Genomic DNA, 114,765 nt, shown 5'->3' with positions numbered 1-114,765 from the left:
TGGCGCCGATGTCGGGCATGGAGACGCATCAGCTTGCGCCCCGCTGGCATCGCTTCGGCCGCATGATGTTCGCGCACGGTGCGCGCTTCTATAACTTCCGTGGGCTACGCAGCTTCAAGGACAAATTCGATCCGCAATGGGAGGCGCGTTATCTGATGACGCCGGGCGGCATCGCGCCGATGCTCACGCTGGCCGACGTGGCCTCGCTCGTGGGCGGCGGATGGAAAGGAATCATGACGAAATGACGGGTCACACGATGGCGATGCACAACAAGGCGGACGATGGGCGGGCGAAATCGCGCAGGCGCGGGCGCGGCGAGGGCGCGCCGCGCTGGATCAGCCATGTTGCGGCGAGTGCCGCGACATGGGCGGTGATGATGACGTCCGGCGCCGCGCTGGCCCAGACGCCAACACCCGCGCAGGCCCCGGGAGGTCGCGCGAATGTGCTCAAGTCCGCCCCGAAGGCGGGGCCGGTCGCGCAGCCTGCGGCGGCCGCGTCGAGCGTGCCGGGTCCGGTGATGCCTCAGGCTGCGGCCGCCGCAGCTGGGGCGGTGGCCATTCGGGGGGCTGGAAGTGCCGCGCCAGAGATCCTGACGCACGGCCGCTTCGAGAACGTGCCCATCTTCCGTCCGGAAGGGGAGCCGAATGCGACGGTGCTCTTTTTCTCCGACGATGACGGCTGGACGCCGCGCGCCGAACGGATGGCCCGCGCCCTCGCGGACACCGGCGCGTTGGTGGCGGGCATCGACACCGCACGGTTGATGGCGAATTACACCAAGGACGAAATCGCCTGTGTCTACGCGGCTGGCGATCTCGATAACTTTGGCCGATGGGTCGAGGCGGCCGTCAAGCTGCCCGGCTACACGCCGCCCATTCTCGTCGGCGACGGCGTGGGCGGCACGTTCGCCTACGCGATGCTTGCGCAGGCCGGTAACGACACGTTCTCCGGCGCGCTGTCCGTCGACTTCTGCCCGGTTCTGCCGATGTCCCGGCCGCTGTGTCAGGGCGAGGGGGTGCACTTCGGACGCGGCATCACGCACACGGCCGGCGGCGCACCGATGCGATTGCTGCCCGCGCCCGTCATGAGCGCACCGTGGCTGGCAATGGGCGGCCCGGTCGGCGGACCTGCCGCGCGCGCGCCGCGCTGCGCGGACCATGTGGCGCAGGCGTTCGCCGCGCGCACGCCGAATTCGAGTTGGCTCGTCGGCGGGCTAGCGGGCAGCCTGGGCGCGACGGACGTCTCCGGCACACCGGCAGAGACGGGCGCACCCTCGACGTCCGTGCTGGCGGATTGGGTGACGCAGTACAAGAATGCGTTCCGGCGCCTGAACGCGCACCACGTAGCGGGAACGGTCCGGCCGCCCGCCGCAGTGGCCGATCTGCCCATCGTCGAGGTGCCGGCCACCGGCAAGCCTGCCGCCAATATGACCGACACGTTCGCCATCCTGATGTCGGGCGACGGCGGTTGGGCCGGACTCGACCGTGATGTCGCGGGCGCGCTCTCCGCGCACGGCATTCCGGTGGTGGGCGTGGATTCGCTGCGCTATTTCTGGTCGGCGCGCACCCCGGCATCCGGCGCGCTCGATATCGACCGCCTCATGCGCTTTTATCAGACGCGCTGGAACAAGAAGCGCGTGATCCTGATCGGCTACTCGCAAGGGGCCGATGTGCTGCCGTTCATGGTCAATCGCCTGTCGCCGGTGGCCCGCGAGCGGGTGGCGCTGCTGGTGCTGATGGGACTCGGGCAGAAGGCGGACTTCGAGTTCCGCATGACCAATTGGGTGATGTCGAGCCAGAACGGCCTGCCGATTCGTCCGGAGGTGGAGCGTCTGCCCGACGGGATGGCGATGTGCATCTATGGGGCCGACGAAGACGACAGCAACTGTCCGGGGCTCGATCCCAAGCGCGTTCAGGTCGTCAAGATGCCCGGCGGCCATCATTTCGACGGGAACTACACTGGGCTGGCCGACGTGATTCTCCAGGGCGTCGCCAAGCGGTGACGGAAGGCGGCGGGGCGGCGCTATCCAAGCGCGCCGCCTTGCCTTCCGTGCAGTGGCTCCGTACACTGCCGCCAGTTTTCCCATCGACCCACGTTCCGCACCGTCCGCACCTTTCGGATTCGGCGGCACGACCCCCAGGAGAAGAGCGACATGGCAGAGGGTTATTTCCCGAAGTGGCGGCAGCAGGACACGGCCTCCGGCCGCGTGATCGCCCCCGATGAGCGCCTGGCGTGGCCGCAAACCATCGCGATGGGCGTGCAGCACGTGGTCGCCATGTTCGGCTCGACCGTACTTGCACCGCTGCTCATGGGGTTCGATCCGAACCTTGCCATCTTCATGTCGGGGATTGGCACGCTGCTCTTCTTCGTGCTCGTCGGCGGACGCGTGCCCAGCTATCTCGGCTCGAGCTTCGCCTTCATCGGCCTGGTTATCTCGGTGACGGGCTATGCGGGCAGCGGGCCGAACCTGAATATTCCGGTGGCGCTTGGCGGGATCATCGCCTGCGGCGTGCTCTACGCCATCATCGGCCTGATCGTGATGGCCGTCGGCACTCGCTGGATCGAAGCCCTCATGCCGCCGGTGGTGACGGGCGCGGTCGTCGCCGTCATCGGCCTGAACCTCGCGCCGGTCGCGGTGAAGGGCGTCTCGGCGACTCCCTTCGACACGTGGATGGCGTTGGCGACCGTGCTGTGCGTCGGTCTCGTGGCGGTGCTCGCGCGCGGCATGGTGCAACGCCTGTTGATTCTTGTGGGCCTGCTGCTGGCCTATGCGCTGTACGCCGTGCTGACCAACGGCATGGGCCTCGGCAAGCCGATCGACTTTGCCGTGGTGGCCCATGCCGCCTGGTTCGGCCTGCCGCACTTCGCGGCGCCAGTGTTCAAGCCGGAAGCGATGGTACTGCTCGCCCCGATTGCCATCATCCTTGTGGCGGAGAACCTCGGACACATCAAGGCGGTAAGCGCCATGACCGGGCAGAGCCTCGACCGCTACATGGGCCGCGCCTTCCTCGGCGATGGTCTGGCAACCATTGTGTCGGGCAGCGTCGGGGGCACGGGCGTGACGACTTACGCCGAGAATATCGGCGTGATGGCCGTCACGAAGATCTATTCGACGCTGGTGTTTGCCGTGGCGGCGGTGATCGCGCTGGTGCTGGGCTTCTCGCCGAAATTCGGCGCGGTGATTCAGACGATCCCGGGTCCGGTGCTGGGCGGCGTGTCGATCGTGGTGTTCGGTCTGATTACCGTGGCCGGCGCGCGCATCTGGGTGCAGAACAAGGTCGACTTCTCGGATAACCGCAACCTGATCGTCGCCGCCGTCACGCTGGTGCTCGGCGCGGGCGACTTCACGCTTAAGTTCGGTAGCTTCTCACTGGGCGGCATCGGTTGCGCTACGTTCGGCGCCATCATCCTCTATGCGTTGCTGCGCGGGCGTGGTGCGTCGGCACCGGCGGCGATGTAGGTCGACTCGCTCGCCTCACCGGTCACACCGGACGCGCTGGACCGGCTGGATTCGCCGGCATTGACGGCACAAGCGATCACGGCACGATGATTACGTCGTGCCGTTTTCGTTAATGGCGGCGGGCGTGGCCTGCAGCCCTTCAAGCAATTGCCGCGCGTAGACAGGCAGGGCGTCGCGCTCACGCACGCACAGCACCAGCGTGCGCAGGGCCCACGCGTCGGAGAGCGGCACGATGCCGAGGCCCAGCGTGGCGGCCGAGCGTGCGGCGGCGCTCAGCGGCACGATGCCCAGCGCGGCCCCCGCCGCCACGGCGCGGCACAGACTGTCGAAGTCTCGCAGGCGCACACGGTAGTGCAACGGTCGACCGGCTCGCCTGGCGTGCCCGTCGAGGTGCTCGGCCAGTGCGCTGTGCTCGGGCAGGCCGATGAACGCCGAGTCCAGTACGTCGATGAAGGCCACTTCGGCGCGCGAGGCCAACGCGTGCCCAGGCGGTGTGACGACCACCAGCCGGTCCTGCCGGAATGGCACCGTCTCGAGCCCCGTCAATTCGATCCAGTCCGAGACCACGCCAATGTCGGCGGCGCCTTCCAGGACCGCTTGCACGACGGCCGGGCTCGTCTGCTCGCGCAGGGAGATCTCCACATTCGGATGCTCGGCGAGGAATGCCCCCAGCAGATCCGGCAGAAACTCGGACATCGCCACGGTGTTCGAGGCAATACGCACGTTCCCCCTGAGCCCGGCCGCGTATTCGCCGAGTTCGCCACGCAGCTGCTCGATCTGGGCGAGCACGCGCTGGGCGTGAGCGAGCAGGGCGCGGCCGGCGGGGGTGGGCATGACGCCCTGGCGGTGGCGCATGAAGAGCGCGATGCCCAGCGCCTCTTCGAGCCCGCGAATACGGGCGCTGGCAGAGGCCAGTGTCAGATGGGCGCGCTCGGCGCCGCCGGTGATGCTGCCGGCATCGGCAACCAGCACGCACAGACGCAGGTCGGTCAGGTCGAATCGCACAGGGCAGGCAGGCCGGATGGCTTCGGGGGCAATGACGCCAGTGTAGCGGCTTGGGCGATAGGCGCGCAGACACCCGGCGGAACGTCCGAATTTCGGACCCTGGGGAAGGCAAATGGCGATGCCGACTGACTTGGGAAAGGGCACATGGTAAACTACGGGCTTCCAAGACACGGCCGTACCCGCGACGGCCTCGCCCGCCAAGCCGCTTGATTTCATTCGCCGGCGGGTCGTCTTGCAGGCGTCTTTCGGCGCATCGCCCTAATGAGCGCGATGCCTGTCGCACGCCCTACGCGGGCATTCCCTCAAGAACACACAACATCGATACGCGCGGGGACACACTTCGTGGAGTCCGCGCATTGGTCCATATATGTCTTTTGAAAAGCTCGGCCTGTCGGCCGACATCCTGCGTGCCGTGGCCGACCTTGGCTACACGCACCCGACTCCCATTCAACTGCAAGCGATTCCGGCCGTCCTGCAAGGCGGCGATCTCCTCGCCGGTGCCCAGACCGGGACCGGCAAGACGGCAGGCTTCACGCTGCCTATCCTGCAAATGCTCTCCACGCGTGCGCGCGCGGCGGCGTCCAACGGCAAGCGCTCCGTGCGCGCGCTCGTGCTGACGCCCACGCGCGAGTTGGCCGCCCAGGTCGAGGAAAGCGTCACGCAATACGGCAAGTACCTGCCGCTCACGTCCATGACCGTGTTCGGCGGCGTGTCGATGGTGCCGCAGGTCAAACAATTGGCGCGCGGCGTGGACATTCTCGTCGCGACCCCTGGCCGTCTGCTCGATCACATGCAGCAGAAGACGGTCGATCTTTCTGGCGTCGAGATTCTCGTGCTGGACGAAGCCGACCGCATGCTCGACATGGGCTTCATTCGCGATATTCGCCGTGTGCTGGCGGTGCTGCCGTCGAAGCGCCAGAACCTGCTGTTCTCGGCCACGTTCTCCGACGAGATCAAGCAACTGGCCGACGGCCTGCTCAAGTCGCCCGCGCTCATCGAAGTGGCGCGTCGCAATACGACGGCGGAAACCGTCGCGCAGAAGATCCACCCGGTCGATCGCGACCGTAAGCGCGAGCTGCTCGAACACCTCGTGCGCGAGCACAACTGGTTCCAGGTGCTCGTGTTCACGCGCACCAAGCACGGCGCGAACCGGCTCGCCGAGCAGCTCACGAAGGGCGGCATTCCGGCGCTCGCCATTCACGGTAACAAGAGTCAGGGCGCCCGCACGCGCGCGCTCGCCGAATTCAAGAGCGGCACATTGCAGGTGCTGGTTGCGACCGATATTGCCGCGCGCGGCATCGACATCGACCAGTTGCCCCACGTGGTCAACTTCGACCTGCCGGAAGTGGCGGAGGACTATGTCCACCGCATCGGCCGCACGGGACGCGCCGGCGCAAACGGCGAGGCCGTGTCGCTTGTGTGCGTGGACGAACACCAACTGCTCACGCAGATCGAACGTCTCATCAAGCGCACCATCGATCGCGAAGTGATCCCGGGCTTCGATCCGGATCCGCATGCCGTGGCGCAACCGATTCGCAAGGCGCAACAAGGCCGTGGGGCCGGTGGTGGACGTGGCGGGCGCAGCGGCGACGACGACGCGCGCCAACCGGCCCGCGCCCCGCGTGAAGCGCGTGAGCCGCGCGATGGCGGTCGTGCCGCACGCCCGGGCAACGAGCCGAAGACGCGTCGCGAAGGCGAGCGCGGTGGCCGAAAGAGCAGCGGTGCCGGGAACGGCGCAAATGCGGGGCACGGCGCGCAGGTCGCGAACGCGGGACAAGGCGGGCAGCAACGCCATCAGGCGCAGGCGCCCAAGCGTCAGGGCGATGCCCAACGCGCGGCCACACCGGCGGCCGGCGCAGCGCGCCAAGGTCGCGACGGCCGCACGGGGCAGACTGCCTCGCGCGGGCAAGGAGGCGGCGCAGAGCGCAGCGATTTCGCACAGCGCGGGCCGCGTCCGGCGCGTCGCGACGCGGCTGGCGGCGCCTTGCTGATGGGCAAGGCGAAACGCGACTGAACGGCTCAGGAAGGGCATCCGGCGCAAATTAAGTAAAATATTAAGCTTTTGCGCCCGGTGGCCCGGGCGTGGCAGGGACGATGAGGCGGCGAGCAAGGCGGCCTCATCGGCTTACCCGCGCACGTGCCGCATTCCCCTTCCCTGAGGATTTCATGATCGCCCGTATTACCCGGCTGTTCCCGTTGTGGGCTCTGCTGCTGTCCGTTTCCGCCTATTTCTCGCCGGGCAGTTTTTCCGGCGTTACGCCGCACGTCACGGCGCTCCTGACCGTGGTGATGTTTGCGATGGGCGTCACGCTCACCGTCGACGACTTCAAGCGCGTGCTCACGCGACCCGCGCCGATCGTCGCCGGGGTGGTGTTGCACTATCTCGTGATGCCGCTGGCTGCCTGGGTGATCGCGCGCGTGCTGCACATGCCGCCCGATCTGACGGCCGGCATGGTGCTTGTGGGCAGCGTTGCGAGCGGCACGGCCTCGAATGTCATGATTTATCTCGCCCGCGGCGACGTGGCCCTGTCGGTGACGATCAGCGCAATGTCGACGCTCGTCGGCGTGTTCGCGACCCCGCTGCTCACGCGCTTGTACGTCGACGCTTCCATCGTGGTCGACGTCGAGGGCATGTTGCTGTCGATTCTGCAGATCGTGGCGCTGCCGATTGGCGCGGGCCTGCTCATCAATCGCTATTTCGGTCGTGCGGTGCGCGCGGTCGAAGGCTATCTGCCGCTCGTCTCGATGGTCGCGATCGTGCTCATCATCGGCGCGGTCGTCGGCGCGAATCAGGGCAACATTGCCACGGTGGGTCCGTTGGTGATGCTCGGTGTCGTGTTGCACAACGGTCTGGGCCTGCTGGGCGGGTACTGGGGCGGTCGTCTGCTGGGCTTTGACGAATCGATCTGCCGTACGTTGGCCATCGAAGTCGGTATGCAGAACTCCGGCCTGGCGGCAACACTCGGCAAAATCTACTTCACGCCGCTCGCCGCACTGCCCGGGGCGCTCTTCTCGGTCTGGCACAACTTGTCGGGTTCGCTGCTCGCGGGCTACTGGCGTGGTCGTCCGACCGGCACCGCCAACGATGCGCCGGCGGTGGTCACACGTCCGTCTCACTGAGTGTTTTCGTGCGCCGCATGCGAGTGTGTGCGGCGCGCAACGGCCGCCCGCACCGTCATCGCGGGCATTTGCCTTTCTGACGCGCATCGCCTACAACTTCGATATACCGTCGCGCCCCGGCATGCGAAGCGGCGCGACCGGTGGCAGTCAATGTTTTGGCGGGAGTGCGTTATGTCTTTGCGAGTCAACGGAATTGTCATCGACGCACGCCGCGTCGCCGATGAGATCGATCAGCATCAGGACGAGGCCGATCCGGAGGTCGCCGCACAGCACGCGTTGGTGAGCCGCGAATTGCTGCGCCAGCGCGCATTCGACTTGCGTTTATTCGACGAGAACGATGCGATGCCCGCGAGCGACGACGCTATCGTCGATGCACTGTTCACGCGGGACGTTCAAGTGCATCGTCCCACCGACGCCGAATGCCGGGCCTACTTCCACGAACACGCCGGCCAGTTCCGTGTAGGCGACCGGGTGCAGGCGAGTCATATTCTGTTTGCGATGTCGGCGAGTGTGCCGCTGTCGACGACCTTGGAGCGGGCGCAGTCGGCACTGGATGCCGTGCGCGCCAATCCCGATTCGTTCGAAGCGGTGGCGCAATCGATGTCGGATTGCCCGTCGGGTCGCACGGGCGGAAGTCTAGGTATGCTCGCGCGTGGCAGTGGCGCACCCGAGTTTGAGTTGGTGCTGTTTTGCGGCGACCGACTTGGCGTGGTGCCGAGACTGGTCAACACGCGCTACGGCTTCCACGTTGTGCGGATCGAGCGCCGGGTGAAGGGGCACATGCCGCCCTACGAACGCGTGGCTGAGCGCATCGCTGCGCAGTTATACGAGCAGGCGCGTGCGCGGGCGTTGCGGCACTACGTGGCGCTGCTCGCCGGTGTCGCCGACATTAGCGGTGCCAACGACGATGACGGACCGGTGCGTGTGCAATAGCGTATGGTCGGCTGTCGGAACGGCGTGCGTGTCCTGCCAAGTGCGGCAGGGCGCGCGAGTGCATCGATGGACTGATCAGGCAACGTCGTAGCGTCCGGTGTTGTGCTCCGAAGGGCTGGGTTCTGTGTCAGACAGAACCCAGCCCTTTCGTTTTTTCGCGCCACGCAGCGCGTTCGGTGAGGAAGCGCACCGCGCCCGCGTTGCCGTCGTCATGTGCCATCCAATGATTGGATTGGGATCCAACGCGTTGCGGAGTCCACGTTTGCGCTCGCTCGTGTAGAGCACTATCAGTGACCGCCCGATGGGATGCAAACGATGAACCGCGTTCGCCTATCCTTAGGATGTCGTGATATTCAAGTGTCAATTTCACGATACTTAAAGCATGCCTAATGAACATGCGGGGGATCCCTGATGGCAACCACTGCGACGTGCGCCGTCGTTGGCGGCGGCATTTCCGGCATTGCGGCTGCACATTATCTACGCGACGCCGGCCTTCATGTCGAGCTTATCGAGCAGCACCGGTCCCCCGGTGGCCGGATCACCACTGCGACGCTCGACGGCGACCGAATCGATCTCGGCGGCAAGAACATCGGCCGGCACTATCTGCGCTTTCGCAAGCTCGCGCACGCCCTCGGACCCTTCGCGTTCGAGCCGTTCGGCATCAACACATCGCGCATTCGCGACGGAAAGATCGTCACGCTCGACAGCACGCGCCGCCTTGGCAGCACGCTTGCGTATCTGCGCGGTTGTCCCGCGGCGGATGCCATGCGCCTTGCCGCGCTTTGCGCGCGCGTGTGGCTCGACGCGCGCAATCGGTTCCTGGACGGACCGTCATTTGCCCGGCTGGCGCGAGATGCCGACGATGCGCCGCTGGCTTCGCATTTCAGCCCGGCGTTCTGTCGCGCTGTGGTGCGGGCAATGTCGGTGCGAATGAACGGTGCGGAGCCCGACGAAATTCACCTCGGCAATTTCGGCACTCACCTGGGCATGTGGCTCGACACCTATGATCAGCTCGAGGCGGGCATGGGGGCGTTTATCGGTGCGGCGACCGCACCGCTGGAGGTGCGATTCAATGCCCGCGTCGAGCGGCTCATGGTGCGTCACGGACGGGTTTCCGGTTTGCAGGTGCGGCAATTCGATGGGCGAACCGATCATCTGGAATACGACCATGTGGTGCTCGCCACGCCGGCAGGGGTGAGCGCGGATCTGCTGCGCGAGCACGACGCGGCACTCGCCGCCGCGTTCGACGAAATACGCTATTTTCCGGTGCTCGTGGTGGTGGCCGCTTACCGCCGGCCGATATTCTCCGCGAACGTGCGCGGTCTGTCGTTCGGCCCGGACAACGCACTGAGCAACGCCGGCGCCTACGGCATCGACAGACTCGACCGCGTGCGCTACACGTTCAGCGGCCGCAAGGCGCGCGCCGTCATCGCAAGTGCGCGAAGCGCGGGCAGCCTTGACGGGCCGGACGCCGAAGCATTGCTGGATCTCGCCGAGACGACCTTGCGCCAGTACGTTCCCGTGGAACGGGCCGACCGGCGCGACGTTGTCGCGCATCTTTTCGATCCGGGGTTGTGTGCGTACGCGCCGCATCACTATCGGCTGCGCGCATGGCTCGACGATCGGCGCCATGGCATCGACGGTCTTGCCTTCGCCGGCGATTATCTGCGCGGCGCGTCGATTGAGGCGTGCATGCTCTCCGCGCAGGAGGCGGCGGTTCGCATCGCCCAGTCGCACCTCGCGCATGATCTACGCGCATCGCGCGCCATCGATTACGGCTTCCACGCATCGTCTTAAGTCCAGCATCGATCCCCCAGGCCAGCTCGCCGTCAACCCGGTGGGCCAGGTTCCGTCCCCCCATTGTCTGAACGGAGTCGCCATGAACCTTCAAACTTCCGTGACCGGCCGCCCTGCCGGTACCTCCGATGTCACCACCGCCGACGCCTTTGCCATGCCGGGCAAGCTCGACCGGGCGATGGTTCACAAGACGAATCCGGTCAATGTCTTCGTCGCGTCGATCGAGCGGGCGCAAGCCACACCCGAGGGGCACGATACCTTTACCGCTGTGCTTGCGATCGATCCGAACCACGCGTTCTTCTTCGAACATCCCCTCGACCACGTTCCCGGCCTGATGATGATCGAAGCCACTCGCCAGACCGGCACTGCGATCTCGCACCGCTTCTACGAGGTGCCGCACGACCTCGTCTTTGTCCTCAATTCGCTGGAAGTCACCTTCGAGCATTTCGCCGAGCTGCACGCGCCGCTGTCGGTGCGATTCGTGATCGTCGCCAAAACCTATCGTCATGACCGCTTGTCCGCGCTGGCCTGCGAAACACAGTGGCTGCAGTTCGGCCGCCCACTGGGCACGATGAACGCGCGCTGGAGCTTCTCTTCGCCGGCGCTGCTTGCCCGCTTGCGTCACTCGGCCAAGACGGGTGACATCCATTGAATCGCGTCGACGGCGATGAGCCGTGCGCTGCAGGGAGGCATCATGAGACATCTCGCCCGGCTTCTGGGCCTGCGCTACACCGAAGATCTTGCACCGCTGGCGCTGGTGGCCGGTGCGGCATTGTTGCAGTGGGCCGCCTATTTTCTCGTGCGCGATCCGTGGGCGGCGATCGCGTGCGCGACGGTGCTCCTGTTGCCCCAGATTGCCGTCTCGACTGCCGTACATAACCAGTCGCACATGGGCATGTTCGCGGGGGCCTGGGCCAACCGCGTGCTGGAATGGGTGATGGCCCTGGAAACCGGCATGTACGCGGCAAAGTTTCGCCTGCATCACAGCCGAGGACATCACCTGCACTACACCGAACCGGAGCGGGATCCGTCGCGCTGGATCGACGCCGGCGGTTGCCGGATGTCGCGGCTGGCTTACGTCACTCACTATTTCCTGACATACGACTATCACGTGCTGCGCATCGGCCGGACCTGTACGCGATTGCGTCGCCGCTGCCTCTGGCAGGTCGCGGCCAGCAACCTCGCATTGGTCGCTTTGCTGTTTCACGACCCGCGCAATGCGGTGCTGTTTTTCGTCGTGCCAAGGATCCTGGTCTGGCTGAACTTCATTCACATGACGTACGACGATCATATCGATCTCTACGCCAGCGATCCGTTCAAGGCATCGCACACGAAGGCCAACCGGTGGCTCAATCTTGTGTTCTTCAACAACGGCTATCACCTCGCGCATCACGTGCGGCCGGGCTTGCACTGGAGCCGGCTACCTGAATTCCATCGGCAGATTGCCCACCGGATCGACGTGCCGCCATCGTCGACGCCATTGAATCGCTGGTTCCGATAACGAGGGGTGAATCATGACGGTTTCATCGACGCGGGCGCGCCGCACGCCCACCGACGCCCCATCGACCGCCTGGCGTGCCATCGTCGTCGGCGCAGGCATGGCGGGCTTGCTCGCCGCGCATGCACTCTCGGGGCACTTCGATGAAGTGTGGCTCGTCGAGCGCGACGAGCTGCCCGATTCTCCTGACCCGAGGGCGGGCGTGCCGCAGGGGCACTATGTACATCAACTGCTGATGCGGGGGCGCCGAACGCTCGATGCGCTGTTTCCCGATCTGGGCCAGGCCTTGCTCGACGCGGGCGCGGTGCCGCTCGACTGGTATCGGTCTGTGCGCTGGTTCGGTGCCGCGGGTTGGATGCCGCCCGCAGGCGAGGGCTTCGTCACATGGTCGACGAGCCGTGGCCTGCTCGAGTTCGCGGTGCGCCAGCGCGTGCTCGCCAAGCGGAACGTTCGTGTTCTGACCGGCTGCGACGTCACGGGGTTGCGTTTCGATGCGACGCTCGCACGCGTTTGTGGCGTGACGATTCGGCGTCGCGCGGGCGGATCGCGCGGACAAGCCGAAGCTGCCGAAGATGTCACGACCTTGCCGGCCGCCTTCGTTGTGGACGCGAGCGGTCGCAACTCGCATGCGCCGTCGTGGCTGCGAGCGATGGGGATGGACGTCGTACGCGAGACCGTCGTGGATGCCCGTGTCGGGTACGCGAGCCGACTCTATGCGGTGCCGAAGCCGTCGGTCCGGCGCGATTGGCAAGCGCTGGTGGTGCACGGCCGGCCACCCGAATGCCTGCGCAGCGGCACGATCTTCCCCATCGAGGACAACCGGTGGATCGTCACGTTGACGGGGGCCGGCGGCGATTATCCGCCGGGCGATGCCGACGGCTTCCTGGCTTTCGCGAAAAGCCTGCGGGTGTCGACCCTCCACGAAGCGATTGCCCACGCCGAGCCGGTCTCGCCGATCCGTCAGTTTCGCCGGACGGAAAATCGGTTACACCATTTCGACGAAATGCAGCGCTGGCCCGCGGGCTTCGCGGTGCTGGGCGACGCCGCATGCAGCTTCAATCCGGTGTACGGGCAGGGCATGACGATTGCGGCATTGAGCGCGGTGGCGCTCGATGCCCATCTACATGTCTTTCGTCGCGCCAACGATGCCCCGGGTGGCCTGGCCTTGCAACGTGCCCTCGCCCACGTGGCGCAGCGCGCGTGGATTTTCGCGACCGGCGTCGATTTACGTCAGACGGGGGAGCGGGGCGCCACGCATTGGCGGGCGCGGCTCATGCAACATTACGTGGAGTCGCTGCTCGGTCTCGCCGTCGACGATGCCGCCATCTACCGGCGCTTTCTGCGCGTGATGCACATGGTCGAACCGCCGTCCGCGCTGTTCACCCCCTCGGTGACGGCGCGGGTTGCCTGGCGGATTGCCGCGCAGCGCGCGGCGCTCGCATTTGCACCGCGACGTTCCGCATCGCGTTACCCACGTGATTTGGCGGGGGTGAGGAAAAACGGACAAAAGTGATCGCTGGTAAAGGGAAAGCGGGCGCGTCGCTACGAGGGATCGCGCTCGCCTGCCGCTACCTCCCGACGTTCAACCGGCAATCAGTTCGAGCGTCAGCGTGTCGAGCGTGAACGAGCCGTCGTCCTGAATCCTGAAATGACGACGCACGTCGTCGGCCATGGCCGTTTGCAGCGCGCGAATGGCCACCTGCATCGGCGCTGGCGTACGCATGCGCGCGGTCCACGTCTTGAAGTCAAGATCGAGTGTGCGTGGCGTGAGCGATGCCACCGATAATCCCGCTCCAGCAGCCATCGTCAGCCATTCGCTCGCGGCGTAGTTGCGCACGTGCGACGTATCGCGCAACACTTCGACCGCTTGCAGATACGTGTCGAACAGCGGCCGCCCCGTCGAGGCGACGTCGCAGATCACGACGCGTCCGCCGGGCTTGAGCACGCGGCGCATCTCGCGCAGCGCGGCGCCCACGTCGGCCCAGTGATGCGCACTGTATCGGCTGAAGACGAGATCGAAGCTGGCATCGGCGAACGGCAGCGATTCGGCCGCGCCCAGTTGCGTGTCGACGTTCGTCAGGCCGCGCCTGGTCGCCTCGCCTGCGACCACGCCAAGCATGTCGGCGGACAGATCGTAGGCCACGACGCGCGCGACGTGCGGCGCCGCGAAGAAGCTCACGTGTCCCGCGCCGCACCCCAGGTCGAGTACCTGCGCACCCGGATGCGCGCGAGCGATCGCGGCGAGTTGCTCCAGATCGGCGCCCTGCGCGTGATTGGCACTCGTCAGATAGGCCGATGCCTGCGGGCCGAACTGACCGGTGACGACGGCGTTATGGCCATGATGCGCGTGGTGGGTGTCCTGCGCCCCTGCGGGGCGGTGGACGAACCCGGGCGGGAAGGGAATGACGGGGTTTCGCTCACGGTGAGTCTCCTACGTGGGTGGGGCAGGGCGCGATGCAAGAGGAGTCGGCCCGCCCGGGCGCTTGCGCGATGTGGGTCAGTGTCACGATAATGGCTCGTCAATACCGGTACAAGTTACCTATTTATCCTGGTATGAAAACTACCCCTATCCCTAAGCCCGACTTGGCGCCTGACGCGCCGGCCCCTCACGGTGACGATGCGCGCCAGCGTCGCGCGCTCGGCGACTTCTTGCGCGCGCATCGCGAGCGGCTGACCCCGGCGGCCGCCGGACTGCCGCCTTTGGGGCGGCGTCGCACGCCGGGATTGCGGCGCGAGGAAGTGGCGCAGTTGTGCGGCTTGTCGGCCACCTGGTACACCTGGATCGAGCAGGCACGCGACGTGTCGATCTCGGCGGGCGCACTGGCGGCCGTTGCCGGCGCGCTGCGGCTTTCGCGTGCCGAACGGGCCTACCTGTTCGATCTGGCGGGCAAGCGCGATCCGGAGCGCGGTGCCGTGCCGTTGCCGCACCATGCGTCGGCACAGGTGCAGGCGGCCGTCGCCGCCGTGGCGGCTCCGGCGTATGCGCTGGATCGATGCTGGGACGTCCTCGCCTGGAACGCGGCCGCCGCCGACATCTTCCATGGCTGGCTCGACGCCCCGGGGGCAAAGAACCTGCTGCGCTACATCTTTCTCGACGCGGGCGCACCCACGTTGATTCAGGATTGGGAGCGTCGCGCAAGACGCGTCGTTGCCGAGTTTCGTGCCGAATGCAGTGCCTACCTTGACGATACGCCCGTGCGCGCCCTCACGGACGAATTGCAGCGAGACAGCCGCAGGTTCGCCTCGCTCTGGTCGCAGCAGGATGTCGTCGAGCGAGAAGGCGGGCGGCGTGGCTTTCATCACGCGGTGCGCGGCGATATCGATTTCGCGCAGGTCACGTTCCGCCTGTCGGGGCACGACGACGTCAAGCTCGTGATGTTGCTGCCGTAGTGCGGTTACTTAGAGGGCTGGGCGCAACCATTGTATGAGCAGCGTGATGCTGGCCATGCCTAGCAGGGTCATGACGAGCGAGCCCCCGACGTGAACCGCCACGGTGAGCGACGCCCAGCCCATCTGCCCTTCGCGCAGCAGTGTGGCGACTTCGGCGGAGAAGGTGGAGAACGTTGTGAGGCCGCCGAGAAAGCCGGTAACGATCAACAGTCGCCACTCGACAGGGATCGACGGAAAGTGGCTGAAGAGGGCGACGGCGACGCCGATCAGGTAGCCGCCCACGAGATTGGCGACGAGTGTGCCGAGCGGGAGCGTCGGCAGGATCGCATTGAGCTGTACGCTCAGCGCCCAGCGCAATAGCGCGCCTAACGCTGCCCCGATGCTGATGGCGAAGACCGACGCGAACATGGGTGACTCCTCTGCCGAACGGATGCAGCTAAAAAAACGGCCGACCTTTTCAGGCCGGCCGTTCTCGCCTCTCAAGCGAATACTACGGGCATTGCCACGAGACTCAGTCCTTCGGGAACGACGTGGCGCCGCCGTGCGCGCCCGACCATTCGGCCGGTGCGTGCAGGAATTTCTCGACCTCGTCGAGCGTCTTCGTGTCGAAGTGGTTCTGCTGCTTGGCAACGCGCAGCACGTCCCACCACGTGGCGAGCGAGTGCAGCTCGACATCGATGTCCTTGAGCACCTGCCGGCTCTCCGGGAAGATGTCGTAGTGGAAGACCACGAACACGTGATTGACCTTCGCACCGGCGTCGCGCAGCGCCTTGCAGAAGTTGATTTTGCTGCGGCCATCGGTCGTCAGGTCTTCGACGAGCAGCACGCGCGAGCCTTCCGGCAGATCGCCTTCGATCTGCGCGTTGCGGCCGAAGCCCTTCGGTTTTTTGCGAACGTACTGCATCGGCAGCATCAGCTTGTCGGCGATCCAGGCCGCGAACGGAATGCCTGCGGTCTCACCGCCGGCGACCGTATCGAACTGCTCGCAGCCGACGTCCTGAATGATGACGGCCTCGGCGAAGTCCATCAGCGTACGGCGCACGCGCGGGTACGAGATCAACTTGCGGCAGTCGGTGTACACCGGGCTGGCCCAGCCCGACGTGAAGATATACGGCTTCTCGGCGTTGAAATGCACCGCGCCCACTTCGAGCAGGATCTTGGCGGTGATGTCGGAAATCGCCTGGCGGTCGATGCCAATCATGATGCGGTTCCTAAGCGTAGCTGCCCGCCGTGCGGCGCGCAGCCAGGAGTCATGGGTGAGTCGGCGGGGACCGTAGCGCAGGGCGCTGCGGCAGGACGCCGTCTAAGGCGGCGGGTCGGCACGTCTGGCAACGACCGACCGGCGCTTAAGCGCGAATTATGCCACAAGTTTCAGCAAACGCGCGGTCAATTATGCACGGAGCGTATATTTTCCATTCGACAACTCCGCATAATGTTAGCGCACGGCGCATATTAAAACCCGCTGACGACAGATTAATCCAAAAAAAGAGACAGTTGCCGGCGCTTAATGTCAGGCATACACTCACGCCCAAAATTCCGACCTGACGAAACGCGCCCATGCCTAACGATGCCTCGCCCTCGCTCGCCGCACCGGTTGTGCCGCACGATACCGCCTACGCGAACCGCGCCCTGTGGGCGTCGGCCATCGGCTATGCCATGGACGGTTTCGATCTGCTGATCCTCGGCTTCATCCTGCCGGCCATTGCGGCCGATCTCGCGCTCACCGGCGCCCAATCGGGCGCGCTCGTCACCTGGACCCTCGTGGGCGCGGTCGTCGGCGGCATTGTCTTCGGCATGCTGTCCGATCGCTACGGGCGCGTGCGCGTGTTGTCGTGGACGATTCTGCTGTTTGCGGTGTTCACGGGCCTGTGCTCGCTCGCTCAGGGCTATTGGGATCTGCTGGCTTACCGAACGATTGCCGGTATCGGACTGGGCGGCGAGTTCGGCATCGGCATGGCGCTCGCGGCGGAAGCTTGCCCGCCGGCGCGCCGTGCGCGGGCATCGTCGTTCGTGGGGCTGGGGTGGCAGGCCGGGGTGCTTGCCGCCGCGTTGCTCACGCCGTTGCTGCTGCCGCACATCGGCTGGCGTGGCATGTTCGCCGTCGGCCTGCTGCCGGCGGTCGTGTCGTTCATCATGCGACGCGCGCTCGGCGAGCCCGAGATGTTCCTTGCACGACAGCGGCAGCCGCGCGAACTCGCGCCGCTCAAGCTGCTGGTCAAAGACGGCGCGACCACGCGCGCGAGCCTCGGCGTGGCGATTCTGTGCTCGGTACAGAACTTCGGTTACTACGGCCTGATGATCTGGATGCCCTCGTATCTGTCGAAGACGTTCGGTTACTCGCTCACCAAGTCGGCCATGTGGACGGCGGTGACGGTGCTGGGCATGGCATTCGGCATCTGGCTGTTCGGCCGTCTGGCAGACCGTTTCGGTCGTCGGCCGACGTTCATCGGCTACCAGATCGGCGCGGTCGTGATGGTGTTCGTCTATGCGCAATTGCATACGCCGTTCTCGCTGCTGATCGGCGGCGCGGTGATGGGCATGTTCGTGAACGGCATGATCGGCGGCTACGGCGCGCTGATCTCGGAGCTGTACCCGACCGCGGCGCGTGCCACGGCGCAGAACGTGCTGTTCAACATCGGCCGTGCCGTCGGCGGTTTCGGGCCGCTCACCGTCGGTGCGCTGGCGGCGGCCTACTCGTTCAAGCTGGCGCTGGTCTTCCTCGCGAGCATTTACGTGCTCGATATTCTCGCCACGCTTTTCCTGATTCCGGAGCGTCGCGGCGAAGCGCTGCAGTAACCTCTTTTGCCCGCTACGCCGCCCGCGCAGGCGGCGTCGAGCTTTCGGCGCAAGGTGTACACTTTGCGTCCTGCGGTGCATCCGGCGCACCGCAAGCCCCACGGTCCGACGCGCGCGAGCGCGGCATGCAGGATCGGGGGACGCGCGGCGGCCATCACGCTGCCGCGCGGTGAAGAACCCCGTCGACGACACAATCGCCGAATCCCTCCGGTAGGCTCTTCCCCCGCCGTGATCCGTCAAAAGACGGCTGAGTCCACGCGCTGCCCGCATGCGGCACGGACCCGGTCGTCGCCCTGTCCTTAGGTATCGAGATATGGATGAACAACTGAAACAAAGCGCCCTGGCGTACCACGAGAATCCGCGTCCGGGCAAAATCTCGGTGACGCCGACCAAGCCGCTGTCGAACCAGATCGATCTGTCGCTGGCCTACTCTCCCGGCGTGGCCTACGCCTGCGAGGCGATTGCCGAAGATCCGCTCGCTGCCAATCGCTACACGTCGCGCAGCAATCTCGTCGGCGTGATCACCAACGGCACGGCCGTGCTTGGCCTGGGCAACATCGGTCCGCTCGCCGCCAAACCCGTGATGGAAGGCAAGGGTTGCCTGTTCAAGAAGTTCGCCGGTATCGACGTGTTCGACATCGAACTCGCCGAGCATGACCCGGACAAGCTCGTCGAAGCGATCGCCATGCTCGAGCCGACGCTCGGCGGCATCAACCTCGAAGACATCAAGGCGCCCGAGTGCTTCTACATCGAGAAGAAGCTGCGCGAGCGCATGAAGATTCCCGTCTTCCACGACGATCAGCATGGCACCGCCATCATTGCCTCGGCCGCAATCCTCAACGGCCTGAAGGTCGTGGGCAAGGACATCGGCCGCGTCAAGCTGGTGTGCTCGGGCGCGGGCGCTGCCGCTATCGCCTGTCTGGACCTGCTTGTGAATCTCGGCCTGAAGAAGGAGAACATTCTCGTTCTCGATTCGAAGGGTGTGATCCACACCGGCCGCGACAAGCTCGACGAGAGCAAAGCGCGCTACGCCGCGGCGACCGATGCCCGTACGCTGGCCGACGCGAGCAACGGCGCCGACGTCTTCCTCGGCTGCTCGACCGCCGGCGTGCTGACCGGTGACATGGTCAAGACGATGGGCACGAAGCCGCTGATTCTCGCGCTCGCCAACCCCGAGCCGGAAATCCGTCCGGAAATCGCGAAGGCTGCGCGCCCGGACTGCATCGTCGCGACCGGCCGTTCGGACTACCCGAACCAGGTCAACAACGTGCTGTGCTTCCCGTTCATCTTCCGCGGTGCGCTCGACGTCGGTGCGACCACCATCACGGAAGAGATGAAGCTCGCCACCGTGCGCGCCATCGCCGAGCTGGCGCAGGAAGAAGAGCAAAGCGAAGAAGTCGCGCGCGCCTATGAAGGCCAGTCGCTCGAATTCGGGCCGGAATACATCATTCCGAAGCCGTTCGATCCGCGCCTGATCATCAAGATCGCGCCGGCCGTGGCGCAAGCCGCGATGGACTCGGGCGTGGCCACGCGTCCGATCGCCGACATGGACGCCTACCGCGAGCAACTTGGCACGACCGTGTATCGCACCGGCTTCATCATGCGCCCGGTGTTCGCTGCCGCCCGTGCCCGCTTCGGTAACGACGCGGCGCGCATCGTGTTCGCCGAAGGGGAAGACGAGCGTGTGCTGCGCGCTGCCCAATTCGTGCTGGCCGAGCGCATCGCCAAGCCGATCATCATCGGCCGTCCGGCCGTGGTGGAAATGCGCCTGCGCAAGATCGGCTCGAAGCTCAAGCCGGGCGTTGATTTCGAGATCGTGAATCCGGAAGACGACGCGCGTTATCAGCGTTGCTGGCAGGCGTATCACGACCTGGGTGCGCGTCACGGTGTGACGCCGGAAGTCGCCAAGGCCGCCATGCGCAAGGACAACACGCTGATTGGCGCGATCCTCGTGCATCTGGGCGAAGCCGACGGCATGATCTGCGGCATGATCGATACGTACCAGCGCCATCTGGATGTGGTCGATCAGGTGCTGGGTCGTGCCGCCGGTGTCGAGAACTACGCGGCAATGAACTTGTTGATGCTCGAGAAGCGCAACCTGTTCATCAGCGACACCTACGTCAACGAGACGCCAACCTCGGAGCAGCTCGCCGAGATGACCGTGCTCGCCGCGAAGGAAATCGAGCGCTTCGGCATCGCCCCGAAGGTGGCGCTGCTCTCGAACTCGAACTTCGGTAGCGTGAAGTCGGCTTCGGCACAACGCATGGCCCGCGCCTGCGAGCTGCTTGCCAAGCGTGCGCCATCGCTGGAAGTCGACGGCGAAATGCACGGCGACGCCGCGTTGTCGGAGTCGGTGCGTCGTGCCGCGTATCCGGCGTCGCGTCTGTCGGGCGAAGCGAACCTGCTCGTCATGCCGAACGTGGAAGCGGCGAACATCACGTACAACCTGCTCAAGATGACGGGCGGCGAAGGCGTGACGGTGGGCCCGTTCCTGCTCGGCTGCGCCAAGCCGGTTCACATCCTGACGCCGGCCGCGACCGTGCGCCGCATCATCAACATGACGGCCGTGGCTGCTGCCAACGTCATTCGTTGAGCGTCAGGACGGATAAGGCGCCGCGGATGGTGCGGCGCGCATGTCCGCGTACGGTGCGCTAGCGCATAAAAAATCCCGCCAGACGCTCACGCGCTGGCGGGATTCTTATTGGACCGACGGGTGACGGGTCGGCAGGTCAGGCGGCAGCGCGATGCGAATCGCCATCGCGGAACTGCGTGAGTAGCTTCGTCCACTTGATGCGCGTGGCGGCGAGGTTCTGCTCCTTGACGTGCCCGTAGCCGCGAATCTCCTGCGGCAGTTCCGCCAATTGCACGGCCAGCGACAGGTTGTGCTCGCCGAGGCGCGACAACAACTCGTTGACCAGCGTTTCATACTCGCCGATCAGCGCCCGCTCCGTGCGACGCTCTTGCGTTCGGCCGAAGATATCGAACGCCCCGCCACGCAGCCCCTTGAACTTCGCGAGCACGCCGAACGCCTTCATCATCCACGCGCCATAGGCCTGCTTGATGAGATGACCCTTGTCGTCGTGCTTGGCCAGCGACGGCGGCGCCAGATGGAAGCGCAACGTGAAGTCGCCTTCGAACTGCTCGTTGAGCTTCTTCATGAAAGCCGGGTCGGTGTAAAGGCGGGCCACTTCGTACTCGTCCTTGTAGGCCATGAGCTTGTAGAGCCCTCTCGCGACCGCTTCGGTGAGCGGCATCGGCATGCCCTCTGGCGTGAGTCCGGCTTCGGCCGCGCGCACGCGATCCACCGTTTGCTTGAAGCGCTCTGCGTAGGCACGATCCTGATACGCCACGAGTTGGTCGTAGCGACGCTCGATCAAGCGGTCGAGCGCACGCGGCGTGTGTAGCGTGATCAGCTTGCCACCGGCGGCCGCCGGCTCCGGTGCCTCGTTCTGCTGCGCAAGCTTGCGTACGCTCGCCAGATCGTGCGCGGCACGACGTCCCCACTCGAACGCTTGCTTGTTCTTCTCGACGGCCACCCCGTTGAGCTCGATGGCGCGCGTGAGCGCAGCGTACGAGAGCGGTACCCAGCCCTTCTGCCATGCGTAGCCCAGCACGAATGGGTTCGTGTAGATGGTGTCGCCGAGCAGTCGCAACGAGAGGTGATTGGCGTCGACGAAGTCAACGTTTTCACCGGCCGCCGCGCGGATGTCGTGCTCCGTGCTCGTGCCGGGGAAGCGCCAGTTCGGATTGCGGATGAAGTCGGCCGTCGGCGTATGGGCGCTGTTGACCACGATGTTCGTCACGCCGTGCTGCACGCGTGAGAGCGTGTCGTCGCTCGCCGTCGTGATGGCGTCGCAGCCGATGACTACGCGGGCGTCGCCCATGGCGATGCGCGTGGCATGAATGTCTTCCGGCTGCAGGGCGATCTGCACGTGGCTCGTCACCGCGCCACCCTTCTGGGCGAGGCCGGTCACATCGAGCGTGGTGACGCCCTTGTTCTCCAGGTGTGCGGCCATGCCGAGCAGTGCGCCAATGGTGACCACGCCCGTGCCGCCCACCCCCGTTACGAGAATGCCGTACGGACGTGCGATGGCGGGCAGCGCCGGTTCCGGCAGCGGCGGCAGCTCGCTGCTGTCGACCTGCGCCGTCTTGGGCTTGCGCAGCTGACCGCCTTCGACCGTCACGAAGCTCGGGCAGAAGCCGTTCAGGCACGAGTAGTCCTTGTTGCACGTCGACTGGTTGATCTGGCGCTTCGTGCCGAATTCCGTCTCCAGCGGCTCGACCGAGAGGCAGTTCGACTTTACCGAGCAGTCGCCGCAACCTTCGCAGACCGCTTCGTTGATCACCACGCGCTTTGCCGGATCGGGGTAGGCGCCGCGTTTGCGACGGCGGCGCTTCTCGGTCGCGCACGTCTGGTCGTAGATCAGGATCGACGTGCCCTTGACCAGACGCAATTCGCGCTGCACGCGGTCAAGCTCGTTGCGGTGGTAAACCGGCACGTCGCCGACGAGCTTCACGCCGTCGTACTTCTCGGGCTCGTCCGTCACGATGACGATCTTCGTCGCGCCTTCGGCATCCACCTGCGCCACGATCTGCGGCACCGTCAGCGTGCCGTCGACCGGCTGGCCACCGGTCATGGCGACCGCGTCGTTGTACAGGATCTTGTAGGTGATGTTGACCTTCGACGAGATCGCCGCGCGAATCGCGAGCAGGCCCGAGTGGAAGTACGTACCGTCGCCCAGATTGGCGAAGATATGCTCGTCGCACGAGAACGGTGCCTGACCGATCCAGGGCACGCCTTCACCGCCCATCTGCGAGAACGTGTCGGTGCGCCGATCCATCCACACGGTCATGTAGTGACAGCCGATGCCGGCGATGGCGCGCGAGCCTTCGGGCACGTTGGTCGACGTGTTGTGCGGACAGCCCGAGCAAAACCACGGCTTGCGCTCGACGGCCACGCGCGGCTTGGCGAGGGCTTGCTCCTTCGCGTCGATCACGCGCAGGCGGGCGGCGATGCGCTCGCGCACGTCGCTCGGCAACTCGAACTTTTCCAGGCGCGTGGCAATCGCCTTGGCGATCAGCGCGGGCGAAAGTTCGTAGTGGGCCGGCAGCAGCCAGTTGGCCATCGGCACCGACCATTCGCCGCCGGCGCCGTCCTTTTCGTCGAACTTGCCATACACGCGGGGGCGCACGTCATCGCGCCAGTTGTACAGTTCTTCCTTGATCGCGTATTCGAGGATCTGACGCTTTTCCTCGACCACGAGAATTTCCTGGAGCCCTTGTGCGAACGCGCGCGCACCCTGCGCTTCGAGCGGCCACACACAGCCCACCTTGTACAGACGAATGCCGATACGCTGACACGTGGCTTCGTCCAGCCCCAGATCGGCGAGCGCCTGACAGACGTCGAGATAGGCCTTGCCGCCGGTCATGATGCCGAAGCGCGCATGGGGCGAATCGATCATCACGCGGTCGAGCTTGTTGGCGCGCACGTACGCAAGGCCCGCGTACCACTTGTAGTCGAGCAGACGCGCTTCCTGCACCAGCGGCGGGTCGGGCCAGCGAATGTTCAGGCCGTCGGGCGGCATGATGAAGTCGTCCGGCAGGTGGATGTCGACGTTGTGCGGATCGATCATCACCGAGGCCGACGACTCGACCACGTCCGTCACGCATTTCATCGCGACCCACAGGCCCGAGTAACGGCTCATGGCCCAGCCATGCAGGCCGTAATCGAGATACTCCTGCACGTTCGACGGATACAGCACGGGAATGCCGGCGGCCTTGAAAACGTGCTCGGACTGGTGCGCGAGGGTGGAGGACTTGGCCGCGTGGTCGTCGCCCGCGAGCACCAGCACGCCGCCGTGCTTCGACGAGCCGGCCGAGTTGCCGTGCTTGAGCACGTCCATCGAGCGGTCGACGCCGGGGCCTTTGCCGTACCACATGGAGAACACGCCGTCGTATTTGGCGGGGTACAGGTTCACCTGCTGCGACCCCCACACGGCAGTCGCCGCGAGGTCTTCATTCAAGCCGGGCTGAAAAACGACATGATGGCTGGCGAGATGCTGCTTAGCTTTCCATAGCGACAGATCCAGCCCGCCCAGCGGCGAGCCGCGATAGCCCGATATGAAGCCTGCGGTGTTGAGTCCGGCCGCGGCGTCGCGCGCCTGCTGCAACATCGGAAGCCGGACCAGGGCCTGAATGCCGCTCATGTAGGCGCGACCGCGCTCGAGCGTGTATTTGTCGTCGAGCGTGACCGATTCCAGTGCGGCCAGCAAGCTCGGATTGACGGGGGCGTTCATGGGGTGTGCTCCTCACTCTCACTGATTTTGGGATCGCCAAAACTTCCTGCCCCTCCCGCTCTCGTGAAGCAGGACGGCAGCGGTGAATGCCGGCCTCTGATTGTTGCGTGCCCGGGGACTCACTTGCGTGATGCCACCAGGCGAGCGGGGCCTTTTTTTGTATTGCGCTCACCGGTCGAACTCATGGTAGCACCGGTGTCATGGCATTGCCTGACGGGGACGGTGACGTCTCATCGGTGACCGATCCAGCGAAGTATAACGATCATTGTGACGTTTACGTAAACGTCAGATAGCTGTCGTATACCCTCGTCGATGGGTTGGCTGTGTCGTGCCGCGTCGTGTCCACCGATGCGGTATCGCGACGACGGACGGCTTTCGGATTTCACCTCGAAGTGGCGCGATTGTGTCGCGATGATGTCGACAACCGTACGCTTGTCAGCCTCTTCTGACGCGCGTGGGTAACAACGTGTAACGGTTAGCGGCGGGAGGGAACGGCGCGGGCAGAATGGTTACTAACGCTTTACCCGACACGTTGGGTACGTACTTTGCGCACAGTCAGTGCGCGTTGCAATGCCGCAATACGTAAGAAGGAGTCACTGTGAATCAACGAAACATCGCCAAATTCCTGTTGGTTTCCGCTTCGTTTCTGACCCTGGAAGTGAGCGTCGCTCGCGCCGACGAAATGGCGCGCGACACGACGGCCGAACCCATTCCGATCGTCTCTCCGGTTTCCCCGGTGGCGCCCATCACGCCGCCGCGCTCCACGCAATCGCCGCAGCGGTACGAAGGCCCGCTCGACCAGCGCACGATCGATCCGCGAGAATTCCAGCGTCGCTGAGGCGACCCGATATCCCACAGGCGTCGCCCACCGGCGATGCGCCCCGATACCCTAAGGCGCCACCACACCCGGTGGCGCTTTTTTTGTCCCGAGCGCCTTTGCTGTAATCTCCCGTAATCATCGAATCAGGGAGATGGATTCCTTGAGATTGGCATTAAGCGCAATAATATTGCGAACTATTAGCAATAACGGGGAATAATGTGCCAAAACTCGAACTGGACAAGATAGATCGCCGCATTCTCGCCTTGCTTCAAAGCAATGGCCGGCTGTCCAATCTCGAAATCGCAGAGCAGGTGAGACTCTCGCCGAGCCCGTGCTTGCGACGCATCCGTCGCCTGGAGGAAGCGGGCGTCATTCGCGGCTATGTCGCCTTGTTGGAGCCCACGCGCATCGGCCTCGGCCTGCTCGCCTACGTCAATGTGCGGCTCGACAAGCGCCATCCTGGCGATGGGCAGGGGGGCTCGGTCATCGAACATTTCCGCGCCGTGGTCGATACCTGGACGGAGGTCGTCGGCTGCTATGCGATGGCTGGCGACATGGACTACCTGCTGCGCGTGCACGTGCGCGACATGGCACACTTCTCGCGCTTCATGCAGGCGCAGTTGCTAGTGCATCCGAGCGTGGTCGACGTCAAAACGAGTTTCGTCCTCGATCAGCTCAAGGAGACGACAGCGCTGCCGCTTCCGTAAATCGGCGGTGGTCTCGGTGGTCGCTATTCTGACGCAAACAAAAAACCCGGCCAACTGACCGGGTTTCGTTTTTTCGGGGAGGCGTGGATGCGCGGCTCACGCGGCGCGCTGGTTCGGCAGGAGTGCGCCGAACAGGCGGCGAGCGGTGCGAAGCTGACGCTTGACCGCATAATCGAAGGCGGCGACCTGCTCCTGCATCATTTCCGAGAGCATCGACTGCGTGTCGGCGGGGGCAGGCTCAAATAGCCGTCGGCCTCGCCGTAAGCGTAGTTGATTTCCATGCCGGCCTTCTTCGCGATGCGCATCATGCGGGCGTTGCGCGAGAGACAGTGCATGTAAAGCGTGTCGACGCGCTGGTTGCGGCAGTGGATCGTGGCGCGTTCGAACAGACGCGAGCCGATACCGCGGCCACGGGCCGATTCGAGCACCGAGACGCCGAATTCCGCGACGCGGCCGTTCTTGCCTTCCGGCAAACGCGCAACGTGAGCGACCGCCACGAGGGCGAGATTGTCGTCGTACACGCCAAAAACGCTGTCGCGCGAGAAGTCGAGGCTGGCGACGTAACGCGTGATCACGTCGTCGGTGACGATCTGGCCGAAACGCAGCAGGCGGTCTTCTTCACCGAGCGCCAGGAAGTGGCGCTGGAGTCGATGGATGTCGCCGGAGGTCAGCTCGCGAATCAGCACGCTCGGCCGCTCGTTGGCGGCAACCGTCGCGCGTGCGACGTCGGGCGTGGGGTTCGGGGCAGTCATGGCGCAATCCTTGGGTATTCTTTAGTGCGTGCACTGGATTGTGCGACGCAAAAGAATTATACCTGATTGGCTAGGTGAAAACCCTAGTTTGTGGCGGGAGCGTCTGGAGGGAAGTGTCTAAGTCTCTGAAGAGCCGCGCCGTTTCTCGATATCACCCCCAATGACGTTCGGCAGCGAGTTGCTGCGAGGCAACAAAAAAGGGCGATATATCGCCCTTTGTTTTTCAAGTGAGTGAATGCTCGCTAACTGCGCGACGGCACCACTGCCGCGGGGATGGCGGGTTCGATCCCGCCCGGCAGCGGGGTGACGAGCCCGTGTTCGAGCACGGCGATCACCTCGTTGGCGAAATCGCGATACCGCATGCGACCGCCGGGCTTGAGCCATGTGAAGGTCCAGTTGATCATGCCGAACAGCATCATCGTGAGCGCGGTCTGATTGTGCTTGGTCACCCGGTCAGGGAACGCTCGCGAGAGTTGGCGCGCAAACGCGGCGACCACGTCACGCTGACGATTGAGCACGATCTCGCGTTGCTCGTCATTGAGAAACTTCACGTCGTTGAGCAGTGCAATATGACGCGTCTGCGACGTCTCGTACTCATCGAGAAAGGCGCGGATCAGTTCATGGAACGTATCGCGCTCTGACAGCCCGCGGCGTTGGCCGAGCGCCTCGACCTCGGTGACGATCAGCATCAAGCGCTTGGTATAGCGCTCGAGCAGATCGAACAGGATGGCGTCCTTGCTCGCGTAATAGTGATACAACCGGGCCTTCGACGTGCCGCACGCGGCGGCCAGTTCGGACATCGACGCGCTCGGATAGCTCGCGTGTGCGAATGCTTCGGCGGCGACGTCGAGAATTTGTTCGCGCTGCGATTCGTGATCGGGCGCTTTGGTACGTGCCATAAACGGGGGTTACTCCAGTCGTAGATCGCACGCGGCCGGCGCCGTGGTGTCGCCGCGCAACGCGAGCCGGCCTGCCGCGCCGAGTTCGCGGCAGCGCCACAGCAGAAAACTGTCGGTCGCAAAAAAACCTTCGAAGCGTGGCATCGCTTCGCCGAGAAAGGCGGCCATGGGCGTCCACGCGACGGGCGCCAGGCCGAGAATCTGGTCATCGATTTCGGCGAACGTCGCGCCTTCGAACGTGTTGTTCACCCAGCGTCGGACCTGCGTGTTCGCCTGCTTGAGCGCGCGCCATTCCAACGACAGACGGCCAATGCGCAGCAGCGAGATCGGGGCGATACGTGCAAATCGCTCGGCCAGCACCTCTGGCGCGTACATGCCGACGCTCGTGCGTCGCGTGGCGTCGTGCGGCGTTCCGGGCGTCGCCAGATCGCTGCCACGCAACACGATCTCGTTCAGGCGTGCGGGCGTATTGCGCAACATGAAGGCCACGCGTCGCAGCGTGAGCTGGTCCGACGCACTGTCCCCATGCCAGCAGACCACCGCACTGTCGCCCTCGACCAAGCGTTGCAGCGACGCCAGTTCCTCGCGCAATTCTCCCGCGTAGTCGCGCCCGGCAGACGGCAGCACGCGTTGCCAGAATGCCGCCCGCTGCCGCTCGTTCTCGTCGATCTCGCGCAGCGGACCAATGGCCAGATCGTCACGCAGGACAAGCACGGGATCGGCGCGAAGCGCTTGCGCCATCGCCGCGCGCAACTGCTGCGCGGCGATATCGCCACAGACGACATGGATGGTATTCATGCCCGCTAGTTTACGGTATTCCCGCAACCTCGGGTTGACGCTCCCGTAATGCCCGAAATAATCGGGGCATTGGCGGGATTTCACGCCTGTTCCCGCCGTGTTGACGCAATGTTCGCACGACTTGGTAAACAGACGTTCGATTCGCCGGCCCCGCTGTCGCGGCACCGGTGAGTCGAATGCTCAGCGCAGATTCAACGCAGATTCAGCGCTCGTCGTAGCTCACCACAACGCGTTCCGTGAGGGGCCGTGCCTGGCACGTCAACACGAAACCTTGCTCGACTTCGTAGTCTTCCAGCGTGTAGTTTTTGTCCATCGTCACTTCGCCCTCGAGCACCTTGGCGCGGCACGTGCAGCACACGCCGCCCTTGCAGGCGTACGGCAGCGACAGACCGGCGGCAAGACCGGTATCCAGGATGCTCTGGCCCTCATACGGCTGACGCAGGCGGCGCTCCTTGCCGTCCATGACGACGACCAGCTCCGCCATCGGCGTGTCGTCCGTGATGACGACCGGCTTCGCAGCGACCTGCGGCGTCGGCACGCCGAACCGTTCGACATGGATCTTCTCCTTGGCCACACCGGCGGCATGGAGCGCGGCTTCGGCGGCGTCCATCATCGGGCCGGGGCCACAGATGAACGCTTCGTCGATACTCGATGCCGGAATGAGCGTCTCAAGGAAAGCCGTGCACTTGTCCTGGTTGAGCAGGCCGTTGAACAGTTCCACCTCCTGGGCTTCGTCCGAGAGTACGTGATACAGACGCAAGCGGCCCAGATAGGTGTTCTTCAGGTCTTCGAGCGCTTCGGCGAACATGATGGCGGGCACGGCGCGGTTACCGTAGACCAGGGTGAACTGGCTGTGCGGCTCGGCGGCCAGCGTCGTCTTGATGAGCGCGAGCATCGGCGTGATGCCCGAGCCGCCGGCGAAGCCGACATAGTGCTTCGTGTGATCGGCCGACAGACGCGTGAAGAAACGGCCATCCGGCGTCATCACATCGATCTGTTGCCCCGGCTTCAACTGATCGTTCGCGAAGTTCGAGAACTTGCCGCCCGGCACGCGCTTGATGCCCACGCGCAGTTCGCCCGTGGCGTCGTAGTCGGGCACCCCGACGCAGATCGAGTAGGAGCGACGCGCTTCTTCGCCGTCGATCTCGGTCTTGAGCGTGAGGAACTGCCCCTGCGTGAAGCGATAGGCGTCGCGCAACGCGTCCGGCACCGTGAAGGCGATGGAGATGGCGTCGGCGGTCTCGGGCCGGATTTCGCGGATGGTCAGCGAATGGAATTGCGGGGTCGTCATCGTGGGCTTCCTTGATGCTCGGGTGCGATTGCCGCCGGGCAAAGTGTCGGCATCGCTACGCGCGAAGCCGGATCAATCGGGTCTATCAATAAGGCTTGAAATAGTCGAACGGCTCGCGGCACGTACGGCAACGGTAATGCGCTTTGCAGGCCGTCGAACCGAATGCGGATACCACTTCGGTGTCGGACGAGCCGCAATGCGGGCACGTCACGCCGTCTTTCGGGCGGCCGTAGAACGTGATCTTGCGGGGCGCGTCGGCGGCCACGGCGTGCGAGCCCGTGGGCGGCGCAATGCCGTAGCCGCGCAGCTTTTCGCGCGCCTCGGGGCTGATCCAGTCCGTCGTCCAGGCGGGGGCGAGCACCGTCGTGACGTGCCACGGACCGAGGCCCGCGCGCGTCATGGCGGCGTCGATGTCCTCGGCGATCTGTTGCATCGCCGGGCAACCCGAGTACGTCGGCGTAATCACGATCTCGAATGCCGCGCTACCGCTGGCGTTTGTGACAACGCGCACGTCGCGCAGGATGCCGAGTTCACGAATCGACACGACCGGAATCTCCGGATCGGGCACCGCTTCGAGCGTCTGCCATGCGAGCGGCAGCGACGCCTCCGAGGCCGGCGTGAGCACGTCGGGCGCAACGGGGGGAGTGAGCGGCAGATTCATGGTCGTATCGGCGAAGTGGGCGACGAAGGAAGCGGCGAGCGAATTCATCGTAGGCATGACGTGCGCGGCGAGCGGTGGCTTACCAGCTCGCGCCGGGATGCTGGCGCGCCAGCCCCTGCATCTCGCCGAGCAGATAGCTCATGTGCTCGGAGTGATGACCGAATTTGCCCGTGCTCTCGAACGCGCCGCCGACCGGTGCGTCGAGCGTTGCCTCTTGCAGCGCGTCGTTCACCGTGGCTTGCCACGCGTCCTTCAGGCTGGCCATCGCGACGCCGGTGCCGGCGGCGGCCACGGCGTCTTCCAGCGCGTCCGGCTTGAAGATCTCGTTCATGTACGGCATCAGGTAGTCGAGCGCGGCCTGCGCGCGGCGGTGCGATTCCTCGGTGCCGTCGCCGAAGCGTACCAGCCAGTCGCGCGCGTGGTGCAGGTGGTAGTGCGCTTCCTTGACCGACTTGGCGGCGATGGCGGCGAGATCGTCATCTGTTGACGCTGTGAGGGCTTGCCACACATCGACCATCAGCGCCGAGTAGAGGAAGTTGCGCACGATGGTCACGGCATAGTCGCGCTCTGCGGCCGTCGTGCCGGCGGTCGGACCGTAGTGGGGCAGTTCCACGAGCGTCCAGTTGCGGAACGCGAATTCGTCGCGCCAGAAGGCGTAGTCGTCTTCCTGTTTCGCGATGCCGGTGAGCGCGGTGTCGATCTTGGCGGCATGCTGATACAGCATGCGTGCCTGACCGATGAGATCGAGGCTCAGGTTGGTGAGCGCGATGTCTTCTTCCAGCACGGGGCCGTGACCGCACCATTCCGCATTGCGCTGACCGAGGATCAGCGCGTTGTCGGCGAGGCGCAGCAGATAGGACAAATGTTCCTGCGTCGGTTTCATGTTCTGGGGTCTCGCATGGGGCGCGCCGATCAACGCGGCGCGCTGCCGCTTACATGTGGTTCACTTCTTCCGGCAACTGGTAGAAGGTCGGATGGCGGTAGATCTTGTCGGCGGCCGGATCGAACAGCTCGGCCTTGTCTTCGGGGGCCGACGCCGTGATGGCGGCGGACGGCACGACCCAGAGGCTCACCCCTTCCTGGCGGCGCGTGTAGACGTCGCGCGCCATATGCAGCGCCATCTCGGCGTCGGCGGCGTGCAGGCTGCCGCAGTGCTTGTGTTCGAGGCCCATCTTGCTGCGCACGAACACTTCCCAGAGGGGCCATTCCTTGCTGCTTGCTTGCGTCATGATCGTTCCTGATGTCTTGTAAGGGGCTGCCTGTGACTGGGCGCTTGCGGCTCAGGCGGCTTGCTTCTCGGCGCGCTGGCGTTGCTTGGCGGCGTGCGCCAGGGCGGCGTCGCGCACCCAGGCGCCTTTTTCGTGGGCGGCCACGCGCGTGCCGACACGTTCCTTGTTGCACGGGCCGTCGCCGCCGACCACGCGCCAGAATTCGCTCCAGTCGATCTCGCCGTAGTCGTGTGCCTTGCGGGCCTCGTTCCACTTCAGATCCGGATCGGGAAAGCTCACGCCGAGCACCTTGGCCTGTTCGACGGCGGCGTCGACGAATTTCTGACGCAGATCGTCGTTCGAAATGCGCTTGATGCCCCACTGCATGGTTTGCGTGCTGTGGATCGAGTCCTTGTCGCTCGGGCCGAACATCATCAGCACCGGCCACCACCAGCGGTTCACGGCTTCCTGAACCATGTCGCGTTGGGCTTGCGTGCCGCTCATCATCGAGAGCAGAGCGTCGAAGCCTTGACGCTGGTGGAACGACTCTTCCTTGCAAACGCGGATCATGGCGCGCGCGTACGGGCCGTACGAGCAGCGGCACAGCGGTACCTGATTCATGATGGCGGCGCCGTCGACGAGCCAGCCGATCACGCCGACATCAGCCCAGGTGAGCGTCGGGTAATTGAAGATGCTGGAGTACTTGGCCTTGCCCGAGTGCAGCGCGTCGATCATCTGGTCGCGCGACGTGCCGAGCGTTTCGGCGGCGGAATACAGATAGAGGCCGTGGCCGGCTTCGTCCTGCACCTTGGCGAGCAGGATGGCCTTGCGCTTGAGGCTGGGCGCGCGCGAGATCCAGTTGCCTTCCGGCAGCATGCCGACGACTTCCGAGTGTGCGTGCTGCGAGATCTGGCGCACGAGCGTCTTGCGGTACTCGGCGGGCATGTAGTCCTGCGGCTCGATCTTTTGATCGGCGGCGACGCGGGCGTCGAAGCGGGCTTGTTGCTGCTGCTCCGCCTCGCTCAGGGCGCGCACACCCTTGGGGCTGTTGCCGGCCAGATCGATGGCTTGCGTATACATAGAGGAAGGTCTCCGCGGCATGTGGGGATATGGAATGCATTATAAACCGACCGGCCGGTCGGTCAATAAATGTTTTCCATGAGATGACGGAGATGTCGTTTTCCACTGACCGTGAGAATTTTTCAACGGAGAAGCGACTGGCGGACGTGGCGGGAGGTGAGAGCGGGCAGGGCGGCTGAAAAGTAGAAAATCCAGTGATTTATCAGAATCACTTGCCGCGTGGTGGTTGTTCGTTCAGGTGCCAAATGGCTTCACACAAGCCAGGGGGCGAGATAGGAGCCGTAAGCGGAAAGTGGCGGGCAAACCCATCCGGGTTCCCCGCCACGTCAATCTTATCGGTTGATACGGTAAATCATGTCGGCGAGATACCGCCGTCGACCGGCAAGAAGGCGCCGGTGACAAAGCTACTGTCGTCAGACGCCAGAAACAATGCCGCGCGGGCCATTTCTTCAGGAGTCTCCATTCGCTCAAGCGAATTCGCCTTCGATCGACGAAACCGGTCGGTGGCGAGGGAGATACCTGCTGACGCTGGACGAATCAACGCCCGGATGTCTCACAGACACTTATTGATTCAGAAGTCCCAGATCACCGGCACCCAGCGATAGGCGTCGCCATTGCGTGCTATGCGGCCCACTGACGGAAACGGTAGGTGCGACGCCACCAGCAAGCCACGGTTCTCCGCAAGCGCCTCGAACAGACCGATGCGAACACGCGCCGACGTTTCCGGGTCATGCTCGAAGCCGTTTTGCCAGTCAGGATGATCGAAGCCGACCGGGAACATTGCGTCGCCCGCGAAGGTCAGGCGCTCGTCGCCCGAGACGAGATCCACCACGCTGTGCCCCGGCGTATGGCCGCCCGTGATGCGAACAATCACCCCCGGCGCGACTTCGCGCGTGTCTTCAAACATGTGCAGTTGTTCGCGGTATTCGTTGTAAAAGCTCGTCGCGGTTGTGCGCAACACCGCAGGCACCGGCGTGGGCATCACGGTGTGGGAGAAGTCCGGCGACGTCCAGAACGCAACTTCGGCTGCCGATACATGGATCCGCACGTCGGGACGCAGGCGCGACTTGACCTCGGGCACGAGCAGCCCGCCCACATGATCCATGTGCATGTGGGTGACGATGATGTCGGTAACGGCCTCCAGCGCGATACCCGCGGACTGGAGTCGCTGCGGGAATTGACCGGCACGCGGGAAACCCGGAAATTGGCCGCCCAGCCCGGCGTCGATAAGAATGGTCTGACCGCCGCTGCGGACCACCATGACGTTCAGCGGCCAGTCGAAGGCGTCCGGCGGCATGTACATGCTGTCAAGCCAGACGGCCAGATCCGACGGGGCCACGTTAGTCGCCATGGTCGCGGTCGGCAGCGGGAGTACGCCGTCGCTAATCACCATCGCTTCGATCTCGCCGACGCGCAACGCGTAACGAGACGGCACGAGATCGATGGGACGGTTGTCGGTGGCAAACAAGGTGGTATCTGAAGTGGACATCGTGATTCTCCTGAGGCGCGGCCGGCATCGCCAGCCGAATGGGGATTCGTTTTGTGGAAGTCGTACCTTGGCGCGTCGACGTCGTCAGGCGCGCAGGAACGCGAGTAAGTCGGCGTTGACGCGGTCTTGCAGGGTGGCCGTCAGGCCATGAGAAGCGCCGGGGTAGTAAATCGCCTTTGCTTGCTTCACGAGGCGGGCGGCCTTCTTCGCGGCGGCATGCACCGGCACGATCTGGTCGTCTTCGCCGTGCATGAAGAGCGTGGGAACCTCGATCCTCTTCAGGTCTTCGGTAAAGTCGGTTTCGGAGAATGCCTTCACGCATTCGTAGGCATTCTTCAGCCCGCTTTGCATGCCCCAGAGCCAGAACTGATCCAGCAAGCCTTGAGAGACCTTGGCGCCGGGACGATTTGCACCGTAGAAGGGAACTGCCAGATCCTTGTAGAACTGCGAGCGGTCTCTCGCCACGCCTTCCCGAATCCCATCGAAAACCTCGATGGGCAGACCTTCCGGATTGGCCGTCGACTTGAGCATCACGGGCGGCACCGCGCCGATGAGCACAACCTTGGCCACGCGGCGGTTGCCATGACGTCCGAGGTAGCGCACCACTTCCCCGCCGCCGGTGGAGTGGCCCACCATCGTGATTTGCTTCAGATCGAGCGACTCGATCAACTGCGCGAGATCGTCTGCATAACCGTTCATGTCGTTGCCCGACGAGGGCTGCGACGACCGGCCGTGGCCGCGACGATCATGCGCGATCACACGAAAGCCGTTGCGCGCCAGAAAGTGCATCTGTCCGTCCCAGGCGTCGGCGTTGAGCGGCCAGCCGTGCGAGAAGGTGACGACCGGGCCTTCGCCCCAGTCCTTGAAGTACAGCTGCGTGCCGTCTTGAGTGGTAAAGGAGCTGGAAGTCATAGGTACGCTCTGGGTAGGGTGATCGTTGGAAGGCGTACTGGCTTCTGCACGTACGGCGAGTGCGCCGGCCGCGAGGGCGGCGCTGCTGGCCAGAAGGCTGCGGCGGGTCGGGTTGTGCGGATCGATCATGGAAGGCCCTTAAGCGGTGAGAGGGTGAGGGCATCGTAGGCAGGACTTCGCTGGGGCGGTAGATCCCCGGGAGGAAGCGCGCTGTTGTGTTGCGCGCACCAATGCCCGACCTGGCATTGGTGCGCGGCGCATTGTTGCCCCGCACGCAACACCATGCGTCCTTTCCCGCTTCTACCGCCGCTCCGCTCACGCCACTAGCATGGATTCCAACGACATTCATCGCGAACACCAGTCCGGCGCAACGTGCCCCGACCCACGCATCACACATGACGAGGCTAAGCATCGTGCGGAAAAAGAATTGCAGAACCTCGATCGGGAGATGCCATGCTGCCCCATGAGTGGATTGCGCAGCACGGTGCGCTACTGGTGTTCGTCAACGTGCTGGGGGCGTCACTGGGGCTGCCGCTACCCGTCATGCCGACGTTAATCGCCGTGGCGGCATGTCAAGCGAACGCGGCGGCGAGCCTGTGGTCCATCGCCCTGCCGCTCTCGCCGATACTCGGCACGGCAGTGCTGGCAGGCATGCTGGCCGATCTGGCCTGGTACCTCTGGGGGCGACGTTACGGGCCGCGCACGCTCAACACCGTGTGTGATCTCACGTTCTCTCGCGACGCCTGTGTGAGCAAGACCGAGCAAGTCTTCGGACGATGGGGGGGCGCCTGTTGATCGTGGCGAGATTCCTGCCGGGACTGTCGCTGGTGGCGGTGCCACTTTGCGGCGCGACGGGCATTCGGTTACGCACCTTCCTCGGCTACGACTGCTTGGGGGTGGTCCTCTGGACCAGTGTCGGACTCACGCTGGGGGGCATGTTCTCGGGGCAGATCCAGCGGTTGCTCAGTGCACTGTCCGCCGTGGGCGCCAGGGTCATGATCGCAGCCGCAGTGCTGGCCATGGTCTGCATCATGTATCGATGGGCGCGGCGCATGTGGACGGCGAGAGCGTCGGGCAACGATGCTTCGCTACCCATCGATTCACAGGCGTGACGTGGCAGCGGAGGCGCACGCGGCCGGCACATAACCGCCGCGCGCGTGCGGGCGGCATACGCTTGTCGACGCATACGCGCTGCGGCAAAATGATTCGCCTGCCTCCTCTGAGCCTTTGGCGTTCGCCACGACATGACCGACTACCTGCTCCTCTTCGAGCGCCACCGCTCTCGCCTATATGCGATCGCTTACCGTATGCTGGGTGCGGTTGCCGAGGCCGAAGACGTGGTCCAGGAAGCCTGGCTGCGCTGGCACGAGGCCGACCACCTCGCCGTCGAGAACGCCGAGGCGTGGCTCGTGACTATCACAACGCGCCTATCCATCGATCGACTGCGCGCGGCAAAAGCCGAGCGCGAGCACTACACAGGTGTGTGGCTGCCGGAGCCGATGTTGATGTCGACGCCCTCAACGCCAGAACAGGACCACGAGCTTGCCGACGATGTTTCGGTAGCGTTCCTGTACATGCTCGAACGTCTGTCGCCCGACGCCCGCGCCGCCTTCCTGATGCGCGACGTGTTCGACGCCGACTATGAGGACATCGCTCATACCTTGGGCAAGACCCCGGCCGCCGTGCGTCAGATCGTCAAGCGCGCCCGGCAGCAGTTGCGGGAGGGTACGCCACGCGAGACGGTGCCGCGCGCCACCCTGCACAGTCTGCTGCTCGCCTTCTCCGACGCCATGCAGCGCAGCGACTTCCATGGCCTGCATGCCCTGTTGAGTGATAACGCCGAACTGATCGGCGACGGCGGCGGCAAAGTCGGCAGCTTCGGCAGCCTGGTCGGCGGCAAACGTCTTGCGCAACTGTTCTACGCGGGCAAGCGCCGGTTCCGCGACGCGCTGCGTACCGAAGTGCGTCAGGTTAACGGCCGGTGGGCGTTGCTGCGTTTCATCGACGAAAAGCTCGAATCCGTGCAGTCATACGAGACGGATGGCAAACGCTTCACGCGCATCCTCGTGCAACGCAACCCCGACAAGCTCGCCCGCATCGCCGCCCTGACCGAGAAACACTGAGGCGCTTGCCCGCATGGGCGTGCTTCCGAGCTGGCCTTTCTTCCGGAGGTGCCAGCTTTTTTTGCATTGGATGTCACAAAATGCCTCGCCGGGCCGTCTTATCAGCAGGAACAACTACCGTGGCGCTGTCACCATGCCGACCTCCGTATCCGCCTCTACCTCCGGTCAACCGTCCAAGTCTGCGGACTCCCTGGCCGACAGCTTTGCCACAAGCTATGCCGGCGTCGTAGCGTTCATCGCCGTAGCGGCCGAGGGCAACTTTGCCAAAGCGGGCGATCGCCTGGGCATTGGCCGCTCGGCGATCAGCCGCAGCGTGCAGAAGTTGGAAGATCAGCTGGGCACACGGCTTTTCGTGCGCACGACGCGCAGCACCTCGCTGAGCGCCGAAGGCCGGCGCTTTTACGACCAGTGCCACCCGGGCGTGGAGCGAATCATTCAGGCCATGGACGACATGCGCGAGCTACGAGAAGGGCCGCCGTCGGGCCAGGTCCGCATCTGCTCGACGGTCGGCTTCGGACGGAAGATCGTGGCGCCCCTGCTCCACGGGTTCAGCGAAGCCAATCCGAGCATCTCGATCGAACTGGTGCTCGACGACGGGCCAACCGACTTCACCACGGACCGTATCGACGTCTCGTTTCGTAACGGCCGCATGGAGGACAGTCGGGTGATCGCCAAGAAGATAATCCCTATGCAGATGATGCTATGCGCGTCCGCCGACTATGCCGCGAGATACGGCTTGCCGACGAGCATCGAAGAAATCGCCGATCACCGGTGCGTGAACTTCCGGCTGGCGTCCGGGCGCGTCTACGAATGGGAATTCAAGGCCGACGGGCAGCTGCGCAAGGTGTCGCCGAACGCCATGCTCACGTTCAACGACAGCGATCTGGTACTTCAGTCGGTGCTCGACGGCCGTGGCATCGCGCAAATGGCGGCGTATCAGGTATGCGACCACCTGCGGGATGGCAGGCTGGTCGCGTGCTTGCCCCAATATGCCCCGACGACCGGGGGCACTTCGTTTGCTTCCTGAGTCGACAGCATCTGCCAGTGCGCATTCGCGTGTTCATCGACTATATGACGGAGCACATTCGCGCGATGGACCTGCAAATGCTGGACAGTGTGCTCGCGAAAACCGCGTAGGCGGTCATCGGTCAGCCCGGTTACTGGGTCAGGCCCACGGTGCTTTGAATTCCGTCCTGCGTCATCTTGGAATACGGGCACAGGCGTTCGGTGTTGCGTACCAACTCTTCGGCCGCGGCTTTCGCCATGTTGGGCAAGTGGATGTTGATGTCGGTCTTGAGCGCGAAGAGGCCATCAACGGGATCACGGCCGAAGGTGACCGTCGCCGTCACCGAGGCGTCGGGAATGGACAGACCGGCACGTTCGGCCAGCATGCTGAGCGCGCCGTGGAAGCACGCGGCGTAGCCGGCCGCGAAGAGTTGCTCTGGGTTGGTCCCCCCACCGGTACCGCCCAATTCCACCGGCAGGCGCAGTTCCATGAACAGTTCACCGTCATCGGAAATCGCAATGCCGGAGGCACGGCCATGCGCAGCCTCCCCGCCGCGTACCGTCACGCTTGCGGCGTAGAGAGGGTGAAAGTCCCTGCCACGGTACTTGTCCAAAAGACTTTGATGGGGAGGCAGCAGTTGGCTCATGGAAGGTCCACGTATGGGCCGCTACTTATTGTCATGCGTGCGGCTGAACTAGGTTTCGAAGTCGATCTTGTCCAGACGCACTCCGACGCCGGGCACCGGCGTTTCGTCGTCGAGCACGGCGCCGAAGTAGCGCGCCGCTTTCGGCGCGCACGTTACGCAAATCGCCGATCCCGTGTACTTAGCGTTGCGCAACCTCGGCCGGTCGCACGCGCTCGGGGCCGGCGACTTCGGCGATGTCGTTGACCGGGGCACCCAGCGTGGCCTCTGCCATGGCCAGCGCCACGTCATCGGAAGCGATGGGCGCATGACCGCGTTCGTTCAACACGTTGACGAGTGTGCTCCCGGTCAGGCCGGTGCCTCCGATGACGAGCATTTTCATGCTGAGGCCTCAGCTGAATTTTGCCTTGTCCAGGCCGTAAGCCTTGTCGGCCGAGCCGGGCACGGTCCGGAAGCCCACGTTCAGGCGGTTCCATCCGTTGATCGCCATGATGGCGAAGCTCAGGTCCGAGATTTCCTTCTCCGAGAGTTGGCTGCGCACGCGTTCGTAGATCTCGTCGGACACGCCATGCGCGCCCAGTGTGGTCAGCGCTTCGGTCCAGGCAAGGCAGGCGCGCTCGCGTGCCGAGAATTCGGTCGACTCGCGCCAGATCGCGACGTGGTGCAGGCGAAGTTCGCGCTCACCGTGAATCTTGGCTTCCTTGACGTGCATGTCGGCACAGAAGCCGCAGCCGTTGATTTGGGAGGCACGGATATCGACGAGATCCAGTATCGACTGCTCGATGGCGCTCGACTTGAGCAGCATGCCGAACTCGATGAACTTCTTGAAGAGTTCGGGCGATTGGGCAAAAGCGTTCAGACGTTGACTCATGATGACTACCTCGACGGGTTGGCGCGGCCCGCCATTGCCTGACGGGAGTGGCGCATGCTTGAACAACGCCCAAATCGTAGGCCTGCTTGACACACAGCAGAAGGCCTCGGCGAGGGACCATCGTGTTGCATCAATGACAACAATGGGGGAGGCTCAAGGTGAGGCAGTTAGAGCGGCAATGGGCGCAACCCGGGTGAGAATGTGGCCGGATATCCCTCATGGCAATCTTCGAATGTCCTGATCTGCCGAGTCTCACGCCAAGTGGATAGACGTTCAAGAAATCGCAAGTTCTGCGAAAAGTGCTGACTTCTTGGTGGGCGTGAGATTTCTGTAACTTCCCCTTGATTTCTAATGAGATGAGATCGCCGTCCTGGACGGAGAACGACACGGAGATTGCTTAGCGCCCGCGATGGGGATGCGGGCGAATTCGAAATTCGCGGCGCGCCGAAGGTGGACGGACGCGTTCGGGCGATGCAGCGGTGCCATTGCGGCACCGCCGGAATGACGAGGGGGGGGACCTCAGCGTGGGGATGCCGAGGCGCACCGCTTCAACGCCTCGACAAACGCCGCGGCGAGCGGCGACAGGGGATCGCCGCGGCGCCATGCCACGCCCATCGGCGCGGGCAGCGGTGGCGGGCGCAACGGCAGAATCGTAACGTCGCCCTTGTCGCGCAGTGCATGCGCCAGGCGGCTCGGCAGCACGGTAATCGCGTCGCAGGTCTGCAGCATCCCGAGCGCGAGGGAGACGGAAAACGCCTCGACGATCATGCCGGGCCCCGCTACGCCGTCAGCGAGAAATTGCGATTGGATCGCGTGGCTGATCGGGGATTCCTTGGGCGGGAGCAGCCACGGATAGCCGGCAACGTCGCGCCAATCAAGCGCCGGCACGGTTGCCAGCGGATGCTCGCGACGGCAGATGACGAGCAGATCCTCGTGGAACAGCGGTTCAAGTTCGACCGCGCTGCGAAAATACTCGGGCACCAGACGTCCCACGATCAGATCGAAGCTGCCATCGTGAAGCCCCGCGGCCAGCCCGAATGAACCACTCTCGCGCACGGTAATGACGCAACGCGGATGGGACTCGGCCATCAATGCGATCGCCTGAGGCAGAAGTTGAGGCATGGCGATGAACAGGGCGCCGACGACCAGGCTCTCGCGGTGCTCGTTCATCAGGTCTCGGAGTTCGTCCTCGGCCGAGCGGAGATTGCCAAGGATCATTCGGGCGTGGCGGGCCAGCGTCCGGCCGAACGTCGTTGGCACCATGCCCGATGCGGTGCGCTCGTAGAGCTTCACCCCCAGTAGGTCCTCCAGCGCAGCCAATGTCTTGGAGAGCGCCGCGCGCGTGAGATTCAGGCGGTCGGCGGCCTTCGTCAAGCTGTGCGTTTCATCGAGCACCGCCACGGCCTGGAGGTACTTGAGCTTGAGGCGCGACGGGGGCGCCTGACCGGTTCTGACATTCATTTTCGATCTCCAGCAACGCGTTACCCGCAACGAGGCGAAGGGCCCGCTCTGTACGTAGCGCACCCATGAGTCTCGCGCCATTGGCCCGTCATCGGCGCCCCCGACGGTGTCAGCCGTGCGTCAACCAATGGTTGATGGCTGATTCCAAGAATTCACCTTCCCGGCCATTACCTGAACCTACACTGGCCTGCCAGACGCCCGATGCGGTGTCGGGTGCAGGCGGTCGAGGCCATGCCCTTCCGTCTAATCATTTTAAATTTCAATTATATAAGCATAAAAAATAATCGCATTCACGCATCCCGAACACAACTCGGGGAGACGGCGGATGCGAAGCGGGCTGGCCTTATCGGGCAACGGGCCGCGCGAAACCTGTCCTTGCTACGCATCCAGTTCAAATCAAGGGAGACAACGTGAATCATCACGGCATTTGGGTACGTTCGTTCATCGCCGCCGGCCTGCTAGGCGGCGCGCTCGCCAACCCGGCACAGGCGCAGAGCCATGTCGAGATCAGCGGACTGCTGGGCGCTGGCGTCGGCTACACAAGCAACGTTGGCGGGGGCGCTGCCGTCACGGCGAACCCTGGCGTTCTGCGGCCGAACGCACTGATCTTTCGCGGCGATGAAGACCTCGGCGGCGGCGATCGTGCAGTGTTTTATCTCGGCTCGCTGTTCAGCATTGTCAATGGCAACGTGTTCGGCGGTCCGGGCAGTCTGTTTTCCCGCGAATCGTATGTCGGACTGGCGAATCGATACGGCACGTTGACCGTCGGGAATCAACGCGACTTCATGTTCGACAGCCTGACGTTGAACCGCTACCCAGGGAGCTTCTTCGAGGGATCCTACGCCGCCCATCAGGGGCCGTTCGCGAAGTTCGGCGTGTCGTATTCCGCGCAAGGATCGTTCGACTTCGATCGCGTGAATGGCGAGGCGATCGCCAACACCGTCAAATTCAAAAGCGCCGATTTCTCGGGCCTGACGTTCGGCGCGATGTATGGCTTCGGCGGCGTGCCCGGAAGTTTCGGCCGATCCTCCGCCACCAGTTTCGGTATCAACTACGACTACGCGAATGCTGGCATCGGTGCGGCGTACACGATGGTCAAGTCGCCGCAAACGAACAACGGCAACGATGGCATCCGCAACATCGGTCTCGGGGTTCGCTATGGGTTCGGCAAGGTGTTGATCTCGGCACTTGCCACGCTCTCCCGAAACACGGCGACCGGGGCGCAGATCAACGCCTTCGACGTGAGTGTTGGTTACGACTTCACCGCCGCGTGGTACGCGAGCGCGACGTATACGCACATGCGCGGCAACGCCCAACTGAACGACAACCGCGCCAATCAACTCACGTCCCTTGTCGGCTACCGGCTGTCGAAGCGTACGACCGTGTACGTCGACGCCGCGCTGCAAATCGCCTCAGGCAACGGTGCGATGGCGCAGGTCAACGCGTCGGCCGGCCCTGCGAGCGGCGATCACCAGTTCGTGAGTACCGTCAGCATCCAGCACACCTTTTGACGCGTCGTCGCCCCCAAGGAGGTCTGATATGAACAACGAGATGCAGCGAAACCGGCGCAATCTTCTCAAAGCCTGCGGTGCCGTGGCCGGCGGCATGATGGTTCCCGCGCTGCTGGCGCCGGTGTCGGCGGCGTCGCACGCGGCGGAACGGCCTTCGCAGCCTGCCCAGCCAGAGCGAGACGAGTTCATCTTGCGCGGCGGGTACGTGCTGACGATGGACCCGGCACTCGGCGAATTCCCCGTGGGGGACGTGCACGTGAAGGGCGGTGCCATCGTCGCCGTGGCCGCGCGCATCGATCTGCCGAACGTGCGGATCATCGACGCGAGCCGTACGATTGTCATGCCGGGGTTCGTGGACACGCATCAGCACATGTGGACGAGTCTGTTGCGCGGCTCCCTGCGCGGCGACGATCCGACCTTCGGCTATTTCCCGAGCAAGGCCCGTGCCGGTGCCGTCATGACGCCGGAGGACATCTATCACTCGGTGCGCTTCGGGTTGGCGCAGAACCTGATGTCCGGCATCACCACCGTGCACGACTTTTGTCACAACGTGCGCTCGCCAGCGCATGCGCGGGCGGATCTACAGGCGCTGGAGGATCTGGGCGTTCGCGCCCGATTCTCGTACGGGCGCTTCGGCGAGCCGTCGTCGCAGCCTATGGACTGGCAGGATGTCGAGCGAGTCCGGCAGACGATATTGCCGAAGCGTCCGCGGCTGACATTGGGCGTTGTCGTCGCGCCGGTGACGGAAAAAGACGGTTCGATGCGCGCCAGCGTATTCGATGATCTCAGCACGTCGATGGCGCATGCGCAGGCGATGCAGCTTCCTTACACACTGCATTACGGAAATCTGACGCACGGCATTATCGACGTGATGGCCAGGCATCAATGGCTGAATTCGGACCTGCTGCTGGTGCATCCGCAAGGGTTCACGGCGGCGGAGCGCCAGACGCTCGTGGCATCGAATGTGCGCATCAGTATCGCGCCCGCCATCGAGCTGCAGTACTCCACGGTGAGAAGCGGATATACCCAATTTGCGGAAATGGAAGCGCTTCACGCGCAAATGGGGATTTCGACCGATTCTTCGGCGGCATCGGCCAATGCCAACTTCTTCAACGAAATGCGGGCCCTGCTGTGGGCACATAAGTCGAGAAGCGACACGAACGTCAAACTCACGCCGCGCCGGTTGGTGGAACTTGCGACCATCGAGGGTGCGCGCACGCTCAATCTTGCCGATCGCACCGGGTCACTGTCCCCGGGCAAACGCGCCGACATCGTGCTGGTTCGCATGGATGACCTGGATATTGCCCCCGTATTCGACCCGTTCAATTCACTGGTGTATTCGGGGCAGCCGGAGAACGTCGATACGGTGATCGTGGACGGCCGCATTTTGCGGCAAGGCGGCCGGTTCCTTACGTTCGATGTTGGCGAGGTCGTTCGTGACGCCACCCGTTCGGCCGTGCGTTTGCGACGCGAGGCGGGTTTGGCGTAGCGCGCTTGGCAGGCGGCTTGCGCATGCCGGCTTTCCGTCCGGGCGGACGACGGGCATGCGCCGAGCCGGCGGCAGGTCTTGGGCGATGGGGAGGGGGCAGCGACGACGAAGATGGGGCGGGAGCGAATGCGAGGGTGTGGGCGATGGTGCGGGTGACGATGGGGGAGGGTGAGGGCGAAGGTGTGGCTGAAGGTGAAGGTGAAGGTGCCGCCGAAGGGCGCGTTTCACGGAGAGTCAGTGTCAGATCGGTGCGCGGACAGGCGTCGCCATGGTTCAGGTATTCGCGAACGCGGCACAGTTTCAGAGCAGGTCGTCGCTCGGCAGCAACGTGAAGGCGCCTGCCACCGCATTGCGCCAGAACGAAGCATAGGGGTCGACGTCGAAGGTTCGCGGTTGACCATTCTCCTCGCCTACCCAGCGCAGCGTCGGCAAGGTTGGCGGGGTGATCGGCGGCGGCATGGCGGGGTTGGCGGGGTTGGCGGGCGCCAACTCGACGCGAAAACTGGCATGGGGCGACGTCGCCCGGTCGAAAATCCGCGCCATGCGCTCGGCAAAGTCCGGGCTATGGATCACGATCGCCAATTCCGTATTCAGACGCACCGAACGTGGGTCCAGATTGAACGAACCGAGGACGACGTCGCGCCGGTCGATGACATAGACCTTGCCGTGCAGGCTGGCACGCGACGTGCTGCCGAACGAGACGCGCCGCAGCGAGCGGGCCCCGTCATTCGTGCGGATCGGCATGAACTCGTATAGCGCGACGCCGGCTTGCAGCAACGCCGGGCGATAGCGTGCATAGCCGGCGTGGACTGCCATGACGTCGGTCGCCGCGAGAGAGTTCGTCAGCACGCGCACCTTGACGCCGCGCTGCGTGAGCGTTGACAGAAACCGGACACCGCCGTCCAGCGGCACGAAGTACGGGGAAATGATCAGGACCTCTCGCTGGGCATTCGCCGCCAACTGGCGCAGCTTGTGGCCGGGTGCGCTCTGGGTCACGGCGGCGGGGGTGTCGAGTTTGTCGGGGCCGTCGGCGGCAAGCTCGGCGGGGGCCCAGAAAAGTGGGAGCTTGCCGTTGTGCAGACGCTCGGCGAGCGGGGGCGGGTGAAGCGCCAGATGTCCCGCGGGCGTTCGGTCGGTGTCGCGCCAGTGGCGTGCCAACGCGTCGCGTGTGGCGTCGAGCGTCGCTTCGTCGATCTTCGACTGAACCTGCTTGAGCGGATAAGACTGTTGGCTCGTCCAGAAGTGGTCGAAGCTACGGGAGACGGCGTCGACGATCGGGCCGGCACAGAGCAGATCGAAGTCGCGGAAGGACAATTCGGGATTGGCGTCGAAATACTCATCGCCCAGATTGCGGCCGCCCACGATGGCCAGCTGATTGTCGGCGATCAGCGCCTTGTTGTGCATGCGGCGGTTGAGCTGGTCGAACCGGGTGAGCAGATTGCCCGCCCGTTCGATAAGCGTGGTGTCGCGGGTGCCGAACGGGTTGAAGACGCGGATCTCGATGTTGGGATGTTGATCGAGCGCCGCAAACGCTGGGTCGGTGTGGCGACGGTTGATGTCGTCGACCAGCATGCGTACGCGTACGCCGCGGTTGGCGGCGTCGAGCAGCGCTTGGAGCAGGAGGCGGCCGGTGACGTCCTCGCCGGCGCTGTAGTACTGAACGTCCAGACTGTGCTGTGCGGCCTGAACCAGTGCGAGGCGGGTGGTGAATGCGTCGGAGCCGGTGGAGAGGAGTTGGAAGCCGGACTGGCCCGAATGGGCGCGGACGGCCGTGGCCAGGGTACTGGCGAGCGTGCCGGGCGTAGCGGCCGAGGTGTGGCTCGTCCAATGAGACGGCTCGGGAGGTGGACGCACCGAACTGCAGGCGGCGACGATGAGCGCGAGCGGGAGAAGCGTGGCCAGGCGCCGCAGGACATCGAGAGAGCGCGACGGAAGGATGCGCGAATGGACCATCTCGAACGCTCTATATATAAGTATAGGAAGGGAAGAGACCCGGATCGCTGCGTCGCCTTTCCCTATGGGCAAGGTTCCGGCAAGGATAGGTGATTTCGATGGTCGCGTCTCAGTGGGATGCCGGACCATCGTGGATCTGTGCCCTCCCTGTGACCTGCGCCGTGGATCTCGGCCCGCTCGAATCGCTATTTTTTTTGCCCGGCCCCGACCTTTTTCAAATTATTTTCACAAAGGGCTTGCCAGGGTACGGGGTTTTCACTAATATTCCGTCTCTCGCAACGACGGCGACGCAGCGAAAGCGGCGAAGCGGTGGAGGCGACGGGCTGGAAAGCCCGGTGGTTGGTGGTTTTGGAGCTTGTGAGTCGCTACGGCGGCGAGCGAAGAAGGCGAAAAAAACTGTTGACGACGACGAGAAGCTGCGACATAATCTTGCTTCTCTGCTGCAGATGCAGCGACGCAGAAAACGAAGCGACGGCGCGGTAAGTGTGCGACGAAGCGAAGTTCGATGCGATTGATCTTTAAAAACTAGACAACCGATAAGTGTGGGCACTCGATGAATAGTGCGTCTGCTTCGGCAGATAAGCTTTAAATTTATTGAGGCTCACATAAGTAATAGGTAAGTTAAGTAATTAACTTGTCAGCATACTTTGAGAGCGACCGGTTCGAGTGATTTATCACGAAAAACCGAAAACAGTAACAGGTTTAAACTGAAGAGTTTGATCCTGGCTCAGATTGAACGCTGGCGGCATGCCTTACACATGCAAGTCGAACGGCAGCACGGGTGCTTGCACCTGGTGGCGAGTGGCGAACGGGTGAGTAATACATCGGAATGTACCTTGTAGTGGGGGATAGCTCGGCGAAAGCCGGATTAATACCGCATACGCTCTGAGGAGGAAAGCGGGGGACCTTCGGGCCTCGCGCTACAAGAGCAGCCGATGTCAGATTAGCTAGTTGGTGGGGTAAAAGCTCACCAAGGCGACGATCTGTAGCTGGTCTGAGAGGACGACCAGCCACACTGGGACTGAGACACGGCCCAGACTCCTACGGGAGGCAGCAGTGGGGAATTTTGGACAATGGGCGAAAGCCTGATCCAGCAATGCCGCGTGTGTGAAGAAGGCCTTCGGGTTGTAAAGCACTTTTGTCCGGAAAGAAATCCTCTGGGTTAATACCTCGGGGGATGACGGTACCGGAAGAATAAGCACCGGCTAACTACGTGCCAGCAGCCGCGGTAATACGTAGGGTGCAAGCGTTAATCGGAATTACTGGGCGTAAAGCGTGCGCAGGCGGTTTTGTAAGACGGATGTGAAATCCCCGGGCTTAACCTGGGAACTGCATTCGTGACTGCAAGGCTAGAGTATGGCAGAGGGGGGTAGAATTCCACGTGTAGCAGTGAAATGCGTAGAGATGTGGAGGAATACCGATGGCGAAGGCAGCCCCCTGGGCCAATACTGACGCTCATGCACGAAAGCGTGGGGAGCAAACAGGATTAGATACCCTGGTAGTCCACGCCCTAAACGATGTCAACTAGTTGTTGGGGATTCATTTCCTTAGTAACGAAGCTAACGCGTGAAGTTGACCGCCTGGGGAGTACGGTCGCAAGATTAAAACTCAAAGGAATTGACGGGGACCCGCACAAGCGGTGGATGATGTGGATTAATTCGATGCAACGCGAAAAACCTTACCTACCCTTGACATGTACGGAATCCTGCTGAGAGGTGGGAGTGCTCGAAAGAGAACCGTAACACAGGTGCTGCATGGCTGTCGTCAGCTCGTGTCGTGAGATGTTGGGTTAAGTCCCGCAACGAGCGCAACCCTTGTCCTTAGTTGCTACGCAAGAGCACTCTAGGGAGACTGCCGGTGACAAACCGGAGGAAGGTGGGGATGACGTCAAGTCCTCATGGCCCTTATGGGTAGGGCTTCACACGTCATACAATGGTCGGTACAGAGGGCTGCCAAACCGCGAGGTGGAGCTAACCCCAGAAAACCGATCGTAGTCCGGATCGCAGTCTGCAACTCGACTGCGTGAAGCTGGAATCGCTAGTAATCGCGGATCAGCATGTCGCGGTGAATACGTTCCCGGGTCTTGTACACACCGCCCGTCACACCATGGGAGTGGGTTTTGCCAGAAGTAGGTAGCCTAACCGTAAGGAGGGCGCTTACCACGGCAGGATTCATGACTGGGGTGAAGTCGTAACAAGGTAGCCGTAGGGGAACCTGCGGCTGGATCACCTCCTTTCTAGAGCATGCACTGGAAGTTGAGTGTTCACGCTTATCGGTTGTTTGACTGCGTAGATCTAAGTCGGGTCTGTAGCTCAGGTGGTTAGAGCACCGTCTTGATAAGGCGGGGGTCGAAGGTTCAAGTCCTTCCAGACCCACCAAACTCTTTCCACCGACGCCTGGTAGAAAGAAATCTGGCTGAGGCAAGGCACAAAAAGCCGCCGCATACATGGGTATGCAAGGTTTTTTGTAACGCCGCATCAGACTGATTTGGGGGGCATAGCTCAGCTGGGAGAGCACCTGCTTTGCAAGCAGGGGGTCGTCGGTTCGATCCCGTCTGCCTCCACCAATTCCTTAGATCGCACATCGATGTCAGTCAAAAGCTTTTACGTCTGTAGTAAATCCCAATAGTGATTTAGCGTGAATGTTTTTGAATGACAGCAATGTCATGCAGTATTTGTTCTTTAACAATTTGGAAGAAGTAGTAGTACAACGGAAGCGCGTTAGAGATGGCGCGTGGAAATTGTACGGGTTGTGATTGTATCAACTAGTATTTAAGTGATCGAAAGATGACTTGGAATACGGCACAACGCGAAAACTCAACCTATAACGGGGAGACATTCTCGTTATAGGGTCAAGCGAATAAGTGCATGTGGTGGATGCCTTGGCGATTACAGGCGATGAAGGACGCGATAGCCTGCGAAAAGTTGTGGGGAGCTGGCAAATAAGCTTTGATCCACAAATGTCCGAATGGGGAAACCCGGCCCTCTGGGCCATCCTAGACTGAATACATAGGTCTAGTGAAGCGAACGCGGCGAACTGAAACATCTAAGTAGCTGCAGGAAAAGAAATCAACCGAGATTCCCAAAGTAGTGGCGAGCGAAATGGGACCAGCCTTCAAGATTTAGCACCGGTGTTATCAAAACGGAATGGAAAGTCCGGCCATAGTGGGTGATAGCCCGTATGAGAAAACCCTGGTGTGGAACTAAGCTTGAGAAAAGTAGGGCGGGACACGTGAAATCCTGTCTGAAGATGGGGGGACCATCCTCCAAGGCTAAATACTCGTAATCGACCGATAGTGAACCAGTACCGTGAGGGAAAGGCGAAAAGAACCCGGGAGGGGAGTGAAATAGATCCTGAAACCGCATGCATACAAACAGTAGGAGCCTCGCAAGGGGTGACTGCGTACCTTTTGTATAATGGGTCAGCGACTTACATTCAGTGGCAAGCTTAACCGAATAGGGAAGGCGTAGCGAAAGCGAGTCCGAATAGGGCGTTCAGTCGCTGGGTGTAGACCCGAAACCAAGTGATCTATCCATGGCCAGGTTGAAGGTGCGGTAACACGTACTGGAGGACCGAACCCACTAATGTTGAAAAATTAGGGGATGAGCTGTGGATAGGGGTGAAAGGCTAAACAAACTTGGAAATAGCTGGTTCTCTCCGAAAACTATTTAGGTAGTGCCTCGTGTATCACCTTCGGGGGTAGAGCACTGTCATGGTTGAAGGGTCCATTGCGGATTACTTCGCCATAGCAAACTCCGAATACCGAAGAGTGTAATCACGGGAGACAGACATCGGGTGCTAACGTCCGGTGTCAAGAGGGAAACAACCCAGACCGCCAGCTAAGGTCCCTAAATATTGCTAAGTGGGAAACGAAGTGGGAAGGCTAAAACAGTCAGGAGGTTGGCTTAGAAGCAGCCACCCTTTAAAGAAAGCGTAATAGCTCACTGATCGAGTCGTCCTGCGCGGAAGATGTAACGGGGCTAAGCAATATACCGAAGCTGCGGATGCGAGCTTGCTCGCATGGTAGGAGAGCGTTCTGTAAGCCTGTGAAGGTGTCTTGTGAAGGATGCTGGAGGTATCAGAAGTGCGAATGCTGACATGAGTAGCGATAAAGGGGTGAAAGGCCCCCTCGCCGTAAGCCCAAGGTTTCCTACGCAACGTTCATCGGCGTAGGGTGAGTCGGCCCCTAAGGCGAGGCAGAGATGCGTAGCTGATGGGAAGCAGGTTAATATTCCTGCACCGTCGTATGATGCGATGGGGGACGGATCGCGGAAGGTTGTCCGGGTGTTGGAAGTCCCGGTCCCTGCAGTGGAGAAGGCGCTTAGGCAAATCCGGGCGCGTAATTCAAGGCTGTGGGGCGAGTACCTTCGGGTACGAAGCAATTGGAAGTGGTTCCAAGAAAAGCCTCTAAGCTTCAGTCATACGAGACCGTACCGCAAACCGACACAGGTGGGCGAGATGAGTATTCTAAGGCGCTTGAGAGAACTCGGGAGAAGGAACTCGGCAAATTGGTACCGTAACTTCGGGATAAGGTACGCCCTTGTAGCTTGACTGGCCTGCGCCAGGAGGGTGAAAGGGTTGCAATAAACTGGTGGCTGCGACTGTTTAATAAAAACACAGCACTCTGCAAACACGAAAGTGGACGTATAGGGTGTGACGCCTGCCCGGTGCCGGAAGATTAAATGATGGGGTGCAAGCTCTTGATTGAAGTCCCGGTAAACGGCGGCCGTAACTATAACGGTCCTAAGGTAGCGAAATTCCTTGTCGGGTAAGTTCCGACCTGCACGAATGGCGTAACGATGGCCACACTGTCTCCTCCCGAGACTCAGCGAAGTTGAAGTGTTTGTGATGATGCAATCTACCCGCGGCTAGACGGAAAGACCCCATGAACCTTTACTGTAGCTTTGCATTGGACTTTGAACCGGTCTGTGTAGGATAGGTGGGAGGCTTTGAAGCAGGAACGCTAGTTTCTGTGGAGCCGTCCTTGAAATACCACCCTGGTTTGTTTGAGGTTCTAACCTAGGTCCGTAATCCGGATCGGGGACAGTGCATGGTAGGCAGTTTGACTGGGGCGGTCTCCTCCCAAAGTGTAACGGAGGAGTACGAAGGTACGCTAGGTACGGTCGGAAATCGTGCTGATAGTGCAATGGCAAAAGCGTGCTTAACTGCGAGACTGACAAGTCGAGCAGGTGCGAAAGCAGGTCATAGTGATCCGGTGGTTCTGTATGGAAGGGCCATCGCTCAACGGATAAAAGGTACTCTGGGGATAACAGGCTGATACCGCCCAAGAGTTCATATCGACGGCGGTGTTTGGCACCTCGATGTCGGCTCATCTCATCCTGGGGCTGTAGCCGGTCCCAAGGGTATGGCTGTTCGCCATTTAAAGAGGTACGTGAGCTGGGTTTAAAACGTCGTGAGACAGTTTGGTCCCTATCTGCCGTGGGCGTTGGAAGTTTGAAGGGGCTGCTCCTAGTACGAGAGGACCGGAGTGGACGAACCTCTGGTGTACCGGTTGTCACGCCAGTGGCATCGCCGGGTAGCTATGTTCGGAAGAGATAACCGCTGAAAGCATCTAAGCGGGAAACTCGCCTTAAGATGAGACTTCCCTGGGAACTCGATTCCCCTTAAGGGTCGTTCAAGACCAGGACGTTGATAGGTCAGGTGTGGAAGCGCAGTAATGCGTTAAGCTAACTGATACTAATTGCCCGTGAGGCTTGATCCTATAACCAGTGTGTTTTCCTGGTGTGAGTGTCGTGCAATGTGCCGATACAACTCGCAACCCAACAAACGTAGTACTACGCTTCTTCCGAATTGGTTTTGTTGAGCCCCGCTCAGCAGAACACACAAGTTATGCCTGATGACCATAGCGAGTTGGAACCACCCCTTCCCATCCCGAACAGGACCGTGAAACAACTCCACGCCGATGATAGTGCGGATACCCGTGTGAAAGTAGGTAATCGTCAGGCTCCCCTTAAAAACCCCTTGCTAACTTGTGTAGCAAGGGGTTTTTGCTTTTCCCCGGCAATATCGCACAGCCTTGGCGCGCCTGCGTGGCTTGATGCCCAGGTCGTGCCGACGGCGATAATGCCGAGCGGTGGCGCGGCTTCACGGCTCGATGCCTAGGTCATGTCGACGGCGATAACGCCTGGCCCTGTCGCGGCAGCGTGGCTTGATGCGCAGGTCGTGTCCACGGCGATAACGCCCAGCGTCGGCGCGCCTGCGTGGCTCGATGTCTAGGTCATGTCGACGGCGACAACGCCTGGCCCTGTCGCGGCGGCGTGGCTTGATGCCCAGATCGTGTCCACGGCGATAGTACGCAGTGCCGGCGCGACGGCGCGGTTCAATGCCAAGGTCGTGTTGCGTCACCCTGACCCATAGGGCGAATCGGCGCAAGGATTTCCGCGTCCTTCGCGGCTCCCATCGTTCTATGCCATAGCGAGTGAAGGCTTGGAGGAGGTGGGGCGTGGGAAAATCCTCGAAGTATCGCCATAATCTCGTAATTTTGTCGTTTGTTCGCTATCGTGCCGCTATTCCAATTTGCGGCATAGGTGCCGCGCCGTCGCGGCGCGAGCGCGCGGCGATGTTCCAGAATCCTATTTCACCCTCCAGGTTTCCCCCGGTTGTCGTCATCTCTCTCGTGGACAGCGATGTTCGTCGCGCACACATGATCGAGCAGTTGGCGGCAGCCGACGTCCCCTTTCAATTCTTCGATGCCGAACGTATCAGCGACTATCCGTCGACGTATGACGCTTCCGAACGCCTTCGGATATACGGCAATCATCTGACGCTCGGAGAGGTCGGCTGCTATGACAGTCATTACCGGGTCTGGGAAGCGCTCGCGAACTCCAACGACGATGTCTGGTGCATCCTGGAAGACGATGTCGAACTGACTCCCGGGTTCTCGCAATGTCTTGCATCGACACTGAGCGTGACGCTCCCCTGGGGCATTATGCGATTGAAGGAAGGGGGCGCCGCAGGGGCATGGCGCGTTGGCCAACTGCCCGGTGGTGGGATTCTGCGCGACCACAGAAAGCAGCCGGGCGGTGCGCATGCCTACCTCATCCGGCGCGCGGCAGCGCTTGTGCTTCTAGCCTATGCCCGGCGCACCATTCACCCCGTCGACGACATGCTCAACCGGAACTGGGAGCATGGCATCAACATGATCTCGATGACGCCGGATATCGTGCTGGATCGAGGCGATGATTTCGGTACCACCATCGTCGGCCGTCATAAGGTCAGGCGCAACCCATGGCAGAAACTCAAACGAGAATTCCACCGGGGGAGGGATAGTCTGAGTCGCTATGCCGCCGCCTGGCGTCGGCGCTGGTTTGCCCCGGCGCGTCATTGGCATTGAGTCAACGCTTGGCCGAATTGATATCATCAAGCAAATCAACGGCTTGCTGCGGATAGTGAAAATTCGCAGAGCAGCAGGCACAAAAACTGCGTATTTAACGCATGGCAGGTGTTGACAAGGCGGGGCGACATCTCCATAATTGCAAATTCTCTGCGGAGGGGTGCCCGAGTGGCTAAAGGGGGCAGACTGTAAATCTGTTGGCTTACGCCTACGTTGGTTCGAATCCAACCTCCTCCACCAGAATGCGGAAGTAATGAGCGCCGGAAACTAAAATTTCCGGCGCTTGTTGCCTGAGGCGAGAGTCGGAATCCAAGCGGGTGTAGCTCAATGGTAGAGCAGAAGCCTTCCAAGCTTACGACGAGGGTTCGATTCCCTTCACCCGCTCCAGGTGACGCGCAGATGCAGCAGTAGTAATGGATTCGCCCATGTGGCTCAGTGGTAGAGCACTCCCTTGGTAAGGGAGAGGTCGGCAGTTCGATCCTGCCCATGGGCACCAAAGATAGTGTGAAGCGCGGCAATCATCATGCCGAGCAACCTCGGCAAAAGATAACCTCGTTAGGAGTCGGAAATGGCAAAGGAAAAGTTTCAGCGGACCAAGCCGCACGTCAACGTCGGCACCATCGGTCACGTCGACCACGGCAAGACGACCCTGACGGCCGCTATCGCAACGGTTTTGGCGTCGAAGTTCGGCGGCGAAGCCCGTAAGTACGACGAAATCGACGCAGCGCCGGAAGAAAAGGCACGCGGTATTACCATCAACACCGCGCACATCGAGTACGAAACGGCGAACCGCCACTACGCACACGTTGACTGCCCGGGCCACGCCGACTACGTCAAGAACATGATTACCGGTGCTGCCCAGATGGACGGCGCCATTCTGGTTTGCTCGGCTGCCGACGGCCCGATGCCGCAAACGCGCGAGCACATCCTGCTGGCCCGTCAGGTTGGCGTGCCGTACATCATCGTGTTCCTGAACAAGTGCGACATGGTCGACGACGCCGAGCTGCTCGAGCTGGTCGAAATGGAAGTTCGCGAACTCCTGTCGAAGTACGACTTCCCGGGCGACGATCTGCCGATCATCAAGGGTTCCGCCAAGCTGGCGCTGGAAGGCGACAAGGGCGAACTCGGTGAAGGCGCCATCATGCAACTGGCTGAAGCCCTCGATACGTACATCCCGACGCCGGAACGCGCCATCGACAAGGCATTCCTGATGCCGGTGGAAGACGTGTTCTCGATCTCGGGTCGCGGTACCGTGGTGACCGGTCGTGTTGAGTCGGGTGTCGTCAAGGTCGGCGAAGAAATCGAAATCGTCGGTATCACCCCGACGGTCAAGACGATTTGCACGGGCGTGGAAATGTTCCGCAAGCTGCTCGACCAAGGTCAGGCAGGCGATAACGTCGGTATTCTGCTGCGTGGCACGAAGCGTGAAGACGTCCAGCGTGGTCAGGTTCTGGCCAAGCCGGGTTCGATCACGCCGCACACGGAATTCACCGGCGAAGTGTACGTGCTGTCGAAGGACGAAGGTGGTCGTCACACCCCGTTCTTCAACAACTATCGTCCGCAGTTCTACTTCCGTACGACGGACGTGACGGGCTCGATCACCCTGCCGGAAGGCAAGGAAATGGTCATGCCTGGCGATAACGTGTCGATCACCGTCAAGTTGATCGCCCCGATCGCCATGACTGAAGGTCTGCGTTTCGCAATCCGCGAAGGTGGCCGTACTGTCGGCGCCGGCGTGGTTGCAAAGATCGTAGCGTAAGCCGGTACCTTAACGGTCCGCGCTTACGGGGTCAGCTTTTGGCGGCTGGCCCCACTGCTGTTTTAGGGGTATAGCTCAACTGGCAGAGCGTCGGTCTCCAAAACCGAAGGTTGGGGGTTCGATTCCCTCTGCCCCTGCCAAACAACTGTCTGCAAGCTGGAAATGGCGAATTCTCCCGTAGAAACTGTACGTACGACTGGCGACAAGCTGCTGCTGGCACTGGCCGGGCTGCTCGTGATTGCTGGTGTCGTGGCCTTCTACGCGCTGGGGCAACAGGCACTGTATGTGCGCGTTGCTGCCATCGTCGTCGTTCTAGCCATCGCGGCAGGTGTTGCATTGGCATCGCAAACCGGCAAAAGCTTCCTGGCTTTTGCCAAGGATGCGTATCGGGAAGTGGGTAAGGTCGTTTGGCCGACCCGTAAAGAGGCCGCTCAAACGACTGCGATCGTCTTCGCGTTCGTCATCGTGATGGCGCTGTATCTCTGGATCAGCGACAAAACGATTGAATGGGCGGTGTTCTCTTTGATTCTTGGCTGGAAGTGATATGTCTGATACCGGGGCTGCACCGAGTAAGAAGCGCTGGTACGTCGTTCATGCGTATTCCGGCATGGAAAAGAGCGTAGCCAAGGCGCTGCGTGAGCGTATTGCGCGTGCCGGCATGGAAGACTTGTTCGGCGAGATTCTTGTCCCGACCGAAGAAGTCGTTGAAATCAAAGGTGGCCACAAGTCGGTCACCGAGCGTCGTTTCTTCCCCGGCTATGTGCTGTGCGAGATGGAAATGACGGATGACACGTGGCACTTGGTGAAGAATACCGCCAAGGTCACCGGTTTTGTCGGCGGTACGGGCAATCGCCCGATTCCGATTCGACAGGCCGAGGTCGACAAGATCATGTCGCAAATCAAGGACGGGGTGGAAAAGCCGCGTCCGAAGACGTTGTTCGAGGTGGGCGAGCTGGTTCGAGTCAAGGAAGGTCCTTTCACGGACTTCAACGGCTCGGTGGAAGAAGTGAACTACGAAAAATCTCGCCTCCGTGTTTCCGTCACCATTTTCGGACGGGCAACTCCGGTAGAACTGGAGTTCGGGCAAGTCGAAAAGATCTAAGAATAAAATGCGCCGGCGCGACGTCCGGCGCGTTTTTGCGTTGGTGACAGCCGTCGCCGAGGAGCGTCAGTAGCCCGTTTTGGTGAACGCGCGCTATGACTCAACCCCGAATATGCGCCACATATTCGTTCCGGAGTAAACCATGGCAAAGAAAATCATCGGCTTTATCAAGCTGCAGATTCCTGCAGGTAAAGCCAACCCGTCGCCCCCCGTGGGCCCGGCCCTGGGTCAGCGTGGCCTGAACATCATGGAGTTCTGCAAGGCGTTCAACGCGCAAACGCAGAGCCTCGAGCCGGGTCTTCCGACCCCGGTGGTGATCACCGCATTTGCGGACAAGAGCTTCACGTTCGTCCTGAAGACCCCGCCGGCAACGGTGCTGATCAAGAAGGCTGCCAACCTGCAAAAGGGTTCGAGCAAGCCGCACACCGACAAGGTGGGCAAGATCACCCGCGCACAAGCGGAAGAAATCGCGAAGACCAAGATGCCTGACCTTACCGCCGCCGATCTGGACGCCGCGGTTCGCACCATCGCTGGCAGCGCACGTTCGATGGGCATCACGGTGGAGGGTCTGTAATGGCTAAGATCTCTAAGCGTCAACAAGCACTGGCCGCCAAGGTCGACCGCAACAAGCTGTACCCGGTCGGCGACGCTCTGGCCCTGGTCAAGGAATGCGCAAGCGCCAAGTTCGACGAGTCGATCGACGTCGCCGTGCAACTGGGCGTGGATGCGAAGAAGTCGGACCAAGTGGTTCGCGGCTCGGTCGTTCTGCCGGCCGGTACCGGTAAGTCGGTTCGCGTGGCTGTGTTCGCTCAAGGCGAAAAGGCCGAGCAAGCCAAGGCTGCCGGCGCTGAAATCGTGGGTATGGAAGACCTGGCCGAGCAAATCAAGGCCGGCAAGATGGACTTCGATATCGTGATCGCTTCGCCGGACACGATGCGCGTCGTCGGTACGCTGGGTCAGATTCTCGGCCCGCGCGGCCTGATGCCGAACCCGAAGGTTGGCACGGTGACCCCGGACGTCGCTACGGCAGTGAAGAACGCCAAGGCTGGTCAGGTGCAATTCCGCGTTGACAAGGGCGGCATTATTCACGCGACCATCGGTCGTGCGTCGTTCGACCCGGCAGCGCTGCGTCAGAACCTGTCGGCCCTGCTGGAAGCCCTGACGAAGTCGAAGCCGGCTTCGAGCAAGGGTGTCTACCTGCGCAAGATTGCCCTGTCGAGCACGATGGGCGTTGGCGTGCGTGTGGATCAGGCCAGCCTGGCTGCCTAAGCCAGACCGTATCGCAATCGCAGGGTGATGGCGTCCCCTGCGACGACTGCGATCCTCCGGATCGACAGTCAGCAGCAAAAGACTTTGGGCGGAAGCGGATTCTTCGGAAATCGCTTCCGGTTATCAAAGACCGTTGGCGGGAATGGGCATGTGTTGACGCTCCCTTAATACGCCAGCCAACGCAGATGGCGAACCCGAACAAGTTATGCAGTCACATCGCCTCACCTGGGCAACCGGGCGTGGCGGTTGAAACTCCAGACATGTCGGTAAGCCGTTAGTGGAACGGCATCACCATGAGGTGATGTCAATTTTGGAGGTTAACCGTGGCACTTAATCTTGATGATAAGAAAGCCGTCGTGGCAGAAGTTTCGGCGCAAGTCGCCGGCGCTTCGACCATCGTTGTGGCTGAATATCGCGGAATCACGGTTGGCGATCTGACGAAGCTTCGCGCCAATGCGCGTCAGCAAGGTGTCTACCTGCGCGTTCTGAAGAACACGCTGGCTCGCCGCGCGGTGGAAAACACCCCGTTTGCTGACCTGGCTGAGCAGATGACCGGTCCTCTGATCTACGGTATCTCGACGGATCCCGTAGCCGCTGCGAAAGTCTTGAACGACTTTTCGAAGGGCAACGACAAGTTGATCTTGAAGGCCGGCTCGTACGACGGCAAGGTGATGGACAAGGCAGGCGTGCAAGCGCTGGCCTCGATCCCGAGCCGCGACGAACTGCTCGCGAAGTTGCTGGGTGTCATGCAAGCGCCGGTTTCCGGCTTTGCTCGCGTCCTGGCTGCCGTGGCCGAGAAGAAGCAAGCAGAAGCTGCTTAATTCTCGTCCCGGTTACACGATCGCTGACTTCGGTCCGAACACAATCTAGGAGTTTTACAAATGGCAATCACGAAAGAAGACATCATCGACGCCGTTGGCGCAATGTCGGTTATGGAACTGAACGACCTGGTCAAGGCGTTCGAAGAGAAGTTTGGCGTGTCGGCTGCTGCCCTGTCGGTGGCTGGCCCCGCGGGTGCTGGCGCTGCTGCTGCAGCCGAAGAGCAAACCGAATTCAACGTCATCCTGGCGGAAGTCGGTGCGAACAAGGTCGGCGTGATCAAGGCCGTCCGCGAAATCACGGGCCTGGGCTTGAAGGAAGCCAAGGACGTGGTTGATGGCGCTCCGAAGGCTGTCAAGGAAGGCGTCGACAAGGCTGCTGCTGACGAAGCCAAGAAGAAGCTGGAAGAAGCCGGCGCCAAGGTCGAAATCAAGTAATTCGGCTCTGCGCGTAGGGAAGGCTGGCGACGAAACGTCGTCAGCCTTTTTGTGCTTTCAGGAGAGCCAAATCCCGAAAGGGGCGCGCGCAACTCGAAAGCCCGCCTGAAAGTGCGCCAAGGGGTTGAAAGCAAAATGATTTCGCCGATGCATCCGTGATTTTCGCCATTTCAAGCGCACGCATTATCGAGGGTACTGACGAAACACAGCAACTGAGAGGACGCGAGGGTAGTACCGAAGAAGTACCGAAGAGGCCAAAGAAAAGATCGCGCCGGGATTCGACCCGTGGCGGTTTTCTCTTTGTCTTCTGAAGCGACTGCAGAAGGCAAGTTTGGTCGGGCGACGGGCAACACAGGCATCCGTCGCCGTCAGCCAGCGGTTGGTAGCGGCCAACCACCAAGCTCGTTGCTCCACGGCAAGCCCGCCGCGGGGGACGTCTGGTCTCAGTCGATGAACACCCGTTGACGATGCCTGCCGTCGTCGCCAGCGTAGTGATTCGGAGATCGTAATGCACTATTCCTTCACCGAGAAGAAACGCATTCGCAAGAGTTTTGCGAAGCGTCCGACCGTGCACAAGGTGCCGTTTTTGCTGGCCACCCAGCTCGCCTCGTACACATCGTTCTTGCAAGCCGAAGCGCTTGCATCGGAGCGGAAGCCGGAGGGTCTGCAAGCAGCCTTCTCCTCCATTTTCCCGATCGTTTCTCACAACGGGTTCGCACGCCTGGAGTTTGTCAGCTATCTGCTCGGCACACCCGCGTTCGATGTCAAGGAATGTCAACAGCGCGGCCTGACTTTTTGCTCGGCCCTGCGCGCCAAGGTTCGTCTGGTGATTCTCGACCGTGAATCGCCGAACAAGCCCGTCGTCAAGGAAGTCAAGGAACAGGAAGTGTACATGGGCGAAATTCCGCTCATGACGTCGACCGGTTCCTTCGTCATCAATGGCACGGAGCGTGTCATCGTCTCGCAGCTGCACCGCTCGCCGGGCGTGTTCTTCGAACACGACAAGGGCAAGACGCACAGCTCGGGCAAACTGCTGTTCTCCGCGCGTATCATCCCCTACCGCGGCTCGTGGCTGGACTTCGAATTCGATCCGAAGGACATCCTGTACTTCCGCGTCGACCGCCGTCGCAAGATGCCGGTCACGATTCTGCTCAAGGCCATCGGCCTGACGCCGGAACAGATCCTCGCGAACTTCTTCGTGTTCGACAACTTCAAGCTGATGCCGGAAGGCGCACAGATGGAGTTCGTGCCGGAGCGTCTGCGCGGTGAAGTGGCTCGCTTCGACATCACGGATCGCGAAGGCAAGGTCATCGTCCAGAAGGACAAGCGCGTCAACGCCAAGCACATCCGCGACCTGGAGAACGCCAACACCAAGTTCATCTCGGTGCCGGAAGACTACCTGCTCGGCCGAGTGCTCGCGAAGAACGTGATCGATGGCGATACCGGCGAAGTGATCGCCAACGCCAACGAAGAAATCACCGAAAGCGTGCTGGTCAAGCTGCGCGAGTCGGACGTGTCTGACATCCAGACGCTGTTCACGAACGATCTGGACCAGGGGTCGTACATCTCGGCCACGCTGCGCATCGACGAAACCGCCGACCGCACGGCCGCGCGTATCGCGATCTACCGCATGATGCGCCCGGGCGAGCCGCCGACCGAAGATGCGGTCGAGGCCCTGTTCAATCGTCTGTTCTACAGCGAAGAAGCGTACGACCTGTCGAAGGTGGGTCGTATGAAGTTCAACCGTCGTGTCGGCCGTGACGAAGTGCTCGGACCGATGACGCTGGGCGACGACGACATTCTCTCGACCATCAAGATCCTCGTGGATCTGCGTAATGGCCGCGGCGAAGTCGACGACATCGACCACTTGGGCAACCGCCGCGTGCGTTGCGTGGGTGAGCTGGCCGAGAACCAGTTCCGCGCCGGTCTGGTGCGTGTCGAGCGTGCTGTGAAGGAACGTCTGGGTCAGGCCGAGTCGGAAAACCTGATGCCGCACGACCTGATCAACAGCAAGCCGATCTCGTCGGCCATTCGCGAGTTCTTCGGTTCGTCGCAGCTCTCGCAGTTCATGGACCAGACCAACCCGTTGTCGGAAATCACGCACAAGCGTCGCGTGTCCGCACTGGGCCCGGGCGGTTTGACGCGCGAGCGTGCCGGCTTCGAAGTGCGCGACGTGCACCCGACCCACTATGGCCGCGTGTGCCCGATTGAAACGCCGGAAGGTCCGAACATTGGTCTGATCAACTCGCTGGCACTGTACGCCCGCCTGAACGAGTATGGCTTCCTCGAGACGCCTTACCGCAAGGTGGAAGACGGCAAGGTCACCGACCAGATCGACTACCTGTCGGCCATTGAAGAAGGTCGCTACGTGATCGCTCAGGCGAACGCGTCGATTGGCGAAAACGGTGAACTGACCGACGAACTGGTGTCGTCGCGTGAAGCCGGCGAAACGCTGATGGTCACGCCGGACCGCATCCAGTACATGGACGTGGCACCGTCGCAGATCGTCTCGGTCGCAGCCTCGCTGATTCCGTTCCTCGAGCACGATGACGCGAACCGCGCGTTGATGGGTTCGAACATGCAGCGCCAGGCCGTGCCTTGCCTGCGTCCGGAAAAAGCGGTCGTCGGTACGGGTATCGAGCGTACGGTGGCGGTTGACTCGGGTACGACCGTGCAGGCGTTCCGCGGCGGCGTGGTCGACTACGTCGACGCAGGCCGTGTGGTGATTCGCGTGAACGACGATGAAGCCGTCGCCGGTGAAGTCGGCGTGGACATCTACAACCTGATCAAGTACACGCGTTCGAACCAGAACACCAACATCAACCAGCGCCCGATCGTGGAAGAAGGCGACAAGGTGGCGCGCGGCGATGTGATCGCCGACGGCGCGTCGACCGATCTGGGTGAGTTGGCGCTGGGTCAGAACATGCTGATCGCGTTCATGCCGTGGAACGGCTACAACTTCGAGGATTCGATCCTGATCTCGGAGCGTGTGGTTGCGGAAGACCGTTACACGTCGATCCACATCGAAGAGCTGAACGTGGTCGCTCGCGACACGAAGCTCGGACCTGAGGAAATCACGCGCGACATCTCGAACCTGGCGGAAGTCCAACTCGGCCGTCTGGACGAGTCGGGCATCGTGTACATCGGCGCGGAAGTCGAAGCGGGCGACGTCCTGGTGGGCAAGGTCACGCCGAAGGGCGAAACCCAGCTCACGCCGGAAGAAAAGCTGCTGCGCGCGATCTTCGGCGAGAAGGCATCGGACGTGAAGGACACCTCGCTGCGCGTGCCGTCGGGCATGAGCGGCACCGTCATCGACGTGCAGGTGTTCACGCGTGAAGGCATTCAGCGCGACAAGCGTGCCCAGCAGATCATCGACGATGAACTCAAGGGCTACCGCCTCGACCTGAACGACCAGCTGCGTATCGTGGAAGGCGATGCATTCCAGCGTCTGGAGCGCTTCCTGGTGGGCAAGACGGCCAATGGCGGTCCGAAGAAGCTCGCCAAGGGCACCAAGCTCACGAAGGAATACCTGGCGGATCTGGATCGTTACCACTGGTTCGACATCCGTTTGGCGGAAGACGAAGGTGCGCAACAGCTCGAGCAGATCAAGGAATCGATCGAGCAGAAGCGTCACCAGTTCGACCTCGCCTTCGAAGAGAAGCGCAAGAAACTCACGCAGGGCGACGAACTGCCGCCGGGCGTGCTGAAGATGGTCAAGGTGTACCTGGCGGTCAAGCGTCGTCTGCAGCCTGGCGACAAGATGGCCGGCCGTCACGGTAACAAGGGCGTGGTCTCGAAGATCGTGCCGATCGAGGACATGCCGTACATGGCCGATGGCCGTCCGGCAGACATCGTGCTCAACCCGCTCGGCGTGCCGTCGCGGATGAACGTGGGTCAGATTCTCGAGTCGCACCTCGGCTGGGCAGCGAAGGGTCTGGGCTGGCGTATCGGCGAAATGCTGCAGGCGCACACCAAGGTCCAGGAAGTTCGCAAGTTCCTGACGAAGATCTACAACGAGAGCGGTCAACAAGAAGATATCGACAGCCTGTCGGACGACGAAATCATGTCGCTGGCGCGCAACCTGCAGAACGGCGTGCCGTTCGCAACGCCGGTGTTCGATGGTGCCCATGAAGACGAAATCCGTCGCATGCTGGATCTGGCGTTCCCGGATCACGTCGCGAAGGAACTCGGCATGACGCCGTCGAAGAACCAGGTCACGCTGTTCGACGGCCGTACCGGTGAAGCCTTCGAGCGTCCGGTCACGTGCGGCTTCATGCACATGCTCAAGCTGCACCACTTGGTCGACGACAAGATGCACGCGCGTTCGACCGGTCCGTACTCGCTGGTGACGCAACAGCCGTTGGGCGGTAAGGCCCAGTTCGGTGGTCAGCGCTTCGGTGAAATGGAAGTGTGGGCACTGGAAGCATACGGCGCATCGTATGTGCTGCAGGAAATGCTGACCGTGAAGTCGGATGACGTGACGGGGCGTACGAAGGTGTACGAGAACCTCGTCAAGGGCGATCACGTGATCGATGCCGGCATGCCGGAGTCGTTCAACGTGCTGGTCAAGGAAATCCGTTCGCTCGGTATCGATATCGACCTGGAGCGCAGTTAATTGCGTTCAGGCAACAGGAGAAAGCAATGAAAGCTTTGCTCGATCTATTCAAGCAAGTTCAGCAGGTCGAACAGTTCGACGCGATCAAGATCGGTCTGGCTTCGCCGGACAAGATCCGCTCGTGGTCGTTCGGCGAAGTGAAGAAGCCGGAAACGATCAACTATCGGACGTTCAAGCCCGAGCGTGACGGCCTGTTCTGCGCAAAGATCTTCGGTCCGATCAAGGATTACGAGTGCCTTTGCGGCAAGTACAAGCGCCTGAAGCATCGCGGCGTGATCTGCGAGAAGTGCGGCGTGGAAGTCACGCTGGCGAAGGTGCGTCGCGAGCGCATGGGCCACATCGAGCTGGCCTCGCCGGTCGCGCACATCTGGTTCCTGAAGTCGCTGCCGTCGCGTCTGGGCATGGTGCTCGACATGACGCTGCGCGACATCGAACGCGTGCTGTACTTCGAAGCGTATGTGGTTCTCGAACCGGGCATGACGCCGCTCAAGCGGTGCCAGATCATGACCGAAGAGGATTACTACAACAAGGTCGAGGAATACGGCGACGAATTCCGTGCCGAGATGGGCGCGGAAGGCGTGCGCGAGCTGCTGCGCTCGATCGACATCGACCAGCAGGTCGAGCATCTGCGCGCCGAGCTGCAAGCCACGGGCTCGGAAGCGAAGATCAAGAAGTACGCCAAGCGCCTGAAGGTGCTCGAGGCTTTCCAGCGTTCGGGCATCAAGCCCGAGTGGATGGTGCTCGAAGTGCTGCCGGTGCTCCCGCCCGAGCTGCGCCCGTTGGTGCCGCTCGACGGTGGCCGCTTCGCGACCTCGGACCTGAACGATCTGTATCGCCGCGTCATCAACCGTAACAACCGTCTGAAGCGTCTGCTCGAGCTGAAGGCCCCGGACATCATCGTGCGCAACGAAAAGCGCATGCTGCAGGAATCCGTGGACTCGCTGCTCGACAACGGTCGTCGCGGCAAGGCGATGACCGGTGCGAACAAGCGCCCGCTCAAGTCGCTGGCCGACATGATCAAGGGCAAGAGCGGTCGTTTCCGTCAGAACTTGCTGGGTAAGCGGGTCGACTACTCGGGCCGTTCGGTGATTACCGTGGGCCCGACGCTCAAGCTGCATCAGTGCGGTCTGCCGAAGCTGATGGCGCTCGAACTCTTCAAGCCGTTCATCTTCCACAAGCTGGAAGTGTTGGGCGTGGCCACGACCATCAAGGCCGCGAAGAAAGAAGTCGAGAACCAGACGGCGGTGGTGTGGGACATCCTCGAAGATGTGATCCGCGAACACCCGATCATGCTGAACCGCGCACCGACGCTGCACCGCCTGGGGATTCAGGCGTTCGAGCCGGTGCTGATCGAAGGCAAGGCGATCCAGCTTCACCCGCTGGTTTGCGCGGCGTTCAACGCCGACTTCGACGGTGACCAGATGGCCGTTCACGTGCCGCTGTCGCTCGAAGCGCAGATGGAAGCGCGTACCCTGATGCTGGCCTCGAACAACGTGTTGTTCCCGGCCAACGGCGATCCGTCGATCGTGCCGTCGCAGGATATCGTGCTGGGTCTGTACTACGCGACCCGCGACAAGATCAACGGCCGCGGCGAAGGCCTGTCGTTCATCGACGTTTCGGAAGTGCTGCGCGCTTACGATAACAAGGAAGTCGAACTGGCTTCGCGCGTGAACGTGCGTATCACGGAGTACACGGTCGATCCGGAAACGGGCGAGAAGACGGCGAAGATCACGCTGTATCCGACCACGGTCGGCCGCGCGATCCTGTCGGAAATTCTGCCGCCGGGCCTGCCGTTCTCGGTGCTGAACAAGTCGCTCAAGAAGAAGGAAATCTCGAAGCTCATCAACACGGCGTTCCGCCGCTGCGGTCTGCGCGAGACGGTGATCTTCGTCGACAAGCTGATGCAGTCGGGCTTCCGCCTGGCAACGCGTGCCGGTATCTCGATCTGCGTCGACGACATGCTCGTGCCGACGAAGAAGGAAGAGCTGATCGGCGAAGCGTCGAAGAAGGTCAAGGAATACGACCGTCAGTACATGTCGGGTCTGGTCACGGCGCAAGAGCGTTACAACAACGTCGTGGACATCTGGGGTGCGACCGGCGACGCCGTGGGTAAGGCGATGATGGAGCAGCTCTCGAAAGAGAAGACGACCGATCGCGACGGCAATATCGTCGACCAGGAATCGTTCAACTCGATTTACATGATGGCCGACTCCGGTGCTCGCGGTTCGAGCGCCCAGATTCGCCAGCTCGCGGGTATGCGTGGCCTGATGGCCAAGCCGGATGGCTCGATTATCGAGACGCCGATTACCGCGAACTTCCGCGAAGGCCTGAACGTGTTGCAGTACTTCATCTCGACCCACGGTGCACGTAAGGGTCTGGCCGATACGGCACTGAAGACGGCAAACTCGGGTTACCTGACGCGTCGTCTGGTCGACGTGACGCAGGATCTGGTCGTGGTCGAAGACGATTGCGGCACGAGCAACGGCGTTGCGATGAAGGCACTGGTCGAGGGCGGTGAAGTGGTCGAAGCCCTGCGTGACCGTATCCTGGGTCGCGTGGCCGTGGCCGACGTCGTGAATCCGGAAACGCAAGAGACGGTGTACGAATCGGGCACGCTGCTCGACGAAGACGCCGTCGAGATGATCGAAGCGCTGGGTGTCGACGAAGTGCGCGTGCGCACGCCGCTGACCTGCGATACGCGCTTCGGTCTGTGCGCCGCCTGTTACGGCCGTGACCTTGGCCGCGGCTCGCGTGTGAACGTGGGCGAAGCGGTCGGTGTGATCGCTGCGCAGTCGATCGGTGAACCGGGCACGCAGCTCACGATGCGTACGTTCCACATCGGTGGCGCGGCATCGCGTGCGGCCGTGGCCTCGTCGATCGAAGCCAAGTCGAACGGTACGGTTCGCTTCTCGGCGACCATGCGTTACGTGACGAACGGTCGCGGCGAACAGATCGCCATCTCGCGTTCGGGCGAAATCCTGATCACGGACGATCATGGCCGTGAGCGCGAGCGCCACAAGGTGCCGTATGGCGCCACGCTGCTGCATCTGGACGGCGCACAGGTCAAGGCCGGTGCCCAACTGGGTACGTGGGATCCGCTGACGCGCCCGATCATTACCGAACACGGCGGTTACGCCCGGTTCGAGAACGTCGAGGAAGGTGTCACGGTGGCCAAGCAGATCGACGATGTGACGGGTCTGTCCACGCTGGTCGTGATCGATCCGAAGCGTCGTGGTCCGGCGTCGAAGAACGTGCGTCCGCAGGTCAAGCTGCTCGACGAACATGGTGTGGAAGTGAAGATCCCGGGGACCGATCACGCAGTGACGATCGGCTTCCAGGTGGGCGCACTGATCACCATCAAGGACGGCCAGCAAGTGCCGGTGGGTGAAGTGCTCGCACGTATCCCGACCGAAGCGCAGAAGACTCGCGATATTACCGGGGGTCTGCCGCGTGTGGCCGAACTGTTCGAAGCGCGCGCACCGAAGGACGCCGGCATTCTGGCCGAAGTCACCGGTACCACGTCGTTCGGCAAGGACACGAAGGGCAAGCAGCGTCTGGTCATTACCGATCTCGACGGCAACCAGCACGAGTTCCTGATTCCGAAGGAAAAGCAGGTGCTGGTGCACGACGGCCAGGTGGTGAACAAGGGCGAAATGATCGTGGACGGTCCGGCCGACCCGCACGACATCCTGCGTCTGCAGGGTATCGAAGCGCTGGCGCGTTACATCGTCGACGAAGTGCAGGACGTGTACCGCTTGCAGGGTGTGAAGATCAACGACAAGCACATCGAGGTGATCGTTCGCCAGATGCTGCGTCGTGTGCAGATCACCGACAACGGCGATACGCGCTTCATCATCGGCGAACAGGTCGAGCGCTCGGACATGCTGTACGAGAACGACGCCATGAACGCCGCGGACAAGCGTCCGGCGCAGTACGAGAACGTGTTGCTGGGGATTACGAAGGCGTCGCTGTCGACGGATTCGTTCATCTCGGCGGCCTCGTTCCAGGAAACGACGCGCGTGTTGACCGAAGCCGCGATCATGGGCAAGAAGGACGACCTGCGTGGCTTGAAGGAAAACGTCATCGTTGGCCGTCTCATCCCGGCAGGTACGGGTCTGGCGTATCACAAGGCTCGCAAGGCCCGCGAGACGTCGGATCGCGAGCGTCACGACCAGATCGCTCTGGAAGAGGCGTTTGCACCGATGCCAAGCTCGGTGGAAGAGCCTACGGCGGAGTAATCGGGCGGGCGGCGCTGGCGAGAGCGAGCGCTGCCAACCTGACACCCACGTCGTTACGAAAACGGCACCCTCGCGGGTGCCGTTTTTTCGTTTACCGATCCTGCGGCGATCAGAACCCGAAGTGGCCCTGCACGTAGATCATGCGCGGCGCGCCGACCATGCGGCCGGCGTTGCCGTCGACGTTGCGCGTATAGAAGCGCTTATCGAAGACGTTGTTCAGACCCACCGTGACGTCGGCGTTCTTGTAGCCGGGGATCTTGTACATCGCCTGCAGGTTCCACAGACGGAAGCCCGGCACCTTGCCATTGCTGCCGTCGGCCGATTCCGCTTCGGTGTTGGCCAAATCCGAATACTGCGCGCTCTGGTGCGTGGTGGAGACGTTCAATGTCCACGCGCCAATTTCGTAACGGGCGCCGAGCGTGTCGGTGAAGCGCGAGTAGAACGGCACGTCGAGGCCGGCAGTCGCGCCCGATTTCTGGATCGCGCGCGTGTAAGTGAAGTTCGCGTACACGTTCAAGCCGCGCAGCACGCTGTCGCGATCGAAGGTGTAATCGACGGCGGTTTCAATGCCGTCGTGGTTCGTCGCGCCAATGTTTTGGAAGACAGGCGGGGTCGAGCCGGGCACTTGCAGAATCTGGTTGTCGAACTTCATCTTGAACGCCGTGAGCTCGGCCTTCCAACGCGAGTCCGACCAGCGGGTGCCGATTTCATAGGTGCGCGCGAGCTCCGGCGTTAGCGGGTTCGCGGCCGACATCGAATTCAACTGCGTGTTCTGCACCGGTCCGAACGAGGTGCTGTAGTCCGCATAGACCGTCCACGCGCTGTTCACCAGGTACGACAGGTTCACCGATGGCAGCGGCTTGCTGTTGTCCGAGCGGAAGGTGTTGCCGGTCGACTTGTCGACGCGCTGCGAGTTGATGATCTCGTAACGCACGCCCGGCGTGAGTCGCCAGTTGCCCCAGGCGATGCGGTCGTCGAGGTAGAACGCGTTCGCGCTGGTGTAGTTGTAGAACGTCCGCGTGGCGGAGTTGCGACCGGTCGCAAGCGTGGTGGTCCAGTTGTTGTCGTCGCCACGCTCGTGCACGTAGCGATAGCCAACGGTCACGTCGTGCGCGGTCGGGCCGACGAACAGGCGCTGCGTGAAGCGTGGCTCGACACCGAACGTCTCGTAGTTGCGAGGCTGGTGTGTGGTCTGCGTGCCCGCTGCGTTGATCAGCGTGCTCTGACGATAGCTCTCGTTGTAGAACGTGCGGATCTCGAATTCCTGCGTCTCGGAGATCGTGTTCAGATAGCCGACGTCGAGGCCGGTGCGGTTGCCGCTCCAGTAGTCGTTCGGCCGCGTGTTCTGGAACGGATCGGCGTTGAATTGCGCAACGCTCAGGCCGCCGGGCGTCTTCGACTTCACGTCGTAATACGAGACCTTGCCGTACACCTGCTGGCTCGACGAGATGTCGTACCGCCATTTCAACGCGAGGTCGTTCACGCGCTCGTCGCTGCCCTTGCGCCAGTCGCGTCCGACCATGCCGGAATACAGCAGCGCGAGTCCCAGGCCGTTGTCCATTTGCGTGCCGAGGAACGCACCGTATTGGGTGTTGGCGCCACCACCGATCGTGTACACGTTCTCACGCAAGGTGGCGTCGGCCGTAAGGCCCGGCGTGCTGGGGATCGCGCGCGTCTTGAAGTTGATCACGCCACCGACGTTCTGCGGCCCGTAGCGCACGGCACCGCCGCTGCGCACGACGTCGATGCTCTCGATGTTGAACAGGCTGACCGGCGCAAAGGACAACTGCGGCTGACCGTAAGGTGCGACGGCCATCGGAATGCCGTCGAGCAACACGGTCGAGCGCGGCGAGTAACGGCCGGTGAGGCCGCGCACGCCGATGTTCAGCGAGATGGCGCTGCCCGCGGTACCCGAGTTGTCGCTCGCCTGCACACCGGGGATGCGGCGCATGACATCACCAATGCTCGTCGCACCCGATGCCTCGATCTGCGCCTTCTTCACGACCGTACGCGCCCCGGGGAAGGTCTTCGCGCTGCTGTCGAGACCAGTCCCGAGCCAGTCGCCGGAAACGTTGACTGCGTCGAGTTCGACTTCGGCCCTGGATTCTGCTGCCGTCGCACCTGTGGCCTGCTGCGCATACGCGGTGCCGAGCGTTGTCACGAGCAGCGCGGCGGCGCTGGCGATGGCGTGCGGCAGACGAGGACGGGGGGGAGGTGGGCGGCGCAGGGGCGGACGCGGGGGGTGTCGGCGGCCACATGTGCGCGGCGACGCAGAGACATCTTCATCTTGGCTGACCTTCTTGACGGCGAGAGTGTGGCGAACCCGAGCGTTGACCGGAACGGCAGCCGACAGCATTCGGTTCGGTTTGCGTAATGCCTTGTAATAAATCGTTGCGGATTATAAATGCAAATCACTCTCATTTCGTAATTAAATTGGCGATGCCTGACTGGCGGAAGGTATCCGGCGGCGCTCGATTATCCAATTTTGCTTATTAATGACCCTGAATCGATTGATTGTTCCTGGCGCCGGGGGCCGCAAGAATAGGCGTTATCGACCAATAAGATCGCGTTGCCCGTAGCGGGTGGCGCCATGGAGACCCCCGATGCCGACGCTCGACGCCGCGACCTGCCAGGCGCTTGCCCGCGAACTGCACGACGCCGAACGCCGTCGCACGCCGGTCATGCAGTTCTCCCGCCGGTATCCCGAGATGACGACGGCCGACAGCTACGCGATCGCACAGGCGTGGCTGGCGTTGAAGTTCGGCGAAGGGCGTCGCGTGATCGGTCACAAGATCGGGCTGACGTCGCGCGCCATGCAAGTCGCCGCCCAGATCACGGAACCCGATCACGGCACGTTGCTCGACGACATGCTTGTGACCGATGGCGCGACACTCGATGCCTCGCGGTTCATCGTGCCGCGTCTCGAAGTGGAGTTGGCATTCGTTCTGGCCAAGCCGCTCAAGGGCCCAGGGGTTACCTTGTTCGACGTGCTCGACGCCACCGCGTGGGTGACGCCGGCGCTCGAATTGATCGATGGCCGCATCGAGCTGTTCGACCGCGACACGAAAGCGCCGCGCAAGGTCGTCGACACGATCGCCGACAACGCGGCGAATGCGGCCGTGATACTCGGTGGACGTCCCGTGAAGCCGGACGCGGTCGATCTGCGCTGGACGGGCGCGCTGCTCTACCGCAACGGCGTGATCGAAGAGTCGGGCCTGAGTGCGGCGGTGCTCAACCATCCCGGCAACGGCATTGCGTGGCTGGCCAACACGCTGGGCGCTTTCGACGAAGGCTTGCAAGCGGGCGAGATCGTGCTCGCCGGGTCGTTTACGCGACCCGTGGCTTGCGCGGCGGGCGACGTGTTTCATGCCGACTACGGCCCGCTCGGTGCAATCGGTGTGCGCTTCGTCTGACGGCGCCAAACGTTCCCAATTGTCCGCACCTCACTGGAGAGGTTGTCATGAAAACTCCCCAAATGCCTTCAAGCAGGCGTTGGCCCGCGGCGAGCGCCAGATCGGTCTATGGCTGGGACTCGCTACGCCGTACGCCGCCGAGTTGTGCGCAGACAGCGGATTCGACTGGCTGGTGATCGACGGTGAGCACGCGCCCAACGATCTGCGCACGATGCTCGCAACGTTGCAGGCGGTGGCGCCATACCCGACACATCCCGTGGTGCGCTTGCCGCACGGCGACGCCACGCTTATCAAACAGGTGCTGGAAATCGGGGCGACGACGCTTCTGGTGCCGATGGTCGAGTCCGCTGACATGGCGCGCGCGCTCGTCAGCGCAACGCGCTATCCGCCGCAAGGCACGCGCGGCGTCGGCAGTGGGTTGGCGCGGTCATCGCGATGGAACCGCTACGACGACTATCTGCACGCGGCAAACGCGACGTCCTGTCTGCTCGTGCAGGTGGAGACGGCCGATGCGCTTGCGCAAGTCGACGACATTGCCGCCGTCGATGGCGTCGACGGTGTGTTCATCGGCCCGGCGGATCTTGCGGCGTCGATGGGGCATCTTGGGCACGCGACGCACCACGACGTGCGCCAGGCCATCGGAGACGGCATCGCACGCATTCGTCGGGCGGGCAAGGCGGCAGGGATTCTGTGCGCCGACGAGGCGCTCGCCCGTCACTACCTCGACGTTGGCGTGACGTTCATGGCCGTGGGCGTCGATACCACACTGCTCGCGAACGCGAGCCGTTCGCTTGCGGCGAGATTCGCCATCGATGACGACGAAAAGCGCTGATCGTTGCGCCAGCCGCCGGGCGCGTCACCCCGACCTTTCCCACGAGATATGGCATGACTGCTATCCGATTTGACGTCGCCGGCGTGGCCGTTTCGCCGGATCACTATATCGACGGCCGGCGCGTGGCGTCGGACGACATGTTCGTGTGCGTCTCGCCCATCGACCAGACGCGTCTGGGTGAGATCGCCAGCGGTAACGCGACGCACGTCGATCTCGCGGTGGCGTCCGGCGCCAGGGCATTTCCCGCGTGGGCAGCGCTCGGTGCGGCAGGGCGCCTGCCCTATCTCCAGCGCTTTGCCGAAGCGGTTGGGCGCCGGGCCGATGCGTTCGCCACGTTGGAGAGCATCGACGCCGGGGTGCTGCGCTCACGCATGGCGCAGGGTGTGGTGCCGCGCGCCATGCAGAACATCACGTGGTTCGCCGAGCATGCGATGACGTTGCAGGACCGTGTGATCGAGACGCCGCAGGCGCGTCATCTCGTGCGTCACGATCCTGCGGGTGTCGTGGCGGTCATCACGCCGTGGAACTCGCCGCTGATGCTCGCGACATGGAAGATCGGCCCGGCATTGGCGTGCGGGAATACGGTAGTGCTCAAGGCGCCGGAGTGGGCGCCGCTTACGTCCTCGCTACTCGCGGACTGCGCGCACGAGGCGGGGCTGCCACCGGGCGTGTTGCAAGTGTTGCATGGCCCGGGAGCCGTGACGGGGGCGGCGCTCGTGAGCGACGCGCGACTTGCGCGCATCTCGTTCACCGGCTCGGTCGCGACCGCCAAGTGGATCGCCACGGCGGCGGCAGCCAATCTCGTGCCGTGCAGTCTGGAGCTGGGCGGCAAATCGGCCTTCATCGTGCTGGCGGACGCCGATCTCGACGCTGCTGCCGCCACCGCCGCGCTGATGTATCGCAACGCCGGGCAGGTGTGCCTGGCGGGCACGCGTGTGCTCGTGCATGCGGATGTGGCGCCGGCGTTCACCGACAAGCTGCGCGTGCTGGTCGAGCGCCTCGTCGTGGGGGACCCGCGCGATGGGCAGACCGAGATCGGTCCGATCATCCACCTGCGGCAGCTCGAACGCGTGCAGGGCTTCGTCGATCGGGCCGTGACAGCGGGCGCGCGCGTGCTGTGGGGCGGCACACGGCATACGTTCGGCGCGCAGTACTTCGCGCCGACGCTGCTCACCGATCTGCGTCAGCTCGATGAGATCGTGCAACAGGAGGTCTTCGGCCCGGTGCTCACGCTGCAAACGTTCGCAAGCGATGACGAGGTCGTCGACATGGCTAACGGCACCGACTATGGGCTGGGCGGCGTTTGTTATGGCGACGAGGCGCACGCCATTGCCGTCGCGCAGCGCGTTCGCACGGGCTTTCTCTGGATCAACAGCTTCGGCATTCGTGATCTGGCGGCGCCGTTCGGCGGCACCAAGCGCTCCGGTATTGGCCGCGAAGGCGGCGACTGGAGCTTCGATTTCTTTTGCGACGTGAAGGATGTCGTCGTGCCGAAACAGCCGTTCAAGGCCAGCTTCAGCCATCGCTGATGCGCTCGCGGCATCACAACGAGAGAAGAGGAGAGCCCCATGGGACAGATCGTCGGCGCAGCGCTGGTCTCGCATCACCCAGGACTGATGCAGTGTGAGGAATTTCGCGTGCTGCAGGGGCGGGCACCGATTCGGACTTGATCGCCGGTTATGCGCGGGTGCGTGAGCGCGTCGTGGCGGCGCGTCCGGACGTCATCGTGATTTTCGACTCGCATTGGTTCACCACCGGTTATCACCTGATCGACGGCGGGGCGCATTATTCGGGCATGTACATCTCCGACGAGATGCCGTGGTATCTGCATGGCGTGCCTTACGATTATCGTGGGCATCCCGAGCTGGCGCTGAGCGTCGAAGCCGTGGCGCGCGAGCGCGGCGTGCGCGCCCGCGCGGTGTCGCATCCCGACTTGCCGCGCCATTACCCGACGATCAACGTCATCAAACAGATGCGGCTCGACGCGTGGCCGGTCGTGACCGTGAGTTCGTGTCAGAACTGCGAGACGAAGCATTTCCTGCAATCGGGTGACGCGATCGGCGAGGCGATTCGCCGCAGTCCTCTGCGCGTGGTGATGCTGGCATCGGGTTCGTTGAGTCACCGGTTCAACGGCATCGACTGGCAGCCCCAGCATCCGCGCATCTTCCACGAGAGCAATGTGTCGCGCCCCGAGAACATCGAGAGCGACAAGCGTGCCATCGAGGCTTTTCGGGAGGGGCGTCACGACCGGATTCTGGCGAACTGGGACGAGGACTACCGCAAGCGCCCGTGGGAGGCGCACGGCGCGCATTACCTGCAGATGATCGGGGCGCTGGGCGGTGCAGCGAGCCGTCACCCGGGCACGGTGCTGTCCGAATACGAGAACGCACGCGGCACCGGCAATGTGCATGTCTGGTTCGATACGATTTGACAGGACGCGGCCATGGACTTCGAATTTCCGCTGCGAGAATTGCCTGCCGTGATGCGCGGCCCGCGCGTCGAGCGTCGTCGCGTATCGCTGGGCGGCAGTGCGTTCTGGGGCACGATCGTCGAGGACGGTCGCGAGCGCGGGTTGTTGCGGCTCGACGATGGACGTACGGTGGACCCGCAGGCGGTGGCGCATCTGCCGCCGGTGGATCCGTCAAAGATCATCGCCGTGCATATCTCGTATCGCTCGCGTAGCATGGAGACGCGCAACCGGCCCAAGCCGACCGACACGCCGACGTACTTCACGAAGCCACCGACCTCGTTGAATGGGCACAACGGCCAGATCCTCAAGCCGGCGGATTGTCGGTATCTGAACTACGAGGGCGAGTACGCGGTGGTGATCGGGCGTACGTGCCGCAATGTGCTTCCCGATGAGGCGTGGGATTACATCGACGGGTTCTGCCCGGCGCTGGACATGGGTTTGCAGGACTTTCGCGACACCGATCAAGGGTCGATGTTGCGCGTGAAGGGGGCCGATACCCTGTTGCCGATCGGCCCGGGCATCGTGCGCGGCGTGAACCTGTTCGAGCAGACGTTGCGCACCTATCGCAACGGACGCGTCGTGCAGGAAGCGCACATCGGTGACGAGACGATCTGGGGCCCGCACTACGTGATCGCAGACATTGCGCGACATATCACGCTGCTGCCGGGCGACGTGATCCTGATGGGCACGCCCTGTCATTCCCGCTCGGTGGACGCGGGGGATCGGGTGGCGTGCGAGATCACTGGACTCGGTTGCCTTGTGGGGCAAGTCGTGGGGATCGATGCGCCACGCGCGGCGGCGCTCGGTGTGGGGCACCCGCCGGGCGACAGTCCTGAAGTGCGCCGTGTGGCGCTGGGGTTTGACGAACGTGTGCCGGAGCGATTCAAGGAAAACTATCGACTCGCGGCACAACCACAGGAGTGAAGGGATGAAGGTGACGATCATTGGCGCGGGCGCCATCGGCGGCCTGCTCGGGGCGCGACTGGCGGCGGCGGGGGAGGCGCGCGTGAGCGCGTTGGCGCGCGGTGCGACGCTGGCGGCGTTGCGCGAGCATGGCTGGCGCGTGAAGCAGGGCGAGACGGTGGCGACTGCGCCCGTGGACGCGGCGCATCCGCTGGAAGACGCCGGCAAGCTCGGCGTGCAGGACCTGATCGTTATCGCGGTGAAGGGGCCCGCGCTTGCGCAGGTCGCGAGCGCCGTGGCGCCCCTGCTCGGCCCGCAAACGCTGGTGTTGCCCGCGATGAACGGCGTGCCGTGGTGGTTCTGCAAGGGGGTGGCGCCCTTTGGCGACGATCCGCTGACGAGCGTCGATCCGGATGGGGCGATTGGCGCGGCGATTCCGCTGGCCAACGTGATCGGGTGCGTGGTGCATGCGAGTGCGGCGACAGCGGCGCCGGGGGTGGTCGATCACAAGATGGGTCGTGGGCTCATCGTCGGAGAGCCGGGCGGCGGGGCGAGCGAGCGCGTGCAGCGGCTCGCGGGGTTGCTGACGCGAGCGGGTTTCGAAGTCAAGGCGTCGGAGCACGTGCGTCTCGACATCTGGTACAAGCTGTGGGGCAACCTGACGATGAACCCCGTGTCGGCGATCACGGGCGCGACGATCGACCGGTTGCTGGACGACCCGCTCGTGCGCGCGTTCTGTTCGGCCGCGATGGGGGAGGCGGCGGCGATTGGGGCCAAGATCGGCTGCGCGATCGATCAGTCGCCCGAAGACCGGCATGCCGTGACGGCGAAGCTGGGGGCGTTCAAGACGTCGATGCTGCAGGACGTGGAGGCGCGCCGTCCCATCGAACTCGACGCGCTGGTGAGCGTGGTGCGCGAGATCGGTCAGCGCGTGTCGGTTCCTGCGCCCAACATCGACGCATTGCTCGGCCTGACGCGCCTGTTCGGGCGGGTACATGGCCTGTACCCGCAGTGACGGATTCCTTGGCGCGGACAGTGGCGTTCGGCAGGGCGGTCCTCGCTTCAATGGGAAGTGCGCAAGCCGATGGTGAGCACCACGCGTCTACGGGACAATCCATCGATGCCGGTTTATTCGTAGGCGAGACTTGACCATCGACACGACATGCCCCTGACCCGCATCACGCTCCGCCAGTTCGAGGCGCTGGTGGCCATTGCCGAATTGCACAGCTTCGCCGAGGCGGGCAATCGCCTGGGGCTCACCTCGTCGGCCGTGAGCCAACTCGTTGCCGAACTCGAATCGGTCGTGGGATTTCGGCTTTTCGACCGCACGACCCGACGTGTGGCGCTCTCCAGCGCTGGGCGCGATTTTCTCGCCTCGGCGGAGTCGGTGATTCGGCATGTGCAGGCGGCCGAGAAAACGGCTGACGACGTGCGCAACCGTGCTGCCGGCATCGTGCGCGTGGGCGCGCCGCTGGTGCTCGCGAGCATGGCGCTGCCCGCCGCGATTCGCGCTTATGCCGACCTGCGGCCCAAGGTCGTCGTGCGCGTGGTCGATACGCCGGTCGATGCGCTCGTCGATCGTGTGGCCAACGGCGACCTCGATCTGGCGATCGGTCCCAATCGCGCGACAGGTGCGCATGTTGCCGGGGCGCCAGCGTTCGACAGCCCGTGGGTGTTGTGGTGTGCGCCGGGTCACGCGCTTGCGCGACGCCGGCGCGTGCGCTGGACGGATCTGCGCGATACGCCGCTCGTTGCGGCGGGACGCGATCACGAACGCAGCGTCGCGCAGATGCGCTTGTCTGCGCCGCCCGATGCGCGCATTACACCTATCGACGTGGTCGATAACGTGACGACCGCGCTCGGCGTCGCGTCGCAAGGGCTGGCCGCCACCCTGACACCCGGCTACGTGGCAGCGCTCGCGCCGCCGTTCGGCCTGGTGATGCGCCGCGTGGTCTCGCCCGAGACGATTCGTCAGGTCTGTGTGTACCGACCGCTCTCGCGTGCAGCGTCGCCGGCGGCTGAGGGATTCGCGCAGTTCTTGCTGACGTGGCTGCCGCAATGGAATGCGCAAATCATGGCGGCGTCACGGGATTGACGCGTTCGTTATCGCGTGACTCCATCAGCGGCGCCTGGCGTCAAGTGACGGTGACGGCGGCGGCAATGCGGCGAGATCCTCGCGCAATTGCGCGCGCAATGTCGCGATGGCTGCCGTGGTGTCGGCCGGTTTCAACGCCTCGCGCGCGATGGCGTCGCGCAGATGACGGCGCAGCATCGGGTCGCGCGTTTGCGTGAGCGTCTCGCGATAGAACGGCAAGACATCTTCGGGATGACCGCCAATACGGTACCAATGCGCGATTTCGTCGATGGTGCGAATGGCTGCGAAGGCAGGCGCGGCCCCACCCTGCGGACCCGGTCCGCCGACGGGCCGACCCATGCGCGGCGGTGGGGGCGGCATGTCGATGGCGTCGTGCATGTCGTGCTTGTTGTCGGCGTCGGCCGCCGGCGGCGCGCTCTGCGCTCGCGCAGTGCTCGACAACGTGTCGGCCGTGGCAATGCCGGTGGCTGTCAATGCCAGAGACATTGCAATGGTGCTGATGGCATGGCGTGTTGCTATCTTCATGATATGGATTCCGTATTAAATTCGCTCGCGGCAGTATCGAACGCCTGTGGCAAGCGTAACGCGCATCCGTCAGCCGGCCCGGGGGCGGTAACGACATGTAAGGGGCGTCACAGGGGATGGCGAGAGGGCTAAGGGACGAAGCGACGAAACGACGAAACGACGAAGGGACGAAGGGACGAAGGGGCAAAGCGACGTTGCCCGCTCAGCGTGATCGGAAGGTTTGGGTTCGGTCGTCGAAACGGCGCACCTCACCGCATGTGCGATACAAGGAGAGTGAGCCGAGAGATGCGAAAGTGGGCACGCGTGGTGCCCCTTGCAGGGCCTTGTGCGGCGGGCTTGGCCGAGCGCTGTGCGCAAGCGCGAAAGTGCCTATACTGATTCGGCCTGACTGCGCGCGGTCGCGCACGCGTGTCGCGCCCGACCCCTGCAGTGGCTCGGTGGTTGTCGCGCGCGGGCATTTCCCCTTTTTTTGATGGAGCAACTTCCGTGTCGAACAGTCAATGGATCCGTGTCGAAACCGTGGACGGCACCTTCGATGCCTATCTGGCATTGCCGCCGTCGGGCCGATAGCAAAGGCACCGGGTATCGTGCTGGTGCAGGAAATCTTCGGCGTGAACGAGCACATTCGCGGCGTTGCCGATCAATACGCGATGGACGGCTATGTGGTGCTCGCGCCGGATATCTTCTGGCGTGCCGCCCCGCGCGTCGAACTTGGCTACTCGGGCGACGACTGGGCGCGCGCGATGGAACTGCGCCAATCGATCGACATCGAGAAGGCCGTGACCGATATCGAAGCGACGGCCAAGGCGCTGCGCAGCAAACTCGACGCCCATGCAAAGATTGCCGCCGTCGGCTATTGCTTCGGCGGACTGCTGTCGTACCTAAGCGCCGCACGCGGGCTGGTCGACGCCGCCGTGCCGTACTACGGTGGCGGCATTCACAACTATCTGGGCGAAGCCGCCGGGCTGAACGTGCCGGTGCAGTTCCACTACGGGGCGCTCGATAGCCATATCACGCCGGATATCGTGACGTCGGTGAGCGAAGCAGTGAAGTCGCGTCCGAACACGGAAGTGTTCGTGTATCCCAACGCCGACCACGGTTTCAATTGCTGGGCGCGCGCGTCTTACCATCAGCCGTCGGCGGCGCTCGCGCACGGTCGCGCGCTCGAGTTTCTCGCGAAGTCGCTGTCGCAGTAAGCGTTGCCCGTCGTCCCATCAACGAGCAGAAGCCCGCTTAGGCGGGCTTCGTCGTTTCCTGTCACGGGATCGCGAGCTTCGTGAAGGCTGCCAGGTCCGCTAAAAAAGCCCGTCGCCGGAGCGACGGGCAAAGTCCTGTGCGTTGAACCACTACGCACAGCGACAGGAGTCTTGGGTCGGGGGCCGAGCGGAGATCACAGTGAGCGCCAGCAAGTGCCGACGCGTCGTTATGCGCAGAACGCGCGCCGCGGCCCCTTTGGAGAGGCCCGCGGCGCGGCGAGTTACATTAGGAGCCGAAATAAGTCGAGCCGGCGCTTTGCTGGCCACCGACCGAACCCATCGTGATCGAGGCGCTGGCCGCCGTCGGTTGCGCGCTGGGCGCAGCCTTCGGGTACACGGCATCGTGTTGAACGACCAGGCCGGCTTGTTGCGCCTGGATCAGTTCCTGGCGGACTTGGGCACGACTCAGGACGCTGGTTTGCGGCACCCAAGAGAATTCCGAGGGGCCGTCGAAGGCGTCGCTGGCGAAAGCCGAGCCGGCAGAGAGGGCCAGCATTGCGGAAACCAGGGCAGAGGTAATGAGGGTGCGTTGCATGATGTTTTCTCCTGTCTTTTGAAAGAGGCGATGTGTTATTCATCGTCGACAGTTGAAGTGTATTGCTGCGCGATTTGGCGATAAAGATGAGTAATGTCAATCAACTGTTGCTGAATTTGAAATTATCAATCGAAGCCCTGAGGAGACCGCAATGCTCTATCTATGGATCAAGGCCATCCATCTGATTGCAGTGATCGCGTTTATCGCTGGCCTGGTGGCGATGGCGTTGGGCGGGCGTCTGACGCAGCCCGAGTGGCGGCGCATCGCGCGGCGGGCGGATTACGGACTGGCATCGCCCGCGTTGATCGTGGTGTGGATCACCGGCCCCGCGATGGCCATCATGGGGAACTGGTGGAGCGCGCCGTGGCTGATGGCCAAGCTGGTTTTGGTGGTGATCGTCTCGGGATTGCACGGACGCCTGTCCGCCACGCTCAGGCGGCTGGAGCGCGATGGCGTGACGACGTCCCCGGCGCTCTTTCGGCGAGCGCTCCCCATTACGCTGGTCTCGATGGCCGCGATCGTCTCGCTCGTGATCGTCAAGCCGTTTTGAGCCGTGTTGGCTTTGCGCCGACGCGGCAAGGGATTCGGTTTGGTGGGCGGCGCTACCCGGTGTTACGCTGGCGGGATCGCCAAAAACGACCCAAAAATTACGCCTTTGAAAGGCCTGGTGCCGATGCCGATCACAAATGGGGTACCCCCGGGATTTCAGGGTCAAGACCGCCCCGTGGGCGCGTTGGCGAAGGATTACCCGGATGGCTTCGTCGTGCGCCCGCACAGCCACGGGCGCGCGCAACTGATGTACGCGAGTGCCGGCATTCTCGAAGTGCGCACCGAGACGTCGCTCTGGGTCATACCGCCGCAACGCGCGCTGTGGATGCCGGGGGAAGTCACGCATGAAGTGCGCATGCGGGGCCGAGTCGAAATGCGCACAATCTACGTCGACGTGGCGCGATGCGGGATGTCGGCGCCCAGCGCGCCGGTGGTCATCGGCGTGTCAGCGCTGTTGCGCGAGTTGATCCTGCGCGCGATGGCGCTTCCTGCCGATTGGTCGCCCGACGGCAAGGACGCCCTCGTCATGGCACTGTTGCTCGAGGAAGTGGAATGGAAGAGCGAGTCGCCGCTGCACTTGCAGGTGCCGCGCGACGCCCGTCTGCGCAAGATCTTCGATATCTACCTGAACACGCCTTCGGATCCCCGCAGCCTGCAGGATTGGGCGCTGGATGTCGGCGCATCGAGCCGCACGTTGGAGCGGCGCTTTACGACAGAGTTCGGCTTGCCGTTCCGGGAATGGCGTCAGCACATGCGCCTGCTGGGAGCGCTGCCAATGTTGGGGGCTGGGCGGCCCATCACGCAGGTGGCGCTCGAAGTCGGTTATGACACCCCGAGCGCGTTTTCCACCATGTTCCGCCGCTTCATGGGCGTGACGCCAAGCGAATACCTGACGCGCGTCCGCGGCCCGGCGTGAGCCAGTGCATGGCATCCCACATATCGTCGTAGACGGGCACCCCTTCGGCGCATAGCGGCGAGCGCGAGCGGCGTGAGCCGATTCCAACGAAATCGATGCCGAGACGGCGCGCCACTTTCAGGTCCCACATCCCGTCGCCGATCGAGACGACCGCACGCGGATGCGTAATGCCGTAGCCGGCTTGTGCCCGCTTGATCGCCTGCGCGACGAGTTGTTCGCGTGAACTGTACTCGGAGGAGGTGACGAGCATCGCGTCGGTGTATTCGATGGCGACGGAACGCAGCTTCCGATGGCTGACCTGCCGGATGCCCCCTGTGGCGAACACGACCCCCAGCGCGAGCGGTGTGCCGCGTCGACGAAGGCGCGAGCACCGGGGATCTCGGCCAGACCGTGCGCGTTGAGCAGCGCGGTGAAGCGCTCGTCGATCTCGTGCTCGAAGCGCGCCAGATCGTGCGGCTGCGGCAGCGCGCGTCCGTGCTCCGCGTGGGCATGAATCAGAATGCCGGTGTCGGTGTGATGCGGGTAGCTGCCCCAGTCGGTGTTCAGGTCTTCGAATTCCAGCGACGTCATGGCGCCGAGCAGCGCGCGCTGATGAATTCGCTCCGAATCGGTCAGAGTGCCGTCGACATCGAGCACCAGAATGCTGTCTTTTTCGAAACTCGCCTGCATGGCTGATAGTGGGCTCGTGTCAGGGCAGGAGGACTCACCGCCTAAACCTCCGAGTGTACGAATTCGCGCCTCCGTGAAAAACGCGCGAGATGACACCACCTACGCCGGACACGACAGACGAGGCTGCGAGATTTGATAGGGCGCGCAAATCTCCCCTCGATCGCGGCCTGGGCCGCGACCCCGCCCGTCATCCCTGGCGTGCGCCGGGCCAAGCGTTGTCCTGCTCAGCCGAAGCGAGGGCGTCCCAGCAAACGGTATTGCTTGTCCAGACGCTCAAGCATCGCGACGGCTTCCGCGATCTCGGCGACCGAAGGTTGTCGATCGCGCGGTGAACGGGCGAGGCTCGGGGGCGCGCCGGTCTGCGGTAGCGTCTCGGCCTGCACCAATGCTTGGGCCTGGGGCGGCGTGCGTGCGGCGGTGGATGTTCGTGGCGGGGCGGCCGGGGGGCATGCTGGCTGTATGACGTGGCGATGCGATTCCGGTGCGAGACACTCGCGCGTTTCGCCGCGGGCGAAGTCGCGATAGCGTTGATGACCGTCATGAAGCCACTCCGCGAGTGTTCGTACGATGTCGTCGCCCGGCGCCACCGTGCGCATCTGCAAACGAGTGGCCTGCAAGTAGTCCGGAACGTCGCCGAAGAAGGCCGGCAGGTGCTCATCGGCGTGGGTGCGCGGATCCTGGCGAATCCGCTCAACGGTATTTGGCGTGGCGAGCGAGACGAGAAACGTGTGGACAACACCCCCGATCGGGACACGGATGTAGGCGCCGAGCATGGTGTCGCGCACATCCGGGGCGCGGGTGACGTGACGAATGGACGGGGCGGTGAAGGGTGCCCTGACATGATGGCGTCGGGCTTCCTGCTCGCTGGCCAGCACGCGCACGAACGTGACCCGCGGCATCTCCAGGTAGACGTCGGCGCGACGCAGCAGGTGATGCATGCTCGGCGACATCTCTCGAAGGCGCTGGGTGATCCGCCGCTCGATCTCCGAGACGGAGAATTTCCCCTGCGACTCCGCAGCGAAGGTCTCGGAAAATGCATGCTCAAGACCGCGGGCATCGCGTCCGTCGCGCGCTAGCGCCGCGCGGACCGGTGCAGAGAGCGATGCTTCGCAGCCCGCCAGCATCAGACGACTCGCACTGACGTCGACGTTCGTGCCCGGTGTGAGGTCGAGCAGACAATTCTCACTGTCGTTGCGGCTGCCGACCACGCAAACTGGCCGCACGTCCGTCAGTCGCTCGGCGAAGACCCGTGCGCGGGTCGCGGGGGCTGCGACCAGTCGAACGACGTGTCGTTGGCGACAGCGTCCGGACGGCGAGGTGTGACGCGTTGGGCGCTGGCTGAAACCGGCGCCGACGTGATCTGTCTGAGATCGGTCGTCATGCTGTGCGTGTGCGCGGCAAGGGGCGGATACGGCATTGCGTTCGACATTGCCAGCCCGGTCGTGAGCCATTCTCCAATCGCAAAATACATTGCGGTCACTCCAAGTTAATGTCACAGGACGCTTCCCGTGGTGGCCCGGAGTATTCCTGTTGCAACGAATTCGGTTGTCGCGTCGGGACGCCGACGTTTGCGGTTTGGCACGTGCGAGGACATTCCCCCGACCCATGCCGACGCGTGGCGACCCAAGGCGGCGCTCGGCAACGCGTTAACAATCAACGACTTACGGGGCGAATTTACGTACAAGTGCATTGACACTTGCCCTGGTCAGAGGTATAGTCGCAGGCTCCGGTTTTTCCGGCGGTATTCGCGTGTCCAATGCAAAATGCTTATGCATCAAGCGTTTAGGTGCGGGTAATCCGCAAGAATTGCCGGGTGAATGCGCAGTAAATCTGCATGACGGCCCGCCTTGGTTTTCATGCTTTTGACACATTTAGGAAATCACAATGCCAACGATTAACCAATTGGTCCGCAAGCCGCGCACCTCTGCTCAAATCAAGAGCAAGAGCCCGGCCCTGCAGGACTGCCCGCAGCGTCGCGGCGTGTGCACCCGTGTGTACACGACGACGCCGAAGAAGCCGAACTCCGCACTGCGTAAGGTTGCCAAGGTGCGCCTGACCAACGGTTTCGAAGTCATTTCGTACATCGGCGGTGAAGGCCACAACCTGCAGGAACACTCGGTCGTGCTGATTCGCGGCGGTCGTGTGAAGGACTTGCCGGGTGTGCGTTACCACATGGTGCGCGGTAGCCTCGACACGCAAGGCGTCAAGGACCGTAAGCAGTCCCGTTCGAAGTACGGCGCGAAGCGTCCGAAGGCCTAAGCGGCTCAGCGGACATACGTTCGGTGATGGTGGTACATCGTCACTGAGTAAGTGGTCACTCGGCCAGGAAGTGGCTAGTAGGTGACTCGGAGCGAAGCTCCAACTGAATTTATTAAGGAAGAAATCATGCCGCGTCGTCGCGAAGTCCCCAAGCGCGAAGTGTTGCCCGATCCGAAGTTCGGCAACGTTGATGTCGCTAAATTCATGAACGTGCTCATGCTTGCCGGCAAGAAGTCGGTCGCAGAGCGCATCGTTTATGGTGCTTTCGAGCAGATCCAAACCAAGGCGGGCAAGGATCCGCTGGAAATCTTCAACACCGCGCTCGGTAACGTGAAGCCGGTGGTTGAAGTCAAGAGCCGCCGCGTTGGCGGTGCAAACTATCAGGTTCCGGTCGAAGTGCGTCCGTCGCGTCGTATGGCATTGGCGATGCGTTGGTTGCGTGAGGCCGCGAAAAAGCGTAGCGAGAAGTCGATGGCCCTGCGCCTGGCAGGTGAGCTGATCGAGGCCTCGGAAGGCCGTGGCGGCGCCATGAAGAAGCGTGACGAAGTTCACCGCATGGCCGAAGCCAACAAGGCATTCTCGCACTTCCGCTTCTGACGCTGGCAAGCAGTACCTAGAGCAGAAACCGGGGCGGGTGCGCATGAGAAATTGCGCCTCGCCCGTTTGTGTTAGTAGCCCCCTCAAAAATGGCGGCTACATTGAAAGAGGCTTAAAGTGGCTCGTACAACCCCTATCGAGCGCTACCGCAACATCGGTATTAGCGCTCACATCGACGCAGGCAAGACCACGACGACCGAGCGCATTTTGTTCTACACCGGTGTGAACCACAAAATCGGTGAAGTGCACGATGGCGCCGCGACGATGGACTGGATGGAGCAGGAACAAGAGCGTGGCATCACGATTACGTCGGCTGCCACGACCTGCTTCTGGTCCGGCATGGCGAACAATTACCAGAAGCACCGCATCAACATCATCGACACCCCGGGTCACGTCGACTTCACGATTGAAGTCGAGCGCTCGATGCGTGTTCTCGATGGCGCGTGCATGGTCTACTGTGCCGTGGGTGGCGTGCAGCCCCAGTCGGAAACCGTTTGGCGTCAGGCCAACAAGTACGGCGTGCCGCGTCTGGCGTTCGTCAACAAGATGGACCGTACCGGCGCGAACTTCTTCAAGGTCTACGACCAGTTGAAGACTCGCCTGAAGGCCAACCCGGTGCCGGTGGTGGTGCCGATCGGCGCGGAAGAAAGCTTCACGGGCGTGGTCGACCTCATCAAGATGAAGGCGATCATTTGGGACGAAGCGTCGCAAGGCATGAAGTTCGACTACGTCGAAATTCCGGCCGAGCTGCTGGCGGAAGCCCAGAAGTGGCGCGAAGGCATGGTCGAGGCCGCTGCCGAGTCGAGCGAAGAGATGATGAACAAGTACCTGGAAGAGGGTGACCTCTCCGAGGCTGACATCATCGAAGGTCTTCGTCTGCGTACCATCGCCTGCGAAATCCAGCCGATGCTGTGCGGCACCGCGTTCAAGAACAAGGGTGTGCAGCGTATGCTGGACGCCGTGATCGACTTCCTGCCGTCGCCGGTCGATATTCCGCCGGTCAAGGGCACGGACGAGAAGGAACAGCCGATCGAGCGTCGTGCTGCGGACGACGAGAAGTTCTCGTCGTTGGCCTTCAAGATCATGACGGACCCGTTCGTCGGCCAGCTGATCTTCTTCCGCGTCTATTCGGGCGTGGTGAACAAGGGCGACACGCTGCTGAACTCGGTCAAGGGCAAGAAGGAACGCCTGGGCCGTATCGTGCAGATGCACGCGAACCAGCGCGAAGAAATCGACGAAGTGCGCGCAGGCGACATCGCCGCAGCCGTCGGTTTGAAGGATGCGACCACGGGTGACACGCTGTGCGACCCGACCGCCCCGATCGTGCTCGAGCGCATGGTGTTCCCGGAGCCGGTGATTTCGCAGGCTGTCGAGCCGAAGACCAAGGTCGACCAGGAAAAGATGGGCCTCGCCCTGAACCGCCTGGCGCAGGAAGACCCGTCGTTCCGCGTGCAGACCGATGAAGAATCGGGTCAGACCATCATTTCGGGCATGGGCGAGCTCCACCTCGAAATTCTGGTTGACCGCATGAAGCGCGAATTCGGCGTGGAAGCCAACATCGGTGCGCCGCAGGTTGCCTACCGCGAAACCATTCGCAAGTCGGCCGCGGACGTCGAAGGCAAGTTCGTCAAGCAGTCGGGCGGTCGCGGCCAGTTCGGTCACGCTGTCATCACGCTGGAGCCGAACGAGCAAGGCAAGGGCTACGAATTCTTCGACGAGATCAAGGGCGGTGTCATTCCTCGCGAATACATCCCGGCGGTCGACAAGGGGATTCAGGACACGCTCAAGAGCGGCGTTCTGGCCGGCTTCCCGGTGGTGGACGTCAAGGTTCGCCTGACGTTCGGTTCGTACCACGATGTGGACTCGAACGAAAACGCGTTCCGCATGGCCGGTTCGATGGCTTTCAAGGAAGCCATGCGCCGCGCCAGCCCGGTCATTCTCGAGCCGATGATGGCCGTGGAAGTGGAAACGCCGGAAGACTACATGGGTAACGTGATGGGCGACTTGTCGTCGCGTCGCGGCATTATCCAGGGCATGGACGACATGGTCGGCGGCGGCAAGATCGTGCGCGCCGAAGTTCCGCTGTCGGAAATGTTCGGTTATTCGACGTCGCTGCGTTCGGCCACGCAAGGCCGCGCCACGTACACGATGGAGTTCAAGCACTACGCTGAAGCTCCGAAGAACGTGAGCGAAGCCATCATCAGCAACAAGAACAAGTAATTGAATTGTCGGGTGTCTGCACCACGAGGTGCAGCGCCCGGCGCACTGTTTAATCGTCTATTCAGTATCTGAGGATTCGGAAATGGCAAAGGAAAAGTTTCAGCGGACCAAGCCGCACGTCAACGTTGGCACCATCGGTCACGTCGACCACGGCAAGACGACCCTGACGGCCGCTATTGCAACGGTTCTGTCGTCGAAGTTCGGCGGCGAAGCCAAGAACTACGCTGACATCGACGCGGCACCGGAAGAAAAGGCACGCGGTATTACCATCAACACCGCGCACATCGAGTACGAAACGGCGAACCGCCACTACGCACACGTTGACTGCCCGGGCCACGCCGACTACGTCAAGAACATGATTACCGGTGCTGCCCAGATGGACGGCGCCATTCTGGTTTGCTCGGCTGCCGACGGCCCGATGCCGCAAACGCGCGAGCACATCCTGCTGGCCCGTCAGGTTGGCGTGCCGTACATCATCGTGTTCCTGAACAAGTGCGACATGGTCGACGACGCCGAGCTGCTCGAGCTGGTCGAAATGGAAGTTCGCGAACTCCTGTCGAAGTACGACTTCCCGGGCGACGATGTGCCGATCATTCACGGTTCGGCCAAGCTGGCGCTGGAAGGCGACAAGGGTCCCCTGGGCGAAGAAGCCATCATGAAGTTGGCTGAAGCCCTTGACACGTACATCCCGACGCCGGAACGCGCCGTGGACGGCACGTTCCTGATGCCGGTGGAAGACGTGTTCTCGATCTCGGGTCGCGGCACTGTGGTGACCGGTCGTATCGAGCGCGGCATCATCAAGGTCGGCGAAGAAATCGAAATCGTCGGTATCGCCATGGACGGCGACAAGCCGAAGATCGACAAGACGACCTGCACGGGCGTGGAAATGTTCCGCAAGCTGCTCGACCAAGGTCAGGCAGGCGACAACGTCGGTATCCTGCTGCGCGGCACGAAGCGTGAAGACGTCCAGCGTGGTCAGGTTCTGGCCAAGCCGGGTTCGATCAAGCCGCACCGCAAGTTCTCGGGCGAGGTCTACATCCTGTCGAAGGACGAAGGTGGTCGTCACACCCCGTTCTTCAACAACTATCGTCCGCAGTTCTACTTCCGTACGACGGACGTGACGGGCTCGATCTCCCTGCCGGAAGGCAAGGAAATGGTCATGCCGGGCGATAACGTGTCGATCAAGGTTGACCTGATTCAGCCGATCGCCATGGAAGAAGGTCTGCGTTTTGCAATCCGCGAAGGTGGCCGTACGGTCGGCGCCGGCGTGGTTGCGAAGATCGAAGACTAATGACGGATTGACGGATGACGGGGGCGTTGATGCTCCCGTCACCGAAGCTGTGCTTGCTCTTTGTGATTTACCCGGCACCCGAACGAGGGCTGCCATGCTCTTTGGAGAATTGACATGCCGAACCAAAAAATCCGCATCCGCCTGAAGGCTTTCGATTACCGCCTGATCGACCAGTCGGCCGCCGAAATCGTTGAAACCGCCAAGCGCACCGGCGCGATCGTCAAGGGCCCGGTGCCCCTGCCGACGCGCATCGAGCGTTTCGACATTCTGCGTTCGCCGCACGTCAACAAGACCTCGCGCGACCAGCTCGAAATCCGCACGCACCAGCGCCTGATGGACATCGTCGATCCGACGGACAAGACCGTTGACGCACTGATGAAGCTGGACCTGCCGGCTGGCGTGGACGTCGAGATCAAGCTGCAGTAAGGCTTGCAAGCGCGTTTGCGCTGGAAAGCCCCGCCAATACTGACTCGGCGGGGCTTTTATTATGCGATTTGCCAACACTTGTCAAGCGATAAAGGCTCGTCTATAATGTCGGGCTCAAGTGTAGTTTTTAAAAGATGGCCCACATCCGTGGACCATCCTTTTATCATTTAGCCCCGGCCAATCGCAGTCGGGAATGGAGAAAATCATGAGCCTTGGCCTTGTCGGTCGCAAGGTTGGCATGACGCGTATTTTCACGGACGACGGTGATTCGATTCCCGTCACCGTGCTCGACGTGTCTAACAACCGTGTGACGCAAATCAAGACGGATGAAACGGACGGCTACACTGCCGTTCAAGTCACTTTCGGTAACCGTCGCGCCACGCGCGTGACCAAAGCCGCCGCCGGCCACTACGCGAAAGCGGGTGTCGAAGCCGGTGAAATCCTCAAGGAATTCCGCGTCGAAGCTGCCAAAGCTGCTGAACTGCAGCCGGGCGCAGCCGTTGGCGTCGATCTCTTCCAAGTGGGCCAGAAGGTCGACGTGCAAGGCGTGTCGATCGGTAAGGGCTACGCCGGTACCATCAAGCGCTACAACTTCGCTTCGGGCCGCGCTTCGCACGGTAACTCGCGTTCGCACAACGTGCCGGGTTCGATCGGTATGGCGCAGGATCCGGGCCGTGTGTTCCCGGGTAAGCGCATGACGGGTCATCTGGGCGACGTCACCACGACGGTGCAGAATCTCGAAATCGCGCGCATTGACGCTGAACGTGGCCTGATCTTCGTGAAGGGTGCCGTTCCGGGCGCCAACGAAGGCAAGGTTTTCGTGACCACGGCAGTCAAGGCCAAACTCGCGAAGGGAGCGTAACAATGGAACTGAAGCTCCTGAATGAGCAAGGTCAGGAAGGCGCTGCGGTCAACGCGTCGGACGTCGTGTTCGGCCGTGACTACAACGAAGCGCTGATCCATCAGGTTGTGGTGGCTTACCAAGCCAACGCCCGCAGCGGCAATCGTGCGCAGAAAGACCGTGAACAGGTCAAGCACACGACCAAGAAGCCGTGGCGTCAGAAGGGTACGGGCCGCGCTCGTGCCGGTATGTCGTCGAGCCCGTTGTGGCGCGGCGGTGGCCGTATCTTCCCGAATTCGCCGGAAGAGAACTTCACCCACAAGGTCAACAAGAAGATGTACCGCGCCGGTGTGTGCTCGATTCTGTCGCAGCTCGCCCGTGAAGGTCGTCTGTCGGTGGTCGAGGACATCAAGCTGGATGCGCCGAAGACCAAACTGCTCGCTGAAAAGATCAAGGCCATGGGTCTTGAGTCGGTGCTGCTGATCACGGATAGCGTGGACGAGAATCTGTTCCTGGCCTCGCGCAATCTGGCTCACGTTGCCGTCACCGAGCCGCGTTTCGCCGACCCGCTGTCGCTCATCTACTTCAAGACGGTGCTGGTGACGAAGGGCGCGATCGCCAAGATTGAGGAGATGCTGTCATGAGCGACGTGCGTAAAAATGACCATCGTCTGTACCAGGTCCTGCTCTCGCCGGTGATCTCCGAAAAGGCGACGCTGGTGGCTGACAAGAACGAACAAGTGGTGTTCCAAGTTGCACGCGACGCGAACAAGCAAGAAGTGAAGGCTGCGGTTGAGCTTCTCTTCAAGGTGGAAGTCGAGTCGGTGCAGATTCTGAACCGCAAGGGCAAGCAAAAGCGCTTTGGCCGCTTCATGGGTCGTCGCGACCATGAAAAGAAGGCCTACGTGAGCCTGAAGCCGGGTCAGGAAATCAATTTTGAAGCGGAGGCCAAGTAATCATGGCACTCGTCAAAACGAAACCGACGTCGCCGGGCCGCCGTTCGCTGGTCAAGGTCGTCAACAAGGATCTGCACAAGGGCAAGCCGTTCGCCCCGCTGCTCGATACCAAGAGCAAGACCGCTGGCCGTAACAACAACGGTCACATCACCACCCGTCATATGGGTGGCGGTCACAAGCAACACTACCGTATCGTCGATTTCCGTCGCAACAAGGACGGCATCACGGCGAAGGTTGAGCGTCTGGAATACGATCCGAACCGCAGCGCGAACATTGCTCTGCTGTGCTACGCCGACGGCGAGCGTCGTTACATCCTGGCACCGAAGGGCATGACCGTCGGCCAGCAAGTGGTGAGCGGCTCGGAAGCCCCGATCAAATCGGGTAACACCCTGCCGATCCGTAACATCCCGGTCGGTACGACGATTCACGGCATCGAACTTCTGCCGGGCAAGGGTGCGCAAATCGCCCGTGCCGCCGGCACGTCGGCCATGCTGCTGGCTCGCGAAGGCACGTACGCTCAAGTGCGTCTGCGTTCGGGTGAAGTGCGTCGCGTGCACATCGAGTGCCGCGCGACCATCGGTGAAGTCGGTAACGAAGAGCATAGCCTGCGCCAATTGGGCAAGGCCGGTGCAAAGCGTTGGCGCGGTATTCGCCCGACCGTTCGCGGTGTGGCGATGAACCCGGTGGATCACCCGCACGGTGGTGGTGAAGGTCGTACGGCGGCTGGTCGTCATCCGGTCAGCCCGTGGGGTCAGCATACCAAGGGTAAGCGTACCCGCTCGACCAAGCGCACCGACAGCATGATCGTTCAGCGTCGCAAGAAGCGTTAATTGGAGCTAGCAAATGACTCGTTCTGTTAAAAAAGGTCCGTTTTGCGACGCTCACCTGCTGAAAAAAGTGGAAGCGGCGGCTGCATCGCGTGACAAAAAGCCGATCAAGACCTGGTCGCGTCGTTCGACCGTCCTGCCCGATTTCATCGGCCTGACGATCGCTGTGCATAACGGCCGTCAACACGTGCCGGTGTACGTGACGGAAAACATGGTCGGCCACAAGCTGGGTGAGTTCGCTCTCACCCGTACCTTCAAGGGCCATGCGGCCGACAAGAAGGCGAAGAAATAAGGGGCCGACCATGGAAGTAAAAGCAATTCATCGCGATGCTCGTATCTCAGCGCAAAAAACGCGTCTGGTCGCTGACCAGATCCGTGGACTGCCGCTGGAGCGTGCACTCAATGTCCTGACCTTCTCGCCGAAGAAGGCCGCGGTCATCATCAAGAAGGTGCTCGAGTCGGCTATCGCCAACGCCGAGCACAATGAAGGTGCTGACATCGACGAACTGCGCGTCAAGGGCATTTTCGTCGACAAGGCGACCTCGCTCAAGCGTTTCACCGCGCGCGCTAAGGGCCGTGGTAACCGCATCGAGAAGCAAACCTGTCACATCACTGTGACGCTGGGCAACTAAGGGGTCACGATGGGACAGAAAATTCATCCGACTGGCTTCCGTCTGGCGGTCAGTCGTAACTGGGCTTCGCGTTGGTACGCCAACAACCAGAACTTCGCGCAGATGTTGAAGGAAGACATCGGCGTTCGCGAATACCTGAAGAAGAAGCTGAAGAACGCTTCGGTCGGCCGCGTCATCATCGAGCGCCCGGCACGTAATGCTCGCATTACGATTTTCAGCTCGCGTCCGGGTGTTGTGATCGGCAAGAAGGGCGAGGACATCGAAATCCTGAAGGCCGAGCTGCAAAAGCGCATGGGCGTGCCCGTGCACGTGAACATCGAGGAAATCCGCAAGCCGGAAACCGATGCGCAGCTCATCGCCGATTCGATCGCTCAGCAGCTCGAGCGCCGTATCATGTTCCGTCGCGCCATGAAGCGTGCGATGCAGAACGCGATGCGTCTGGGTGCCCAAGGCATCAAGATCATGAGCGCGGGCCGTTTGAACGGTATCGAAATCGCCCGTACCGAGTGGTATCGCGAAGGCCGTGTGCCCCTGCACACGCTGCGTGCCGACATCGACTACGCAACTTCGGAAGCGAAGACGACGTACGGCATCATCGGTATCAAGGTGTGGGTGTACAAGGGTGACACGCTGGGCCGCAACGACGCTCCGGTGGCTGAAGAGCCGGCCGAAGACAAGCGTCCGCGCCGCAACGCGCGTCCGGGCGGCGACCGTCGCCCCCGTCGTGACGATGCTGGCGATAAGGCCGGCGCGAAGCGCGGTGGTGCACGACGCCCGGCTGGCAAGCCTGAAGGCGACGCCAAGACTGGAGAATAATCATGCTGCAACCGAAACGCAGAAAGTATCGCAAAGAGCAGAAGGGCCGTAACACTGGCGTTGCCACGCGTGGTAACGAAGTGTCGTTCGGCGAATTCGGTCTGAAGGCGGTCGGTCGTGGGCGTCTGACGGCTCGTCAAATCGAAGCCGCGCGTCGTGCCATGACTCGCCACATCAAGCGCGGTGGTCGTATCTGGATCCGTATCTTCCCGGACAAGCCGATCTCGCAAAAGCCGGCAGAAGTGCGTATGGGTAACGGTAAGGGTAACCCGGAGTACTACGTCGCCGAGATTCAACCGGGCAAGATGCTGTACGAAATGGACGGTGTGGATGAAGCGTTGGCGCGCGAGGCGTTCCGCCTGGCTGCTGCCAAGCTGCCGATTCAGACGACGTTCTTCGTACGTCGCCTTGGCGCCTGAGGGGAGAATTTGAAATGAAAGCATCCGAACTTCGTGCCAAGGATCTCGACGGCCTGAACAAGGAACTGTCGGATCTGCTGAAGGCCCAATTCGGTCTTCGCATGCAAGCGGGCACCCAACAGCTGAGCAACACCAGCCAGCTGAAGAAGGTGCGCAAGGACATCGCGCGTGTGCGTACCGTGTTGACTGAGAAGGCGAGCCAGAAATGAACGATACCGCTAAGACCGCGCTGAAGCGTACCCTCGTGGGTAAGGTTGTCAGCGACAAGATGGACAAGACGGTTACCGTGCTGGTCGAGCGTCAAATGAAGCACCCGCTCTACGGCAAGTACATCGTGCGCTCGAAGAAGTACCACGCGCACGATGAGACCAACCAGTACAAGGAAGGCGATACGGTCGAGATTCAAGAATCCCGCCCGCTGTCGAAGACCAAGGCCTGGACGGTCTCCCGTCTCGTGGAAGCCGCTCGCATCATCTAAAGCGCGCTGAAGCGAAGGCTTGACTTGCAAGTCCGGAATTATCGATGTATAATTCCGGACTTTCCGCTTCTTTCGCTAAAACCGGTCTTTGGTTTCGCAAGGGAGTGGATGGCTTCCGAAGCCGATTCGTATCCTCTACGAGTCTGGTCGAGGTAGCAAAGTTGTCCACTTTTGAACGACTCAACCCAAACGGCACCCTTTGGTGCTGACGGGGACCAAGACTGACCGATGCGTATGTGTCGGATTAAGTTGGGAAGATAACACCATGATTCAAACTGAAACCCGGCTCGAAGTAGCCGACAACACCGGTGCGCGCGAAGTGATGTGCATCAAGGTGCTGGGCGGCTCCAAGCGTCGCTACGCCGGCATTGGCGACATCATCAAGGTCAGCGTGAAGGATGCTGCCCCGCGTGGTCGTGTCAAGAAGGGCGAAATCTATAACGCAGTGGTCGTGCGCACCGCCAAGGGCGTGCGTCGCCAGGACGGCTCGCTGGTCAAATTCGACGGCAACGCCGCCGTGCTGCTTAACACCAAGCTTGAGCCGATCGGCACCCGTATCTTCGGGCCGGTTACGCGTGAACTGCGTACCGAACGCTTCATGAAGATCGTGTCGCTGGCCCCGGAAGTGCTGTAAGGAGCCGACACATGAACAAGATTCGCAAGGGTGACCAGGTCATCGTGCTGACGGGTAAGGACAAGGCCAAGCGTGGCACGGTCCTGGCCATTGATGGCGACAAGTTGGTCGTCGAGGGCGTGAACGTTGCCAAAAAGCACGTCAAGCCGAACCCGATGAAGGGTACGCAAGGTGGCGTGGTCGACAAGACGATGCCGATCCACGTGTCGAACGTGGCGCTGGTGGATGCCAATGGCAAGCCGTCGCGCGTGGGCATCAAGGTCGAAGACGGCAAGAAGGTCCGCTTCCTCAAGACGACCGGTACGGTCGTCGGTGCCTAAGTCGCAGGGAGTATAGATAATGGCCCGTTTGCAAGAATTCTATAAAGACAAGGTTGTCGCCGAGCTGACAAAGCAGTTCGGTTACAAGTCTGTCATGGAAGTGCCGCGCATCACCAAGATCACCCTGAACATGGGCCTTGGTCAAGCCGTTGCTGACAAGAAGATCATTGAGCACGCCGTTGGCGACCTGACGAAAATCGCCGGCCAAAAGCCGGTGGTGACGAAGGCTCGCAAGGCAATTGCCGGTTTCAAGATCCGCGAAGGTTACCCGATCGGTACGATGGTGACGCTGCGCGGCGAGCGTATGTTCGAATTCCTGGATCGTTTCATCACCGTGGCTCTGCCGCGCGTGCGTGACTTCCGTGGTATTTCGGGTCGTGCGTTCGATGGTCGTGGCAACTACAACATCGGTGTGAAGGAACAGATCATCTTCCCCGAAATCGAGTACGACAAAATCGACGCGCTGCGTGGTCTGAACATCAGCATCACCACGACCGCGAAGACTGACGAAGAAGCCAAGGCTCTTCTGTCGGCGTTCAAATTCCCGTTCCGTAACTGAGGTAATCGTGGCTAAACTGGCACTTATCGAACGCGAAAAGAAACGCGCCCGTCTGGCGCAGAAGTTTTCTGCCAAGCGCGCCGCCCTCAAAGCGACCATCGAAGACACCAGCAAGTCGGAAGACGAGCGTTATGAAGCACGTCTGGCGCTGCAACAGCTGCCGCGTAACGCCAATCCGACGCGTCAACGCAATCGTTGCGACCTGACTGGCCGTCCGCGCGGTACCTTCCGCAAATTCGGCCTGGCCCGTAACAAGATCCGTGAAATCGCCTTCCGTGGCGAAATCCCGGGCGTGACCAAAGCAAGCTGGTAATAGGAGAAGCACCATGAGCATGAGCGATCCTATCGCCGATATGCTGACTCGCATCCGCAACGCTCAGATGGTTGAGAAAGCATCGGTGAAGATGCCCTCTTCCAAGCTGAAGGTCTCGATCGCCAAAGTCCTGAAGGACGAAGGCTACATCGAAGACTTCGCGGTTGAAGCAGAAGAAACGAAGGCAGTGTTGAACATCGCACTGAAGTACTACGCTGGCCGTCCGGTGATCGAGCGCCTCGAGCGCGTGTCCCGCCCGGTCTTCGTGTGTACAAGAGCCGCAACGACATCCCGCAGGTCATGAATGGCCTCGGCGTTGCAATCGTCTCGACCCCGAAGGGCGTGATGACTGATCGCAAGGCACGCGCCACCGGCGTGGGCGGCGAAGTCATCTGCTACGTCGCCTAACCGAGGAGCGTTGAAATGTCTCGAGTAGGTAAGAGTCCCATTGCATTGCCGAAGGGCGTAGAAGCAACGCTGGCAGGCAATGTGCTGACGATCAAGGGTGCCCTGGGTTCGCTGACCCGCGGTGTGAATGCCCTCGTGAACGTCAAGATCGAAGACGGCACCATCACCTTCGCCCCGGCCGACGAAAGCCGCGAAGCGAATGCGTTGTATGGCACCGAACGTGCACTGGTCAACAATATGGTGACCGGTGTGAGCAAGGGTTTCGAAAAGAAACTGCAACTCGTTGGCGTGGGTTACCGCGCCAAGGCTGAAGGTGCAAACCTGAAGCTCGAGCTGGGTTTCTCGCACGATGTCGTGCATGCCATGCCGGAAGGCGTGAAGGCCGAGACCCCGACGCAGACGGAGATCATCATCAAAGGCGTTGATAAGCAACGCATCGGACAAGTGGCTGCGGAAGTTCGCGGTTACCGTCCGCCCGAACCCTACAAGGGCAAGGGCGTCCGCTATGCGGACGAGGTGGTGATCCTCAAGGAAACCAAGAAGAAGTAAGGGTGCGAAACATGGACAAGAAACAATCTCGTGTGCGCCGTGCTCGCCAGACTCGTATCAAGCTGGCAGCTCAAAAGGTGCATCGCCTTTCCGTGCATCGCACCAACGTGCACATCTACGCGCAAGTTTTTTCGGAAGACGGCACGCAAGTGCTGGCCAGCGCTTCGACGCTGGAAGCCGAAGTGCGCAAGGAACTGGGCGACAAGGAAGGCAAGGGTGGCAACGCTGCGGCCGCTGCGCTGATCGGCCGTCGTATCGCCGAGAAGGCGAAGGCTGCCGGCATCGAAAGCGTGGCTTTCGACCGCTCGGGCTTCCGCTATCACGGTCGCGTCAAGGCTCTGGCCGACGCTGCCCGTGAAGCCGGCCTCAAGTTCTAAGTAAGGATCCGTCATGGCAAAGATGCAAGCGAAAGTTCAGGCTGACGAACGCGACGACGGCCTTCGCGAGAAGATGATCGCGGTCAACCGTGTCACGAAGGTTGTGAAGGGTGGCCGTATTCTCGGTTTTGCCGCGTTGACCGTGGTTGGTGACGGCGATGGCCGCATCGGCATGGGCAAGGGCAAGGCGAAGGAAGTGCCGGTTGCCGTTCAAAAGGCAATGGAACAAGCCCGCCGCAATATGTTCAAGGTGCCCCTGAAGAACGGCACCCTGCAACACAACGTTCTCGGCCAGCATGGCGCCTCGCGCGTCCTGATGTCGCCGGCGAAGGACGGTACCGGTGTTATCGCCGGTGGCCCGATGCGCGCGGTGTTCGAGGTGATGGGCGTGACCAACGTGGTAACGAAGAGCCTTGGCTCGACGAACCCGTACAACCTGGTCCGCGCCACGCTCGACGGCCTGAAGAAACAATCGACTCCTGCTGACATCGCCGCCAAGCGTGGCAAGTCGGTGGAAGAGATCCTCGGCTAAGGGTGATCAATATGTCGCAGCAAACTGTGAAAGTTAAGCTGGTCAAGAGCCTGATCGGTACGCGTGAAGAACATCGCGCGACCGTGCGGGGCCTGGGCCTGCGTCGAATCAATTCGGTCAGCGAGTTGCAGGATACGCCCGCTGTGCGGGGCATGATCAACAAGGTCTCGTACCTTGTGGCGATCGTCGACTGAGCGAGGGCAAAATGGAATTGAATTCGATTAAGCCGGCAGAAGGCGCCAAGCACGCCAAACGCCGCGTTGGCCGTGGCATCGGTTCGGGTCTGGGTAAAACCGCCGGCCGTGGTCACAAGGGTCAAAAGTCGCGTTCGGGCGGCTTCCACAAGGTTGGCTTCGAAGGCGGTCAAATGCCGCTGCAACGTCGCCTGCCGAAGCGTGGTTTCAAGTCGCTGACGCGTCGTTTCGTGGGCGAAGTTCGCCTGTCGGACCTGAACAACCTGCCGGTCGACGAGATCGATCTGTTGGTTCTGAAGCAGGCCGGTCTGGTGAGCGAGCTGTCGCTGTCGGCCAAGGTCATCGCCTCGGGCGAGATCACCCGCAAGGTCGTTGTGAAGGGTCTGGGCGTCACCAAAGGTGCGCTCACGGCAATTCAAGCGGCTGGCGGTTCGGTTGCAGAGTAAGTTAGGTCACCCCGGAGCCAGCATTGGCCAAGTCTCCTAATCTCGCTAAGCCTGGTACGCAGGGCCCGAAGTATGCGGATCTGCGCCGGCGGCTGGTTTTCCTGCTGCTGGCGTTGATCGTCTACCGTATTGGTGCGCATATCCCGGTGCCGGGCATCGACCCCGATCAGCTGGCGCAGTTGTTCCAGCGCCAGTCGGGCGGGATCCTGGGCATGTTCAACATGTTCTCGGGTGGCGCGTTGTCGCGTTTCACGATCTTCGCGCTGGGGATCATGCCGTACATTTCGGCGTCGATCATCATGCAGCTGTTGGCGATGGTTTCGCCGCAGTTGGAAGCCTTGCGCAAGGAAGGTCAGTCCGGACAGCGCAAGATCACGCAGTACACCCGGTATTTCACGGTGCTACTCGCGCTCTTCCAGGCCGCAGCGATCGCAGTGACGTTGGAGAGCGAGCCGGGGCTCGTCGTCGATCCGGGCATGCTGTTCCGCCTGACGACGGTGATCACGCTCGTGACCGGCACGATGTTCCTGATGTGGCTTGGTGAGCAGATCACCGAACGCGGCCTGGGTAACGGTATCTCGATCATCATCTTTGGTGGTATCGCGGCCGGTCTGCCGAACGCTGTGGGCGGTTTGTTCGAGCTTGTCAGCACGGGTTCGATTGGTCCGTTCTCGGCCATCGTGATCTGCGCCCTCGTGGTACTCGTGACGTTCTTCGTCGTGTTTGTCGAACGAGGTCAGCGCAAGATCCTCGTGAACTACGCCAAACGTCAGGTAGGCAACAAGGTGTACGGCGGCCAGGCTTCGCACCTGCCGCTCAAGCTGAACATGGCAGGCGTGATTCCGCCGATCTTCGCATCGTCAATCATCCTGTTCCCGGCAACGATCGCGAATTGGTTCGGCGCAGGCGAAAGCACGCGCTGGCTCAAGGATTTCGCGGCGAAGTTGTCGCCGGGTCAGCCGATCTACGTGATGCTCTACGCTTTGGCGATCGTGTTCTTTTGCTTCTTCTACACCGCATTGGTGTTCAACAGCAAAGAGACCGCGGACAACCTGAAGAAGAGCGGCGCGTTTGTACCGGGCATCCGTCCGGGCGATCAGACGGCGCGGTACATCGACAAGATCCTGACGCGCCTGACACTGGCCGGTGCGGCTTACGTCACGCTGGTGTGTTTGCTGCCTGAGTTTCTGGTGTTGCGTTGGAACGTCCCGTTCTACTTCGGTGGAACCTCACTGCTGATTATCGTGGTGGTGACGATGGATTTCATGGCTCAAGTGCAGTCGTATGTGATGTCGCAACAGTATGAGTCGCTGCTCAAAAAGGCGAATTTCAAGGGCGGCAATAACATGACGCTTCGCTGACCTTGGGTCATGTCGAAAGACGACGTTATTCAAATGCAGGGCGAGGTCGTTGAAAACCTCCCCAATGCCACCTTCCGGGTAAAGCTGGAAAATGGCCATGTAGTACTCGGACATATTTCCGGCAAGATGCGGATGCACTACATCCGAATCTTGCCTGGAGATAAGGTGACGGTAGAGTTGACGCCCTACGATCTGTCGCGTGCGCGGATCGTCTTCCGGGCGAAGTGATTAGAGAGAGGGAATTGTCATGAAAGTTTTGGCATCTGTTAAGTGCATCTGCCGCAATTGCAAGTTTGTGAAGCGCAAAGGCGTGCTGCGCGTGATCTGCAGTTCGGATCCGCGCCACAAGCAACGTCAGGGCTAATCGGCCTTTAACGCTATTTAGTTGGGGAATTACGAATGGCTCGTATCGCAGGGGTTAACATCCCGAATCACCAGCACACCGCAATCGGCTTGACGGCCATTTACGGTGTCGGCCGCACGCGCGCTCGCCAGATTTGCGACGCCGCCGGTGTGCCGTTCTCGAAGAAGGTCAAAGACCTCGACGACGCTGATCTCGAAAAGCTGCGTGATCAAGTCGGTCAACTGACGGTCGAGGGCGACCTGCGCCGTGAAGTGACCATGAACATCAAGCGCCTGATGGACCTGGGCTGCTATCGTGGTATGCGTCACCGCAAGGGCTTGCCGCTTCGCGGTCAGCGTACCCGTACCAATGCGCGTACCCGCAAGGGCCCGCGTAAGGCCGGCGTCTCGCTGAAGAAGTAACCAGAGGATAGGAACTCATGGCTAAGCAACAGAACAACGCCGCTTCGCAGCGCGTTCGCAAGAAGGTCAAGAAGAGCGTTGCCGAAGGCGTCGTGCACGTCCACGCTTCGTTCAACAACACCATCATCACGATCACCGATCGTCAGGGCAACGCACTGGCATGGGCGACCTCGGGTGGCCAGGGCTTTAAGGGTTCGCGCAAGTCGACCCCGTTCGCTGCCCAGGTTGCTGCCGAGTCGGCTGGCCGCGTGGCACTGGAATACGGTGTGAAGAACCTGGAAGTTCGCATCAAGGGCCCGGGCCCGGGTCGCGAATCCGCGGTTCGTGCGCTGAACGCGCTGGGTATCAAGATCACGGCCATCTCGGACGTGACGCCGGTCCCGCACAACGGCTGCCGCCCGCCGAAGCGTCGTCGCATCTAAGACGCAGAAGCAAATCCTGCTATAATCGCGGGTTCGCGCACGGCCTCGGCCGTGCGCGTAGCAATTTCTAAGACCACCGTCCGGTACACAGGTACCGGACTTGCGTAGTGGACAAGGTTCGCTGCGTCAGATTTTGAGATAAAGGAACAACCGTGGCACGTTATATCGGCCCGAAGGCCAAACTCTCCCGCCGTGAAGGTACTGACCTCTTCCTGAAGAGCGCACGCCGCTCGCTCGCCGACAAGTGCAAGCTGGATAGCAAGCCGGGTCAGCATGGTCGCACCTCGGGTGCTCGTACGTCGGATTACGGCAACCAACTGCGCGAAAAGCAGAAGGTCAAGCGTATCTACGGCGTGCTTGAGCGCCAGTTCCGTCGCTATTTCGCGGAAGCCGATCGCGTCAAGGGCAACACGGGTGAAAACCTGCTGCAACTGCTCGAGTCGCGTCTCGACAACGTCGTGTACCGCATGGGCTTTGGCTCGACGCGTGCTGAAGCGCGCCAGTTGGTCGGCCACAAGGCGATCTCGCTGAATGGTGTTGTTTCCAACATCCCGTCGATCAAGGTCAAGGCCGGCGACGTGATCACTGTGCGCGACGCTGCCAAGAAGCAAGTGCGTATTCAAGAGGCACTGTCGCTGGCGGAGCAAGTCGGTTTCCCGATCTGGGTTTCGGTTGACGCCAAGAAGATGGAAGGCACTTTCAAGGCACTGCCGGAACGTAGCGATATCGCGGGCGACATCAACGAAAGCCTGATCGTTGAATTGTATTCGCGTTAATATCCGTATGCTGACGCGCCTCACGGCGCGTTTTTGCGTTCCGTGCAGGTTGTCACGCATCAGCCTTATCGGTGTAACGAGCCGAGGGTATTGAAAAGGAAACCTATGCAAACCAGTTTGTTGAAGCCCAAGATCATTGCGGTTGAGCCGGTCGGTGAGCATCACGCCAAAGTCGTGATGGAGCCGTTCGAACGTGGCTACGGCCACACCTTGGGTAACGCGCTTCGCCGCGTGCTGTTGTCGTCGATGGTCGGTTATGCCCCGACCGAAGTGACGATCGCCGGCGTTGTGCACGAATATTCCACCATCGACGGTGTACAGGAAGATGTCGTTAACTTCCTGTTGAACCTGAAGGGTGTGGTGTTCAAGCTGCATAACCGTGACGAAGTCACCGTTACGCTGCGCAAGGATGGTGAAGGTGTGGTGCGTGCTTCGGATATCGAAGTGCCGCATGATGTAGAACTGATCAATCCCGACCACGTGATCGCGCATCTGGCCAAGGGCGGCAAGCTCGACGTACAGATCAAGATCGAAAAGGGTCGTGGTTATGTCCCGGGTAACGTGCGCCGTTACGGCGACGAATCGGCCAAGGTGATTGGCCGCATCGTTCTGGATGCGTCGTTCTCGCCGGTCAAGCGCGTGAGCTACGCGGTCGAATCGGCCCGCGTGGAGCAGCGTACGGACCTGGACAAGCTCGTGATGAACATCGAAACCAACGGTGTGGTGTCGCCGGAAGAAGCGATCCGTCTGTCGGCTCGCATCCTCGTCGACCAACTGTCGGTGTTCGCTGCGCTGGAAGGCACGGAAGCCGCCAGCGAAGCACCGTCGCGTGCGCCGCAGATCGATCCGATCCTGCTGCGCCCGGTGGACGATCTTGAGTTGACGGTGCGTTCGGCCAACTGCTTGAAGGCTGAAAACATCTACTACATCGGCGACCTGATCCAGCGTACCGAGAACGAATTGCTCAAGACCCCGAATCTGGGTCGCAAATCGCTCAACGAGATCAAGGAAGTGCTTGCCTCGCGTGGCCTCACGCTGGGCATGAAGCTCGAAAACTGGCCGCCGGCCGGTCTCGAGAAGTAAAGGTGTAACGACATGGCCGCCTTGGGGCGGCCGTGTCGCTACGTAAGTGCGGCGCGTCGGAATGTCCTTGATGTTCCGATACGGCCGATAGCGAAGGTACCGGCCCGCGGTGGTTGTCACCGATAGAAGAGCTAGGTCGAAAACTCTGTTTAAAGGAAAGTTGAAATGCGTCACCGTCATGGTCTTCGTAAGCTGAACCGTACCAGCAGCCACCGTCTGGCAATGCTGCGCAATATGTCGAACTCGTTGATCCAACACGAAGCGATCAAGACCACGCTGCCGAAGGCGAAGGAACTGCGCAAGGTCGTCGAGCCCCTCATCACGCTGGGTAAGAAGGATTCGCTGGCCAACCGTCGTCTGGCGTTCAACCGCCTGCGCGATCGCGACATGGTCACCAAGCTGTTCAACGAACTGGGCCCGCGCTTTGCCAACCGTCCGGGCGGCTACCTGCGCATCCTGAAGATGGGTTTCCGCGTTGGCGATAACGCACCGATGGCGTTCGTCGAACTGCTGGACCGCCCGGAAGTCGACACGGAAGCGCCGGAAGTGGCTGAGTAAGCGACACGCGCAACGGTCTTTTCAAGGCCGTGAGCCGTAAAAAGAAGCCAGGTCAACGACCTGGCTTTTTTCATTTTTTGGCGTCGTCCGAACCCGTCTGCTCGCCAGTCTGGAAATCGCTGGCCGATCGGGCACATTTCGCGGCGTCGGTGTACAGTGAACGATCCACACGCTCGAATGGTCTACGCCACATCATGGACGCCCTTCTTATCGTCACGACGACGTTTCCCGACGAGGCCAGCGCTACCGCCGCCATCGACGGCATGCTGGCCGAGCGGCTGGCGGCGTGCGTGCAGCAAATGGCACCGGTGCGTTCGAGCTATCGCTGGCAAGGCAAGCGCGAGACGAGCGTGGAAGTGCCGCTCATGATCAAGACGACGGCAGCGCGTTACAGCGCGCTGGAGCAATACATTAAAGAACATCATCCCTACGACGTGCCTGAGATTGTGGCGTGGCCCGCCACGGCAGCGCTGCCAGCCTACGCGCGGTGGGTTGAGGATGAGACGCGGGAGGCGTTGCATGTCTGACGTGAAGACGATGGCGGGACGGGGGATCCCGCAAGGCAGTCGCAATGGGCACGGCCCGATGCAACATCGGGTCTTGTGGCTATGGTCGGTCGCATTACTGATGGTGGCGGCAGTTCTGTTGCTCGGGGCCAAGCGGGTCTACGCCGCTGACGATTTTCTCGACCCGGATGTCGCCTTCAAGGTATCGAAGACGGAGCAGCCCGGGGCGGTGCTGCTGCATTTCGAAGTGGCCAAGGGCTACTACCTCTATCGAGAACGGTTTGCTTTCGCCGCCGACAATCCTGCCGTCACGCTTGGCGTACCGGTGTTCCCGAAGGGTGAAGTCAAACGCGACGAGACTTTCGGCAAGGACATGGAGGTGTATCACGAGCCTATCGACGTTCGCATCCCGGTGAGTCGGGCGGGGGCCCCGTTTACGCTGAACGTCACCATGCAGGGCTGCGCCGAGAAGGGGCTGTGCTATCCCCCGATGGACAAGCCGTTGAAAATTTCCGCAGCCGCGATTGGCGGCGCGAATCGCGAGACTTCAGCCGGCGAATCAACGTCGGTTCCCACAACGCCGGCCTTGCTCGGCGGCATGGCGCAAGCGTCGAGCGGTGGGAAGATCATCACGTCGCCGGAATCCGTATCGACAGTCCCCAGCGCTGACACGGCCAACGGCTGGTTGTCCGCGCGAGACGACTATAGCGAGGCTGAGCGGATCCTCACCGGCGGCAGCTTCGTGCTGGCATTGGCGATCTTCTTCGCGCTGGGTGTCGGGTTGGCGTTCACGCCGTGTGTGTTGCCGATGGTCCCGATTCTCCTGTCGATTGTCGCAGGGCAGGGAGCCAGTCGAGGCAAGGCCGTGCGTCTGGCCATTGCCTATGTGCTCGGCATGTCCGTGGTGAACACTGTCATTGGTGTGGCCGCTGGATTGCTGGGGCAAGGTCTGATCGCGTTCCTGCAGGCGCCGTGGGTGCTGGTCTCGTTCGCGCTGCTCATGATCGTTCTGTCGTTGTCGATGTTCGGCATGTACGAGATTCAATTACCGTTGGCGTTGCGCGCTCGAATCGATGACGCCGCTCGCAAGCAGGCATCGGGTCAATGGATCGGCGCGGCGATGATGGGCGTGCTATCGGGACTGATCGTGAGCCCATGTGTGACCGCCCCGCTGGCGGCCGCGCTCGCCTTTATCGCGAAGACGGGAGATGCGGTCTTCGGTGGCGCAACGCTCTTCGCATTGTCGCTTGGGATGGGCTTACCGCTTGTGCTCCTCGCGGGCGGCGGCGGTGCATTGCTGCCGCGTGCGGGGGCATGGATGGGCGGCGTGAAACGCTTCTTCGGCTTCCTGCTTCTGGGCGTTGCGCTGTGGATTGTGCGGCCATTGCTGACCACGCCCGTTCTGTTGTTGGGATGGGGGGCCTTGCTGTTGGTGGCCGCCGCGTTCATGCACGTTTTCGATCGACTGCCCGATGGTGTCGGCGCTGCACGGCGCGTGCTCAAGGGGTTAGGCGTTGTGGTCGCCCTTCTTGGCGCCGCGGCGTTGGTGGGGGCGGTAACCGGGGCGCGTGATCCGCTTGCGCCACTCGCGGGGTTAACGGTGGCCACCTCGGGGCGCGCCAACGCACCCGTGGACGAGGGCGCCAAGTTCCGCCGCGTACGCAGCGTTGCAGAGCTCGATCAGGTCATCGCGACGGCGGGGCGTCCGGTGATGTTCGACTTCTATGCGGACTGGTGCATTAGCTGCAAGGAAATGGAGCGCTCCGTTTTCACGGATCCACGTGTCAAAGCCCGTCTCGATCAGGTGGTGCTCGTGCAGGCGGACGTCACGGCCAACAGCGCTGATGATCAGGCGCTGCTCAAGCGCTTCGGACTGTTCGGCCCGCCAGGCATTATCTTCTTTGATGGCAGCGGTAACGAGAGGACGGGGATGCGCGTGATCGGCGCACAGTCGGCGGATCAGTTCCTGCGCAGTCTGGACAAGGCCCTCGGCCCGGCCGCCTGAGCGCTGCGGCCGGAATCCGATCGCTGCCGCCCGAACCCGAGCGCGGGTCGTCGCGAACGGATTCGGTGGTGCGGCCAAGCACTGCTTAGGCTTGCGCGCGAATCAGCCTTGCTGCGTCGAGCGCGAAGTACGTCAGGATGCCATCGGCGCCAGCACGTTTGAAGGCGAGCAGCGACTCCATCATGACCTTGTCGTGATCGAGCCAACCGTTTTGCGCAGCGGCCTTGAGCATCGCGTACTCGCCGCTGACCTGATAAGCGTAGGTGGGGAAGCGGAACTCGTCCTTCACGCGGCGTACGATGTCCAGGTACGGCATGCCGGGCTTGACCATCACCATGTCCGCACCTTCCTCGATGTCGAGCGCGACTTCGCGCAGCGCTTCGTCGGAGTTGGCGGGATCCATCTGGTACGTCATCTTGTTGCCCTTGCCCAGATTCGATGCCGACCCGACGGCGTCGCGGAACGGCCCGTAAAAGGCCGATGCGTACTTGGCCGCATAGGCCATGATTCGCGTGTGGATGTGGCCAGCGTCTTCGAGCGCTTCGCGAATAGCGCCGATGCGCCCGTCCATCATGTCGGAGGGGGCGACGATGTCCACGCCCGCTTCCGCCTGAGTGAGGGCTTGCTTTACGAGAATGCCGGTCGTCACGTCGTTGATGACGTAACCGTTTTCGTCGAGCACGCCATCCTGACCATGGCTCGTGTACGGGTCGAGGGCGACGTCCGTCAATACACCCAGATCCGGGAAGTGGCGCTTGAGCTCGCGCACGGCGCGCGGGACCAGACCGTCCGGGTTGGCGGCTTCGATGCCGTCGGGTGTTTTGAGCGTTGCCTCGATATTCGGGAACAGCGAGATCACCGGGACGCCGAGCGTGACACAGGTGTCGGCCACGCGCAGCAGTTCGTCGACCGAGACGCGTTCGACGCCGGGCATCGAGGCGACGGCCTCGCGGCGGTTTTCGCCTTCAAGGATGAACACGGGATAAATGAGGTCGTCGCACGTCAGGTGGTTCTCTCGCATCAGACGGCGCGAGAAGTCATCGCGTCGCATGCGGCGCGGGCGAAGCAGGGGGAAGGAACTCATGCGAAGGGTCCTTTGGACGGAGAATGGTGCGTCGAAGATTCCGGTGAAAGCGGTCGCGTGGGCGTCCCGAAAGCGGCGCGTCATTGCCGCTGGCTCGGCGATCCAGTCCGCGGGAAGGTGCGCAAAAAAGGGCACTTGCCGGGAAACTTTCGAACGCATGGTATATCATACCAACCGGATGTTCGCACTGCGTGTGACGTCCCCCGCTTCTCCTCCCTGAGCGGGCGCCTGTCGTTCTACGATAAGGCTCATTTAAACCCGCCGTGCCTACACGGCGGTTTTTTTATGGGTGCGCGAATCGTCACCGCGAAGCCCCGGTTGGCCGCGCTTTCCGGCTGATGCGAGAGGCCTCATCCGTTCGGCCGAGGCGCTGTTGTGCCGTCACTTGCGCTCGCCAATTTCCATCGACCTCACGAAGCGCTACGCGGCTTGCCGCGACGATTTGTCGCGCTCCGCTGAGACCCTGTCTGCCGTCTACCTTGGCGGCTTGACCAAACGCTGCGTTGCACCTGCGGTGTGGGGTTGTCTGGGCGGCGGTGGAGACGGGCAACGAGGACGCGCTCGATCCCTCGTTGACACGACGGATCAGGTCACACGGTCACGCTTTCTTGGCGTCGTCGCGGGCCGGTATGGCGAGCCAGTCTTCGAGCACGCGTTGTGCCTCCTCGAGACCGGTACGCTTGAGCGATGAGAACAGTTGCGCCGTGAATTGCGGTTTCGTGGCGGGATCGTCGGAAGGCAGTCCGTCGGTGCGAGGCATTGCGGCCAGACGCGTTCGTGTGTCGCGAAGCACGACCGTTGCTTCCTGGCGCGTGAGTTTGTCCACCTTGGTCAGTAACACATGGATGGGACGTCCGGTCGTCTTGAACCAGTCGATCAACTTGCAATCGAGTTCCGTGAACGGCCGGCGCGAGTCCATCAGCAGGACGAGACCGCGTAATTGCGGTCGCTGCACCAGATAGTCCCCGAGGAGCTGCTGCCAGTGCACCTTCACGCCACCGCCGACCTCGGCGTAGCCATAGCCGGGCAAATCGACGAGATAGCCGTACAGATGCTCAAGGTGCGCGATCTCGAAGTAGTTGATGTGCTGCGTACGGCCTGGCGTCTTGCTCGAGAAGGCCAGCCGCTTCTGGTTGCACAGGATGTTGAGCGCGCTGGACTTGCCCGCGTTCGAGCGGCCCGCGAAGGCGACCTCGGGCACGGCCGTGGGCGGCAGGTCGCGCAGATGATTGACGGTCGTGAAGAAGCGGGCTTGATGAAGTAGGGACATGACGGAGACCGAGGAGCGCCGCAGCCACGGGAACCGGGCTGCAACGCGGACGCAGGGCACGCAAGACGGTGGGTCTGATGCCCCCCGGAGATGGCTCGGGAAGCCCCGTTCTGCGGCCTTCTACATGGAAATCCCCTAAAGTCGGGGAAAGACTTTATTGTACAATATGAAAGTTAACCTTGGCCTGGCCAAGGCTTGTCCGAACGTCTCGCGCGCCGTGAGGTTGGAGGAGAAACGCGGCGCCGGACGGTGAGTTCGAACGACCGATTTCCCGACAAAACAGATATAAGGTGTGCGAATGAACCGAGGAGTGTGGAAGTCTCTCGCTGCAACACCGTTGGCACTGGCGTGCTTTCTTCTGAGCGGTGCTGGACAAGCCGCCGAGGCGCAGGCGCCCGCCAAACCCGACCTGAACCGGGGACAGGCCATTGCCAGTCAGGTTTGTGCCGCCTGCCACGCGGCAGACGGCAACAGCGCCGGCGGCGCGTATCCGAAGCTTGCCGGTCAGCACGCCGAATATCTCTACAAGCAACTCACCGAATTCAAGGCCCAGCCCGGCAAAACGCCGGTGCGTAATAACGCCATCATGGCCGGCATGGTCGCCGCACTGTCCGATCAGGACATGCGCAATGTCTCCGCCTATTTCGCCTCGCAAACCATGAAGCCGGGTGCCGCGCACGACAAGGACACCGTGCCGCTGGGCCAGAAGATCTACCGCGGCGGGCTGGCCGAAAAGGGCGTTCCCGCCTGCGCCTCATGCCACGGCCCGACCGGCGCCGGCATGCCGTCGCAGTACCCCCGACTGTCCGGCCAGTGGGCGGAATACACCGCCGCCCAGTTGGTGGCGTTCCGCGACGAGGTTCGCAAGAACAATGCGCCGATGCATACGGTCGCCTCGCGTTTGTCGGACAAGGAAATCAAGGCAGTCGCGGATTACATCGCCGGTTTGCGCTGATCGGCAGGCCCTGCCCTGACATCATGTGAACGTCGGGGTATATTCGCTGACTTATAGCGAAACCAGCCATGGCGCTGCAGGGCGACCGGGTCGAACTGGTTTAGCATACACAGGGTGGCGGGCGCGTAAGAGACGCGTCCCCGCCCTTTTTGTTGTTGGAAACAGGATGAGCCTCAGTACCTCCGGAATGCAGATCAAGGGCGCGCAGCGATGGGTGCGCGACGGCGTCGAGCTGGTCAGCTCGATGCGTTTCGCCATCAGCCTGCTGAGCGTGCTTGCGATTGCCAGCATCGTTGGCACCGTGCTCAAGCAGGGCGACCCTTACCCCAACTACGTCAATCAGTTCGGTCCATTCTGGGCCGGCATCTTCCGCTCGCTCGGTCTGTACACCGTGTACAGCGCGTGGTGGTTCCTGCTGATCCTTTTCTTCCTGATGGCGTCGACGACGCTGTGCATCGTGCGCAATGCGCCGAAGATGATCGCGGACATCCGGAGCTGGCGAGATCACGTGCGCGAGGGCAGTCTACGTGCCTTCGGCCATAAGGCTGAATACACCGGCCCGGCGTCGCGCACCGAACTCGTGTCGCGTCTCACGGGCTATCTCGGACGTCGCAGTTATCGTTTCGTCGTGCGCGAGCGCGATGGCGCGACGCTTGTTGCGGCCAAGACCGGCGCGATCAACAAGGTCGGCTACATCTTCGCGCACAGTGCGATCGTGATCATTTGCCTGGGCGGGCTGGTCGACAGCGATCTGCTCATTCGTCTCCAGATGGTGCTGTTCGGCAAGTCGCCGCTGCAGGGCAACGCTGTGATTGCCCAGATTCCCGAGACGCACCGTCTCTCGCCGAACAATCCGGCGTTTCGCGGCTACGCGTTCGTGCCGGAGGGTGGCAAATCGAACACGGCGATTCTGAATTTCCAGGACGGCTCGGTCGTGCAGGACCTGCCATTCTCTGTCGAACTGAAGAAATTTCACGTCGATTACTACTCGACCGGCATGCCTAAGTTGTTCGCGAGCGATATCGTGGTCACCGACCCGGAGACCGGCAAGTCGATGAACGCGACGGTGAAGGTTAACGAGCCGTTCATCTACAAGGGCGTCGCGATCTACCAGTCGAGCTTCGAGGACGGTGGCAGCAAGCTGAAATTGACCGGGTATCCCATGCACGGCGTGTCCGACCGGACGTTCGCATTTTCGGGGAACGTGGGCGGTTCGACGCAACTGCGCAGCGGCGTCGCGGGTCGGGATGAATACACCGTCGAGTTCAGCGATTTCCGCGCGATCAACGTCGAGAACATCAGCAATGGCGCCGGCGAGCGCGACGTGCGCGGCGTGGCGCGCAAAACATTGCGCGACGATCTGAACGCGCGACTGGGCTCGGGGGCTCGCCCCGATGTGGGCAAGGATCTGCGCAACGTCGGGCCGTCGGTACAGTACAAGGTGCGCGACCGCAGCGGGCAGGCGAAGGAGTACCGCAACTACATGCTGCCGATTCTGGTGGACGATGGCGAGCGGGTCTTCATGACCGGCGTGCGCGACACGCCAGACGGCCCGTTCCAGTATCTGCGCATCCCGGCGGACGCTGACGGCTCCGTCAAGCAGTGGATGCTGCTGCGCGCCGCGCTTCAGGACGATGGGGCCCGGGCCGAAGCTGCCCGGCGGTTTGCTGCGCAATCACTGCCGTCGCAAACGTCGGCGGCATTGCGAACACAGTTGCAGGAAAGCGCCAAACGCGAGTTGGATCTGTTTGCCGGCGCCATTCCAGCAAGCAAAACCAGCCAGACGAAGGGCGGCCTGCAGGCGATTGCGGAGTTCGTCAACGAGAAGGTTCCTCAGGATCAGCAATCGAGCGCGGCCGACATGTTCCGTCGTATTCTCGACGGTACCGTCTGGCAACTGTGGCAGGTCGCGCGAGAACAGGCCGGGCAGCCGGCCATGACGCCCACGCCCGAAAACGAGCGTTTCGTGCATACGGCGACCAATGCACTGTCCGACAATTTTCTGTACGACGCCCCGGTTTTCCTGCAGCTCGATTCGTTCGATCAGATTCAGGCGAGCGTCTTCCAGCTCACGCGCTCGCCGGGTAAGAAGATCGTGTATCTTGGCAGCTTGCTGCTGGTACTCGGCATCTTCTCGATGTTTTACGTGCGCGAGCGGCGTCTGTGGTTGTGGCTGAAAGACACGCCGGACGGCGGCAGTTCGGTATTGATGGCGGTGTCGACCACGCGCCGCACACTGGATTTCGAAAAGGAATTCGCCCGTACGAAGGCGGAGATCGACGAGATCGTCACAAAACGATAAGGGTGAGACAGATGCAGTTATCGCAAAACTATTCGGAAGTCTCGTGGCTGCGCCGCCGCAGTGTTGGCGACTGGCTGTTCGCGCTGGCGCTGGCGATCGGGGCGGGCTTTGCTCTGAATCGCTACGGCCATTACATGGATTACTACGAGCACACGATTCTGGTGCTCTGCGTGCCGGCTTTCGCGCTGTTGGGCTGGCACTGGCGGTCCGTGCGGTGGCTGATGGCCGGAATCGCGATTCTCGCCCTTTCGGGCATCGGGTTGTATCACCATGATCTGGCGCGCGCCGATCAGGCCTTCCTGCTCAAGTATTTCCTTTCGAGTCAGTCGGCCATCCTGTGGATGAGTGCGCTGTTCTTCCTGGCGACGAGCTTCTACTGGGGCGGCTTGATCGCACGCTCGCCGTTCGGTGCGAGCGTCGGCTCGACGCTGTGCTGGGCCGCCGTACTGCTTGGCTTCACCGGCATGATGGTGCGTTGGTACGAATCGTATCTCGTGGGCGCCGACGTCGGCCATATCCCGATTTCGAACCTGTACGAAGTGTTCGTGCTCTTCTGCATGATCACGGCGCTGTTCTACCTTTACTACGAACATCACTACGAGACGCGCGCGCTCGGGCCGTTCGTGCTGCTCGTGATCAGCGCGGCGGTCGGTTTCAATCTCTGGTACAGCGTGGCGCGTAGTGCCTATGAGATCCAGCCGCTGGTGCCGGCGTTGCAGAGCTGGTGGATGAAGATCCACGTGCCCGCGAATTTCATCGGTTACGGCACGTTCTCGCTTGCGGCGATGGTCTCGGTGGCGTATCTGCTCAAGTCGAGCGAAAACAAGCGTCTGGCCCTGGCCAGCAAGCCGCTCGACAGCGGATTCTTCTCGTCGCGCCTGCCGTCGCTCGAACTGCTCGACGACCTGATGTACAAGGCGATTGCCGTCGGTTTCGCGTTCTTCACGATCGCCACGATTCTCGGCGCGCTGTGGGCGGCCGACGCATGGGGCGGTTACTGGAGCTGGGATCCGAAGGAGACCTGGGCGCTGATCGTGTGGCTGAACTACGCGGCGTGGCTGCACATGCGGCTGATGAAGGGATTGCGGGGTGTGGTGGCGGCCTGGTGGTCGTTGACCGGCCTGTTGATCACGACCTTCGCATTCCTCGGCGTGAACATGTTCCTCTCGGGGCTGCACAGCTACGGTCAACTCTGACGTGTGTCGTCGCGTCGGGCGCGACTCCAAAGCCGCCGCACGCGGGTGCCGGCGGCTTTTTTCGTCATGCCGTAAGATTTTGCGCACCGGGAGGGAGGGAACGACGCCGTCCCGGTGCCAGTCTCAAAGTTGACATGGGCAGGTGAGTCCGCAAATTTACGGAATCGGCAACGGTGCCGGAAAGGCCAGGCACGAGGGGGCATCATGAGTCAAGATCAGTCGCGGCTGCGCGGGGCGGATATTCCGGCGAGCGACATTACGCCTCGCGAGGTTGTGACCGCGCGCCGGCGCTTTCTGCGCGCGTCGGGTGCCGGGTTGACGGGGTTGGGCGGCGCTGCCCTCGGCGTGCTGCCGCAGCGCTCGGCCTTCGCGGCTGACAGTCCTGGCGTCGGACTGGCGAAACTGACGGCAGCGCGCAACGCGCGTTACGTCATCACCGACAAGACGACCGATATCAACGACGTCACCACCTACAACAACTTCTACGAGTTCGGCACCGACAAGTCCGATCCGTCGCGCCGCGCCAGCACGCTCAAGCCGCACCCGTGGCAGGTCGCGATCGAGGGTGAGGTCCGGCAGCCGAAGGTCTTCGACATCGATGCGCTGCTCAAGCTCGCGCCGCTCGAGGAGCGTGTCTATCGCCACCGCTGCGTGGAGGGGTGGTCGATGGTGATCCCCTGGGTCGGCTACTCGCTGTCCGAACTCATCCGCCGAGTGCAGCCGACGGGCAACGCGAGGTATGTGGAATTTGTGACGCTTGCCGATCCGAAGCAGATGCCGGGGCTGTCGTATCCGGTGTTGAGTTGGCCGTATGTGGAGGGACTGCGGATGGACGAAGCGATGCATCCGCTGTCACTGCTGACTTTCGGATTGTATGGGGAGGTGCTGCCCAACCAGAATGGCGCGCCGGTGCGCATGGTGGTGCCATGGAAGTATGGGTTCAAGAGCGCCAAATCGATCGTCGCGATTCGTTTCGTCGAGAAAATGCCACTCACGAGCTGGAATCGCGCGGCGCCGGACGAGTATGGCTTCTACTCGAACGTGAATCCCACCGTCGATCATCCGCGCTGGAGTCAGGCGACCGAGCGTCGCATTGGCGAGGGCGGTATTTTCACGCCCAAGCGCAAGACGCTGATGTTCAATGGTTACGGCGATCAGGTGGCCAGCCTGTACCAGGGCATGGATCTGCGAAAATTCTTTTGAACGGACGCGCCGCGTCGATTTGCCGATATGTCGATAACGTCACGTAATCCGGGCGAGGATTCCGGCGTTGCCGCGCAGGCGCGGGAGGCCGGCCGTCACGCGCCTCGGCCGCAACGGTGGTTGTCGTGGGTGAAAGTCGCTGTGTTCGTGCTCGCGCTGTCGCCGTGGCTGCGGCTTGTCGCGTATGGCATGACGGACCGCCTGGGGGCCAATCCAGTCGAGTTCATCACCCGATCGACAGGCACCTGGACGCTGGTCATGCTGTGCATCACGCTCGCGATCACGCCGATGCGCCGCCTGTCGGGGCTGCCGTGGCTATTGCGACTTCGCCGCATGCTTGGGTTGTTTGCGTGCTTCTACGGCACACTGCATTTCGCGACGTATGTGTGGCTGGATCAGTGGTTCGATTGGGCGAGCATCGTGCGCGACGTGTCGGGCAAGCGCCCCTTCATTACCGTCGGATTTGCTGCGTTCGTGCTGATGGTGACGTTGGCGCTCACGTCGCCGCACGCGGTGGTCCGGCGCATGGGCGGGCGGCGCTGGCAGCGGTTGCATCGCCTGATCTATGCGATTGCCGTGCTGGCGATCCTGCACTACTGGTGGATGAAAGCGGGCAAGAACGATCTGGCCCAGCCGGCGGTCTACGCGATCGTGGTCGCGAGCCTGCTCGGCGCCCGTGTGCTGTGGGCGCTTCGCAGGCGGCGGGCTCAGGCGTGGTCGGGCAGCAGTCGTTCGCCCGCGAAGAGCGATTCGACCGTCTCACGTTCGCGAACGAGGTAGGCTTCGTTGCCGTCGACCATGACTTCGGCGGCGCGCGGACGCGTATTGTAGTTGGAACTCATCGTGAAGCCGTAGGCACCTGCCGAGCGAATGGCGAGTAGATCGCCGGGTGCAATCGCCAAGGCGCGGTCGCGCCCCAGCCAGTCGCCGCTTTCGCACACGGGACCCACGACGTCGTAAATCACGCCGTCGCCGGCACGTCGCTCGACCGGATCGATGCCGTGATAGGCCTCATACATCGCAGGACGCGCCAGATCGTTCATCGCCGCATCGACGATGGCAAAGTTCTTCGTCTCACCGTGCTTGAGGAACTCCACGCGAGTAAGCAGGACACCGGCGTTGCCGACGAGCGAGCGGCCCGGCTCGAACAGCACTTGACGGTGCCCGTGGCCGCGCTTGGCGATGTGATCGAGCAGCGTGGTGGCGAACGCGGTGATGTCGGGTGGCGTTTCGTCCGTATAAGTGATGCCCAGGCCGCCGCCCACGTCGATGTGATGTAGCGAGATGCCCGCCGCTTCGAGCTTTTCGACCAGATCGAGCACCTTGTCGGTGGCGTCGAGATACGGCGAAATTTCCGTGATCTGCGAGCCGATATGGCAGTCGATGCCGACGACTTCGAGGTTCGGCATGGCGGCGGCGGCGCGATAGGCGTCGAAGGCTTCTTCGTAGGCCACACCGAACTTG

106 protein-coding genes, 6 tRNA genes, 3 rRNA genes and 6 pseudogenes (2 of these 121 cut by a window edge) are annotated in these 114,765 nt (G+C 62.2%); 92 read left to right on the top strand and 29 right to left on the bottom strand.

What is annotated here, in order from left to right:
* From mprF to DRB87_RS21725, 3 genes and pseudogenes are all read left to right on the top strand, one after another.
* A pseudogene (gene mprF / locus DRB87_RS21735) lies at positions 1-245 on the top strand (bifunctional lysylphosphatidylglycerol flippase/synthetase MprF) (it extends 2,478 nt beyond the left edge of the window).
* Positions 242-1,999, top strand: coding sequence for a virulence factor family protein (locus DRB87_RS21730; RefSeq protein ID WP_240756102.1), 1,758 nt, complete (start codon positions 242-244; stop codon positions 1,997-1,999). The pseudogene mprF and the gene DRB87_RS21730 overlap by 4 nt, the downstream one beginning before the upstream one ends.
* A 150-nt stretch (positions 2,000-2,149) precedes the next feature.
* Positions 2,150-3,457 (top strand): solute carrier family 23 protein, encoded by a 1,308-nt coding sequence (locus DRB87_RS21725; RefSeq protein WP_130027478.1) that lies wholly within the window; start codon positions 2,150-2,152, stop codon positions 3,455-3,457.
* A 90-nt stretch (positions 3,458-3,547) separates the two neighbouring features.
* Here the strand turns inward: DRB87_RS21725 and DRB87_RS21720 are convergent, their stop codons facing one another.
* Complete coding sequence (locus tag DRB87_RS21720; RefSeq protein WP_130027477.1) at positions 3,548-4,462, bottom strand: LysR substrate-binding domain-containing protein; 915 nt, start codon at positions 4,460-4,462, stop codon at positions 3,548-3,550.
* 367 nt (positions 4,463-4,829) lie between these two features.
* Between DRB87_RS21720 and DRB87_RS21715 the strand changes: the two genes are divergently transcribed.
* From DRB87_RS21715 to DRB87_RS21685, 7 genes are all read left to right on the top strand, one after another.
* Positions 4,830-6,476 (top strand): DEAD/DEAH box helicase, encoded by a 1,647-nt coding sequence (locus tag DRB87_RS21715; protein WP_130027476.1) that lies wholly within the window; start codon positions 4,830-4,832, stop codon positions 6,474-6,476.
* A 152-nt stretch (positions 6,477-6,628) separates the two neighbouring features.
* Positions 6,629-7,582 (top strand): bile acid:sodium symporter family protein, encoded by a 954-nt coding sequence (locus tag DRB87_RS21710; RefSeq protein ID WP_130027475.1) that lies wholly within the window; start codon positions 6,629-6,631, stop codon positions 7,580-7,582.
* Positions 7,583-7,753: 171 nt separating this feature from the next.
* Positions 7,754-8,515: a peptidylprolyl isomerase gene (locus DRB87_RS21705; protein ID WP_240756101.1), complete on the top strand. Its 762-nt coding sequence runs from the start codon at positions 7,754-7,756 to the stop codon at positions 8,513-8,515.
* A 411-nt stretch (positions 8,516-8,926) separates the two neighbouring features.
* A complete protein-coding gene (locus tag DRB87_RS21700; protein ID WP_130027473.1) occupies positions 8,927-10,312 on the top strand; it encodes an NAD(P)/FAD-dependent oxidoreductase in 1,386 nt (461 codons plus the stop codon).
* Between the two features lie 82 nt (positions 10,313-10,394).
* Positions 10,395-10,964 carry an AfsA-related hotdog domain-containing protein gene (locus DRB87_RS21695; protein WP_130027472.1) on the top strand — a complete coding sequence of 190 codons (570 nt, stop codon included), beginning with the start codon at positions 10,395-10,397 and terminating at the stop codon, positions 10,962-10,964.
* Positions 10,965-11,006: 42 nt separating this feature from the next.
* Entirely contained in the window at positions 11,007-11,813 is an 807-nt protein-coding gene (locus DRB87_RS21690; protein WP_240756100.1) for a fatty acid desaturase, read from the top strand.
* A gap of 13 nt (positions 11,814-11,826) precedes the next feature.
* Entirely contained in the window at positions 11,827-13,323 is a 1,497-nt protein-coding gene (locus DRB87_RS21685; RefSeq protein WP_130027470.1) for an NAD(P)/FAD-dependent oxidoreductase, read from the top strand.
* 69 nt (positions 13,324-13,392) lie between these two features.
* Here DRB87_RS21685 and DRB87_RS21680 read toward each other — a convergent pair whose 3' ends face one another.
* Positions 13,393-14,097 (bottom strand): class I SAM-dependent methyltransferase, encoded by a 705-nt coding sequence (locus tag DRB87_RS21680; protein WP_240756341.1) that lies wholly within the window; start codon positions 14,095-14,097, stop codon positions 13,393-13,395.
* Positions 14,098-14,363: 266 nt separating this feature from the next.
* Between DRB87_RS21680 and DRB87_RS21675 the strand changes: the two genes are divergently transcribed.
* The gene (locus tag DRB87_RS21675; RefSeq protein ID WP_240756099.1) at positions 14,364-15,200 is read left to right on the top strand and encodes a helix-turn-helix transcriptional regulator; all 837 of its coding nucleotides are present in this window, start codon (positions 14,364-14,366) and stop codon (positions 15,198-15,200) included.
* Positions 15,201-15,209: 9 nt separating this feature from the next.
* Here DRB87_RS21675 and crcB read toward each other — a convergent pair whose 3' ends face one another.
* Positions 15,210-15,608 carry a fluoride efflux transporter CrcB gene (gene crcB, locus DRB87_RS21670; RefSeq protein ID WP_130027468.1) on the bottom strand — a complete coding sequence of 133 codons (399 nt, stop codon included), beginning with the start codon at positions 15,606-15,608 and terminating at the stop codon, positions 15,210-15,212.
* A gap of 103 nt (positions 15,609-15,711) precedes the next feature.
* Positions 15,712-16,401 (bottom strand): orotate phosphoribosyltransferase, encoded by a 690-nt coding sequence (locus DRB87_RS21665; protein WP_017234978.1) that lies wholly within the window; start codon positions 16,399-16,401, stop codon positions 15,712-15,714.
* A gap of 356 nt (positions 16,402-16,757) precedes the next feature.
* On the opposite strand from DRB87_RS21665, the gene DRB87_RS21660 reads away from it, so the two are divergent.
* Both DRB87_RS21660 and DRB87_RS21655 read left to right on the top strand, forming a co-directional pair.
* Positions 16,758-17,996 (top strand): MFS transporter, encoded by a 1,239-nt coding sequence (locus tag DRB87_RS21660; protein WP_130027467.1) that lies wholly within the window; start codon positions 16,758-16,760, stop codon positions 17,994-17,996.
* A 313-nt stretch (positions 17,997-18,309) separates the two neighbouring features.
* Positions 18,310-20,589, top strand: a complete 2,280-nt coding sequence (locus DRB87_RS21655; protein ID WP_130027466.1) for an NADP-dependent malic enzyme — start codon at positions 18,310-18,312, stop codon at positions 20,587-20,589.
* 136 nt (positions 20,590-20,725) lie between these two features.
* Here the strand turns inward: DRB87_RS21655 and DRB87_RS21650 are convergent, their stop codons facing one another.
* Positions 20,726-24,292: an indolepyruvate ferredoxin oxidoreductase family protein gene (locus DRB87_RS21650; RefSeq protein ID WP_130027465.1), complete on the bottom strand. Its 3,567-nt coding sequence runs from the start codon at positions 24,290-24,292 to the stop codon at positions 20,726-20,728.
* A 598-nt stretch (positions 24,293-24,890) separates the two neighbouring features.
* On the opposite strand from DRB87_RS21650, the gene DRB87_RS21645 reads away from it, so the two are divergent.
* Both DRB87_RS21645 and DRB87_RS21640 read left to right on the top strand, forming a co-directional pair.
* Positions 24,891-25,130: a hypothetical protein gene (locus DRB87_RS21645; protein WP_130027464.1), complete on the top strand. Its 240-nt coding sequence runs from the start codon at positions 24,891-24,893 to the stop codon at positions 25,128-25,130.
* Between the two features lie 200 nt (positions 25,131-25,330).
* Complete coding sequence (locus DRB87_RS21640) at positions 25,331-25,819, top strand: Lrp/AsnC family transcriptional regulator (RefSeq protein WP_017234984.1); 489 nt, start codon at positions 25,331-25,333, stop codon at positions 25,817-25,819.
* 96 nt (positions 25,820-25,915) lie between these two features.
* Here DRB87_RS21640 and DRB87_RS21635 read toward each other — a convergent pair.
* The 11 genes and pseudogenes from DRB87_RS21635 to DRB87_RS21585 form a co-directional block, all read right to left on the bottom strand.
* Positions 25,916-26,571: pseudogene (locus tag DRB87_RS21635) on the bottom strand (N-acetyltransferase family protein).
* Positions 26,572-26,813: 242 nt separating this feature from the next.
* The gene (locus DRB87_RS21630) at positions 26,814-27,470 is read right to left on the bottom strand and encodes a TetR/AcrR family transcriptional regulator (protein ID WP_130027463.1); all 657 of its coding nucleotides are present in this window, start codon (positions 27,468-27,470) and stop codon (positions 26,814-26,816) included.
* A gap of 9 nt (positions 27,471-27,479) precedes the next feature.
* Entirely contained in the window at positions 27,480-28,268 is a 789-nt protein-coding gene (locus tag DRB87_RS21625) for a DUF1835 domain-containing protein (protein WP_130027462.1), read from the bottom strand.
* Positions 28,269-28,470: 202 nt separating this feature from the next.
* Positions 28,471-29,559 carry a 1,2-phenylacetyl-CoA epoxidase subunit PaaE gene (gene paaE / locus DRB87_RS21620; RefSeq protein ID WP_130027461.1) on the bottom strand — a complete coding sequence of 363 codons (1,089 nt, stop codon included), beginning with the start codon at positions 29,557-29,559 and terminating at the stop codon, positions 28,471-28,473.
* An 85-nt stretch (positions 29,560-29,644) separates the two neighbouring features.
* Positions 29,645-30,220: a 1,2-phenylacetyl-CoA epoxidase subunit PaaD gene (gene paaD / locus DRB87_RS21615; protein WP_370364040.1), complete on the bottom strand. Its 576-nt coding sequence runs from the start codon at positions 30,218-30,220 to the stop codon at positions 29,645-29,647.
* A 79-nt stretch (positions 30,221-30,299) separates the two neighbouring features.
* On the bottom strand, positions 30,300-31,103 hold the full coding sequence (gene paaC, locus DRB87_RS21610) for a 1,2-phenylacetyl-CoA epoxidase subunit PaaC (RefSeq protein WP_130027459.1): 804 nt from the start codon (positions 31,101-31,103) through the stop codon (positions 30,300-30,302).
* Between the two features lie 49 nt (positions 31,104-31,152).
* Positions 31,153-31,449 carry a 1,2-phenylacetyl-CoA epoxidase subunit PaaB gene (paaB, locus tag DRB87_RS21605; protein WP_017234991.1) on the bottom strand — a complete coding sequence of 99 codons (297 nt, stop codon included), beginning with the start codon at positions 31,447-31,449 and terminating at the stop codon, positions 31,153-31,155.
* A 51-nt stretch (positions 31,450-31,500) separates the two neighbouring features.
* Positions 31,501-32,508, bottom strand: coding sequence for a 1,2-phenylacetyl-CoA epoxidase subunit PaaA (paaA, locus tag DRB87_RS21600; protein ID WP_130027458.1), 1,008 nt, complete (start codon positions 32,506-32,508; stop codon positions 31,501-31,503).
* A 352-nt stretch (positions 32,509-32,860) separates the two neighbouring features.
* Positions 32,861-32,974: pseudogene (locus tag DRB87_RS21595) on the bottom strand (SDR family oxidoreductase); the annotation flags it as partial.
* A gap of 105 nt (positions 32,975-33,079) precedes the next feature.
* On the bottom strand, positions 33,080-33,997 hold the full coding sequence (locus DRB87_RS21590) for an MBL fold metallo-hydrolase (RefSeq protein WP_130027456.1): 918 nt from the start codon (positions 33,995-33,997) through the stop codon (positions 33,080-33,082).
* An 84-nt stretch (positions 33,998-34,081) separates the two neighbouring features.
* Positions 34,082-35,038 (bottom strand): alpha/beta fold hydrolase, encoded by a 957-nt coding sequence (locus tag DRB87_RS21585; protein ID WP_130027455.1) that lies wholly within the window; start codon positions 35,036-35,038, stop codon positions 34,082-34,084.
* A gap of 324 nt (positions 35,039-35,362) precedes the next feature.
* Between DRB87_RS21585 and DRB87_RS21580 the strand changes: the two genes are divergently transcribed.
* From DRB87_RS21580 to DRB87_RS21565, 4 genes and pseudogenes are all read left to right on the top strand, one after another.
* Complete coding sequence (locus DRB87_RS21580; protein WP_130027454.1) at positions 35,363-35,704, top strand: DedA family protein; 342 nt, start codon at positions 35,363-35,365, stop codon at positions 35,702-35,704.
* A gap of 2 nt (positions 35,705-35,706) precedes the next feature.
* On the top strand, positions 35,707-36,021 hold the full coding sequence (locus tag DRB87_RS21575; RefSeq protein WP_130027453.1) for a DedA family protein: 315 nt from the start codon (positions 35,707-35,709) through the stop codon (positions 36,019-36,021).
* A 132-nt stretch (positions 36,022-36,153) separates the two neighbouring features.
* Complete coding sequence (locus DRB87_RS21570; RefSeq protein ID WP_130027452.1) at positions 36,154-37,032, top strand: RNA polymerase sigma-70 factor; 879 nt, start codon at positions 36,154-36,156, stop codon at positions 37,030-37,032.
* A gap of 133 nt (positions 37,033-37,165) precedes the next feature.
* A pseudogene (locus DRB87_RS21565) lies at positions 37,166-38,169 on the top strand (LysR family transcriptional regulator).
* Positions 38,170-38,189: 20 nt separating this feature from the next.
* On the opposite strand, the gene DRB87_RS21560 reads toward DRB87_RS21565, so the two are convergent.
* The 4 genes from DRB87_RS21560 to DRB87_RS21545 form a co-directional block, all read right to left on the bottom strand.
* A complete protein-coding gene (locus tag DRB87_RS21560) occupies positions 38,190-38,684 on the bottom strand; it encodes an Ohr family peroxiredoxin (RefSeq protein ID WP_130027451.1) in 495 nt (164 codons plus the stop codon).
* Between the two features lie 178 nt (positions 38,685-38,862).
* Complete coding sequence (locus tag DRB87_RS23850) at positions 38,863-39,063, bottom strand: hypothetical protein (RefSeq protein ID WP_240756097.1); 201 nt, start codon at positions 39,061-39,063, stop codon at positions 38,863-38,865.
* 9 nt (positions 39,064-39,072) lie between these two features.
* The gene (locus tag DRB87_RS21550; RefSeq protein ID WP_130027450.1) at positions 39,073-39,552 is read right to left on the bottom strand and encodes a carboxymuconolactone decarboxylase family protein; all 480 of its coding nucleotides are present in this window, start codon (positions 39,550-39,552) and stop codon (positions 39,073-39,075) included.
* 519 nt (positions 39,553-40,071) lie between these two features.
* Complete coding sequence (locus tag DRB87_RS21545; protein WP_165385385.1) at positions 40,072-41,013, bottom strand: LysR family transcriptional regulator; 942 nt, start codon at positions 41,011-41,013, stop codon at positions 40,072-40,074.
* Between the two features lie 410 nt (positions 41,014-41,423).
* On the opposite strand from DRB87_RS21545, the gene DRB87_RS21540 reads away from it, so the two are divergent.
* Positions 41,424-42,524 carry a porin gene (locus DRB87_RS21540; protein WP_130027448.1) on the top strand — a complete coding sequence of 367 codons (1,101 nt, stop codon included), beginning with the start codon at positions 41,424-41,426 and terminating at the stop codon, positions 42,522-42,524.
* A gap of 28 nt (positions 42,525-42,552) precedes the next feature.
* On the top strand, positions 42,553-44,013 hold the full coding sequence (locus tag DRB87_RS21535; RefSeq protein ID WP_240756096.1) for an amidohydrolase family protein: 1,461 nt from the start codon (positions 42,553-42,555) through the stop codon (positions 44,011-44,013).
* A gap of 300 nt (positions 44,014-44,313) precedes the next feature.
* Here DRB87_RS21535 and DRB87_RS21530 read toward each other — a convergent pair whose 3' ends face one another.
* Positions 44,314-46,038, bottom strand: coding sequence for a phospholipase D family protein (locus DRB87_RS21530; protein ID WP_240756095.1), 1,725 nt, complete (start codon positions 46,036-46,038; stop codon positions 44,314-44,316).
* 26 nt (positions 46,039-46,064) lie between these two features.
* Here DRB87_RS21530 and DRB87_RS21525 point away from each other — a divergent pair, with 26 nt between their 5' ends.
* The 20 genes from DRB87_RS21525 to rpoC all read left to right on the top strand — a co-directional run bounded on the left by DRB87_RS21525 (position 46,065) and on the right by rpoC (position 67,559).
* Entirely contained in the window at positions 46,065-46,481 is a 417-nt protein-coding gene (locus DRB87_RS21525) for a hypothetical protein (RefSeq protein WP_130027447.1), read from the top strand.
* Between the two features lie 189 nt (positions 46,482-46,670).
* A 16S ribosomal RNA gene (locus DRB87_RS21520) occupies positions 46,671-48,202 on the top strand.
* Positions 48,203-48,267: 65 nt separating this feature from the next.
* A tRNA-Ile gene (locus DRB87_RS21515) sits at positions 48,268-48,344 on the top strand.
* A 112-nt stretch (positions 48,345-48,456) separates the two neighbouring features.
* Positions 48,457-48,532 (top strand) — tRNA-Ala (locus tag DRB87_RS21510).
* A gap of 283 nt (positions 48,533-48,815) precedes the next feature.
* Positions 48,816-51,688 (top strand): 23S ribosomal RNA (locus DRB87_RS21505).
* 131 nt (positions 51,689-51,819) lie between these two features.
* Positions 51,820-51,932: ribosomal RNA gene (gene rrf, locus DRB87_RS21500) — 5S ribosomal RNA — on the top strand.
* The 16S, 23S and 5S rRNA genes sit together here with 2 tRNA genes alongside, the layout of an rRNA operon.
* 497 nt (positions 51,933-52,429) lie before the next feature.
* Entirely contained in the window at positions 52,430-53,320 is an 891-nt protein-coding gene (locus DRB87_RS21495; protein ID WP_130027446.1) for a glycosyltransferase family 25 protein, read from the top strand.
* Positions 53,321-53,474: 154 nt separating this feature from the next.
* A tRNA-Tyr gene (locus tag DRB87_RS21490) sits at positions 53,475-53,560 on the top strand.
* A gap of 73 nt (positions 53,561-53,633) precedes the next feature.
* Positions 53,634-53,707: transfer RNA gene (locus DRB87_RS21485), tRNA-Gly, on the top strand.
* Positions 53,708-53,741: 34 nt separating this feature from the next.
* Positions 53,742-53,816, top strand: a tRNA-Thr gene (locus tag DRB87_RS21480).
* A 72-nt stretch (positions 53,817-53,888) separates the two neighbouring features.
* Positions 53,889-55,079, top strand: a complete 1,191-nt coding sequence (gene tuf, locus DRB87_RS21475; RefSeq protein ID WP_130027445.1) for an elongation factor Tu — start codon at positions 53,889-53,891, stop codon at positions 55,077-55,079.
* Between the two features lie 64 nt (positions 55,080-55,143).
* Positions 55,144-55,219 (top strand) — tRNA-Trp (locus DRB87_RS21470).
* Positions 55,220-55,241: 22 nt separating this feature from the next.
* Positions 55,242-55,622, top strand: a complete 381-nt coding sequence (gene secE / locus DRB87_RS21465) for a preprotein translocase subunit SecE (RefSeq protein ID WP_017232380.1) — start codon at positions 55,242-55,244, stop codon at positions 55,620-55,622.
* A 1-nt stretch (position 55,623) separates the two neighbouring features.
* Positions 55,624-56,181, top strand: coding sequence for a transcription termination/antitermination protein NusG (gene nusG / locus DRB87_RS21460; protein WP_026131673.1), 558 nt, complete (start codon positions 55,624-55,626; stop codon positions 56,179-56,181).
* A gap of 142 nt (positions 56,182-56,323) precedes the next feature.
* Entirely contained in the window at positions 56,324-56,755 is a 432-nt protein-coding gene (rplK, locus tag DRB87_RS21455; protein ID WP_017232378.1) for a 50S ribosomal protein L11, read from the top strand.
* Entirely contained in the window at positions 56,755-57,450 is a 696-nt protein-coding gene (gene rplA / locus DRB87_RS21450) for a 50S ribosomal protein L1 (protein WP_017232377.1), read from the top strand. The genes rplK and rplA overlap by 1 nt, the downstream gene beginning before the upstream one ends.
* Before the next feature lie 323 nt (positions 57,451-57,773).
* Positions 57,774-58,271 (top strand): 50S ribosomal protein L10, encoded by a 498-nt coding sequence (rplJ, locus tag DRB87_RS21445; RefSeq protein ID WP_010804162.1) that lies wholly within the window; start codon positions 57,774-57,776, stop codon positions 58,269-58,271.
* 60 nt (positions 58,272-58,331) lie between these two features.
* Positions 58,332-58,706: a 50S ribosomal protein L7/L12 gene (gene rplL / locus DRB87_RS21440; RefSeq protein WP_017232376.1), complete on the top strand. Its 375-nt coding sequence runs from the start codon at positions 58,332-58,334 to the stop codon at positions 58,704-58,706.
* Positions 58,707-59,214: 508 nt separating this feature from the next.
* Positions 59,215-63,321: a DNA-directed RNA polymerase subunit beta gene (rpoB, locus tag DRB87_RS21435; RefSeq protein ID WP_130027444.1), complete on the top strand. Its 4,107-nt coding sequence runs from the start codon at positions 59,215-59,217 to the stop codon at positions 63,319-63,321.
* A gap of 26 nt (positions 63,322-63,347) precedes the next feature.
* Positions 63,348-67,559, top strand: a complete 4,212-nt coding sequence (rpoC, locus tag DRB87_RS21430; protein ID WP_130027443.1) for a DNA-directed RNA polymerase subunit beta' — start codon at positions 63,348-63,350, stop codon at positions 67,557-67,559.
* 109 nt (positions 67,560-67,668) lie between these two features.
* Here rpoC and DRB87_RS21425 read toward each other — a convergent pair whose 3' ends face one another.
* The gene (locus tag DRB87_RS21425; RefSeq protein WP_240756094.1) at positions 67,669-69,720 is read right to left on the bottom strand and encodes a TonB-dependent siderophore receptor; all 2,052 of its coding nucleotides are present in this window, start codon (positions 69,718-69,720) and stop codon (positions 67,669-67,671) included.
* Between the two features lie 442 nt (positions 69,721-70,162).
* Between DRB87_RS21425 and hpaH the strand changes: the two genes are divergently transcribed.
* From hpaH to DRB87_RS21390, 7 genes are all read left to right on the top strand, one after another.
* Positions 70,163-70,972: a 2-oxo-hept-4-ene-1,7-dioate hydratase gene (gene hpaH, locus DRB87_RS21420; RefSeq protein WP_130027441.1), complete on the top strand. Its 810-nt coding sequence runs from the start codon at positions 70,163-70,165 to the stop codon at positions 70,970-70,972.
* Positions 70,973-70,991: 19 nt separating this feature from the next.
* Positions 70,992-71,804 (top strand): 4-hydroxy-2-oxoheptanedioate aldolase, encoded by an 813-nt coding sequence (gene hpaI / locus DRB87_RS21415; RefSeq protein ID WP_130027440.1) that lies wholly within the window; start codon positions 70,992-70,994, stop codon positions 71,802-71,804.
* A gap of 53 nt (positions 71,805-71,857) precedes the next feature.
* On the top strand, positions 71,858-73,333 hold the full coding sequence (locus DRB87_RS21410) for an aldehyde dehydrogenase family protein (RefSeq protein ID WP_130027439.1): 1,476 nt from the start codon (positions 71,858-71,860) through the stop codon (positions 73,331-73,333).
* Between the two features lie 137 nt (positions 73,334-73,470).
* Positions 73,471-74,235 (top strand): extradiol ring-cleavage dioxygenase, encoded by a 765-nt coding sequence (locus tag DRB87_RS21405; protein WP_240756093.1) that lies wholly within the window; start codon positions 73,471-73,473, stop codon positions 74,233-74,235.
* A 12-nt stretch (positions 74,236-74,247) separates the two neighbouring features.
* Positions 74,248-75,198 (top strand): fumarylacetoacetate hydrolase family protein, encoded by a 951-nt coding sequence (locus tag DRB87_RS21400; RefSeq protein WP_130027438.1) that lies wholly within the window; start codon positions 74,248-74,250, stop codon positions 75,196-75,198.
* Positions 75,199-75,202: 4 nt separating this feature from the next.
* On the top strand, positions 75,203-76,192 hold the full coding sequence (locus DRB87_RS21395) for a 2-dehydropantoate 2-reductase (RefSeq protein ID WP_130027437.1): 990 nt from the start codon (positions 75,203-75,205) through the stop codon (positions 76,190-76,192).
* 147 nt (positions 76,193-76,339) lie between these two features.
* The gene (locus DRB87_RS21390) at positions 76,340-77,272 is read left to right on the top strand and encodes a LysR family transcriptional regulator (RefSeq protein WP_130027436.1); all 933 of its coding nucleotides are present in this window, start codon (positions 76,340-76,342) and stop codon (positions 77,270-77,272) included.
* Between the two features lie 24 nt (positions 77,273-77,296).
* Here DRB87_RS21390 and DRB87_RS21385 read toward each other — a convergent pair whose 3' ends face one another.
* On the bottom strand, positions 77,297-77,797 hold the full coding sequence (locus DRB87_RS21385; RefSeq protein ID WP_130027435.1) for a hypothetical protein: 501 nt from the start codon (positions 77,795-77,797) through the stop codon (positions 77,297-77,299).
* Positions 77,798-78,283: 486 nt separating this feature from the next.
* Between DRB87_RS21385 and DRB87_RS21380 the strand changes: the two are divergent.
* Positions 78,284-78,993 (top strand): annotated as a pseudogene (locus tag DRB87_RS21380) (dienelactone hydrolase family protein).
* A gap of 286 nt (positions 78,994-79,279) precedes the next feature.
* Here the strand turns inward: DRB87_RS21380 and DRB87_RS21375 are convergent.
* Entirely contained in the window at positions 79,280-79,588 is a 309-nt protein-coding gene (locus tag DRB87_RS21375; RefSeq protein WP_130027434.1) for a DUF4148 domain-containing protein, read from the bottom strand.
* Between the two features lie 151 nt (positions 79,589-79,739).
* Between DRB87_RS21375 and DRB87_RS21370 the strand changes: the two genes are divergently transcribed.
* Together DRB87_RS21370 and DRB87_RS21365 are read left to right on the top strand one after the other, a co-directional pair.
* Positions 79,740-80,138, top strand: coding sequence for a CopD family protein (locus DRB87_RS21370; RefSeq protein WP_130027433.1), 399 nt, complete (start codon positions 79,740-79,742; stop codon positions 80,136-80,138).
* A 123-nt stretch (positions 80,139-80,261) separates the two neighbouring features.
* The gene (locus DRB87_RS21365; protein WP_240756092.1) at positions 80,262-81,053 is read left to right on the top strand and encodes a helix-turn-helix domain-containing protein; all 792 of its coding nucleotides are present in this window, start codon (positions 80,262-80,264) and stop codon (positions 81,051-81,053) included.
* On the opposite strand, the gene DRB87_RS21360 is transcribed toward DRB87_RS21365, so the two are convergent.
* Positions 81,001-81,378 carry a hypothetical protein gene (locus DRB87_RS21360; protein WP_130027432.1) on the bottom strand — a complete coding sequence of 126 codons (378 nt, stop codon included), beginning with the start codon at positions 81,376-81,378 and terminating at the stop codon, positions 81,001-81,003. The two genes, DRB87_RS21365 and DRB87_RS21360, sit on opposite strands and share 53 nt — an antisense overlap.
* A 17-nt stretch (positions 81,379-81,395) precedes the next feature.
* On the opposite strand from DRB87_RS21360, the gene DRB87_RS21355 reads away from it, so the two are divergent.
* Complete coding sequence (locus DRB87_RS21355; protein ID WP_130027431.1) at positions 81,396-81,728, top strand: hypothetical protein; 333 nt, start codon at positions 81,396-81,398, stop codon at positions 81,726-81,728.
* A gap of 218 nt (positions 81,729-81,946) precedes the next feature.
* Here DRB87_RS21355 and DRB87_RS21350 read toward each other — a convergent pair whose 3' ends face one another.
* Positions 81,947-82,930, bottom strand: coding sequence for a hypothetical protein (locus DRB87_RS21350; protein ID WP_130027430.1), 984 nt, complete (start codon positions 82,928-82,930; stop codon positions 81,947-81,949).
* Positions 82,931-83,606: 676 nt separating this feature from the next.
* Here DRB87_RS21350 and rpsL point away from each other — a divergent pair.
* The 35 genes and pseudogenes from rpsL to dsbD all read left to right on the top strand — a co-directional run bounded on the left by rpsL (position 83,607) and on the right by dsbD (position 105,291).
* Positions 83,607-83,981 (top strand): 30S ribosomal protein S12, encoded by a 375-nt coding sequence (gene rpsL / locus DRB87_RS21345; RefSeq protein WP_017232358.1) that lies wholly within the window; start codon positions 83,607-83,609, stop codon positions 83,979-83,981.
* 126 nt (positions 83,982-84,107) lie between these two features.
* Complete coding sequence (gene rpsG / locus DRB87_RS21340) at positions 84,108-84,578, top strand: 30S ribosomal protein S7 (RefSeq protein WP_017232357.1); 471 nt, start codon at positions 84,108-84,110, stop codon at positions 84,576-84,578.
* Between the two features lie 117 nt (positions 84,579-84,695).
* Complete coding sequence (gene fusA / locus DRB87_RS21335; RefSeq protein WP_130027429.1) at positions 84,696-86,798, top strand: elongation factor G; 2,103 nt, start codon at positions 84,696-84,698, stop codon at positions 86,796-86,798.
* An 82-nt stretch (positions 86,799-86,880) separates the two neighbouring features.
* Entirely contained in the window at positions 86,881-88,089 is a 1,209-nt protein-coding gene (gene tuf, locus DRB87_RS21330; RefSeq protein ID WP_130027428.1) for an elongation factor Tu, read from the top strand.
* 114 nt (positions 88,090-88,203) lie between these two features.
* Complete coding sequence (rpsJ, locus tag DRB87_RS21325; protein WP_017235803.1) at positions 88,204-88,515, top strand: 30S ribosomal protein S10; 312 nt, start codon at positions 88,204-88,206, stop codon at positions 88,513-88,515.
* A 205-nt stretch (positions 88,516-88,720) separates the two neighbouring features.
* Entirely contained in the window at positions 88,721-89,377 is a 657-nt protein-coding gene (gene rplC / locus DRB87_RS21320) for a 50S ribosomal protein L3 (RefSeq protein WP_026132333.1), read from the top strand.
* A 2-nt stretch (positions 89,378-89,379) separates the two neighbouring features.
* Positions 89,380-90,000, top strand: coding sequence for a 50S ribosomal protein L4 (gene rplD, locus DRB87_RS21315; RefSeq protein WP_017235801.1), 621 nt, complete (start codon positions 89,380-89,382; stop codon positions 89,998-90,000).
* Positions 89,997-90,311 (top strand): 50S ribosomal protein L23, encoded by a 315-nt coding sequence (gene rplW / locus DRB87_RS21310; protein WP_017235800.1) that lies wholly within the window; start codon positions 89,997-89,999, stop codon positions 90,309-90,311. Before rplD ends, rplW begins: the two co-directional genes overlap by 4 nt.
* Positions 90,312-90,313: 2 nt before the next feature.
* The gene (gene rplB, locus DRB87_RS21305) at positions 90,314-91,141 is read left to right on the top strand and encodes a 50S ribosomal protein L2 (RefSeq protein ID WP_017235799.1); all 828 of its coding nucleotides are present in this window, start codon (positions 90,314-90,316) and stop codon (positions 91,139-91,141) included.
* A gap of 13 nt (positions 91,142-91,154) precedes the next feature.
* Entirely contained in the window at positions 91,155-91,430 is a 276-nt protein-coding gene (gene rpsS / locus DRB87_RS21300) for a 30S ribosomal protein S19 (protein ID WP_010804133.1), read from the top strand.
* A 10-nt stretch (positions 91,431-91,440) separates the two neighbouring features.
* On the top strand, positions 91,441-91,770 hold the full coding sequence (gene rplV / locus DRB87_RS21295; protein WP_017235797.1) for a 50S ribosomal protein L22: 330 nt from the start codon (positions 91,441-91,443) through the stop codon (positions 91,768-91,770).
* Positions 91,771-91,779: 9 nt separating this feature from the next.
* A complete protein-coding gene (rpsC, locus tag DRB87_RS21290) occupies positions 91,780-92,586 on the top strand; it encodes a 30S ribosomal protein S3 (protein ID WP_017235796.1) in 807 nt (268 codons plus the stop codon).
* 2 nt (positions 92,587-92,588) lie between these two features.
* On the top strand, positions 92,589-93,005 hold the full coding sequence (rplP, locus tag DRB87_RS21285; protein ID WP_010804130.1) for a 50S ribosomal protein L16: 417 nt from the start codon (positions 92,589-92,591) through the stop codon (positions 93,003-93,005).
* 14 nt (positions 93,006-93,019) lie between these two features.
* Positions 93,020-93,214 carry a 50S ribosomal protein L29 gene (gene rpmC, locus DRB87_RS21280; protein ID WP_017235795.1) on the top strand — a complete coding sequence of 65 codons (195 nt, stop codon included), beginning with the start codon at positions 93,020-93,022 and terminating at the stop codon, positions 93,212-93,214.
* The gene (gene rpsQ, locus DRB87_RS21275; RefSeq protein WP_017235794.1) at positions 93,211-93,483 is read left to right on the top strand and encodes a 30S ribosomal protein S17; all 273 of its coding nucleotides are present in this window, start codon (positions 93,211-93,213) and stop codon (positions 93,481-93,483) included. The genes rpmC and rpsQ overlap by 4 nt, the downstream gene beginning before the upstream one ends.
* Positions 93,484-93,748: 265 nt before the next feature.
* On the top strand, positions 93,749-94,117 hold the full coding sequence (rplN, locus tag DRB87_RS21270; protein ID WP_010804127.1) for a 50S ribosomal protein L14: 369 nt from the start codon (positions 93,749-93,751) through the stop codon (positions 94,115-94,117).
* 11 nt (positions 94,118-94,128) lie between these two features.
* Positions 94,129-94,437 carry a 50S ribosomal protein L24 gene (gene rplX, locus DRB87_RS21265; RefSeq protein WP_017235793.1) on the top strand — a complete coding sequence of 103 codons (309 nt, stop codon included), beginning with the start codon at positions 94,129-94,131 and terminating at the stop codon, positions 94,435-94,437.
* Positions 94,438-94,456: 19 nt separating this feature from the next.
* Positions 94,457-94,996 (top strand): 50S ribosomal protein L5, encoded by a 540-nt coding sequence (gene rplE, locus DRB87_RS21260; RefSeq protein ID WP_010804125.1) that lies wholly within the window; start codon positions 94,457-94,459, stop codon positions 94,994-94,996.
* Positions 94,997-95,003: 7 nt separating this feature from the next.
* Positions 95,004-95,309, top strand: coding sequence for a 30S ribosomal protein S14 (gene rpsN / locus DRB87_RS21255; RefSeq protein WP_017235792.1), 306 nt, complete (start codon positions 95,004-95,006; stop codon positions 95,307-95,309).
* A gap of 13 nt (positions 95,310-95,322) precedes the next feature.
* Positions 95,323-95,717, top strand: a pseudogene (gene rpsH, locus DRB87_RS21250) (30S ribosomal protein S8).
* Positions 95,718-95,732: 15 nt separating this feature from the next.
* Positions 95,733-96,266, top strand: coding sequence for a 50S ribosomal protein L6 (gene rplF / locus DRB87_RS21245; protein WP_026132332.1), 534 nt, complete (start codon positions 95,733-95,735; stop codon positions 96,264-96,266).
* Positions 96,267-96,277: 11 nt separating this feature from the next.
* On the top strand, positions 96,278-96,643 hold the full coding sequence (gene rplR / locus DRB87_RS21240; protein WP_010804121.1) for a 50S ribosomal protein L18: 366 nt from the start codon (positions 96,278-96,280) through the stop codon (positions 96,641-96,643).
* Positions 96,644-96,656: 13 nt separating this feature from the next.
* On the top strand, positions 96,657-97,175 hold the full coding sequence (gene rpsE, locus DRB87_RS21235; RefSeq protein WP_010804120.1) for a 30S ribosomal protein S5: 519 nt from the start codon (positions 96,657-96,659) through the stop codon (positions 97,173-97,175).
* A gap of 11 nt (positions 97,176-97,186) precedes the next feature.
* Positions 97,187-97,369 carry a 50S ribosomal protein L30 gene (gene rpmD / locus DRB87_RS21230; RefSeq protein ID WP_017235789.1) on the top strand — a complete coding sequence of 61 codons (183 nt, stop codon included), beginning with the start codon at positions 97,187-97,189 and terminating at the stop codon, positions 97,367-97,369.
* An 11-nt stretch (positions 97,370-97,380) separates the two neighbouring features.
* The gene (gene rplO, locus DRB87_RS21225; protein ID WP_017235788.1) at positions 97,381-97,815 is read left to right on the top strand and encodes a 50S ribosomal protein L15; all 435 of its coding nucleotides are present in this window, start codon (positions 97,381-97,383) and stop codon (positions 97,813-97,815) included.
* Positions 97,816-97,838: 23 nt separating this feature from the next.
* The gene (secY, locus tag DRB87_RS21220) at positions 97,839-99,176 is read left to right on the top strand and encodes a preprotein translocase subunit SecY (RefSeq protein ID WP_017235787.1); all 1,338 of its coding nucleotides are present in this window, start codon (positions 97,839-97,841) and stop codon (positions 99,174-99,176) included.
* Between the two features lie 9 nt (positions 99,177-99,185).
* A complete protein-coding gene (infA, locus tag DRB87_RS21215; RefSeq protein WP_007869286.1) occupies positions 99,186-99,404 on the top strand; it encodes a translation initiation factor IF-1 in 219 nt (72 codons plus the stop codon).
* 19 nt (positions 99,405-99,423) lie between these two features.
* On the top strand, positions 99,424-99,540 hold the full coding sequence (gene rpmJ, locus DRB87_RS21210; protein WP_010804115.1) for a 50S ribosomal protein L36: 117 nt from the start codon (positions 99,424-99,426) through the stop codon (positions 99,538-99,540).
* Between the two features lie 35 nt (positions 99,541-99,575).
* Positions 99,576-99,941 (top strand): 30S ribosomal protein S13, encoded by a 366-nt coding sequence (gene rpsM / locus DRB87_RS21205; protein ID WP_017235786.1) that lies wholly within the window; start codon positions 99,576-99,578, stop codon positions 99,939-99,941.
* A gap of 17 nt (positions 99,942-99,958) precedes the next feature.
* Positions 99,959-100,363, top strand: coding sequence for a 30S ribosomal protein S11 (gene rpsK, locus DRB87_RS21200; RefSeq protein WP_010804113.1), 405 nt, complete (start codon positions 99,959-99,961; stop codon positions 100,361-100,363).
* Positions 100,364-100,515: 152 nt separating this feature from the next.
* Complete coding sequence (gene rpsD, locus DRB87_RS21195) at positions 100,516-101,139, top strand: 30S ribosomal protein S4 (RefSeq protein WP_017235785.1); 624 nt, start codon at positions 100,516-100,518, stop codon at positions 101,137-101,139.
* 105 nt (positions 101,140-101,244) lie between these two features.
* Positions 101,245-102,222, top strand: coding sequence for a DNA-directed RNA polymerase subunit alpha (gene rpoA, locus DRB87_RS21190; protein ID WP_017235784.1), 978 nt, complete (start codon positions 101,245-101,247; stop codon positions 102,220-102,222).
* Positions 102,223-102,387: 165 nt separating this feature from the next.
* Entirely contained in the window at positions 102,388-102,780 is a 393-nt protein-coding gene (rplQ, locus tag DRB87_RS21185) for a 50S ribosomal protein L17 (RefSeq protein WP_017235783.1), read from the top strand.
* A 194-nt stretch (positions 102,781-102,974) separates the two neighbouring features.
* Positions 102,975-103,307 (top strand): divalent-cation tolerance protein CutA, encoded by a 333-nt coding sequence (cutA, locus tag DRB87_RS21180; RefSeq protein ID WP_130027427.1) that lies wholly within the window; start codon positions 102,975-102,977, stop codon positions 103,305-103,307.
* Positions 103,300-105,291: a protein-disulfide reductase DsbD gene (gene dsbD / locus DRB87_RS21175; RefSeq protein WP_240756091.1), complete on the top strand. Its 1,992-nt coding sequence runs from the start codon at positions 103,300-103,302 to the stop codon at positions 105,289-105,291. The genes cutA and dsbD overlap by 8 nt, the downstream gene beginning before the upstream one ends.
* Positions 105,292-105,376: 85 nt before the next feature.
* On the opposite strand, the gene hemB is transcribed toward dsbD, so the two are convergent.
* On the bottom strand, positions 105,377-106,375 hold the full coding sequence (hemB, locus tag DRB87_RS21170; RefSeq protein ID WP_130027426.1) for a porphobilinogen synthase: 999 nt from the start codon (positions 106,373-106,375) through the stop codon (positions 105,377-105,379).
* A gap of 598 nt (positions 106,376-106,973) precedes the next feature.
* Positions 106,974-107,645 (bottom strand): ribosome biogenesis GTP-binding protein YihA/YsxC, encoded by a 672-nt coding sequence (gene yihA / locus DRB87_RS21165; RefSeq protein ID WP_130027425.1) that lies wholly within the window; start codon positions 107,643-107,645, stop codon positions 106,974-106,976.
* Positions 107,646-107,943: 298 nt separating this feature from the next.
* Between yihA and DRB87_RS21160 the strand changes: the two genes are divergently transcribed.
* The 5 genes from DRB87_RS21160 (at position 107,944) to msrQ (ending at position 114,081) form a co-directional block, all read left to right on the top strand.
* The gene (locus tag DRB87_RS21160) at positions 107,944-108,600 is read left to right on the top strand and encodes a cytochrome c (protein WP_130027424.1); all 657 of its coding nucleotides are present in this window, start codon (positions 107,944-107,946) and stop codon (positions 108,598-108,600) included.
* 166 nt (positions 108,601-108,766) lie between these two features.
* The gene (locus tag DRB87_RS21155; RefSeq protein ID WP_240756090.1) at positions 108,767-110,902 is read left to right on the top strand and encodes a cytochrome c biogenesis protein ResB; all 2,136 of its coding nucleotides are present in this window, start codon (positions 108,767-108,769) and stop codon (positions 110,900-110,902) included.
* 11 nt (positions 110,903-110,913) lie between these two features.
* The gene (gene ccsB, locus DRB87_RS21150; RefSeq protein ID WP_130027423.1) at positions 110,914-112,098 is read left to right on the top strand and encodes a c-type cytochrome biogenesis protein CcsB; all 1,185 of its coding nucleotides are present in this window, start codon (positions 110,914-110,916) and stop codon (positions 112,096-112,098) included.
* A 204-nt stretch (positions 112,099-112,302) separates the two neighbouring features.
* Entirely contained in the window at positions 112,303-113,301 is a 999-nt protein-coding gene (gene msrP / locus DRB87_RS21145; RefSeq protein WP_130027422.1) for a protein-methionine-sulfoxide reductase catalytic subunit MsrP, read from the top strand.
* 27 nt (positions 113,302-113,328) lie between these two features.
* Positions 113,329-114,081 (top strand): protein-methionine-sulfoxide reductase heme-binding subunit MsrQ, encoded by a 753-nt coding sequence (gene msrQ, locus DRB87_RS21140; protein ID WP_130027421.1) that lies wholly within the window; start codon positions 113,329-113,331, stop codon positions 114,079-114,081.
* Here msrQ and lysA read toward each other — a convergent pair.
* On the bottom strand, positions 114,009-114,765 hold the 3' portion of the coding sequence (lysA, locus tag DRB87_RS21135) for a diaminopimelate decarboxylase (RefSeq protein ID WP_130027420.1). 512 nt of this gene lie beyond the right edge of the window; the window shows 757 of its 1,269 coding nt (coding positions 513-1,269); its start codon lies beyond the right edge, outside the window — the gene reads right to left on this strand; its stop codon occupies positions 114,009-114,011. The genes msrQ and lysA overlap by 73 nt on opposite strands.

Source organism: Pandoraea sp. XY-2, assembly GCF_004193915.1.
Classification (GTDB): domain Bacteria; phylum Pseudomonadota; class Gammaproteobacteria; order Burkholderiales; family Burkholderiaceae; genus Pandoraea; species Pandoraea cepalis.
The sequence above is the reverse complement of the archived record's forward strand: the minus strand, read 5'-3'. Positions and strand labels throughout refer to the sequence as shown.

Bases quoted from the DNA above. Each gene is read 5' to 3' on its own strand.
- DRB87_RS21730 (WP_240756102.1), top strand. From the start codon at position 242: ATGACGGGTCACACGATGGCGATGCACAACAAGGCGGACGATGGGCGG.
- DRB87_RS21725 (WP_130027478.1), top strand. From the start codon at position 2,150: ATGGCAGAGGGTTATTTCCCGAAGTGGCGGCAGCAGGACACGGCCTCC.
- DRB87_RS21715 (WP_130027476.1), top strand. From the start codon at position 4,830: ATGTCTTTTGAAAAGCTCGGCCTGTCGGCCGACATCCTGCGTGCCGTG.
- DRB87_RS21710 (WP_130027475.1), top strand. From the start codon at position 6,629: ATGATCGCCCGTATTACCCGGCTGTTCCCGTTGTGGGCTCTGCTGCTG.
- DRB87_RS21705 (WP_240756101.1), top strand. From the start codon at position 7,754: ATGTCTTTGCGAGTCAACGGAATTGTCATCGACGCACGCCGCGTCGCC.
- DRB87_RS21700 (WP_130027473.1), top strand. From the start codon at position 8,927: ATGGCAACCACTGCGACGTGCGCCGTCGTTGGCGGCGGCATTTCCGGC.
- DRB87_RS21695 (WP_130027472.1), top strand. From the start codon at position 10,395: ATGAACCTTCAAACTTCCGTGACCGGCCGCCCTGCCGGTACCTCCGAT.
- DRB87_RS21690 (WP_240756100.1), top strand. From the start codon at position 11,007: ATGAGACATCTCGCCCGGCTTCTGGGCCTGCGCTACACCGAAGATCTT.
- DRB87_RS21685 (WP_130027470.1), top strand. From the start codon at position 11,827: ATGACGGTTTCATCGACGCGGGCGCGCCGCACGCCCACCGACGCCCCA.
- DRB87_RS21675 (WP_240756099.1), top strand. From the start codon at position 14,364: ATGAAAACTACCCCTATCCCTAAGCCCGACTTGGCGCCTGACGCGCCG.
- crcB (WP_130027468.1), bottom strand. From the start codon at position 15,608: ATGTTCGCGTCGGTCTTCGCCATCAGCATCGGGGCAGCGTTAGGCGCG.
- DRB87_RS21665 (WP_017234978.1), bottom strand. From the start codon at position 16,401: ATGATTGGCATCGACCGCCAGGCGATTTCCGACATCACCGCCAAGATC.
- DRB87_RS21660 (WP_130027467.1), top strand. From the start codon at position 16,758: ATGCCTAACGATGCCTCGCCCTCGCTCGCCGCACCGGTTGTGCCGCAC.
- DRB87_RS21655 (WP_130027466.1), top strand. From the start codon at position 18,310: ATGGATGAACAACTGAAACAAAGCGCCCTGGCGTACCACGAGAATCCG.
- DRB87_RS21650 (WP_130027465.1), bottom strand. From the start codon at position 24,292: ATGAACGCCCCCGTCAATCCGAGCTTGCTGGCCGCACTGGAATCGGTC.
- DRB87_RS21630 (WP_130027463.1), bottom strand. From the start codon at position 27,470: ATGGCACGTACCAAAGCGCCCGATCACGAATCGCAGCGCGAACAAATT.
- DRB87_RS21625 (WP_130027462.1), bottom strand. From the start codon at position 28,268: ATGAATACCATCCATGTCGTCTGTGGCGATATCGCCGCGCAGCAGTTG.
- paaE (WP_130027461.1), bottom strand. From the start codon at position 29,559: ATGACGACCCCGCAATTCCATTCGCTGACCATCCGCGAAATCCGGCCC.
- paaD (WP_370364040.1), bottom strand. From the start codon at position 30,220: ATGAATCTGCCGCTCACTCCCCCCGTTGCGCCCGACGTGCTCACGCCG.
- paaC (WP_130027459.1), bottom strand. From the start codon at position 31,103: ATGAAACCGACGCAGGAACATTTGTCCTATCTGCTGCGCCTCGCCGAC.
- paaB (WP_017234991.1), bottom strand. From the start codon at position 31,449: ATGACGCAAGCAAGCAGCAAGGAATGGCCCCTCTGGGAAGTGTTCGTG.
- paaA (WP_130027458.1), bottom strand. From the start codon at position 32,508: ATGTATACGCAAGCCATCGATCTGGCCGGCAACAGCCCCAAGGGTGTG.
- DRB87_RS21590 (WP_130027456.1), bottom strand. From the start codon at position 33,997: ATGTCCACTTCAGATACCACCTTGTTTGCCACCGACAACCGTCCCATC.
- DRB87_RS21585 (WP_130027455.1), bottom strand. From the start codon at position 35,038: ATGATCGATCCGCACAACCCGACCCGCCGCAGCCTTCTGGCCAGCAGC.
- DRB87_RS21580 (WP_130027454.1), top strand. From the start codon at position 35,363: ATGCTGCCCCATGAGTGGATTGCGCAGCACGGTGCGCTACTGGTGTTC.
- DRB87_RS21570 (WP_130027452.1), top strand. From the start codon at position 36,154: ATGACCGACTACCTGCTCCTCTTCGAGCGCCACCGCTCTCGCCTATAT.
- DRB87_RS21560 (WP_130027451.1), bottom strand. From the start codon at position 38,684: ATGAGCCAACTGCTGCCTCCCCATCAAAGTCTTTTGGACAAGTACCGT.
- DRB87_RS23850 (WP_240756097.1), bottom strand. From the start codon at position 39,063: ATGAAAATGCTCGTCATCGGAGGCACCGGCCTGACCGGGAGCACACTC.
- DRB87_RS21550 (WP_130027450.1), bottom strand. From the start codon at position 39,552: ATGAGTCAACGTCTGAACGCTTTTGCCCAATCGCCCGAACTCTTCAAG.
- DRB87_RS21545 (WP_165385385.1), bottom strand. From the start codon at position 41,013: ATGAATGTCAGAACCGGTCAGGCGCCCCCGTCGCGCCTCAAGCTCAAG.
- DRB87_RS21535 (WP_240756096.1), top strand. From the start codon at position 42,553: ATGAACAACGAGATGCAGCGAAACCGGCGCAATCTTCTCAAAGCCTGC.
- DRB87_RS21525 (WP_130027447.1), top strand. From the start codon at position 46,065: ATGGTCGCGTCTCAGTGGGATGCCGGACCATCGTGGATCTGTGCCCTC.
- tuf (WP_130027445.1), top strand. From the start codon at position 53,889: ATGGCAAAGGAAAAGTTTCAGCGGACCAAGCCGCACGTCAACGTCGGC.
- secE (WP_017232380.1), top strand. From the start codon at position 55,242: ATGGCGAATTCTCCCGTAGAAACTGTACGTACGACTGGCGACAAGCTG.
- nusG (WP_026131673.1), top strand. From the start codon at position 55,624: ATGTCTGATACCGGGGCTGCACCGAGTAAGAAGCGCTGGTACGTCGTT.
- rplK (WP_017232378.1), top strand. From the start codon at position 56,324: ATGGCAAAGAAAATCATCGGCTTTATCAAGCTGCAGATTCCTGCAGGT.
- rplA (WP_017232377.1), top strand. From the start codon at position 56,755: ATGGCTAAGATCTCTAAGCGTCAACAAGCACTGGCCGCCAAGGTCGAC.
- rplL (WP_017232376.1), top strand. From the start codon at position 58,332: ATGGCAATCACGAAAGAAGACATCATCGACGCCGTTGGCGCAATGTCG.
- rpoB (WP_130027444.1), top strand. From the start codon at position 59,215: ATGCACTATTCCTTCACCGAGAAGAAACGCATTCGCAAGAGTTTTGCG.
- rpoC (WP_130027443.1), top strand. From the start codon at position 63,348: ATGAAAGCTTTGCTCGATCTATTCAAGCAAGTTCAGCAGGTCGAACAG.
- hpaH (WP_130027441.1), top strand. From the start codon at position 70,163: ATGCCGACGCTCGACGCCGCGACCTGCCAGGCGCTTGCCCGCGAACTG.
- DRB87_RS21410 (WP_130027439.1), top strand. From the start codon at position 71,858: ATGACTGCTATCCGATTTGACGTCGCCGGCGTGGCCGTTTCGCCGGAT.
- DRB87_RS21400 (WP_130027438.1), top strand. From the start codon at position 74,248: ATGGACTTCGAATTTCCGCTGCGAGAATTGCCTGCCGTGATGCGCGGC.
- DRB87_RS21395 (WP_130027437.1), top strand. From the start codon at position 75,203: ATGAAGGTGACGATCATTGGCGCGGGCGCCATCGGCGGCCTGCTCGGG.
- DRB87_RS21390 (WP_130027436.1), top strand. From the start codon at position 76,340: ATGCCCCTGACCCGCATCACGCTCCGCCAGTTCGAGGCGCTGGTGGCC.
- DRB87_RS21385 (WP_130027435.1), bottom strand. From the start codon at position 77,797: ATGAAGATAGCAACACGCCATGCCATCAGCACCATTGCAATGTCTCTG.
- DRB87_RS21375 (WP_130027434.1), bottom strand. From the start codon at position 79,588: ATGCAACGCACCCTCATTACCTCTGCCCTGGTTTCCGCAATGCTGGCC.
- DRB87_RS21370 (WP_130027433.1), top strand. From the start codon at position 79,740: ATGCTCTATCTATGGATCAAGGCCATCCATCTGATTGCAGTGATCGCG.
- DRB87_RS21365 (WP_240756092.1), top strand. From the start codon at position 80,262: ATGCCGATCACAAATGGGGTACCCCCGGGATTTCAGGGTCAAGACCGC.
- rpsL (WP_017232358.1), top strand. From the start codon at position 83,607: ATGCCAACGATTAACCAATTGGTCCGCAAGCCGCGCACCTCTGCTCAA.
- rpsG (WP_017232357.1), top strand. From the start codon at position 84,108: ATGCCGCGTCGTCGCGAAGTCCCCAAGCGCGAAGTGTTGCCCGATCCG.
- tuf (WP_130027428.1), top strand. From the start codon at position 86,881: ATGGCAAAGGAAAAGTTTCAGCGGACCAAGCCGCACGTCAACGTTGGC.
- rpsJ (WP_017235803.1), top strand. From the start codon at position 88,204: ATGCCGAACCAAAAAATCCGCATCCGCCTGAAGGCTTTCGATTACCGC.
- rplC (WP_026132333.1), top strand. From the start codon at position 88,721: ATGAGCCTTGGCCTTGTCGGTCGCAAGGTTGGCATGACGCGTATTTTC.
- rplD (WP_017235801.1), top strand. From the start codon at position 89,380: ATGGAACTGAAGCTCCTGAATGAGCAAGGTCAGGAAGGCGCTGCGGTC.
- rplW (WP_017235800.1), top strand. From the start codon at position 89,997: ATGAGCGACGTGCGTAAAAATGACCATCGTCTGTACCAGGTCCTGCTC.
- rplB (WP_017235799.1), top strand. From the start codon at position 90,314: ATGGCACTCGTCAAAACGAAACCGACGTCGCCGGGCCGCCGTTCGCTG.
- rpsS (WP_010804133.1), top strand. From the start codon at position 91,155: ATGACTCGTTCTGTTAAAAAAGGTCCGTTTTGCGACGCTCACCTGCTG.
- rplV (WP_017235797.1), top strand. From the start codon at position 91,441: ATGGAAGTAAAAGCAATTCATCGCGATGCTCGTATCTCAGCGCAAAAA.
- rpsC (WP_017235796.1), top strand. From the start codon at position 91,780: ATGGGACAGAAAATTCATCCGACTGGCTTCCGTCTGGCGGTCAGTCGT.
- rplP (WP_010804130.1), top strand. From the start codon at position 92,589: ATGCTGCAACCGAAACGCAGAAAGTATCGCAAAGAGCAGAAGGGCCGT.
- rpmC (WP_017235795.1), top strand. From the start codon at position 93,020: ATGAAAGCATCCGAACTTCGTGCCAAGGATCTCGACGGCCTGAACAAG.
- rpsQ (WP_017235794.1), top strand. From the start codon at position 93,211: ATGAACGATACCGCTAAGACCGCGCTGAAGCGTACCCTCGTGGGTAAG.
- rplN (WP_010804127.1), top strand. From the start codon at position 93,749: ATGATTCAAACTGAAACCCGGCTCGAAGTAGCCGACAACACCGGTGCG.
- rplX (WP_017235793.1), top strand. From the start codon at position 94,129: ATGAACAAGATTCGCAAGGGTGACCAGGTCATCGTGCTGACGGGTAAG.
- rplE (WP_010804125.1), top strand. From the start codon at position 94,457: ATGGCCCGTTTGCAAGAATTCTATAAAGACAAGGTTGTCGCCGAGCTG.
- rplF (WP_026132332.1), top strand. From the start codon at position 95,733: ATGTCTCGAGTAGGTAAGAGTCCCATTGCATTGCCGAAGGGCGTAGAA.
- rplR (WP_010804121.1), top strand. From the start codon at position 96,278: ATGGACAAGAAACAATCTCGTGTGCGCCGTGCTCGCCAGACTCGTATC.
- rpsE (WP_010804120.1), top strand. From the start codon at position 96,657: ATGGCAAAGATGCAAGCGAAAGTTCAGGCTGACGAACGCGACGACGGC.
- rpmD (WP_017235789.1), top strand. From the start codon at position 97,187: ATGTCGCAGCAAACTGTGAAAGTTAAGCTGGTCAAGAGCCTGATCGGT.
- rplO (WP_017235788.1), top strand. From the start codon at position 97,381: ATGGAATTGAATTCGATTAAGCCGGCAGAAGGCGCCAAGCACGCCAAA.
- infA (WP_007869286.1), top strand. From the start codon at position 99,186: ATGTCGAAAGACGACGTTATTCAAATGCAGGGCGAGGTCGTTGAAAAC.
- rpmJ (WP_010804115.1), top strand. From the start codon at position 99,424: ATGAAAGTTTTGGCATCTGTTAAGTGCATCTGCCGCAATTGCAAGTTT.
- rpsM (WP_017235786.1), top strand. From the start codon at position 99,576: ATGGCTCGTATCGCAGGGGTTAACATCCCGAATCACCAGCACACCGCA.
- rpsK (WP_010804113.1), top strand. From the start codon at position 99,959: ATGGCTAAGCAACAGAACAACGCCGCTTCGCAGCGCGTTCGCAAGAAG.
- rpoA (WP_017235784.1), top strand. From the start codon at position 101,245: ATGCAAACCAGTTTGTTGAAGCCCAAGATCATTGCGGTTGAGCCGGTC.
- rplQ (WP_017235783.1), top strand. From the start codon at position 102,388: ATGCGTCACCGTCATGGTCTTCGTAAGCTGAACCGTACCAGCAGCCAC.
- cutA (WP_130027427.1), top strand. From the start codon at position 102,975: ATGGACGCCCTTCTTATCGTCACGACGACGTTTCCCGACGAGGCCAGC.
- dsbD (WP_240756091.1), top strand. From the start codon at position 103,300: ATGTCTGACGTGAAGACGATGGCGGGACGGGGGATCCCGCAAGGCAGT.
- hemB (WP_130027426.1), bottom strand. From the start codon at position 106,375: ATGAGTTCCTTCCCCCTGCTTCGCCCGCGCCGCATGCGACGCGATGAC.
- yihA (WP_130027425.1), bottom strand. From the start codon at position 107,645: ATGTCCCTACTTCATCAAGCCCGCTTCTTCACGACCGTCAATCATCTG.
- DRB87_RS21160 (WP_130027424.1), top strand. From the start codon at position 107,944: ATGAACCGAGGAGTGTGGAAGTCTCTCGCTGCAACACCGTTGGCACTG.
- DRB87_RS21155 (WP_240756090.1), top strand. From the start codon at position 108,767: ATGAGCCTCAGTACCTCCGGAATGCAGATCAAGGGCGCGCAGCGATGG.
- ccsB (WP_130027423.1), top strand. From the start codon at position 110,914: ATGCAGTTATCGCAAAACTATTCGGAAGTCTCGTGGCTGCGCCGCCGC.
- msrP (WP_130027422.1), top strand. From the start codon at position 112,303: ATGAGTCAAGATCAGTCGCGGCTGCGCGGGGCGGATATTCCGGCGAGC.
- msrQ (WP_130027421.1), top strand. From the start codon at position 113,329: ATGTCGATAACGTCACGTAATCCGGGCGAGGATTCCGGCGTTGCCGCG.